Genomic DNA, 115,343 nt, shown 5'->3' on the forward strand with positions numbered 1-115,343 from the left:
TCAAAGCTTCAATTAAATTTTGACTAATAGTAAATATATCTAATACTGAAATTGCCAGTGTAATACTATGAGCTATAGTAAAAGATGTTATTACTTTTAATAAATTAAACCATCCAAATACAATAAATAATAAACATATTAAGAATACAATGTGATCTAGGCCATTTAATAAATGATCAAATCCTAAGTATAAGTATGCTAAAGGATATATTTGCTTATCATATGGTATTTCAATTTTTGCTCTATTAACGCTAAGAAATGACTCAAAAATACTGTTATCAAGAAATTTAATAGAAACAATGGCATCACTGAGAATATCCAGATCCTTTATTTCTATAAATTCTCCCTTAAGAGATTTTTCACAATTAATTCTAAATTCTGAAATTGTGTTTTTAAAATTATTATAATTTTTAAACTCATTTTGAATGCATTCGGTGGGTAATATAATTTTTGGAATACTCGTTGAGCCTAAAGGATTTACCCATTTGACATCATAACTATTAGGTATATCTGTTACTTCATTTATTAGTAACTGTGGTGGGTTAAATTCATGAGATAAAATATTTGTGCTTAAAAATAAGGTGATAATTATTTTTTTGAGCATTCTAGAATTTTAAGTTGGGATTGATGATTACTTCATAGTCTTTTTTTAGATCTGACAAGTACCTATTAACCTCTTCATCCTTTTTTTTAATAAGATAGTCGTTTATAACTTTATTTTTTACTTGTTCATATGTTGGCTGAAAGCCTTTGGAATAACTTTCGATAAAAACCAGATGATATCCAAATTCTGATTTAATAGGTTCTGACCATTGCCTTAGAGATAAATAAAGAAATGATTCAAAAAATTCAGTACCAAAGTTTTTGATTATTTCATCTTTACTCGAAAAGCTAAATTCGTTGCCAATAATATAAGGATCGGAAATAATATTTATTTTTTTAGACTCTAAGGAAGCTTTTGCATCTAAAGCTCTTTTTATTGGATCTTTATTATCAGAAAAATAGTAATGCTTAAAAGAGTACAAATCATTAACGTAATAGACGTTCTTGTTAACATTGTAAAAATTTACTAAATCTTGATCAGAATATTTAATAGAATCTTTTTTTAAAAATGTAATTTTTTGAGCAAGTCTTCTTTTGATAATTCTGTCATCCTTGTCTAAATTTAATTTAATTGCTTCTCTATAGAGAATTTCTTCATCAATGAAGTTATTAATTATTTTTACAAGTTCAACATCACTAGGGTCTCTTCCTACTTGATTTTTCCAGGAACTTATTAAACTCAGAGCTTCTTGATCACTTATATAAATAACATTTGAATCGTCATCGGTATTAAAAATATAATCTAAAGCGAATAATAATAATCCGATTAAAAAGAAAATTGAAATTCTTGATTTCATTTTATTATTTTAATCAGATCTTAAGGATATTGATCCACCTAAAGGAATGATATTCAAGTCTTGAGCTCCAGGTATATACCAAATTGGAGAAGACCAAGCTCTCTCTTGAATTGTTTTATGCAAATCAGATCTGGGCTTATAGCCAGCCTTAATCGCATCCCATGTTGACCATCTACAAGTTGGATTTTCAAGCACTCTAACATAGTAGAAAGATTTAGCAGCAGGATCAAATTCCGGATCTTTCCATATAGTTTTGAGTTCTGCAGCTCCGACATCTGATGATATTTTACATGTGTTTATATCAACTCTAGCGCCATTGTCAGGACAACGATTTGTTACAGGATCTACATCTAAACCATCCGAACAAACAACATCAAAAACTTTTTCATATGGTGTTGCACTATTCATATCGATCCATCCCTTAACAATCTGAACTCTTTGAAGCGGCGCACCATTTTTATCTCTCTGTGCCCATACAAGGAAGTCAGGTGAATTATCATTACTATTCATTAAATCTGATCCCATTGGTACAGCTTTTTTATAAGCATTTGATATTAGTTCACTTGAATTTAAATCTATATCACTTAAGTTAAAACCACCAAAAAATCTTACAAGAATTCTTGATCCAGATGTTGCAAATGTTTCTTTATTTTTAAATGCCTTAAATATTGAATCTCTAGTATTTTCTTCAGCCCAAACAGCAGCTAATCCAGATGCGCCCCATTGATCAAATCCAACATCACTGTAAGTGCCCTGTTCCCTTTCAAGAAGAAGCAAAGGTTGATTAAACTCCTCCACAAATCCTTCCATCATTTCAATATTACTTTGAGACAAAGGAACGGTACCTCTTGTTTCTGGTGCGCCATCTAATAGACCAACTTTTGACCAGTAATTAGATTCATCAAATGCGCCAGCTCCAGTATGTGTATCAGTTGAACCAATCAAACCAAACTTATAAGGATTGCCTTGGTTGGTCCACTCTAATGACAATCCTCTTAAATATGCTTCTCGAACATATCCACCCTGAGGAATACTGTATGTTGGTGGTCTACTACCGACTCTTTTATCCATAATTTCAAAATCTGCCCATTCATCATCAGGAGATAATAAGGGATGAGCTTCTGAAGTACCCTTTACTTGAGTTACCTCGACCAAAGGTTCGTTTCTCATACGTTGTTGCGAATATTGTCTATTAATTGCATTACCCCCAAACGTTTCCATTTCAAACATATTTCCATTTGAGCCATTGCCATTATGGGGAATTGAGACAGAATCTACTCCTTTATCTCTCAAATCATCCATCCAATCCCAAAGATCTTCTGGATTAAGGGAATCAATTCTTGTCCAAGGTCTCAATGGTCCTTTTGATCCTTCAAAAATAACATTTCTGTGCAGATTTCCACCTTCAGTATCTGTAGAAGTTGTGAACTCATAACCCAAGAAAGTTGTAAAATTTCCTGGATCATTATGTTCCTCAGCTGATCTTGCTATATCTGCCCATGCTGACTTATGTATATCATAATCAAAAGATTGCAAGGCTAATTGGGTATTTGAAGATAGCCAGGCTCTGAAGACCTTGGGGTGCCACCAAGGATATGGATTAATAATCGATGCCCCAAGAACTGAACTAAATATATTTGTTCTTTCACCAAAAGATTCGACTGTTATATTCTCTGGTCTGTTTATATTATGGAAAGGTTTTGCAAAATCATTTTGAGAAATCTCTGTGGTTGTATCTGCATACGCTTGAATCATTCCCATATAAAAACCATGATCTGTTACCGAATAAAAATCAAGTGGTTCTTTTAATTTCATCTCATACCCTAGAGGATGATATATACCTTCGCCTTTTGCATAATTATATGCGTCATCAGGTGATGCAGTTACACCAAAAACATAAGCATCAAAAGAGTATTTTGTATGGACATGTAAGTCACCAAAATATGGATTTTTGTTAGGATTAGGTTGAGGCTTTGAATCATTTATTGGTTTATTATTTAATGAAAAATCTATTATTTCTTGTGATGATTCCCATTGAATATTTTTGATAAAATTCACAAATGGTCTTTTATTGTAAACATCCATATAAGCTGCAAGAAATACAACCAAGAAAAATACTATAACTAAAAAAAATAGATATTTAAAAGATTTTAAAAGTAGTTTCATTATGTTTCCCCAATTTCTATTTTATCATTTTAATTTAAAAAATTCTTTGAAATTTTAATTATCGTTTAAAATAAAAATAAACTTTGCGCCTGTAGCTCAGCTGGATAGAGTACTTGGCTTCGAACCAAGGGGTCGGGAGTTCGAATCTTCCCGGGCGCACCACTAAAAAAAATTACTTAATCAAAGAGTTATTATAGTTTTTTATGATTCCACCACCATTTATCCAATTATCGAAACCACCGATATTAAAAACATTTGAAAACCCTTTTATTTTTAGTCTTTCAGCGGCAATTCCAGATCTAATGCCAACTGCACAATAAATTAAAATATAAGTATCGCTATTAATATTAGTGTTAGATGTTTGAAGATTAATAAAAAAATTTTCTATACTTGATAAAGGTATATGAATGGCATTTTTAATAATCCCTGTCTCAATTAACTCAGACTCCTCTCTTACATCAACAATCAGATGTTCTTCATAATCTATTATCTTCTTAGCATCATTAAACGATAATATAGACAAAATTTTTAAATCTCCTTTAAAGATTTAACTTTATGCATGGTTGCAAAAAAGATACCAAAAAGAATCATGATACAACCTAAAAAAGCATAAACAGTGATAATTTCATTTAAAAATATATATCCCCATAATATTCCAAATAAAGGTAAAAAATATGCAACTGTAGAAGTTTTTACTGCACCAATATTATTTATTAAGTAAATATAGCCAAAGAACGCTAGACCAGTCGAAATTGAACCAAGCCATAAAGTTGACAAGATAGCATTATAACTTGGCATTGTTGTTGGTAATGTAACAAATGACAAAGGTGCTAATACTAAAGTACTAAATATTATTGACCATCCAACAATAACAAATATATTTACATTAGCTGACCTTTTTTGAATGAAGACATTAGAAAAAGCATATAAAGATGCAGCAACCAAACACATTAAGATTGATTGATTGGATATATTTGAATTATCTGGATTAACAACAACAACAACTCCACAAAAGCCAATGATTAGTCCAAAAATTTGAATTAATTTTATTTTTTCCTTTAACCATACATAAGCAATCAGCATAGTAATAAATGCTGTAGTTGAATTAAGAATAGCGAGCATATTTGAATCTGATTCAAGACTGGCATAAGAAAAAAGGGTAAAAGGTATTGCATTGTGTATACATCCGTATATGAGAGAATATTTCCATGTCGTTTTGAAAAGAGATAAATATTTTTTTTTGAGTAAAAAGGGTAAAAAAATAATACTAGCAAAAAATAACCTTAAATTTGTTGTTAAGAATGGTCCAAATTCTGGTGTAGCAATTTTCACGAACATGAATGCACTTCCCCATATAGCGCCAAGAAAAGTTAATAGAATCCAGTACTTTATTTTCATAATAAAAAACCCCCTAGATGGGGGTTTAAAACTATCTAAAAATCTTAATAAGTAAGACGTTAAATAGTCGAAAACTTACTATCTGCCTTGTGTCAAAAGGCATATCCTCCGTTTCCTGAATTAATGTTAATACTAATAGGACCACCTCCTTTTACAGGGTAATAATAAAACATTTATCAATCCCCTTAAAAAATTAATAAATGAGACACCCAACTAAATTATATACATACTTGGTTGGAAATAAAGAACTTTTAAAAGATAAATTTAAAAGGTAAATTCTAGTTGTTTGACAGGTTCTTGATAAACATTTGATTCAAAATCTGAGACATTAAGATTCTTCAAATACGAATCAAGATCATCAATGCTGTTATTAAAATATTTAAAGGCTAATGTTTTTTTTGTTGATGATTTATCAACAGATTGCTCTAAAGACTCTATTATAGAATTAGTTATATTAAGTTGTATTACGTTATTCATTTCGAAATATTACTGTATATTTATACAGTAGTCAAGAAAAACGTTATTTCTTACGCTTGAATAAGTGGCGGAAGGTGAGGGAATCGAACCCACGCGTCGTTGCCGACGACACCTTTCCAAGGTGCTGCATTACCGCTCTGCCAACCTTCCATACTAATATTATATATTTTTAATATTCAAATATGGGATAATATCCTAATGAGTGAAGAACTAAATAAAATGTACCAAAAAGCTCATCTTCAAAAAAGTTATGGGAGTACATCTGTTAAAAACCTACGATTATTGTTACCAAATATACATATCTTAAAACCTAATTCTGTAATTGATTTTGGCTGTGGTAAAGGAAATCTTTTAGATGAAATCTCAAAAAACTTTAAATTTAAAGATACTTTTAAGTATGATCCTGCTATTGACGAATTTAAAGTAAAACCAACTAAAAAATATGATTTACTAATAAATATTGATGTTTTAGAACATGTTCCAGAAAATGAGCTTCATGATTTACTTAGTGAAATGTCTCAGGTAGCAAATGATGCAATAATAATAATTGATACCGCGCCAGCAGAATTAATCTTGGCAGACGGAACAAATGCACATTGTACTCTTCATTCTAGAGAGTGGTGGGATGCAAAGTTAAGTGAGTATTTTGGACCGTTGTATAGGTTCCCCACTTTAAGGTCAACAAGAGTAGGATTTAAAACATGGAAAATTAAAAATCCACTCGATATTTTTATTTATGCTTTCTTAAGAACAAAATATACATTTGATCATTACATACAAAAAATATTTTAATGGCGAGCAATTAGTTTAATCGAAGGGCTGCCTGTTTTTAAAAATCTATTTTTACTTAATTTATTATTTCTAAAAAGAAGTTCAATAGATTGAATTGTAAAATAATATAGATGCTCAGGTGGCCTTATAAAATTAGTTTCAAACAGAGAGGACTTATCTTTTGGTAGACTTTTATGGTCTATGTCTGGAGTCGTAAGAAAAATAATACCTTTAGGTTTTAGTATTTTTTTTAATGATTTTGTGAAACTGACGGGGTCTTTTACGTGTTCAATAACCTCACTGCAATATATGAGATCATATTTTTTATCCTTATCTGCAATTTCTTCAATTGAATTTTGAAAAAAAGTACAATCAGGGAAGTCTTTTGAAGCTTTATCTATTGCTTCATTATCAACATCACTGCCACAAGCATTAAATTTCATTTGTCTTGCTGCTTCAACTGCATAGCCTTGATTACAACCAATATCAATAAAATCTCTACCTGATAAGAAAAACTTTAGAAAAAATAATCTAAATTTTGTTTTTCTTATTTTTGATTTAAATTTTTTATTGTATTGATCAGATTTATGATAATTATTATAGAAAAAATCTAATTCTTCATCTGAAGGTAAAGGATCAACAAATACTAAAGAGCAATCAAGACATCTATGTATTAAACAATTATTTTTAGAGCCTATATGCTTAGTATTTCGGCTTTTACAGACTTTGCAGCATACCATAAGTATTATTGATTATATTCTCTATGATTACTGAATATAAATTTTTTGTGCGAGGATCTCAATGGATTTATGTCTATACCCCCTCTTCTAAGAAATCTCCCGTAAACTTGAAGTTTTTTTGGATTGTATTTATTTTTTATATCATTAAAGATGTTTTCAATACATTCTTCATGGAATTCACCATTGTCCTTGTAAGAAGATAAGTAATCTTTTAGCCAGGAAATATCTATTTGAGCACTTGAATAAACATATACAGTTGCAAAATCTGGCTGAGATGTAACAGGACAGATTGATCTAAAAGATTTAAAACACAAAGTGCTGTTATATTTTGAATACTTAATACTAGATTTTTGTATATCTATAGATTTCGGTGGTTTATTAAATCTTTCTTTAAAATTTATCTTTACCTTTGAGCAAGTAATATTATTAAGATTTGTTTTAAGGCATTTAATGATTTCTTTTTTACTTTTGAATGATTGATCATGAAAGCTATTTAAATATAATTTCAAAGATTTAGATTCAACGGTTGCTTCAGACAAACAAGGTATTATTATTTCTAAAATGCTAGATTCTGGCTCACCTTTTTCATTCAAATAAAAAAATTCATAAGAATTCCAGATGTCTATGCCATATTTAATTGATGATTTTTTTCTTTCAATTCTATCAAGCTTTATTTTATTATTCCGATTGCTTTTTGAGGTATTCTTGCCTAAATATAATCTTGTCATTCTCTTATGCCTATTCCTTTTTTAAGTAAATATAAACACAAGCCACTTAGTATAATTATAAAAAAACAAATCATAAAAATAGAAAAGGAAATAGAAACGTCGCTGACTCCAAGCATACCCTCTCTAAATGTATTTACAACGTATAACATTGGATTTGCCATTGAGACTGATCTCCAAAAGTCTGGAAGAATATTAATGGAATAAAAGACACCACCTAAGTAAATTAATGGAGTTAATACGAATGTTGGTATAACTGATATATCATCAAAACTATCAGCATATATTGCATTTACAAAACCCATTAAAGAAAACAATACAGATGTAAGAAATAGAACCATTAAGGTTAAAAGTGGATTAGAAACATTAAAACTTGGATAAAAAATTAAACTAACTAAAAATACAATAAAACCAACAATACAACCTCTAGTTACTCCACCTAAAATAAATCCCAGTAGAATTGTCCATGATGGCATTGGAGATATTAATAATTCCTCAATTGATCTCTGAAACTTTACTGAATAAAAAGATGAAACGACATTTGCGTAAGAGTTTGTTATAACTGACATCATAATTAAACCAGGGATCATAAATTGTACATAATCAAAACCATCCATTGTTCCGATTCTAGGGCCAATCAAAGAACCAAATATTACAAAATATAACGACATTGTAACGGCTGGTGGAACTAAGGTTTGAATCCAAATTCTTAAGAATCGCCTTATTTCTTTTATAGTAAGTGTCCATAAGGCAACTGAATTTTTATAATCATTATTCATTTTATTTTTTAACCATATTAATAAATAATTCTTCCAAACGATTTGCTTCATTTCTCATAGATTTAACTTTAATGTTTAACTTAGTAAATTCATCAAAAAGGTCATTTATAGAGTTACTTTTATCAATTGCAGCAACAAGTGTTGAATTATCTAGTAACTTTAGAGGATATCCATCTATTTTAGGAATAGAATCCAAGGGCTCTTCTAGGTCAAAAACAAACCCTTGAACATTAAGTCTACCCAGTAAATCCTTCATGGTTGTATTTTCAACGATTTCACCATGATCAATAATTCCGATATTTCTGCAAAGTTGTTCCGCCTCTTCTAAATAATGAGTAGTTAAAATTATAGTTGTTCCATTTGCATTTATTTCTTTAAGAAACGACCACATCTCTCTGCGAAGCTCTATGTCTACACCAGCTGTCGGCTCATCTAAAATTAATAACTTAGGTTCATGAATTAAAGCTTTTGCTATCATTAACCTTCTTTTGTAGCCACCCGATAAAGTTCTTGCTTGATCATTTCTTTTGTCCCATAGTCCTAATCTTTTTAAAATTGATTCCGTTTTTGGATCAGCAATATATCTTGGTATTCCATAAAACCCTGCTTGGGTAATAACAATGTCAATTACTTTCTCAAATTGAGAAAAGTTTATTTCTTGTGATACAACACCAAGCATTTTTTTTGCTAATGCTTGATTGTCTTCTGGATCGATTCCAAAAATTTTTACGGTACCGTCTGTTTTTGTTACTAATGATCCTATAATGCCAATAGTTGAAGATTTTCCAGCCCCATTAGGACCAAGTAAGGCATAGAAATCTCCTTCTTCAACTTTGAGATCAATCCCTTTGAGAGCTTTTGTTCCTCCTGGATATGTTTTTTTTAAGTTGGTTAACTCTAGTGCGTTTACCATGATTTAATTTTTTTTATCTAAACCAATGACGAAGATACTTAAAATTATGCCTACTAATAACCCTATCCATGCGCTAAAGAAAGTTATGAATAAAGCTATTAAAAGCGCCGACGCCATTTCGGTTGTTTTTTTGGCTATTGATATAGCTATGTATGCACAAGCAAAACCAGTAAGGACTAAAGTTAACGACAAAGCCATTTGCATTAATGGTTTCATCAAGGTTATGACTGGCAGTACAAAATATAAAAAAGGTATTCCCATTAAATAGTATGATCCGAGGCCATCAAAAATAGAGGGCATTTCGCTTTTACCTTTTTTCCATCTTTCTGCTACCACAACATGAACACCAGTCCACAATGCTCCTTGTGTTGGAAAAAAAGGATTGATTAAAAGAGCTAAGAAATTTCTAATTGCAATCGATAAATGTGATCTAGTTTGGTTAATATCAAGGATTTCGTCTGATCGATTCTTTTGTGCATCCTTTAAAACTTCAGCAGCCGTGATTAAGTCTCCAAACAAAAGAGTATAACCAATGATTACAAGTGGCAAGGCTTCTAAAAACAAACTCAAGCTTGGTAGACCAATTACAAGTGGTGAAGTTCGATTAAATAATGAGACAACGTCAGGAACTTTAAATCCCCATTCAATATCAAATGTCACTTCATTCAATATGAAAGCAATAAATCCAGCAATTACAAAACCTGGTAATAAACCTAAAGAACTAATTTTTTTTAAGAAATTATATTTCGTGGTTAAATTTTTAAAAGGATCAGAAAATGTTGTAATAATACATAATGCTATAGCAACAGTCATTGAAATTGGTTGCAAAAGGTATTTGTCAAAATCTGTTACAAAAACTTGATAGAAAGCCGCCAATGCAGCACCTAAAATTATCCCAGATTTTAAACCATTTGGAATTATATTTACTAATTTTTTACCCCAACCTGTAATACCTAATACAAATAAAAGTATAGTAAATTCTATACACATTGCCGCCATAAACTGGAACGTTTCAATCCTATATACACCATCAAATTGGCCCTTTGTAGCAAAAGCTGCAATTACTATTGGTACTGCAGGTGTTACCCAACCAGGTGCCATAGGCTCACCAAAAAAAATTGGTCCAGCTCCAATCAAGAAACCTGCTACTAAACTTAATGCTACGCCCTCTTCAAAGGTTAAGCCCAAGCCCATAGCAATTGGAACTGCTGCAAATGCGGTTGAGCCAGAAATTACTAAACCCTGTAAAAATTCACCAGCTCTAAATTTAAAATGAACAAATGGTATTCTGAAAGTAAATAAACCCCATTTAATGCCTGTTTTTGTTATTGATGTATTCATTTCGATAACTCCGACATACCCTCTTCAAGCCCTTTAAGTGTAAGTGGATACATTCTTTTTTCTAATAAGTCCCTAAGTATACATATTGAAGAGGTGTAATCCCAATGATCATCTGGAACAGGATTTAACCAAGCCATATTTTCGAAGTGATCTGATAGTCTTTTTATCCATAAATGACCTGGTTCCTCATTCCAGTGTTCAATGCTTCCGCCAGCATTTGTAATTTCGTATGGCGCCATAGTAGCATCCCCAACAATGATAACTTTATAGTCAGATGTATATTTATTTATAAGATCATGAACTAAAAATCTTTCTTGAGATCTTCTGCGATTATCTTTCCATATTGATTCATATATACAATTATGAAAATAAAAATATTCTAAATATTTAAATTCTGTTTTAATAGCAGAAAATAGCTCTTCACATAATCGTATGTATGGATCCATCGATCCACCAACGTCAAACAACACAATAACTTTAACTGAGTTTGATCTTTCTGGAATCATGTGAATATCCAGATATCCTGCATTTTTAGCTGTAGACTTTATAGTGTTATCCATATCTAACTCTAAATCCCCTCCTTGTCTTGCAAATTTTCTTAATCTTCTTAATGCCATTTGTATGTCTCTTATTCCTATTACTATTGAATCATCAAGATTTGAATATTGTCTTTGTTCCCAAATTTTTACAGCTTTTTTTTGTCCGCCTGGTCCACCAACTCGAATACCTTCAGGATTTTGACCACCATGACCGAAAGGTGAAGTCCCGTTTGTTCCAACCCATTTATTCCCACCCTCATGACGGTCTTTTTGCTCATTTAATCTTTTTTTAAATTCATCTAATAATTTTTCTAACCCTCCTAATGATTTGATTTTTTTCAACTCTTCAGGATCTAATTCTTTTTCAAATGCTTTTCTTAACCAATCCTCTGGAATAAGTGCTTGAAATATATCTTCAAGTTTTTCAATTCCTTTAAAATATATATCGAATGCTTTATCAAACTTATCATAGTGTTTTTCATCTTTGACTAGAATTGCTCTGGAGAGAAAATAAAAATCGTCAATGTTTGCGTAAATCATATTTTTTTCAAGAGCACCTAATAAGTCTAAGAGTTCTCTTAATGTGCAAGGAACACCTGAAGAACGAATAGTTTGAAAAAGATTTATTAACACTATTTACTAGAAGTATCTCTTCTTGACATGAATGCAAGGCGTTCTAATAACTGAACATCTTGTTCATTTTTGAGTAATGCTCCATATAAAGGAGGAATAGCTTTTGAAGTATCAGCATTCTTTAAAATTTCATCTGGCATATCATCTGATAATAAAAGTTTTAACCAATCTATTAATTCTGATGTTGAAGGCTTCTTTTTGAGACCTGGAATCTTTCTTAAATCAAAAAATATTTCGAGCGATTCATTAACTAGTTTTTTCTTAATTTTAGGATAATGCACAGCAACAATTTTATTCATTGTTTCTCGGTCTGGAAATTGAATATAATGAAAAAAACATCTTCTCAAAAAGGCGTCAGGCAATTCTTTTTCATTATTTGATGTCATTATTATAAGAGGTCTATGTTTTGCCTTAATGGTTTCACCCGTTTCATAACAGTAAAATTCCATGCGATCTAACTCTTGAAGTAAATCATTCGGAAATTCAATATCAGCTTTATCAATTTCATCAATTAAAAGAACAACCTGTTTATCTGATGTAAAAGCCTCCCATAACTTACCTTTCTTTATATAATTTGCAATATCTTTAACTCTTTCGTCACCTAACTGAGAATCTCTAAGTCTGGTAACTGCATCGTATTCATATAAACCCTGTGATGCTTTTGTAGTTGATTTTATATGCCACTCTATAAGCTCCATATCTAAAGCTGCAGCAACCTCAATGGCTAAAAGTGTTTTGCCTGTTCCTGGTTCTCCTTTAATCAACAAAGGTCTTTCTAATGACATTGCAGCATTTACTGCCATGCTTAAGTCATCTGTTGATATATAATTTTTTGTACCTTTAAATTGCATTTAATATCCTTATTAAAAGTTTAGATTACTATTTTCTCTTCTGATTTTAGTATTCTAGTTAGTTGACGGCTTGAAGCAACTAAATTTTTATTTAAATCCCATATATTTCCATTTTGTTCAAAATAACCTTTGTTAATTTCAGATGCTTTAAAATCTGCAAAGAGTTTTTGTGTAGTTGGGATCTGTCGAATATGTGTTGTTAAAGTTATTGTTGGGACCCATCCTAATGGGCCGTATTTATTTGTTACTACAGGCGGTACAATATCAGAATAAAAAGATAAACAAAATTGATCAGGAATTCCACCATCCATCTCTAAAAAAGCTGAACATCTGGCCTCATTATTTTTTGAGTGTTCATTTCTGTTCCACCAAGCATGATCAGGATGGACCTCACAATTAAGTTGTTTAACAAAAGATGGAGTGAAACCTTTGGATATTTTGTCATAATTCATTGTTTGGTATTTATTGGATTCTACTGAATTAAAGATTTCTGGAAGTTCTGTAATAAGATCATTGATACCTTTCATATATTCAAAATCAGAACACGTTCCTATAAAAGTTGCACATATCTTATTATTTTGCATTAATTTAATGATGCCAGATGATGAGCCTTTGCTAAGTCTAAAAACTTCCCCTATTAGTTTTATTTCCTCAGTATCAATTCGATCAAGAAATTGAACAGATGAGCTGATTGCAACGCTATGGGGTAAAAGTGATGTTAGAGCCTTATGCATCAAAGCTGTGAGATAGCCGCCATGTGGTGTATTGCCTACAAAGTACCTACTATCTGGAATAATCGTAAATGAGGTATCATCAAAAATTTGAAGTTCGATAGCACTTTGAAATTGATCAAATTTATTCATGATTAAATGATTTTAGTTCATAATTAAAATTAATAAAATATTATGATTAATATGAATCCACTATTTGATATAGCTTGTAATTTTAGTAGTAGCAAATTTGATAAAGATTTAGATCAGGTTATAAGCAGAGCGTTAGAAAATAATGTTAAAAAATTTTTAATAACTTGTTCATCTATCGATGATATCGAAAAAGTTTATAACATTTATCATGAGCACAATGATAAAACATTTTTTACCATTGGCATTCATCCTCACAATGCAAAAGAGGTAAATAAAAAAACCATAGTAGTTATTGATGAATATATAAGAAAAATGAATCCTCATGCTATTGGTGAAATTGGCTTAGACTACTTTAGAAATTTCTCAAGCTATGAAGATCAATCTTTTGCATTTGAGGAGCAAATAAAATTATCAATTGAAAATGATTTGCCTTTATATCTTCACCAAAGAGATTCTCACAAAGATTTTATGAAAATTTTGCATAAATACTCCAAAAGTATTAATAAAGGTGTTGTTCATTGTTTTACCGGCACTAAATCTCAACTAAATGATTATTTGGACCTTGGATTAAATATTGGTTTAACTGGGTGGATATGCGATAAAAAAAGAAATCAAGAACTAAGAACAAGTATAAAAGATATTCCAATAGATAAATTAATGATTGAAACTGATTGTCCGTATTTGATTCCTAAAAATCTAACTATTAAAACTAAAAATAATAGAAATGAACCATGTTATTTAACTCATATTGCAAAAGAAATTTCCTATCTCATGGATATACCACTAGAAGAAATACATGCTAAAACATATAAAAATAGTATGGATTTTTTTAGCTAAAGAGATTTTTATCTAATTGATACTCTGAACAGACTGAGTCGTTATCTGAACCAATAATTTTTGCATTATGTTTAATTTTTAATGGAGTATTTGAAAATCTAGGAGAAGCGTTTGGTTGAATGAAATTATCAATCTCAATAAATGCATCCCTGGATGAATTATGAGGATGTTTTATTGCCTCATCCATATCTAGAACAGGACTAACACATGCATCTGTATTTTTAAAAATTTCCTCCCATTGATTTCTAGTTTTTGATTTTATTTTTTTTGAAATTATTTCTTTAAGTTCTTCCCATAATGCGCTATTCATACGATCATGGAATTTTTTATTATTAATTTCTAATTTAGTCAAAAAAATTTCATAGAACTCTTGCTCAAGGCAGCCAACAGCTATAAATTTATTGTCTGCACATTCATAAGTATCATAAAAATGTGCTGCCCCGTCTAACAAATTAGATTCTCTATCGTTTTTCCAATGATCCATTTGCTTTAACGAGTAGAAAAAAGACATCAATGAAAGACTTCCATCAACCATTGCTGAATCGATTATTTGACCTTCGCCAGTTTTTAAACGATTGATATATGCCGATAGTATTCCAACAGCAAGATACATACCACCACCACCATAATCTCCAATCAAATTCAAAGGAGCGATTGGATTTGAATCCCTTCTCCCGATAGAGTTTAAAACGCCAGCAATGCTTATGTAATTTATATCATGTCCTGCCGTTTTTGATAAAGGGCCTTTTTGACCCCAACCTGTCATACGTCCATATATAAGCTTTGGATTTATTTTTAGACATTCTTCAGGACCAATTCCTAACTTCTCCATTACGCCAGGTCTAAAACCTTCAAATACTACATCCATTTGTTGCATTAATTTTTTTATTTCTTCTACGACTTTAGGATTTTTAAGATCTGCTGTTATTGTCTTTTTAGACCTATTATGAACGTCTTTTACATTACCATATCCTTTTTGAGTATCCTTGCTAAGTCTAATAACATCAGCACCAAGATCAGCTAAGATCATTCCGCAAAAAGGTCCTGGACCAATACCAGAAAATTCTAAAACTTTTATTCCATCTAAAGGACCCATAATATTATTTAAACACTCTCAATCTATAAAGCATGGTAGGTAAAATAGTTAAAGAAGAAAGAAATGCAAGAACCATTGCTACGGCTGTAAAAACACCAAACAACCTTGTGGGAAAAAAGTTTGAAATAACTAGTATCGAAAAACCTGTAGCAATTGTGGCTGCAGTGTAAAAAATTGCTCTGCCAGAAGTGAGATGTGCATTTTTAAGTGATTCTAAAATATTTTTATTGTTAAGCTTCATTTCTTTTTTATATCTATACATATAATGAATAGAATTATCAACGGCCATACCAACACTAATTGCTGCAACAGTAATAGTCATTATATCCAATGGTAAAGATAATAATCCCAATAAGCCAATTACTGAGGAAGCTACAAATAAGTTTGGTATTAAGCCAATTAACATAATTTTAATAGATTTAAAAATTAATAAAAACATGAGTGCTATTACACTAAAAACTAAGCCCAATGACCCAATTTGGGATTGAAAAAGCGACTGAAGCATATTGTTATATAAAACAGCAAGGCCTGTTATTTCATACTGATCTTTTTTAAGATTAAATTTTGATTGTAAATCACTATCAATTTTTTTTAATAACTCATTTCTATTTAGGGCTTCATAGGATTCGTTAACTCTAGTGGAAATTCTAACGATAGAATCATCCTCATTTATATATGAATACAATAAAGATTCTCTTATGTCCTCTGGCAATACTGATCGAAGCAATGCTAGCTCAAGATCATTAAGATCCTTATTGTCATTTATTTCTCTTGCTAATTTTATACCACTTGCAACACTAAGAACTTTACCAATTTCTGGTAAAGAATCTAAATAATCATGAATTTCTTCTAACTGTTGTAACGAATATATGTTCCACCAATATCCAGATGCACTACTCGAGTCATCATCAAAAAGGTCTTCTTCAAAAAAATCGTCAAACGATTCATCTATTTGAATTTCATCTTCTTTAGGTTGATTAATAATAATATCAAGGGTAGCGGTTCCTCCTAAATTATTATCTATTTCTAACATACCTTGATATATTTCTGTATCACTATCAAAGTAATCGATAAATCTATTTTCTACATCAACTTTACTTGCACCGAACACAAATATTATGAAGGTAGATATAAATACCATTGCTACAAAAGAAGGATAATTTTTAGTTAAAGCAAATAATTTATTTGTAATTAGATGAAGTGATAATTTGTCAGATGTTTTAGGATTAGAAATTAGTGCTAAAGAGGATGGTAAAAATGAAAATGTTGAAATGAAAGCAATTGAGATTCCAAATGCCATCATTTTCCCAAATTCAATCACTGGTTTAATGTCACCCATTAATAAAGACAAAAATGCAACCGCAGTAGTGATGGCAGCAAAAAAACATGGCGTAATCATTTCTTTCATGGCATTTACTAAAACATCATTAAAATTTGGATTGTCTTTTTTTAATTCATTAATTTTTACTAAAACATGTACAGTCAAGGAAATAGTTAGAATCAACAAAAGAGCTATAAAATTTGATGAAACAACACTTATTTTCCAATTCATAAAACCAAGAAAACCTGAGGTTACAAACACAGTTAAAAAAGCATTTAATATTGGAAAAACAACAAACCAAATATTTCCAAAAAACATATATAGCATAATTGCAAAAATCAAGGCTACGCAACTTCCAAACAGAACTAGATCACTTTTAATAAATTCCATCATATCGGTGGCTATCATTGAAGGTCCACCAAGGTATATAGCTGCCGTATTTTTATACTTGTCTAAAACATCTCTTATATTTTTTACTAGATTTGCATTAAAAGTTGTACTCTCTTCATTGATTTCACCTATTCTTTCATTGATTAAATCAAACTCAAATTGTTTTTCTTTTGTTTCTGTACTAGTTTTTAATTTAGATGAAGTTAAATAATCTAATATTTCATATCTTTTAGAAATCAGTTCATTATATTCATTATTAGCTTTGAGAGTAATTTGCATAGCTGTAATTAATCCATCATTACTTATAATTAATTCCTTATAAATAGGATTATTAATAATTTCATCTTTGGCAGCAGCTAGATCTATTCCTGGTGTTTGTATGTCTTTGAGATTATCTGCAACTTCTGTTAATCCTACTTTGGGTTGAAAAAAGATTGGTGCATCAAGCAGTGATAATACAGAATCAACACCGTCAAGATTTTTAAGATCGGACTGAAGGCTTTTTAAAAGATCAATTGAAGATTGAGAAAAAAGATCCTCTTTAGGCTCTATTGTAATTATTAAAAAACTTGAATCACCAAATTCTTCTTCTGTTTCTTGATAAACTTTAAAGGATTCATCTCCCTCAAGAATTAAAGCATCAGATGAAGCATCAAGTTTAAAGTTTTTAATGCCAAAAAAGCTTATTAATATAAATAAAAAAGTGAAGAATAAAATATATAAAGGTTTCTTGACGACAAAATTAAAATAGCTCTCAGTATATTTCATTTTAGTTTACGCATTGTGGAGAATCTTGAACATCTTGGTTTAATTTGTATTCTTCTATATCAAATATGTGCAGAGATAAGGCATGAATTTGATTCATGATATTCTTTAAAGTGTCATAAACAGCCTTATGTCTTTTTACTAACGCAAGATTTGTAAAATCATTACTGACAAGAATTACTTTGAAATGAGTCTCTGAATCTTTTGGAACATTATGCATATAGCTCTCATTTGTAATCTCCAATAGATGAATATTAAAAGAAGACTCTAATAAAGATTTAATAATTTTTTGTTTTGATGGTTTGCTCATTTAAGAATTATTATTATCCTATAAGTAGAATCGTAACAAAAGTTTATTTAGCCATCGTGGCTTGGTGAATTATTAAATGAATTAATTAAATTTATTATCTCTTCCCAGTCTTTCCAATTTTTAATATCTTGAGATGCTGCATATTCTGCAGCTCGGAGCATTGCAATTGTCTCAGCCTCTTCTCCATACTGTGATATAAGATTTCTGGCAATTTCATTAAGTTGCTTTGTCATTTTTTATTATTAATACATAAATAACATATTTAACAACTGTATCCTAAGAAAAGTTATTTGCATAGAAGGCTAAAGATGGAAAGACAAAACATTCTACGTTAGAGTAATAAATATATGAATGTACTATGGGTTAAAGACGGAAAAATTGGTCATGAAAAACAAGTGAAAGTTTTGCTTGATGAGCTATCAAAAACTCAAATAATTAATATTACTGAAAGAAATGTCAAAGGTTTATACCCAATTTATACTTATTTGAGTGATATCAAAGAAAATTTCTATGATCTAATAATTGGTGCTGGTCATAAAGTTTATGCTCAATTAATTGATGTAAAAAAATATCAAAATGAAAAATGTAAAAATATCGCTATCCTTACACCATCCTTCAACAAAAGAAAGTTCGATATAATTTGTGCGCCTCTTCATGATAGAGATAGTCTAAAAAATCAAAATAATGTCGTTTTTTACGAGGGCTCTCTTGCGAAAGTCTCAAATGAAGTCCCAGATGAGAATATTGGTTTAATTGCGTTGGGTGGTAGAAATAAGCACTATGAGTTCAATGAAAATGAATTAATAAAACAAATTGAATATATTTATTCACTCTATCCTAATAAAAAATGGTTTATTTTTACTTCAAGGCGCACTACTGCAAAAATGATGAATAAATTAGCAATTTTAGAAAAGTATTCCAATATAGTTTTATCAAACAATAACATTGATGAACTTTATGTTAGAGCATCAATCAAATTTATTACTCAAGATAGTGTAAACATGGTTTATGAAAGTCTTTCAACCAAAGGGAGCACTTATGTATTTAATATGAAATATTTCAAAAAAAATAAAATTGTAAATCAAATTAATAACTTAATTAATGATAAAAAAATAGGATATATCAAATATGAAAAAATGGCAGATGGTCTTAATAAGATAGTCTTAGAAGAACAAAATATTTATAACGATGTTTTTGCAGAGGTTGAGAAATTATCTTATCAATTAGAAAAATTAATCTAACAATTATCTTTTGGCAACAATATCATAATGTTTGCCACCGCCAATTTTTTCAAACGATTTAAAACCTTGTTGCATAAGAATATTTTTAATATTTATATGGTTAGTCCATCTTTCATCAATCTCATAAACAATAATTTTAATGTTATTTGTTTTATCAATTTTACATAACTCATTTATAACAACTTCTTCGTGGCCTTCTACATCAATTTTTACAATTAAATCATGGTCATTTTCAATTTGTTCATTTAAGACAGAATGATTAATTAATTTTATAGTTTCTGAATTCGTTGAAGCATTATTTGTTAGTGATGCTTCACCTGAATGATTTTCATTAAAAAATATCTTTGCTTCTTTGTTTTCAGACGAAATACCTGCATTTATTGATATTATTTTTTCATTTAAAAGATTTTTATTAATATTTTCATTTAATAACTTAAAAGTTGAGCATACTGGTTCATATGACAAAACATTTCTACAAAAATTGCTTTTTGCACTTATTAGTGAATATAAGCCTTGATTTGCGCCAATATCTAAAAATACATAATCTTTATTAAAAGTTTCTAATATATTAGAAAGATATTTGCCATATGATCCGAAATAACAAAATATAAATGTATTGTCATTCCAATTTTCTTTCATCCAGACTTTATATTTTGTTAAAACAAATCCATCACTATTCTTAAGAAAAAAAGATATAAATATATTCTTAGAGAACTTAAATATTTTGTTTTCAATGTAATTTTTTATGCCAAAATCTTTTATTTTTCTTAAGCTTTTATTCATTTAGAGATATTTGTTCATACAAATTAATTGTTTTATTGATCATTTTTTCTGAAGTAAATGTATTTTTTAATGGGAGGTTTTTTGAATTGGCGACAGATATAGTTGTATTTTTAAGATCCTCTTTATTATTAAGCTCAACTAATCCTTCACAAAACAACTCAGATAAAATTTCTCCTGTTCCTCCATGATTCCAGCCAACCACCTTCGATCCAACTGCTATTGCTTCAATAGTTGTTCTCCCAAAGGGCTCAGGTTTAGAAGAAAGATTATAAACAACATCAGAAAGCCTATAAATATTTTCAATATCCGATCGCTTACCAACGAAAGTGATATTTTTTTCTATATCATATTTTTTTGTGAGTTCTGTTAGCTCATTTATGTATTTATTCTTATTTCTTGCAGTAGGCCCAACAATTAATCCATGATAAGAATTCTCTAAAGAGGCTATGAGCTTGATAAATGATTCGTGTCCTTTCCATCTACTTATACGCCCAGGTAGAGTAAGAATTATTTTTTCTTTGGTTTCGGGAAAATCTTCATACCACTTTTTTAGCCAACTTTCCTCAATATCCTTCTTATAAAAAGTGTTATGGTCACAACCTCTGTGAATAAGAGATATTTTTTCTTTTTTAATATTGTAATTTTTGACAATGTAATCAAGAACCGTTTCAGATATTGCAATAGTATGATCAGTTTTTGCCATTATCTTGCTATAAAAAGGTTTACTATATAAACCATGAAATGTTGAAATCAAAATTGGTTTTTTGAAATTAATCATTTTCATAGAAAAATAATTAATCCATGCAGGAATTCTCGATCTGATATGAATAATATCAGGTTTAATTTCGTTATAGGCCTCAGCTAGTTTTTTAGATAAAAAAAATGATGTTATTGTTTTTTTGTGAACTGGAAGATTGATATGGTTGCCTCCAGAGTTGATGATATTTTTTTCTAGTTCTCCTCCATTAGAAATAACAAAAGATTCATGATTTCTTTTTACTAATTCTTTTGATAGATCACAGACTCCCCTCTCAACGCCGCCTATATTTAACTCTGGTAATAATTGAATAACTTTTAAGTTACTCATATCGTAATGAAGTAGCTGGATCTAATTTTGCAGCTCTTTTTGCAGGCCAAATTCCAAAAAATAATCCAACTAACGCTGAAAATGTAATTGATCCAATAACAGCACTTACCGGTACAGAAAAAATCCAGTCGTTAAATGATGTGAACAAAAGTAATAATGAAATACCAATAACTACACCAAACAAACCACCAAGTATGCACAAAAGAACTGCTTCAACGATGAATTGCATCATAATAGAATTTTGTGTTGCTCCTAATGCCTTTCTTAGGCCTATTTCTCTTGTTCTCTCTGTTACAGAAACCAACATGATATTCATAACACCTATACCGCCGACAATAAGACTTATCCCGGCTATACCAGCAATAAGTGCTGTAAATATACCTGTTGCTTGACGTCTCAAGTCTGAGTATTGACTCCAGTCATTAATTCTAAAATCATTATCCTCACCAGGGCCTATATCGTGTTTTTGTCGGAGAATCTGTTCAATGGTCATCATTACATAATCTACATTTGTTTCATTTGAAATTCCTACATTGATACTCCCAAGCCTTTCAGTACCAAATATCCTTTGAGCTGCAGTCAAGATTGGGACATATAAATCATCATCTGGATTTTGCCAACCAGTTGAACCTTCTTCGCTTAATACACCTATAACTTTATAGGTTGTTCCCGCTACAAGAATATCTTGATTTAATAGTTGTTTGGCAGATGTTTTTAACTCGCCTGGAACTTTAGAACCAAGGACAATAACTTTTTTTCGACCTAAATTTTCTTTTTCAGTAAAAATTCTTCCAATACCTATTTCGTAACCCCTTACTTCAAAGTTGATAGGAAGAAAACCATTGATCTCAGCACTAATATTTGAATTTCTGTATTTAATTTGACGATTGCCTGACATTCTTGGAGCAATCATCCAATTATGTTCTGTATTTTTAGCTAATGCTTCTGCATCTTTTATGACTAATGGATTGAAACCTTGAGAAATTCCTCCACGCTTACGTTGACTAGGAAAAATTGATAAGGTTCTTGGTCCAAGATCATCAATTCTTGCCTCAAGAGCCTTCTCAGCGCTGCTACCTATTCCTATAACAGCAATTACTGCTGCTGTACCTATGATGATCGCTAATGCTGTTAGAAGTGATCTAACACCATTGGTTTTGATAGAGCTTACAGCAGATCTTATTGATTCTTCAACTAACATTATCCAAAGCTAAAAGAGCCTTCAACTCTCTTCTTAAAGCGTTCCTGATAATCAAACAAACTTTTGCTTGGGAGAATATAAACAACATCACCTATTTCTAATCCTTCAATTATTTCAACATTATATAAATCTGAGACTCCAACTTTAACCCATTGCAGATTAGGGCCTTTTTTAGAATCCTTAATAATAATGAATCTATTAAAATTTTCACCATCGACATTATTTTTTAAAAACTCATCAATACTTTCTGTTTTAATATCTAGAACAGCTGCTGCAGTATAGATATCTTTTCTAGTTCTTAAAGACATTGTAGGAACACTAAGTGAGACGTCTTTATTAAGTATTTGAATGACAACATCAGTATTCATACCAATTAACAAAAGATTTTCTTTATTATCAATATCAATTAAAACAGGAAAAGTTGTAACATTTTGTTGTATATAAGCTTTAGGTTCAATCTTAGTAACAGTGCCTATAAATTCTTTATCCCTATATGCAGCTACCTTTATTGATACAGATTGGCCTAACCTCACCTTGCCAACATCTATTTCATCTACGAGAGCACGAACTCTGACCTTTGATAAATCAGCCATAGTCATAAGTATGCTTCCTTCACCAAATGCTGAAGTTGGAGACGAAATAACCTGACCAACTTCAACGGGTCTTGAAATTATAGTGCCTGAAATTGGCGACTTAACCAATGTATCATCTAACGATATTTTTGCATTTTCAAAAGAAACTTCGGTTCTTACAACTGTTGATTTCGCTTGAGCATAATTTTCTTTAATATCTTCAAAATCTTTATCTGAAATGCTTGAATTTTTATGAAGCTCTTTACCTCTTTCATATTGAGATTCTGCATTTACCAGTCTTACTTTTGCTGCTTCAAGATCAGATAAAGTTTGATCAACAATGTTATTTGCTGTTCTTTGATCAATTTGCGCGAGCGTAGATCCTTTATTAACAGAATCTCCTACTTCAGCTCCTAAAAATAATACTTCACCTGATGCTTTTGATTTAATTTCTACTGAAGATATTGCTTCTATTGCGCCCGAAGCCTCTATTGATACATCTAAAGTTTGAGGTGTTGTTTTTTGAGTTTTATAAAATTGAGTTTCAGAAGTATCAGAGCCTCCTCCACAACCATAAAGAAAAACTAATGATGATATTGATAATAATAAATTTTTCATACTACTCCTTTACATCTGATTTTATCAGACCATCCATGATTGTAATAATTCTATTTGATTGGTTAGCAATACTTTCTTCATGAGTTATAAGAATTATAGTCTGTCCATTTGCGTTTAGATCTTTAAATAGTGACATAACCTCTGCTCCAGTTTTGGAATCTAAATTTCCTGTTGGTTCGTCTGCAAAAATAATACTTGGACTATTTACGAGTGCTCTTGCTATAGCAACCCTCTGTTGCTGTCCTCCTGATAATTCTGCAGGAGTATGCGAGGCTCTATCAGAAAGTCCAACTTGTTTAAGTACTTCTTGGGATCTTTCTAAAGCAGAAACTTTATCTTTGCCAGCATACTTCAGTGGAAGCATTATGTTGTCTAATGCAGAATTCCTTGCTAGTAAATGAAATGATTGAAAAACAAAGCCAATTTCATTATTCCTTATTGTTGCTAGCTCATTATCGCTTAATTCACTCACCAATTTATCATTTAAATAATATTCACCTGACGATGGTGAATCTAAACAACCTATAATATTCATTAGTGTGGTTTTACCAGAGCCTGAGGGACCCATAATTGAGATAAATTCGCCTCTGCTGATATCTAAATCAATACCTTTAATAGCATCTACAGACTGTGTACCTGTTAGGTAAGACCTTCTTAAGTTTCTTGTTTTAATCATGTTTTATATATTATATGCCTTAAATATATATATATATTATTTATATTAATGTGATTAGAATGAGGCTATGCCCGTTTGCGCATTACCAAGTATTAGAGCATGGATATCGTCAGTACCTTCATAAGTTTTTACAGCCTCTAAATTCATACAATGGCGTATAACATGGTATTCATCACTTATACCATTACCGCCATGAATATCTCTGGCAGATCTTGCAATATCTAATGCTTTTGCACAATTATTCCTTTTTATTAAGGATATCATTTCTGGTTTAAACTCATTTCTGTCTATTAACTTTCCTACTCTTAGACAAGCCTGAAGTCCTAAAGTAATTTCTGTTTGCATATCAGCAAGCTTTTTTTGCACTAATTGTTTAGACGCAAGCGGTTTATCAAATTGTTCTCTTTCTAAAGAATAATTAAGACTTTGATTCCAGCAAAATTCAGCTGCGCCCATTACACCCCATGCAATGCCATATCTTGCCATATTCAAACATGAGAATGGACCTTTAAAGCTCTGGACCTCTGGAAGAATTTTTTCATCTTCCACGTAAACGTCATCTAAAAAAATCTGGCCGGTAGCAGACGCTCTCAAAGAAAATTTACCTTCAATGTAAGGAGTAGATAGTCCTTTGCAATCACGATCAACTATAAAACCCCTAAGAATTCCTTGTTCATCTTTTGCCCAAATAATTAAAACATCTGCTATGGGAGAATTTGTAATCCATGATTTAGATCCATTTAATTTATATCCCCCATCGACTTTTTTTGCAGTTGTTTTCATAGACGATGGATCTGACCCTGCCTCCGATTCTGTGAGACCAAAACATCCAATAAGATCACCCTTTGCCATTTTTGGTAAATAAAAATCTTTTTGAGTTTCATTACCAAACTTATATATTGCATACATTGCTAAAGAAGTCTGGACACTAAATGCAGATCTGTAGCTTGAGTCAACTCTTTCAATTTCTCTAGCAATAAGACCATAAGAAACATAACTGACACCTGGGCATCCATAACCATGGATGGGAGCACCTAAAAAACCCATTGAGCCAAACTCTTTATATATTTCCTTATCAAATAACTCTTCTCTATTTGAGGCAACAATTCTTGGCATTAAATCTTTTTGACAATATTCCTTTGCTGAATTAGATATCAATAATTCCTCTTCAGATAATTGATCTTCGAATAATAGTATGTCTGGAATGTTCATTTTCAAATTTTCTCAATGCGTATAATACCAAATCTTGGCTCTGAAAATGTAATACTTTTATCTAATAGTATTTTTTTTACTAAATTTATCATAGTATTGCTATTTCCACATATTATGATCAGAGGTAAGTCTAATTGATGCCTTAAGATCACATCATAAATACGATCATCAACCTCAAAATGTCTAAGACCATGAAGATCTATATGAGTTATGCCTCTTTCAATGAAAACATTCATAACTTCATGAAACTATATATAATTTAAGCATGGCTAAACTTCATTTTTTTTATTCTACTATGAATGCGGGCAAATCTACCCTGTTGCTTCAAGCTAATCATAATTACATTGAAAATGATCATAAGACATTGTTATTTATACCAGAAGAAACTGCTTTAAAATCTGAGGGCAATATAGTGTCCAGAATAGGCCTCAAAGCTAAAGCAACAGTAGCAAATAAAAATTTCAATTATTTTGATTACGTTAAAGAACATCTATCTAAAGAGTTAAGTTGTATTTTAGTAGATGAAGCACAATTTTTATCAAAAAAACAAGTCAGAGAGTTAGGTAAAATTGCAGATGAATTAAACTATCCAGTAATGTGCTATGGTATCAGGACAGACTTTCAAGGTGAATTATTTGAGGGTAGTTCTGAATTATTAGCTGTAAGTGATAATTTAATAGAACTTAAAACCATTTGTGCTTTTTGTAATAAAAAGGCAACAATGGTGGTTCGAACAGATGATAAAAATAATATTATTACTGAAGGCAATAAAGTTGAAATTGGCGGTAACGAGATTTATAAATCAGTATGCAGAAAACACTTTCGAAAACTTACAGGATTAATTTAATACTATGAATTATCAAAATACGAGAATGCTTTTAGATAAAAGACCTAACGGAGTTCCAACTAATGATTGTTGGAAAAAAGATATTAAAGAAATTGCTCATATTAAAAAGAATGAGATTATTATCAAGGTAAGTCATTTGTCTATTGATCCCTATATGCGAGGCAGAATGAACGACTCAATGTCATATGCAGCTCCAGCAAAGCTTGGTCGTCCAATGACAGGTGAAACTATTGGGAGTGTTGTTGAAAGTAACTCAGATATGTATCAAGTGGGTGATAAAGTCTGTTCTCATAATGGTTGGCAGACTTATATTACAACTAAAGACACCGATCCAACTTTATTTAAAGTACCAGATTCAAAAATTACAGATTCAGCCTACTTAGGTGTCGTTGGTATGCCTGGAAGAACTGCGTATTTTGGATTAAATAGAGTCGGTAAACCCAAAAAAGGAGAAACTATAGTTGTTTCTGCAGCATCTGGTGCAGTTGGTTCAGTTGTTGGACAACTTGCTAAAAGTTATGGATGTAAGGTTGTAGGTATCGCCGGTGGGAAAGAAAAATGTGAGTATGTTAAAAATGAACTTGGTTTCGATTATGCGGTTGATTATAAGTCAGATGATTTTATTCAAGACCTATCTAATAGTTGTGAGGATGGTATAGATATATATTTTGAAAATGTTGGTGGTAATGTAACAAAAGCAATATCTCCATTATTGAATAAAAATTCAAGGGTACCAATTTGTGGTTTTATATCGCAATATAATGCTACAAATATGTTGGAGGCTGAAACTCCATTTCAAATATTGTCATCACATAAAAATAAACCCTTCCATAGATTTTTTGTTGTTACTGAGTGGTTTAATGAATGGGAAAATGCAACTAAAGAATTATCTGAATTGGTGTTAAATAATCAGTTAATATACAGAGAATGCTTCAAAGATGGCATAGAAAATGCTCCAGAAGCTCTAAGGGATGTACTGTCAGGTAAAAATTTTGGCAAGCAAATAGTTAAGATCTAAATATATATTGGATGTACTGTCAGGTAAAAATTTTGGCAAGCAAATAGTTAAGATCTAAATATATATCGTCCCTTTCATAAAAAGCTTTGCATTACCACCAATAAATACCCTATCGTTTTCTAAGTAACACTCTAATTCACCACCTCTGGGTGAAAGTTGAACAGCATTCATGGAAGTTTTCTTTAATTTTTTTGACCAATATGCAGATAAAGTAGTATGTGCCGAACCTGTTACGGGATCTTCATCAACACCAGTAATAGGAAAAAAACATCTTGATGCAAAATCATAGTTATCACCAGGAGCAGAAACAATAAATCCTCTAGTATTTTTTATATCTTTAAGAAGATTAAAATCGGGATTAAGGTTTCTTATAAAATTTTCATCATTATAGATGCAAAGAATATCATCTCTTCCTTGAAAGACTTCATTTGGTTTTTTACCAAAACATTTTTCTAGTATTGTTGTCTCTTCACATTCATGAATATCATCGATAGGAAAATCTAAAAAAAGCTTGTTTGATTTTTTTATAACTTTTAGGATTCCGTTTTTTTTAGAATTCACCACAAATTCACTTGCTTCTGGTTTAATATAATTAAAAAATATAAATCCCGATGCAAGAGTTGCATGGCCACATAAGTCTACCTCACACAGTGGCGCAAACCATCTTATATAATATTCATCATCTTTTTTAAAAATAAACGCTGTTTCAGAAAGATTGTTTTCAAAAGCTATTTGTTGCATTAATTTTGGATCATTTAAGTCTGAAAAAATAACTGCAGCAGGATTTCCTTTAAATAAATCATTTGTAAAAGCATCTACTTGGTAAAGAGTTAAATTCATGCTCATTTATAACATAAAAAAAGGAGGGCAAGCCCTCCTTTAAAATTTAATAAAGATTAAAACTTATGGCTTATACCAATGCTTAAGCTCTGAGTAAGTCTAAATCCTCTTTCTTTATCAAATCTGCTTTCATCTCCTTGAAGATCAAATGGATTTGATAAGTTTACTGCAACAAAGGTTTCTTCACCAATTTCATAAGTCACTGCTACTCGATCAGTAAAGTAGCCTTTAAATTTTGTCATAGGATTTCCATCTAACCCGATATATTGATCTGGCTGAGTTTCCATATCTTGCAGAATATTTATATATCCTCCACTGACTCCGTCCAGCATGTAGAAGACACCCCATTTATTTTTATTAAAGGTAAACATCATGTCATAAATCCATTCAGGTTCATTATATTGACCAGTATAGTCTACTAAGTCATCTGGATTTGATGATGGAGCAGATTCAAATTCTTGTTGATTATATCCTCTAAATCTATAACCCCAATCACCGACTGCTGTCTCTATACTATAGTCAAGATTGATGATATAAGTTTCAAAATTTCTAACACCAACGTTATTTTTTGCAAGTATAAAGTCTATAACATCACCAAGTGCATTGTTAGCATCTACGTCTGCAGGATCTGTTAATCTTGTAAACGTATTACAGAACTTATCTTCTTGTGCAGCATAGTCATAACATGCATTCATATTTTGAGTAACTGAAAATGACTCAACGGTATCAGATATTTCGATAGTAACTAAATCTATACCTACAGATAAATCTCCTTTAATCCAATCTCCAGTAGGCTGATAGATAAGGCCTATTGTGGTTGTATCACCAAGTTCGTTTAAAAGATTAGGATTGCCTCCAGACCTACCTTCTGCTGTTCTATTTACAATTTTACTATCAAAAGGATCAACGAACCAAGGCTCGGCCTCACAATTTGCTCTTCTCATAGCTGGATCTACACCAAGGTCTATATATCTATAGTCACAAGGATCTTGTGCACTATTGTATGATGTTCTCTGTGGCTCAAAAACATCTACTAGATCAGGAGTTCTTACAGCTGATTGAGTACCACCTCTTAATGCAACACCCTCAGATATTTGCATATAAATATTGGCAGCATCTACACTGTATGTTCCACTAAATGAGTTATCTATTTCTCTGTATGAAGCATCTAATCTTAACTCTTTGATTCCCCAACCTTTAAAAGTAAGACCCATATCATCGTCAATCAATGGAACAGAAAATTCTACATATCTTTCATCAGTGTCATAACTGTTAACATTATCAACAATAGGTGTTGATCTTGTTAAGAGAAGATTTTGAACTGAACTTCCAACAAATTGAAGACTTTCCTCACGATTTTCAATTCCCATTGAGAACTGAACATCGCCAGCTGGAATAGAACCAACAACACCACTTAGTTCTGCATAAAATATATCTTGAGTATTATGTGTTTCCCTTCTTACATCTGTCATAACATATGCACCTGCAGGATTATTATAATTTAAGCCAAGCGGATTATATGGAATACAGTCTCCAGGTAGACCAGCTGAACCAAAACCTACTGGATGATATCTAGTTGAATCATATGGATTAGCTGCACCATAAGTTAGGCCAAGATAGTTAGCAACATAGTTCATCTTACAATCAATTTCACCTGTAGCAGGATTTATACCAACATCAGTAGCGGTGACTAATCTTTCCCTCACAATATCTTCTGATGAAGCGAAAATGTCAACAGAACCATGGTTATAGCCAACGTCCCAATTCATTTCATTTCCTCTTAATTCAAATGTTCCTTCAAATCCAATGTAATATGAATTAGTGTCAGTTTGGTTTTCTTCGAATTGTCCTCTTGGATCCGAATATAGATCTCTTAGAGTCTTTCTAATCAACATACCCCTCTCTGCTGCTGGAGTACTTTCAGGCCACAATGAATTACAAAATGTAGTTGTCGCAGCAGAAAAATATGGATAATCACAAGTTAAGAATGGATAGTTATAATATCCACCATCCAAATCACCACCAAAACCGTCATAAAAATAAGGGCCGCCTGTTGAATATCCACCTTCTCGTGATTCTGCACGGTTACTGTAAACATCTAATTTAAATTTGGTGTTTTCAGTAATGTCATAAGTTAAATATACAGCTAAATTCGTTCTTTCTAATGAAGCTCTTATTGTTTCAGCATTATCTGAAGCCAGATTGTTTCCACCATAACGGAAGAAACCACTACCGTATGAAGTACCTAGAATTTGAGGCACCATATCACCTGATGTGGTGAAGTTATAATATCCTATGGGATCATATGCCCCTACACTCCAATTTACTAATCTTGTAGCAAAATTTCTAGGATCCATAGCAGCTCCTTCAAAAGGTAAACGATGGAGCACAGTACATAATCCAATTTCACTTTGTGGGACGGTTGCATTAGGCCAAACCATATCTGGAGAGTAATACCCTCTTTGGTATGTTTTACCATCTGCATAAGTTCTTGTTTGTATTATTCTTTCATTACAATCTCTTTCTCTATGTAATTGACCTACTTGAATTTCTTCTTGTTCATCTCTTTGAATAGCTACAACAATATGTCCTTTACCATCATCAAAATCTCCACCAAAAGTAAGTGCAAGCGCATGATCACCATTCACATCATCACTGTCACCAAGATATGATTTTGAGAAATTATAATCTATTCCGAATCCTGTATATTCTCTATCCATAACATAGTTGATAACACCAGCAATAGCATCTGAGCCATAAACTGCTGATCCACCTGCTGACTGAATCTCTATTCTTTTGATTAGTCGTGTTGGAATGTTGTTTAAATCAACTGCACCTGTTGCAGCAGATCCATAAGAGGCAATAGGTTGTCCACTAATAAATCTTCTTCCATCAATAAGTGTAAGTGTTCTACCAGAACCTAAGCCAAAGTTATTTGCAATCCTCTGTCCAGCTACAAGACCAGTTTGCTCACCAGAAGTAGATGTTGTAGCAAAAACTGATGGCAAATCAAATACAGCTGCTGCAGCATTTGTAAAACCTCTTCGTTTTATCTCATCTCCAGTGATTACGGTAATTGGTTGTGAAGTTTTATATTGCGATATTTCAAATCTTGAACCTGTTACAACAACGTTTTCAATATCTCCATCTCCTTCATCTACAGCTGTAGTCATGGGAGCACTTTCTGTTGTTTCAGACATTTCAACAGTTTCAGTAGCTGTTTCATCTGGATCTACAGGATTATCAGCAACAATGGTTAACGAAAAAAATGCAAAAAATATTGCAAAAAATTTATAGTCGAATGCTTTCATATAATATCCCCTCTATATGATTAGTGTTTAGCAGAAAAATATGCTAATTGTTAATATAATTTAATTGGGATGCTTAATATTGTCAAATATATTTAAAAAATATATATACTTATAAATAAATTATATATATAATATATTATAAATATTACTTATTATGATTACCTTAATTAAACAGACTCAAGCAAAATTATCTGATTTTTTTGCTCTTTCTATGACTAAATTCTTTAGACTTATCGCTGATAGCTTTTTTTTAAAAAGGTATGGTCATAGAGCGGTTGTTTTAGAAACAGTCGCTGGAGTTCCGGGTATGGTTGCAGGTGTTTGGATGCATTTTAAGAGTTTACGTAAAATGAAAACAGGTTATGGTGCTCAAATCAGAGAAATGCTTGCTGAGGCTGAAAATGAACGTATGCATCTGATGTTTTTTATTGAAATTGCCAAACCCAACATTTTAGAACGTTTTATAGTTCTTTTCTCGCAACTGTTATTTGGTATATTTTATGTGATCATGTACATATTTTTTACAAGAACTGCGCATCGCATGATTGGATACTTTGAAGATGAAGCAGTTAGTAGTTATACCGATTACCTTAAAATGGTTGAATCAGGTAAAGTAGAAAATACCCCCGCTCCCCATTTAGCAATAAATTATTACGGCCTAGGATCAGATGCAAAGTTATCAGATGTCATAAAGTGCGTGCGAGCAGATGAAGAACATCATAGTCAGACAAATCACAATTACGCTGATAATCTGTAAAATTAATTAGTAATTTAAATAATCTTTTACTGCTTTTTTGTCAGCTTTTCCATCAGATTTGAATGCATCAAATAGCTTCTGTTTAAGATTTGGCATTTTGCCTTCTGCCATTCTTTTGATTTGTTGATAAAACCATGCCATTGCACCAAATGCATTTATTGCTTTGATAATAGTAAAAGGGCTCGATGGAGATAGTATCCATGGACCTAATGAGAGTGTTTTTTCATAAGACGGTAATATTGATAATTCGTCATTCATCATTTTTTTAATACACATTGGATCAGCACACAAAGGTCTTCCTATGCCAACTATTTGACAGATACCACTACCAAGGGCACTTTCAATTCCTTCCTTCGATCTAAATCCTCCTGTAACCATTAAAGGTAGAGAAACTGCCTCTCTGATATTTTTGGCATATTCAAGAAAATATGCCTCTCTTGCAATAGTGCTTTTTTTTCTTATTTCACTTCTCTTTGGATTAATACTAATATCATCTACACCAATTAGTCTTGGTTGTTCATATGTTCCACCAGAAATCTCTAAAAGATCAAGGCCGGCGGTCTCTAGAATTTTTGCTACCTGAATACAGTCGCTTGCACTGAATCCACCTTTCTGGAAATCAGCTGAATTAATTTTCATTGAAATTGGAAAATCAAAACCAACTTGTTTTCGGCATTCTTTTATAATTTCAAGATGAACTCTTATTCTATTCTCAATGCTTCCACCCCAATCATCTTTTCGTTGATTGATATCGGGAGATAAAAATTCTGATAAAAGATATCCATGCGCTGAGTGGATTTGAATTCCAGTAAAACCAGAATCTCTTGCTACCTTGGCTGTAAAAACAAATCTTTTAATTACGTCTAATATATCGTCTTCGGTCATTGGGATTGGATTGCCATAACTCTTACCAGGAATTTTGAGTCTTACGTTTGATGGCGCAAGTGGTGAAGAGTTAACCTCTCCAGGTGTTTGTCTCCCAGCATGGGATATCTGCATCCATAATTGTGTATTGTTTTTTGTGCCAGCATTAGCCCAAGCTTTTAGCATCTCTGACTGTTGCTTATAGTTATTTTCATCAATAACTACATTTGCTGGGCCTTCTACATGCCTTCTGTCTACTTGAACATTACCTGTTAAAGATATTCCAATGTTTCCTTCTGCCCAAGTTTTGTATAAATTTATATGCCCTTGGTGAGTAAGGCTATCACCTTTTGCAATTCTTTCTGTCATAGCTGCTTTACAGATACGATTTTTAATTGTTTGACCACATGGCAGATCAAAAGGCTCATTCATTAGACTAGACATATATATTCTCCAATAGTGGTAGAGCTATTGGTTTAAAACTAAAACCAACTAGTCCCCTTCTTCAAGAGATTAGACTATGTCCATGAAAAATAGTCAAAACATAGAGAATCTCAAGTATGAATACATTTTTGTTACACTTCGGTAACAAATTTCAAAATGTACATAAAATTTTAAAATTATTATATTAAATTTGTAATAATAAATTTTCTAAAGTTATGTTACTTATTTGATTATGCAAAGACGCTCATTCTTAAAATTTTTTACCCTTTTGTTGACCTCATTAAGTTTAAAGCTAAGATCAAAAAATAATAAAAGTAAAGAGATATTTTTTAATCATGGTGTTGCAAGCGGTGACCCAACACATACTAATGTAATTCTTTGGACAAAATTAACAAAAAGCAGTAACAATTCTATTCAAGTCAATTGGGAAATATCAGATAATATTGATTTTATAAATATAATTAATCAAGGTCGGACTAAAGCATCAGAATATAATGACTTTACAGTAAAGGTTGATGTAAAAATTCCTGAACAATATAACGGAATATCTGTATTCTATAGATTTAGTTGTAATAATCAATTTTCTGATATTGGCAAAACAATTACCTTACCCATTTATAATCCAGATGAGTTTAATATCGCCTTTTGTAGCTGCTCAAATTATCCTGCTGGTTTTTTTAATGCATACAAAGACGTAGCTAATAACGATGAAATTGATCTTGTTTTACATCTAGGTGATTACTTGTACGAGTATGATAAAAATGGATATGCATCTGAGAATGCTGCAGAACTTGATAGAGTCAGTATTCCTTCTAATGAGTTAATTTCACTTCAAGATTACAGATTAAGGCATGCTCAATATAAAAGTGATAAAGATCTTCAACTTTTACACAAGACAAAGCCTATGATTGTTGTGTGGGATGATCATGAGTTCACAAATAACACATGGAAAAATGGTGCAGAAAATCACTCTTTAGATGAAGGTATATTTTATGAAAGAAAGATAAATGCTTTAAAGGCTTACTATGAATGGATGCCAATCAGAGAAAATCAAAATAAAACAACTATTTGGAGAGATTTTAAAGTTGGCAATTTATTTCAATTGCTAATGCTAGATACAAGATTAATATCAAGAGACAAACAGCTTGATTTGAATTCATATTATTCTGATAAAACATTTGATATTGAGTCTTATAAAAAAGATTTACAAAAACCAAGAAAATTACTAGGAAATCGACAATTTAAATGGATAGAAAATGTGCTTGATAAAAGTTGCAAATGGTCAATATTTGGTCAGCAAATTCTAATTGGTCCTCAATATATGCCGGCTGAATTTATGGAAATTGATAAATCTTCAATTCCAGAATATATGCACATATATCTCGAGCTTGCAGGTAAAAAGTTACCTTGGAATACAGATCAATGGGATGGGTATCCTAAAGAAAGAGAAAAATTTTATAACACAATTCGAGATAATCAATCAAATATAATTTTGGCTGGGGATACCCATTCATCTTGGCTATCAAATCTTTATGATAATAAAAATAGTTTTATTGGTATTGAGATAGGAGCGCCATCAATCTCTTCTCCAAACGCTGTAGATATGTTTGGCGATTATGCTAATCAAATTGATGATCAATATTTACAATCAAACAAAAATTTAATTTATACAAATAGCTCACACAAAGGATATGTGCAGATAACTATTAATTTAGAAAATGTTGAGGTAGTTTATAAATATGTTTCTACAGTCAAATCACGGAAATATTCTAAGTTTCAATCAAAAACATTCGTCATCAATCACAATAATCCAGTATAAAAAAATTCACTTTTAAGTAACAAAAAATTTCAGAAAGTTTCTATACCTTCACACATAAGGAACATGATTGAAGTTCAATAGATGTGCTTAAATTAACATTTTTAGATAATCATGAAACATTACATTTTAGTTTTTCTAATAATCTTCTCTTCATTGAGTTATTCACATGAAATAAAGACTGTAATTGTTGAATTAAATGGTATGGACTATGTAAACGATGATTTAACCTACGGTAATCAAATACTTTGGATTCCTGAAATTGATGAAGAGGTTGTTGCATCTGGAAGTGTACAAGGCTTTTTAGCCAGATATAAAAAAGGTGATCTTCCTGACCCTGAAAAAGGTTTTGATTCAACAGAACAAAGATGGAGCCATTTACCAAATTTAAGTTTGTATTTTGATGAGCCAGCTTTCATATATTTAAGTCATGGCAATGGATATGTGAGACTGTCCTATCAATCACAAGTTAGTATACAAGAAATGATGGATTACGCCACTGGTAGAAAGTTAAAAATAGTTATTCACAAAAACTAATATTAAGCTAAAAACGTTTAAAAAATTTTAACTAATCAAAAATTATGTCAATAATTTATCTTCTTGGCATCAAACTTGTCTCTGAAATTTTTAATACGATTCCAGTCACCATTAATAACAATTGTTTTACCTTCATCTTGAATGTTTAGATACATATTATTACCATCAGATGAAAAACAAATGCCAGCAATTTCTGAGCTACTATTACCAGCAACTCTTCCAAGTGGATAAAGCATACCATTTTGAGTACAACCAATTAATCTGCATGCATTGCTATCATTATCCTCACAGATAATGAGATCACCCCACGGTGTGACATTAATATTATCTCCTTCCCATAAGTCTTTTGTATCAGTTGATTCATAAAATAATGTGATTTTAGATTTACTTGGAGCATATGACCAAATTTGACCCAGGCCTGCTTGACCGCCGTCTTTACAAGTAAAATAAATAACACTTTCTGAGTTAGCATCATTTGTAAAAATTATTCCTTCTCCACCACAAAAGATAGTTGCACCTTTTGATTTACCCTGAGTTTTTGTTCTTTTTTTCGAAGCACTTGGATCATCAATTAGGACCCAATCAACTGGAAAAGAATCGCCTGATTTTATAGAACCATCTTTGTTCTCAGTGCTTTCTAAGTTCTTAATTTTAAGAGCTTCGAGAACACCTCCTCCGTCTAACTTATCTTTAATAGATGGTGTAAATTTATAAAACAAGCCCATGGGGTCATCTTCTGTTTGATATATAGTGCCTTTTTTATCATTAATATCTACCGTGACAGCTTCTCTTTTAAATCTGCCCATTTCTGATAATCTTTTGAAACCATCTAAGAATTTTGTTTTTGGACAAATCTCAAATGCATAACCATGATCTTTATCGTAGGTTTCTTCACATGAAATCCAAGTATTCCATGGGGTTTTTCCCCCAGCACAATTCTTTTTTGTTCCTGTAAGACTTCTTCTTGAATCAATTACTTTTTTACCACTAGAGTCTAGTATTAAGGTAGTAGTTCCACCATCATAAGGAACACCATTACGTTTATCATATGCAGATATGGGGTCAAGCCTCTTATCTAAATTATCTGTTTCATGATTTATTATAAGAGCATTATTTCCATCATCTAACTTAAATGCTGCCATTCCGTCAGGTCTTCTGCCATATGAAAGTCCATCAGCCATAATATCTCCAGATGAAATTAGCACTTTGTATGAGAAATTTATAGGTAAATCAAATAAACCAAGTGGGTCTGATAATAGAGAACCATCCCAAAAGTCATTGATTGTACTTTTTAGGACAGAGCTCTTTAAAGCTCCAGTATAAGTATACAAAATAAATAAGGCAGAAGACTTTGCAGCAAGTTTTAAAAACTCTCTTCTATTATTAGTTATCATGTTTGTATATTAATTATTTTTTGGATTTTTTAAATATGTCTTTTTATATTTCACATAATTGTCTCATTCATGAAACTTTTTTGATTGAAATATAATAACCAAATCTACACTTGATTGTTGCATTTATTTAACAATTATCAGTTACATTATATTTTATATAGTTGTTTGTTTTTAATTAAGATTAAGAAAACAGTAATAATGAAAGACGACCTTACAATCGTTGTTCCGTGTAAAAACGAAGAATCCTATATCTATTATTTGCTTGATTGTTTAAAGAAACAAAAAGGTATAGAAGGCATAAGAATTTATATCGCAGATTGTTCAACTGATAATACAAGAAGAGTTATTGAAAATCATAAAGATTGGTTGGATGTTGAAGTTATTGAGGGTGGGCCTGTCTCAGTTGCCAAAAATAACGGTGCATATTTAGTAACCACTCCATATATTCTTTTTATAGATGCTGACGTTAGATTTTTTTCAAATACAGTAATCTACGATACTTTAAAACAAATGAAAGTAGAGGATTTAGATTTAATAGGACTAAATATTAAATGTTACGACAAAGATCTAGGGGCTCAATTAAGTTTCTCAATATTTAATGTATTAAATAAAATATTGTCAAAGTGGATTCCTTTTGCTGTAGGAGCATATTTACTTACTCGTAAAGATAAATTTTATGAGCATGGTAAATTTCCATGCAAGTATCCAACATCGGAGGATTTTCACTTATCGAGGAAATATGATCCAAAGAAATTTAAAATTGCTAAACATTACTTTGGACAAGACAGTAGAAGATTTAAAAAGATGGGATATTTAGGTATGTCCATTTATTTAATTAAAAACTTTTTATTTAAGGATAACCATAACTATTGGAATAACATAGATGAAAAACGATATTGGTCATAATAGTGTATTCATTTCAGATTTACATTTAGGTAGCAAACACTGCAAAGACAAAGAACTCTTAAAATTTCTTCAAGAAGTTAGAACAAAAAAGCTTTATTTGGTCGGTGATATTATTGATGGTTGGAGACTTAAAAAAAAATGGTATTGGCCAGATAATCATAATAAAGTAATTAAACAACTTATTCGTATTTCAAAATATGCAGAAGTTTATTGGATTAGTGGTAATCATGACGAGTTCTTAAGAACAGTTCCAACAATTAACATTGGAAATATTGAAACACATAATAGAATAGTTCACGTGGGTGTTGATAAGAATAGATATCTTGTAGTGCATGGTGATATGTTTGATTATTTGATGAGAACAAAATTTGGTAAAAGAATAATGTATATAGGTGATTGGGGTTACGATAGATTAATTAATATCAATTATCTATTAAATAAAATACGAGCATTCTTTGGTTACAAACCTTGGTCATTATCAAAATATCTTAAAAGAAAAGCTAAGATAGCAACAAATTTCATCGGTGAGTTTGAAGCAGAAATGGTTAATTACGCAAGAATGAAAAAGTATGACGGAATTATATGTGGTCACATACATCATGCAGAAATTCGACAACACGATGAAATTAAATATATGAATGATGGCGATTGGTGTGAAAGCTGTTCAGCGCTTATTGAAGATCACGAAGGTAACTGGATCATAGAGTATTATTAACCATTTTAGATATTGGTCACTATATGGTCACGTTAAATATAAGGGATTTATGTATTCTAAATGGTGGAGCTATTGGTTCAAAACTGGAACCAACTAGTCCCTTCTTCAAGAGATTAGACTATGTCCATGAAGAATATTCAAAACATAGAGAGTCTTAAGTATGAATATATTTAAGTAGTTTTCATGATGATGGCGGAAGAAGCTTTAAGTCATTAGGTAACTTAATAACTCTAGCTTCTTAGCATGCGCACAAATCTTTTTGCTGTAACTTAATTACTTTTATCATATTCAGCAACAAAAGCATCACAATCCTTTTTTGTGTTCTTTTCACATTAAATTCAAAATTAGTTACTTCTTTGTAATATTGAGAAAGTAAATTTTTACAAAACAATAAAATAAATAATAAAAATGTAAACAAAATTTTAATATTATTACTTTAAATTTATAATAATAAATGTACTACAATTATATTACTCATTTCGTTGGAGATACCAAAATCCAGATGTTATTATCTATATATGGAGGATTAGAAGAAATATGGGCATTGCAGTAAGTGATATCGTCTTAATTGTCTTGGTGGTTTTAATCATCTATGTAGTTTTTTTATCAATTAAAATTGTGCCTCAATCAAAAGTTTTTGTTATTGAGAGATTTGGTAAATTTACTAGAATCTTAGAATCTGGATTATCTTTAATTGTCCCTTTTGTTGATAGGGTTGCTTTTCGGGTAGATATCTTAGAAAGACAATTACCTCCATTTAAAATGTCAGTTATTACAGAAGATAATGTTGAAGTTGAGTTAGTTGCTACAGTTTTTTTTAGAGTTCTAGATGCTGCTAAATCAGTGTATAGAATTAGAAATATAGATCTTGCGATTGAAAATACTGCTATCTCAGTTGTGCGTTCAGCTGCAGGAAAACTTGAGCTAGATGATCTACAATCAAGTCGAGAAGCAATGAATCAAGAAATTGCTGCAAGACTTTCAAAAGCTGCAGAAGTATGGGGTGTTGAGGTAACTAGAACAGAAATACTTGATGTTTTAGTTGATGAAAAAACAAAGGAATCACAAAGACAGCAGTTAAATGCAGAAAGAGAAAGAAGAGCAGCTATTGCAAGAGCCGAAGGCGATAAAAGAAGTGTAGAACTAAAGGCAGATGCTGAACTCTATGAAGCAAAAAAACAGGCAGAAGCAGTGAAAGTTGAGGCAGATGCTGAAGCTTATGCCGTAAAAATTAAAGCGGAGGCAGATGCAAAGCAAACTGAATTGATTGCTGAAGCTATAAATAATAATGGTCAATCCGCAATAAATTATGAAATTATGAAACGGCAAGTTGAAGGACTCTCAGATATTGCTTCTTCTAATCAAACAAAGACACTCTTTATCCCGTCTGATATAACCAAAGCTCTTGGCACACTTGAACTATTTCTTGACGGAATAGTAAATAAAGAAGTTAAAAATGATAATTGAAACCCTTCTATACTCTGGAAATGTTTGGTTAATCATAGGCTTAACCCTTGCAATTCTTGAACTTACGAATGGTACTTTAATAGTTTTCTTGCCAACTGGATTGAGCGGACTTCTTACAGGCTTAGTTTTAAAATTACAAGAAAATGAAACGCTTGGGATCTTTTTAAAAGATTGGGCCATAACATTGACTTTTTGGGCAATTATTTCATTGCTCTTGTCATTGGCTTTAAATTTTCTTGTTAAAAAAAGAATGATATCTAAAGATATTAATAATTATTGATCAATTGAAAACTTTTTAATATTAATGTCTGTGTGTTGTCCATGATTTTAATGGAATAGCAGTTATAAGATGGTGGAGCTACGCGGGATCGAACCGCGGACCTCTTGAATGCCATTCAAGCGCTCTCCCAGCTGAGCTATAGCCCCATAAAAAGACGTTATTGTACATGATGAATTTATAAGATACAGGCTGAACTTATTCGTGACCAGACTTTTTCTTTAATAAATAATGCGAAACGAAATATTCTTTACCATTATTTAATGCAAAGAATGCCTCACAAGATAGAAAAAATATTCTCCATCTGTTGAACCAAATTTTGGGTTTGTCATAGTGTTTTTGAAATACGTCTAATATTTTTTTTCTATTTATATAGTGATTATTTAACCATGCCTTACAAGTTTTTGAATAATGGTTTCCATTAATATCCCATTGATTGATAATTTCTAATTCATCGTCAAAATACTCAAAAATATCTTTGCTCGGCATAATTCCACCTTGAAAAAAATACTTTGTCATCCAATCAAAATTGTTTTTCATTTCATAAAAATAAGTTAACTTTTTATGACAAAAAATATGGATAAATAATCTCCCATCAGGTTTTAGAAGATTGTTTAGAGAGCTTAAAATTAATTTATAGTTCCGAAGATGTTCAAACATTTCAATTGAAATAATTCGATCAAATTGTGTATTTAACTCTAAACTATTAACATCCATTTTATAGGCTGTGATGTTTGGTAACCCTCTTTTTCGAGCTTCATTTTTAATATGTGTAATTTGGTCGCTAGAATTACTAACTGATGTAATGTTTGTATTTGGATATTTTTTGGCTATATATAAAGAAAAACTTCCCCATCCACAACCCAAATCGAGAATTTCATGACCATCCTTAATATTAGCTCTTTCTATATAAAGCTCAAGCATAGATGTTTCTGCTTCATCTAATGAATTTACGTTATCAAAAAGCGAACAAGAATATTTTAGATTTGTTCCTAAAACATGGTAAAAATATTCAGGAGGAACTTCATAATGTTGTTTATTGGCATCAGATGTTTTTTCAGCAACAGCACCTTTAGAAAGCGCACTAATGATTTCAGGCTTATTGTAATCAATATTAGATTTACTTATGCGCTTATTTGAAATATATCTTGCAGCAATTTTAATTAAAGCATCAGGAATAAATCCTGATTCGGCTAGTAATAAAAGAAATCTAGTCATATGTCATTAAGCTAACATAGATAAACTAGTATGAAAATAAAAAAAATATGAGATTTTTCATAAAAAAAAGGGGCTAAAGCCCCTTTTTTAAATCAAATACCTTTTAGAATTTAATACTAAAAGATGTTGATATAGTTCTTCCAATAAGAAGAGTTCCTCTTTCAACTTGATATCTATCTTCTGATCCATCATGATCAAGAGGGTTAGATACTCTTATTGCAAGAGTGATATCTTCTGTTGGTGTATATACATAACCAATTGTATCTGTAAAATAGCCATCATATTCAGTCATTGGTTGTCCACTTGCACCGATGTATCTGTCTGCTCTTATATCGGTCTGCTGTTTATTGATATATCCACCATCAACAAAATCCATTTTGTAGTATGCGAAGTGATCGTTTTTAGCTAGACCAATAGTTAAATCTTGAACCCACTCAGGATCAGATGCATAACCAGTTTTGTCAACTAAGTCAGCTGGATCTCCAGAGTCAGCTTGGTTTCTTTTATCTTGTTGATAACCTCTCCAAGCAAGTGATAGATTTCCTATTGAAAAGTCTTTATCCCAGTTAATTCTGTAAATGTAAGTACCAAAATCTATAGTACCCGCATTACCAGCTCCAACAGAGAATCCATTAACTTGGTTTGTTTCAGGATCTCTAGTGAAACTATCACAGAAGTTATTTGGAAATGAAGCTGCATCGTAACATGCCTCCATAAAATCAATTAAAGCAAATGTTGTTACATAATCTGTTAGAAGAATTTCTATGTAATCTGCTGACATTGAGACATTTCCAATTGCGTCAAAGAAATCGTTTGAAGGTGTGTAAATAATACCGTAGGAATTTGTTTCACCACTTTCATCTAATAGTCTTGGGTTACCACCGGAAACACCTTGAACAGTACCACCAGCAACGAAACTTCTAAACGTAGAAGTATCTATACCTATCGATGCACAGTTTGCCGCTCTATTAGCAGGAAAATCTCCATCAGCAACATATCTAGCATCACAAGGATCTTCTGCTTGTTGAAAACTTGGATTTAAAGGACCATATAAGTCATCAATGTTTGGTGACTTTGTAGTTGTTTGTTCTGAAGCCCTAACAGCAATTTCATCGTTAATTCTCCAGAATATACTTAATGCATCAACGTCGTATTTATTTGTTCTTAAAGAATTAGTGTTCTCCAATTCTCTATAACCATAGTCGACCCTTACATCTTGTGCAAACGGCATATCTGACACTACTGGAATAGAAAGCTCAATATACTTAGAATCAATATTAAACTGTCCATTTGTACTTTCTGTTTGGGATCCTCTAATAGCAACACTTAGTAGAGCCATTTGATCAGCTAAGTAATCTGCGGTTTCTTTTCTGTTATCAAAACCAAGAACAAATTCTAATGGTCCAGCAGGAAGATCAATTATAGATCCTGATATAGAACCAAACATTGACATTTGATTTAAAGTTGAACCTGAAGTAGCTACAGACGTGAAATATTCTTTTGCAGCAGCATTTTCTGGGTTATTAAAGCCCATTACATTGTAAGGAGCACAATCACCAACACTACCAAGTCCAATACCGCCAGCTAAATATGAACCCCACGAGGAATCATAAGCAAACGCTGGAGTTGCAGGTAGTCTATATGTTGGATCATAATTAAATCTACAATCAATTTCGCCAGTATCTGGATTTATGTCATAGTCCATAGCTGCAGCAAATCTTGCTCCAACAACAAATGGCTCATCAGCCATAATTCTTGTCTCACCCCAACTATATCCAATTTCATAATTGAAGTCTCTGCCCATAGAATCAAAATTACCAGTGACACCCATTGAATAAAATTGTGTTGTACTTTCGTTATTGAAACCATCCCCTCTGAGTGTTGGAGAAAGATCAACATGAAGTTTTTGTAAATATCCTGGACTTGTAGCACTGTAACCAAGTCCTTCCATGATAGCTACAGAATTAGGCGTAAGGAAAGGATCATCAGTATATATTGGGATACTTCCAGATAATGTCCAGCAATTTGCTGCAGTACCTGTGCCATCGCCGTTATAAGTAGCTCCAGCCCATGGCGCAACATATCCACCAGCATTACAATTATCTCTATCTACATAACCAAACCAATAGTCACTGTAGTGTGCTGATGATGATGAACCATCATCTTCTGCTTTAAAAGAATTGTTATAAACATCAAAATACATTTGATGATCATCATTTATATCGTATTTTACAAAAACAGATATATTTTTTCTTTCAAAGCCAGCTCTTAAAATCTTATTATCTTGAATGTTATAAATGCTTGATCCACGTGTATAGTAGTTTCTACCATAAGGAACACCTGGATCCATTGCAGTTAACTGACCAGGTGCACCAAAAATGTACCATAAAGGAGCAGAACCATTTAAGTTTAGGTTACCATTTCCTGAATAACCAACAGCTCCTACTTCATTATCACCCATAGCAGTTAATAAACCTTCAACTGGGTTAGAAACAAGATGGGGACATAAATCACCATTTAAATCACCGTATGATCTATAACCGTTAGCATCTTGAAGGCTTGCACCTCTTGTTGACTCTAAAGCTTTTTGATATGTATGTCCGAGTGTTGCATATATATCTTGTCCTGAATCATTTGGATTTTCGTACCAAAAACCACCAAGACAGTTTTGAATTCTTTGGTTAGCTTGGTCATAAAAAACTTGCCCTTTATCCTCAACTTGAGCATTTAATACAATGTTTCCTCTTCCATCAGCAAAATTACCACCAATGGTTAAGTTAAAGCTATTATCAGTATCCATTCCCGCATAATCATATTGATTAACAGAAATTTCAGCTCCTTCAAAATCATCTTTAAGAATAAAGTTAACAACACCAGCAATAGCGTCAGCACCATATACTGCTGCACCACCTACTGGAACTACTTCAATTCTATCGATCATCGCGCTTGGTATATTATTTAAATCAACCGCAAGACCAAGTCCAGCTCCACCGGTTGGTGATTGTGACCCTACAAATCTTCTACCATTAACAAGCGTTACAGTTCTTGAAGATCCCAATCCAAAGTTTGCAGCAACTTGTTGTCCAGCTCCCATTGAGCTTTGATCGCCTGATAATGAATTAACTGAACCAACTTCTGGTAAATCCGTTAAAGCTGATGCAGCATTTGTATATGCTCTTTGCCTTATTTCATCACCTGAAATTATGGTAATTGGTTGTGCCATTTCTAGCGGGTTTCTAGCGATTCTAGAACCTGTTGTGATAACTTCCTCAATTGATTCATCTGAATCAGCATCTACTTCAGTAACTTCTTCAACATCTTGCGCAATAGCAACAAAAGAGACCAAAGATAAAGCCATTAAGAAAGACCTAAATCTCAATAAATTAGTCATATATTCCCTCAAATTAAATTAAGGTTGCAGAATATACCCTATTTTTTAAGAAAAGGTGAAAAAATTGTATACAAAATATATAAATTTTTTCAGTAAAAGTTAAAGAAATGCTTTAAAAGTGTGATTTTTTGGAAGATTTTGATTTTATATAAATATTCACTAATTTTATTGAAATCTTTGAAAAGTACGTAAAAACGTTTTTATAGAAAGATATTTTGAGTCTTTTGATCATTAGAATTTAAAAATATAAATATATAAACAATACATAATCTTTTACAATTTATTATTATATAAATAAATAAAAATTAATATGCTTTTAAAAAACAAAAAAATCTTAATATCAGGATTGGCAAATAAGTATTCTATTGCCTCTGGTATAGCAAGTGCCATGCATCGTGAGGGAGCAGAATTGGCTTTTACCTATCAAAATGAAAGATTACTAAAAAAATTAAAACCGTTAGCAAAAGAATATGGCTCTAATATTTTAATAGAATGTGATGTATCTTCAGATGATTCAATAAAAAATTCCTTCGTGGAGCTTAAAAAACGTTGGAGTTCATTTGATGGCTTCGTTCATTCTATTGGCTTTGCACCTGCAGATCAGTTAGAAGGTAATTTTGTAGATGTTACAACCAGAGAGGGTTTTAAAATTGCACATGAAATAAGCTCATACAGTTTTACTGCAATGGCAAAAGAAGCAAAACCAGCTTTAAATGATGGTTCTGCCCTTCTAACTTTAACTTACTTAGGTTCAATGCAGTCATTACCAAATTACAATGTAATGGGATTAGCAAAAGCAAGTTTAGAAGCTAATACTAGATTTTTAGCAGCATCCATGGGTAAAGATAATATTCGGGTCAATGCTATTTCAGCCGGACCTATCAAGACTCTTGCTGCGTCTGGTGTTAAAAATTTTAGAAAGATGCTTTCGCAACATTCATCACGTGCACCGCTTAGGAGAACTGTGACAACTGAAGAGGTTGGAAATGTAGCTGCATTTTTATGCTCTAATTATGCAAGTGGTGTTACAGGAGAAATTACATATGTTGATGCAGGATTTAATACCGCAGCAATGCCGTTAAATGAATTTGAAGAATAATTGCTATTTATGAAAGAAAAAAATCTTTTTAACTTAATTTTATTAACATCGATAATTGTCATAAGTACTTCGTTATTTGGCTCAGATATAGAATCAAGTGTTAATAAACATAAAAATAAATTTGAAAATATTGCATTAAGCATATGGGACTATGCTGAACTTGGTTATCAAGAAATCAAAAGCTCTACTGCCTTGGCAGAATCTTTAAAAGAGGAAGGTTTTAAAATTACATATAAAGTTGCAAATATACCAACAGCATTTATTGCTGAGTATGGTAATAATGGGCCAGTTATTGGAATATTAGGGGAATTTGATGCTTTGCCCGGCCTTGCCCAAACTAATGCACCTTTTAAAGAAGTAATATCTAATGAAACTGGAGGCGGACATGCATGCGGTCATCATTTATTTGGTGCTGCTTCAGCATGGGCAGCAGTAGTTATAAAAGAATGGTTAGAAGAAAATAATATTGACGGTCGAATAAGGTTTTATGGCACTCCTGCTGAGGAAGGCGGGTCTGGAAAAGTATATATGGTAAGAGATGGACTCTTTGAAGATGTGGATATAGTTTTTCATTGGCATCCGGATGATGTTAATACAGCTAATTCAAGAACCTCGAATTCAAATAAATCTGCTAAATTTACCTTTAGAGGAATATCAGCCCATGCTGCTGGATCACCTGAGCTTGGAAGATCTGCTTTAGATGGAGTTGAAGCTATGAATATGATGGTGAATATGATGAGGGAACATGTACCACAAGAATCTAGAATCCATTATGTTATTACTAAGGGAGGTTTAGCTCCAAATGTTGTTCCTGATATTGCAGAAGTTTATTACTACGTTAGACATCCTAATATGAAAAATGTCGAAGAGTTATTTCAAAGAGTTGTGAAAACAGCTGAAGGTGCTGCCAAAGGAACAGAAACTCAAATGACTTACGAAGTAATGCATGGTAATTATTCTTTATTGCCCAATGAAACCGTTCAGAAAATTGTTCATAAAAATTTATCTGAAATAGGTGGAATAAAATACACACAAAAAGAGAATAATTATGCAGAAGAGATATATCAAACTTTTATAAAGCCCGATAAATTGATAGGCTCTCAAGAGGAAATTCAAGATTATAGATTTTCACATAGTTATGGATCTACCGACGTTGGTGATGTAAGTTGGGTTGTGCCTACAGCTGGAATGAGAGCAGCTTCGTGGGTACCCGGAACAGCTTCTCATTCATGGCAGGCTGTTGCCTCTGGTGGAACTTCAATTGGACTAAAAGGAGCAGAACTTGCGGTAAAAACTTTAAGTGCTTCTGCAATTGAAATCTATAAAAATCCTGAGATCATAATTAAAGCAAAAAAAGAACTTAATGAGAGAGTTGGAAAAGATTTTAAATATAAAGCTTTGCTTGGAGATCGAGAGCCGCCACTGAACTATAGAGTTAATTAATCTGTATAGATACTCCGCCGTTAGGCCTTCTTAAATCACTATATCCATAATTTACTCCATTTATTGAATAGATACTTTGGGTGCCACCAATTGATTTAGATTGAATCATCAAATGGCCTTTTTTTTCTAAATTATCAACTGTATCTTTACTGACAATTGATTCGTATTCTAGATATTCATCAGGGGTAAAGTTCATATTTATTCTTGGTAGCATCGTTGCATCACTGACTGATAGATCAAAATCAATGACGCCTGTTATAACTCTTAAAATTGCTGCAGGAATTCTTGCACCACCAGGAGAACCCGTAATCAATCTTAATTCATTATCTTCAAATGTCATTACTGGTGACATATTTGTAACTGATCTTTTGTTTGGTTCTAATCTGTTTAACGGATTTGCAAATCTTCCAGAAATTGAAGGGGAGTCATAATCATAGGAAAAGTTAGACATCTGATTATTCATAAGAATTCCAGTTCCAGGTATTGTTACACCTGAACCGTAAGAATAACCAAGTGTGAATGTATTGGAGACAGCATTGCCATCTTTGTCAATAATTGAATAATGAGTGGTATTTGTACCCTCAGTTAAATTTGAATATGGAGAGATCTCACTATTTTTTGTAGCTTTATCTATACTAATTGACTTAGATAATTCTTTGCCTCTTTTCTTTGAAATTAATTCATTTGTGTAATCATTATAAAATACTGGATCGCCAATATTGATTGATCTGTCCATATGGCCCCTTCTCAATGATTCAGCTAAAAGGTGTAAAACCTCTGATGAGTTTGGTTCATATGATTTAAGTTCAAAATTTTCCAATACACTAAGAGATTCCAATATTACAGAACCACCTACTGATGGAGGATTTGAAGCAAATATAATATGGTTTCTGTAGTTGATTGATAATGGCTTTGTAACTTTGGCCTCATAGTTAGCTAAATCTATTGCATCAACAAATCCGTTGTTTTTCTTCATTGCCATTTGAATTTTTTCTGCAACAAGACCTTTATAAAAACCATCGCTGCCATTTGCGGCAATAAGTTCTAAAACATCTCCTAAATCATTTTGAATGAACTTTGTTCCTTCTTTAAGAGGATCGCCTTTTTTGAAAAATATACTATTTGACTCTACGTTAGCCTTTAACTGATTGGTATATCTAACAGCATTTTCTAAATCATAACTTACAGTTATTCCATTTTTAGCTTGCTCAATAGCATCTTTTAATAAAATACTTAGCGGCATAGATCCATATAACTCATGTGCTTTTAAAAGACCTGCAACAGTTCCAGGCACTGCGATAGCTTTATAGCCATATCTAACTATATTTCTATCATAATCTTTTGGAGCTTCTTCATTACCAAATAACGAAGTGTTTGAAGCGTTTCTTGATGATTCACTTTTGTAGTTAATATTAATGACTGCATTTTCATCTTTCATATAAATAAGCATAAAGCCACCGCCTCCAAGAGACCCTGCTCTAGGAAGAGTTACAGCTAAAGAAAAACCAACTGCAACTGCAGCATCAACTGCATTGCCACCTTGGTTTAGAATATTTATTCCAACATCTGATGAGAGTGAATTTTGTGAAACTACCATTCCAGACTGACCAACAATAGGTTGATAGGGAGTTAAATAATCTAAATACTTTTCATTTAAATTATATGGGGTAATTAATTCATTATTATCTGAAGAGACTGAAAAATGACTGAAAATTATCAACGTTATATATATGAATGTATTTTTTAATTTCATAAAGTTTTTTTAATAAAAAAGGGAGTACAAGACTCCCCTTTTAGTGTTTAAAAAATTATTAGAATTTTTTATAAAGTTCAACGCTGTAGTTTCTTCCAAAGTCAGTATGAAGATCGCCCCAGAAGCTTCCGATATATTCATCAGCTAAAGGTGCTCTATTATCTTCAAGGTTCTTTACAGCAGCTCTAATTCTTAGACCGTTATCAAATGTATATCCTAAAGTAACATTAGTCATATCCATTGCATCAACAGTCCACATAGTTCTTACACCATCGATAGTTTCAGTATGGCCTGATTCAAAGAACTCGTCCCAGAATGTTCCAGAAACTAATACTTGGTATGGTCCAAGCTTCCATGATAATTTCATGGTGTATTTATTTTCAATACGTCCATCTAATCCGAGAAGATTATCAACACCTCTAACAGGAGCTAAACCTTCAAGCAATCCACCTGGTCCACCAGCTACACTTAATCTTTGAGCATCTCCGCCAGCCTCTTGTTCGTAAGTATCATAATGAACATGAGTAACTTTTGCTCCAAAGTCACCAAATTTAGTGTCTATTGAGTATTGAATATTTGTATCCATACCTTCAATGGTTCTAGTATCATTGTTAACGTAATAATCATTAACCTGCATTACATCGCCAACTTGACACAAGGATGAGCTCCATGTTCCACGCTCAGGATCTGCACCTCCCCAAGGTGATCTTATAACGTTTGGATTACCTGAACATTGTGATGCACCACCTTCTGCTCTAATTAATGCGTCTAATAAAACTGCATTAGTCATACCAAAAGCACCTATAGTGTCTTCTGTTTCGATTTTCCATTTGTCTACAGTAATAATTAGATCTTGTATAGGCTCAATAACTGCACCAATAGATGAGTTTTCTCCAAGCTCTGGAGTAAGGCCTGGATTACCTGCAGTAATTCTCTGCATTGAGTAATCAAGTTGATCATCACCATATGCAAGATCCAGTAACGCGTCATTAGTTGAGGTGCTTCTTCCTAAGAAACCCTCATTAATAAGTATTAATGCAGGGGCTCTAAATGTTTCAGAAGCTGATGCTCTTATAGTTACTTGTTCAATTGGGGTGAAACCAATTGCAAATTTTCCCACTGTAGCATCTCCATAATCACTTGAATCCTCTGTTCTGATTGCAAGTTGAGCGTCAATCATTGAATGAATAGGCAAAGCTAATTCAACAAATGCAGAATAAGTAGTTCTTCCACCACCAGAAGCAGGTGTTGCGCTTGAATTAACAACATCTGAAATTAATGGGAATGCTAATCCCTGTCTTGGTCCTACTGGAACTACGTAAGTAGGCTCACTAATTCTTGGATCCCTACCATCAACATAAGATTCTTTTCTGGCTTCAAATCCAATTAACATACCTGCTGAACCTGCTGGTAAATCAAAGACATCTGGATTTGATAACTTGAGATCCCACATGTACAAGCTTGAGTAATTATCTCTAACAATGCTAATAGTAAAAGGATCCTCATCATTAATACCTGGACCAGCAAAAGGGTTATACGCTTGGTCATTGTTAAGAGCCAACATATGATCCAATAATGTCATAGATTGTCTTCCAGTATTATTTTGTTTAGATTTTGCTTGAGACCATACGATTGCAGTATCCCAGTCCCATGTTCCTGTGTTACCTCTAAAACCCTGAACAAATCTTAAAGTTGTTCTATGTGAATCATATCCTCTTGGAGTATCAAATCTATGTCTTGCCTTATAAAGGCCTAATGGATTGAAATCGCTTCGATCTACGAATTTGTCACCATCAGAATTCACTAATTGATTTAACCAATAATTCGATGCTGGAACTAGATATGGTTGAGTACAAGTACCTGAACTTGCGCAACCACCAGCACCTAGTGTAGTGCCTGGCCATCTATTTTGTTGAGCAAGAGAATGATATGCACCTATTTCTGTATAGGTTTCAACACCGCTTGCAAGCTCTGAATTAATAAAAACATACAAATTTTGTCTCTCTAAATCAGGTCTCATATCATTAAGACCTGGCTCGTTATAATAACCTCTATATGAACTACTAGAGCTACCAGTTCTAATTAAACATGATGCTCCTTCAGCATCAAAATAAACATTAGATGATGTTGAATCACATGCTGAATCAGTTAAAGGTTTTGAATGCCAACGTGATCCAACACCTGGTGCATCCCAGACTCCATAATAACCTGCAGAATTTGATTGTCTCCATGAAGTATCAGACCATGCAGATAAGCCATAAAGATTTGGACTTAATCCAGGATAGATTCTTGGATCCATTGTTCTCCACTTTGGATCTTCATAACCAGAAATTTTGTCTCTATCATAAATATCTAGATATACTGAAATGTTAGTTTTACCAAAGTCATCCCCCCACTGGAAACTCATTTTGTTATCTTTTGCCCCAAAACCATCATAAGCACTAGACTTAAATCTAACTTTCATTCCAACATAATCGTTATCAAGAACTGTGTTAACAACACCAGCTAGAGCATCGGCACCGTAAATAGCTGAAGCACCATCTCTTAATATTTCAATTCTATCTGCACCATATGAGGGAATAGCATTTGAGTTGGTTGTCATTACGGGTATTGTTCCCCCAAGAATTGGCTCTGTTTGATAACCTGGGGATGTTACTAATCTTCTTCCATTTATCAATGTAAGTGTATTACCAGTACCAATGTCTCTTAAGTTGAATGCACCAACATCACCTCTTGATGCGTTATAACCACCACTAAATTCATTTTGGTTAAAAGTATTTTGACCAAATTCAGCAATATTATCTAAAAGCTCATCACCAGAATCTATACCCATAGCATCCATATCATCAGCTGATATCACTGTAACAGGCAAAACACCAGTAATAGTCGCTCCTTTAATTTGCGAACCAACAACAACTACTTCTTCAACATCTGAATCTTCTGACTCTTGTGCAAAAAAGTATGTTGTAAAAATTAATGGAAGTACAAAAAATATTTTTTTTAACATTATTATCCCCTATTTAACGTTATTCATAGTTATATACCCTAATTGTAAGCCAAAAACTTAAAAAAAATCAATTTTTAACAGATATTAATTAGTGGATATATTTATGATTAATTGCTCAATTCTTTTCAAGCTTTCTTCTTGTGTAAATAAAGACAACGTTAAGCCTAATGATGGTGAGTTTGTAGAGCCAGTTAATGCTATTCTTATTGGTTGATTTACTTTAGGCACCGATAGGTTATTTTTTTCTCGATATTCAGTTAAGGCGCTATCAATTGATGGTTCATCCCAGACATCTAATCTAGCAATTTCTTCTTTTAAATCTAACAAGATATTTTCTGATCCTATAACAAACTTTTGTATAGCTTTTTCATCAAATTCACTTATTTCATTGAAATAACAGAAGAGATTTTTTGCAACACCAGAAAATGTTGATGCTGAAGTTCTCATAGCTTCAATTAATTCCTTTGCTTTTGGATGCAAATTAATATCTATATTTAGATTTTTTAAATGAGGCTTTAAGTTATCAATAAAATCTTCGAGCGTTAATTTAGCCATATGCTGAATATTTAAATAATCCAATTTAGAAATATCAAAAATTGCACCTGCTTTTTGAACATCGCTTAAACTAAAATCTTTAACTAGATCATCTATATAAAAAACCTCTTTTTCCCCTTTTGACCATCCAAGTCTTGCTAAAGTATTTAAGATAGCAGAATCAAGATAACCCAAATTTCTGTACTCCTCCAAACTAGTTGCAGCATGTCTTTTGGAAAGCCTTTTTTTATCATTACCAAGAACTAATGGAAGATGAGCATATTCTAAGGATGGATATTCGAGGGCATTTTGAATATGTATTTGTCTTGGAGTATTACTAAGATGATCTTCACCTCTTATAACACTAGAAACACCTTGTTCAAAATCATCAACAACATTACACAAATGATATGTTGGAGATCCATCACTTCTCAATAAAATAAGATCATCAAGTTCATTGTTTTCAAATTTTACTTGCCCTCTAATAATATCGTTAACGATTATTTCGCCATCTTCTGGAGTCGCTAATCTTAAAACTGTATTTTCAGAGCGTTCTAGTCCAAGATTTCTGCTTCTACCATCATACATTGGTTTTTTCCCAGCAGCGGTTTGCTCTTGACGCATTTCGTCTAACTCCTCTTGTGAACAATCACACCAATAAGCTTTACCTGATGCAATAATCTTTTCAGCTGCTTTAATATAAATTTCATTTCTTTCTGACTGATTAATTGGTGTTTGGTCTGGTATGAGACCAACGCTTGCAAGACTTTCTAATATATTTTTTTCATACTCTTTTGAAGAGCGTTCTTTGTCTGTATCTTCAATTCTGATTAAAAATTCACCTTTATTTTGTTTAGCATATACAAAATTAAAAAGTGCTGTTCGAACTCCACCAATGTGCAAAGTTCCAGTTGGACTTGGTGCAAATCTTGTGACAATTTTTTTCAAGTTATTTTATTCCAAATAGTATCAACATTATTTCTTGAAGTTATGTCATCAAGTCTTTTATTGTGTTCTTTAATATCGTCTTTTGATGATTCAATTTTTTTAATTTTAAATCCATTGGTTAAAAATTCTTTATTAGATTTTTTCTGTTCTAATGATGGTGTAGAGTTCCCATTACTGAATTCAAAATTACTTTGGCCGCCAGTTAAAAGCATATAAACATCTGCAAGAATATTAGCATCCAGCAAAGCTCCGTGATAAGTTCTGTCATAACCAGTTACATCAAATCTATTAGCTAATGCATCTAAAGAGTTTCTTTGGCCAGGAAATTTTTCCCTTGCTAATGACAGTGAGTCTATAACTTCACATATTTCCTCAAGTTTTGGATATTTTGAAGAAACTAAGTTCAATTCATTATTTAAAAATCCTACATCAAAATCTGCATTATGAATAACTAATGTGCTTCCTTGGATAAATTCTAAAAACTCTTCAGCAATTTCTTGAAACAAGGGCTTATCTTCAAGATCTTGATTAGATATTCCATGAACTTTTGTGGCTTCTTCGTCAATCAATCTTTCAGGATTTAAATAAGAATGAAAATGTTCCTCAGATTTTTTTCTATCATTTAAAAGCACTGCTCCAATTTCAATCACTCTATGGCCTTGCTCAACTTCTAACCCAGTAGTTTCTGTATCAAGAATGATGTATTTTTTTGCCATAAATTTTACTCTAAACTATCTATACCTTTATTAGCTAGTATGTCTGCTATTTCATTTTGTTCGTGCCCAGTGTGGCCTTTTACCCAATTCCATCTTACATCATGTTTCATACAAAGCTTATCTAGCTCTATCCAAAGCTCCTTATTTTTAACATCCTTTTTATTAGAATTTTTCCATTTGTTAATTTTCCATTTTTTTATCCAACTTGTTATGCCTTGCATAACGTATTTTGAATCTGTTGTTAAATTAACAATACATACTTCTTTAAGTAATTTTAAACCCTCTATGGCAGCTTGAAGTTCCATTTGATTATTGGTGGTATTTTTATTACCTCCAAAATACTCTTTTTCATTATCTTGATACTGAATCAAAACACCCCAACCTCCTGGGCCAGGATTCCCTCTGCATGCACCATCAGTATAAATATTTACTGTTTTCATAAAATTAAATTAAAATTTGCATATGATTAAAGTAGAACCAATTCCAGCTTTTAGTGATAATTATATTTGGTTAGTCACAACTAATGAAGGGTCAATTGTAATTGATCCTGGTGATGCTAATCCTGTAATTGAATATCTTAGTAAAAATAAAGATCTAACTTTGAATAGTATTTTGCTCACTCATCATCATTATGATCATTCTGGAGGTATAGAAGATTTAAGAAAAAGATATGACTTAAAGGTTTTTGGACCAAATAATCAAATAAAATCTGTGGATCATAGAGTGGTTGAAGGAGATGAAATTTTAGTAAACGGATTAATTTTTAAGATTATTGAAGTTCCAGGTCATACTTTAGATCATATTGCATTTTATAATGACGGTGATGATGATCCGATTCTTTTTTGTGGGGATACACTATTTGCTGCTGGCTGCGGACGAGTTTTTGAAGGTACATTTGATCAAATGTATGAATCTTTATTGAAGCTTAAAAAGCTTCCTGAAAACACAATAGTTTATAGTGGGCATGAGTACACAACAGCAAATTTAATGTTTGCAAATCATGTTGAGCCTTTGAATAAAAACATACGAGATAGTTTATCTAAAGTTCAAGAACTCAGATCAAAGAATATACCTACCCTCCCAACAAGTATTAAAGAGGAAAAACTTATTAATCCCTTTTTACGATGTGATGATGAGAGCCTTCAAATCATAATAAGAAAAAAATTTAATACTGATTTAAGTGAATTAAATATTTTTTCTGCCTTAAGAGAATGGAAAGACAACTTCTAATAATAATTACAGCTTCTTTATTAATATTTGGCTGTCAACAAATTGATTTAGGTATGCCTAGTTCTGTTATTTCAATTGAGGAACAAAAACCTCAAGTTATTGTTGTTGAAGAAAAACCACAAGATGTATGGGAATATATGATGACAAAAACAGATTTATCACCGTATATTCTTGATGAGCAAACAAATTTTTATATCAATAAACACATATCTAATCTAGAAAAATTTACAGAATATTTAGATAAATCCTATTATTTCATTTATTACGTAATTCAAGAACTTGAAGCTGCAGATCTTCCTGTTGAGCTTGCTCTGATTCCTTTTATAGAAAGTAATTATGATCCCTTTTCAATTTCGCCTTCTGGTGCAGTTGGGCTTTGGCAGTTTATGCCTACCACCGGAAGAGCATTTAACTTGGAGAGATCATGGTGGAATGAGGACAGACATGATCCATATAGATCAACTCATGCTGCAATTGGATATTTTAAATATCTATTTGAGAGGTTTGATAATGATATTTATCTTGCTCTTGCTGCGTATAATGCTGGGCCTACTTATCTTGAAAAACAAATAAAAAAAAATAAACGTAGAGGTTTAAAATATGATTTTTGGTCGTTAAATTTAACAAATCAAGTCACAGAATATGTGCCTAAATACGTTGCAATAAGAGAAGTAATCTTTAATGCTGAAAAATATGGAATTCTTCTACCTAACATCCCAATAGAATCTGTTGTAAAGAAAATTGAGATACCTGGTCAAGTTGAGATCTTAACTCTTAGCGAATATCTAAGTATAAAACCAAAGCTTATATATAAATTAAATGCTGGTTATACAAAATGGGCTTCTGCACCAAAAGATAAAAGCATTTTTTATGTGCCAATAGAAAAAACTTATTTACTAGACAGTCCTGATAGTCCCTTTGAAAATGTAAATCAGATTAACTGGATATCACATAAAGTATTATCTGGAGATAGTTTATGGAAATTAGCAAAAAAATATGACACTGAAGTTAGAATTATTAAGGAAATTAATTATATAAATAGTGATTTATTATCAGTGAACGATACCTTGTTAATACCTTTGAGCAAGTCAAAGTCTAATACATTTATTCCATATGAAATGCATATCGTATCTGAAGGAGATACTCTTTGGAGCATTGCTAAAAAATATAAGATTGAAATTAAAGAGTTGACTGCAATAAATTCGCTTGACAGAAATGCAATACTTAAATTAGGCCAGCAATTATCTATTGGTAATAAAAACATTCATCGAAATATAGAATCAAAAAAAAGAACAATACTCTATTCAGTTAAACAAGGAGATAATTTATACAAAATATCAGATTTATTTGATGTGAGTGTAAAGAGCATTGAGGAATTAAATGATTTTAAAACTTCAAAATTAATGCCCGGTCAAATAATAAAGATTGCGATAAGAGCTTTTTAATTATCAGAAGTTTTTGGATCTAAAGCATCTCTCAAACCATCACCAAAAAAGTTTAGGGCGAATAAAGTTATAGTAAATGTTATACCTGGATAAATTAACAACCAGCTATACTCTTCCATTGATTCGACTCCATCTTTTATTAAAGTGCCCCAGCTACTCATTGGTGGTTGAATACCTAACCCCAAAAAGCTTAAAAATCCTTCTAACAGCATAACTTGTGGAATCGTCAATGTTGCGTAGACTGCAACAGGGCCCAATATGTTAGGTAACAAATGCCTTCTGAACATGAGAAAGTTTCCAACTCCCATTGCATTTGCTGCAAGAACAAACTCTTGATTTTTTAGACCAATCACTTGAGCTCTTACTATTCTTGCCATAGTCAACCATTCAACAGCACCAATTGCACCAAATAATAACCAAAGATTTCTTCCAAAAATAACCATCAACAAAATAATAAAAATTATGAAAGGAAGGCCATAAAGCACATCAACTATTCGCATCATAATGGAATCAACTCTACCACCTGCATATCCAGCAATAATTCCCCAAGACACTCCAATCACCAATGCAACTCCCGTTGCAACAAAACCAACAAGAAGAGATATTCTTGCCCCATATAGTATTCTGCTTAATAAATCTCTACCTAAAATATCTGTTCCTAATAGATGTGCTGAAGATGGAGCAGTAGCTCCTAAGTCGAGATTTTGTTCGTAATAAGAGTATGGTGCGATCCAAGGAGCAGCAAAAGCACACAAAATCAAAACTATCAAAATTGACCCACCAATCATTGCTGCTTTATTGCGAGTCAATCTATATATTGCATCGGACCATAGAGAAGGATTATTGCTCATGATAAATCCCTTGATCTTGGATTTAACCAAAGTGCTGCTAAATCTGACATTAGGTTAAAAAAAACAATCATGGCAGAAAAAAAAATTGTTGTTCCTAATATCATTGTGTAGTCTCTATTGAATGCTGCTTCAACATAGAATCTTCCTAATCCAGGAATTTGAAAAATTGTTTCAACAACAAAAGAACCTGCAAGAAGTCCAGCAATTGCAGGACCCAAAAATGATACAACAGGTATAAGTCCACCCTGCATCGCGTGTTTAGTAACAACCTGCGTTTCATTTAGACCTTTGGCCCGAGCAGTTCTTATAAAATCCTGATTTAATATTTCTAACATACCTCCTCTGCTTAATCTTGCTATATAAGCAGCATATGCAAATCCTAAAGTAATGGATGGTAGTAATTTATCTCCTGGGAGTTGTCCCCATCCTGAGACTGGTAACAATTCAAAATTAATTCCAAAAATTAATACCAATAAAGGGCCCATTAGAAAAGTTGGTACGCAAATACCAATCATCGCAATTCCCATCGGTACATAATCTAAAAATGTATTTCTTTTAAGTGCAGCAAGAACTCCAGAAAAAATGCCAATAGACAAAGCAATCAGCATTGAATAAATTGCAAGCTCAAATGTAACCGGCAAACCAGTTGTAATCATTTCTGTTACAGATCTTCCTGGATAACGAAATGAAGGACCAAAATCACCTCTGATTACACCAGACATATAATCTAAATACTGTTGCCATTGAGATGCATTTAAATTGTATGCTTCGTTTAAATTCTTTAGAACTTGTGGTGAGACTGCTTTATCAGCATCAAATGGACCACCAGGAGCAAGTTTAATTAGAAAAAAAGTAATACTTGCTACTGCTAAAAGAACAGGAATTGAAATTAAAATTCTTTTAATAAAAATACTTAGCATACAGAAATTAATCTCTTTCTAAGTATATATATTTAGGATGATGATGATCTAAATAATTTGGAAAATACCCTTTTACATCTTCTGATAGTTGATAAGATCTAACATAAGTATACAAAGGAACAATAGGCATTTCATCGATCAGTATTCTTTCTGCTTGCATAAGAAGATTATATCTTTTCTCTGTATCATTGGTTGAGTTGGCAAGCTCAAGCAAATCGTCATATTTTTTATTTTCCCAACCAGTTTTATTATTACCTCTATTAGGTCTTAAAGTATCTAAAAATGTATTTGGGTCCTCATAATCTCCTATCCAACCTGCTCTTGAGACTTGGAAGTCACCTATCATTTCTCTATTTAAATAAACTTTCCAGTCTTGATTGACTAACTCAACTTCTATTCCAAGAGTTGTTTGCCACATCTGCTGAATGGCTAACGCAATCTTTCTATGATCTTCATTAGTATTAAATAATATTTCTAATTTTGGAAAATCTTCTGGATTAGAATATCCAGCCTCAACTAATAATTGTTTTGCTAACAATGGATCATATTTAATCTCCGTATCAGGCTGATATCCTGCTGAACCAGGAGGCGTAAATGAATAAGCAGGTATTTGACCGCATTTAGTAACTTTCTCAACCAATTGAGTTCTATTGATAGCATAAGCTAGCGCTTTTCTAACTTTTACATCTTTAAGAACTGGATGTTTAGTATTAAATCTATAAAAATATGTTCCCATGTAAGGATCTATTCTTAAGTTTGGATTATTTTCTTCAATGTATATTGGACATTTTTGCGAAGGTAAACTGCTAGTTAAATGAAGTTGGCCTGCTCTGAACATTCTGTCCTCAGTCATTGTATTTTGAACTGGATAAAAGTGTATTTCATTAAGTTTTACTTTTTTTGCATCCCAATAGAATGGATTCTTATCAACAATTATTTTGCTATTTAGTTCCCATGACTTAAGTCGAAATGGGCCATTGCATACAAAATTTCCTGGGCGAGTCCACTCACCATTTCTATCATCAATATCTCCATATTTTAAAACAGTTTCTTTGTGCACTGGCCAAGTACTATAGTGACTAAGAAGACCAAGAAAAAAAGGTGTTGGGTTTTTTAGATTAACCTCAAGAGTAAAGTCGTCAATAGCCTTTACTCCAACATTATCAAAATTGTTATTTATTTCATTATGGAATTCATATGCACCAGTTACATAATAGAGCATATCAGGATATTGTGATCCTAATGATGGCGTAAGAATTCTCTTCCAACTCCAAACAAAATCAGATGCTGTTACAGGATCTCCATTTGACCACTTAGCATTCTTATTTAAGAAAAAAGTATATTTTTTTCCATCATTGCTTATTTCCCATGATTCAGCAGCGCCTGGTAAGCTTGCTCCTCCTTTTGGATTAGATGATGTTAATCCCTCACACATTGATATCAGTAAATGATGTTCCGGGACACCGGTTACAATATGTGGATCTAAACCTTGCGGCTCAGCACCATTTCCAAAATGGAAAATTTGATTTTCTAATCCAGAATCTACCGGTGATATGTTTTGCCCACAGCTATGAATAAAACATAGAGATATTAAGATTAAAAAATATTTTTTATGCATTTTAAAAACCATCTAAATTAATATTAACAACTGCATTTTTAAATAAATCTTCGTCAATAATAGACGCAATTGAATCAAAATATCTTTCTGATGAAAACGTTCTATAGTTTTCAATTGCAGATTCTATTTCCTCATAAGTGGCATCATTAAACTTTTTAATATCAATAATATATTTATCTTTGTTGTTAGAATCTAAATACACTGTAGCTCCATCAGTATTTTTAAATACTTCCTCTAAGATTTCAGCAGGCATGAGAGATGCATATCTTTTTACATTTACATATGAATCATTAGTAATAAAATCATTTTCTTCAATATAAGCAAATTCTTTTTCTTCAATCTTTAATTCAGATAACTTATTTGTAATATTTATAATTTCATTTTCAGCAATTGATAAAGCTAATAGATCTCTAGCCTTGTCTTCCACCTGGTCATAATCCATAAGCTTAGACTCTGTAATTTGAGTTGTAGTTAAAACTAAAATTTTATCTTCGAAGTCTATGATTCCTAATTTATTAATATTATTTGTTGAAAAAATAAATTCATCTATTCTTGGGTCGTTTAATTCAAACTGAAAATCAGATAAAGAAAAATTTTCGTACGACTGTATTTTTTTATCTAAATCTAAGCTAGCTTGATCAATTGTTATGTTACCGGTAGACATATCATCTAACAAAACAAGATCATCATTCATCAGTGCAAGGGATTCAGCAGCAATTAGTTCGGAGCTCAGTGTTTCTTTCATTTGATCATAAGACTTAATTTCTTGTTCAAGCACTTCTGTAACTTTTAAAATATGAAATGAGGTTTCAATTTCTACGATTGCGGATGTTTCATTTAATTGAACGCTTTCAAGAGCACTTGCAAATTCTTCAGGAAATATATCTGCTGAAAAATAATCTAAGTCCCCTCCTGTATCTTTTGTAACTATGTCTTCTGTATATTTTGATACTAATGATTCGAAATCTGTTCCATTAATAATTTCATTTTCAACCTTTTTTATTATTTCAAAAGCTTCTGATTCATTTGAATAATTATTTTTATCAATCATTATGTGAGAAATTCTTTTTTGAATATTATTACCCATATTTGAAAGATAGTTTTGATAGGCTTCATCAATATAATTATTAGGTATGGTTACTTTATCTTCATAATCATTAGAATTTAAAATAAAATATTTTATTGATCGTTTTTCATCTGAGAAAAATTGAGATTGGTTGTTTACATAAAATTCCTTAATTTGATCAGAGGTAAGATCAATGCTTTTGGAAAGTAAATCAAAATCAATTTTTATAAAATCTAAGTCAACTTGCTTCTCAAGAAGTATTGCAAGATCTCTTAATTCATTTTCAAATGTAAAATCAAGAGAGCCTAATGCAATTCTATACTCTTGTGATGCCAACAATTTTGTTACAAGATCAATATAGGTTTCTTTAGTGTGGCCCATCGCATTAACTCTTGCTCCATATATGCCTTCATCAAACATACCGTTTTCGTCAAAGAACATTTGATTTGTGACAATAAATTTTTTGGCATTTTTTATAGACTCTTTATTAATTAATCCAATAGACCTTGCCTCAGCAAGCAATACTTTTTCAGCTATAAGTTCTTGACGAATTTGGCCTAATTGAAATTCTTCACCTAAAAGATTTATGTCAAAATCTTCTCCAAATCTATCTTGAAGATTTTGACTAACTTTTGCAGATGCATTTTGAAAGTCCCATTCAGTTACTTCTTCACCGTTAATAGTCCCAATACTGCCACTAAAAACAGTAGTTAAGGATGATGTACCAAGAAAGACGAATGGTAATGCACAAATTGCAATAATAAAAACAAGTCTTGGTCCGGTTAAAAAATTTCTTACTGATTCAAGCATGGTGCATATTATAAAATAAAAAAAGGGTGCGTAAGCACCCTTTTTAAGAGTTAACTAAAGTTAGCCGTTTTTAACCTTATCTTTAAGGCCTTTACCAGCTTTAAATCCAGGTACTTTTGATGCAGCAATATGCATAGCAGCTCCTGTTTGAGGATTTCTACCCTCCCTTGCTGCTCTGTGTCTTACAGAAAAGGTACCAAAACCAACTAATGATACTGAATCGCCAGTTCCTAGCGCATCACCAATACCACCCAAAACTGCATCAACCGCTCTCGCTGCTGAAGCTTTTGAAATATCTGCATCACTTGCAACTGAATCAACTAAATCTGATTTATTCATATTAAATACTCCTCAATGTAATTTTATTTAATAAATACTTCTCTATGAAAAGCTTTTTACGTTGAAAAGTCAAGCAAATAAAGGTTTTAGTGAGTTTGTTTGTCAGAGGACTTTGTTGATTTTTTACTAGCATTTTTACTTTTAGCTAGTTTTTGATTTTTAAGCAGCGGTGTTGGTTCATCTGTTAATGCAAAGTTAATAATCTCATCAATCCATTCAACAGGTTTTATCTCAAGTGAATCAGTAATTTGTTTTGGAATTTCTTGGAGGTCAGGCATATTTTCTTTTGGAATAATAACATTCTTGATACCGCCTCTTTTTGCTGCAAGTAACTTTTCTTTTAAACCACCAATTTTCAAAATTTGTCCTCTAAGTGTTATTTCTCCAGTCATTGCAGTATCTGCTCTCACTGGAATTCCAGTAAATACTGAGATCAATGAAATTGCCATTGCACCTCCAGCACTTGGTCCATCTTTTGGTGTAGCACCCTCTGGGACATGAATATGAACGTCATATTTCTCATAAAAATCTGAATCTATACCAAGGGAGTCTGATCTTGACCTAACAACAGTTAAAGCAGCTTGAATAGATTCCTGCATTACATCACCAAGGGAACCTGTTTTTATAATCCTTCCTTTACCTTTTATATTTGAAGCTTCAATGGTTAATAATTCGCCGCCAACTTCAGTCCAAGCCAAACCAGTTACTTGTCCAATAGCATTATCTTTTTCAGCTATTCCATATTTAAATTTTTTAACGCCAGAATATTTATCAAGATTTTTATTAGATATGTTAGTAACTTTTTTTGAGACTGCTTTTTTTAATAATCTATCTTTGACAACTTTTCTAAGAATTTTTGCTATTTGTCTTTCCAGTCCCCGAACGCCAGCTTCTCTTGTGTAATATCTTATGAGAGATAATAAAACTTCTTTTTTTATATTTAACTCATTACTTTTAAGGCCATTTCTTTCAATTTGTTTTGGTAATAAATACTTTTGAGCAATGTTAAGTTTTTCGTCTTCAATATAACCAGGAATTCTAATAATCTCCATTCTATCTAGTAAGGGTGTTGGAATATTAAGACTATTTGCAGTACATACGAACATAACCTCTGATAAATCATAGTCAACTTCTAAATAATGGTCGCTGAATGTATTGTTTTGCTCTGGATCAAGGACCTCAAGAAGAGCCGCAGCGGGGTCACCTCGATGATCCATTCCTATTTTATCAATCTCATCCAGTAAAAATAATGGATTTTTAACTCCTACTTTTGAAAGTTTTTGAATAATTTTTCCAGGCATAGATCCAATGTAAGTTCTTCTATGTCCTCTTATTTCAGATTCATCTCTGACACCACCAAGAGACATTCTTATAAACTTTCTATTTGTTGCTCTTGCTATAGATTCTCCTAGAGATGTTTTACCTACTCCTGGAGGTCCTACTAAACACAATACAGGCGCTTTCATAGCTTTTACTCTCTTTTGAACAGCAAGGTACTCAATTATTCTTTCTTTAACTTCTTCAAGACCATAATGATCTTCCTCTAATATATCTAGGGATGCTTGAATATCAGATTTAACTTTAGATTTTTTCTTCCATGGCACTTCAATAAGACAATCAAGGTAAGATCTAACTACAGAAGCTTCAGCACTAGATGGAGACATGTGCTTGAACTTTGAGAGCTCACTTTTTGCTTTTTTTAAAGCGTCTTTTGGCATGCCTGAGGTGTTAATTTTTTCTTCTAGCGAATCTAGTTCATCTGGCTCTTCTCCAATCTCACCTAATTCTTTTTGTGCTGCTTTTATTTGTTCATTGAGATAGTATTCACGTTGTGACTTTTCCATTTGTTTTTTAACTCTACCTCTAATTTTTTTCTCAACATCTACCACATCTAAATGAGATTCTAAAATAGTTAGTATCATTTCAGACTTGGCTTTTAAATCGATAGCTTCCAAAATTTCTTGTTTTTTTGATGTTTCAAGCGGAAGATGACTTGCAATAGTATCTGATAGTCTTGAAAGATCATCTAAGGAATCTACTGTCGAAACTATTTCTGGAGGAATGCGTTTAGTAACATTAATATAGTCTTCAAATTTGGCTTTGATTAAGCGAACAAGATTTACTGAGTCCTGATCTTTTAGGGGTACATCATTTAGTTCAATTACTCTTGCAATTGAATAAGAATCTTTTTCTACAACATTTTCTATATTGCATCTTTTAAAACCCTCTACAAGAACTTTCATAGTTCCGTCAGGTAATTTAATTAATTGAAGTAAATTACTGATTGATGCTGATTTGTAAATATCTGAAAAATTTGGATCTTCAACTGAAGGATCTATTTGACTAACAAGAACAAGTTTTTTATTAGATGACATAGCTGCATTTAAAGCTTCAACAGATTTAGGACGACCAACAAAAAGCGTTGTAACAATGCCAGGAAATACCACAACATCTCTAAGGGGTATTATTGGCAAATCTACCTTTATATCTTTCATAACTTTTACTTAAGGACTATTACTAAAAAATCAATTAGCAGAAGAGCTTTTTTTATTCTTTGATTTTAATAGTTTAATAGGTTCAGAACTAGATGCGATACTATTCTCATCTACAATTACTTTTTCTAGATCTTTATTTGGCAAGTCAAACATTGTTTCCATGAGTAACTCTTCCATAATTGATCTAAGACCTCTTGCGCCTGTTTTTCTTTTAATAGCTTTCTTAGCAATTGATTCAAGCGCTTCATCTCTAAAAATTAATTCTACATCATCAATTTCAAATAAATACTTATATTGATTCACAAGAGCATTTTTTGGTTCTTTTAAAATTCTAACTAATGCATTTTCATCTAATTCGTGAAGATTTGATATAACTGGAAGCCTTCCAACAAACTCAGGAATTAAACCAAATTTTACAAGATCTTGAGGTTGAAGATCATCTATACTGTTTGTAATAGATAATACGTTTGACTTCTTACCAACTTCAGCACCAAAACCAATACCGATATTACTTTTTCTTTGGTCAATGACCTTATCTAAACCTGAAAAAGCTCCTCCACAAATGAATAAAATATTTGAAGTATCTATTTGGATAAACTCTTGTTGAGGATGCTTTCTTCCACCCTGGGGCGGAATGGAAGCAACTGTTCCTTCAATTAACTTTAATAAAGCCTGTTGAACACCTTCACCAGAAACATCTCTTGTAATTGATGGGTTATCAGATTTTCTTGCGATTTTATCTATCTCATCAATGTAAACAATTCCAAGCTGAGCTTTATCTGGATCATAGTCAGCTTTTTGCAAGAGTTTTTGGATAATGTTTTCAACATCCTCACCAACATATCCAGCTTCAGTCAAGGTAGTAGCATCGGCTATTGTAAATGGCACATTAAGAATTCTTGCCATTGTTTGAGCAAGAAGAGTTTTTCCACTACCAGTTGGACCTAATAGGAGAACGTTACTTTTTTGTAATTCAACTGAATCTTTTGAACTTGATCTTTTTAGTCTTTTGTAATGATTATATACGGCAACAGATAAAACCTTTTTAGCTTTATCCTGTCCAATTACATATTCATCCAATTTTGCAAAAATTTCTGAAGGTGATGGTAATTCTTCTAACGGTCTATCTTCATCATTTTTAATTTCCTCTTCGATAATGTCATTACATAAATCAACACATTCATTGCAAATGTATACATTTGGTCCTGCTATTAATTTTTTGACATCATCTTGAACTTTGCCACAAAAAGAACAATTTAATTTATCTGAATTAAGTTCACTTGCCATTATTTTGTTCCTCTTTCATTTAAAATTTTATCAACAATACCATATGTTTTTGCGGATTCAGCATCTAAAAAATTATCTCTATCCGTATCTTTTTCTACTTTCTTTAATGATTGGCCGGTATGGTTAGATAAAATCTCATTGACAACTTTTTTCATATGCAATATCTCTTTTGCATGTATCTCAAAATCAGAGGCTTGACCTTGAAATCCACCTAATGGTTGATGGATCATTATTCTTGAATTTGGTAATGCAAATCTTTTACCTTTATCACCTCCTGCTAAAAGCAAAGCACCCATGCTTGCAGCTTGTCCAATGCACAAAGTAGAAATTGACGGGGTAATAAACTGCATAGTGTCATATATTGCCAATCCAGCAGAAATACTTCCTCCTGGTGAATTAATGTATATAGAAACATCTTTTTCAGGATTTTCAGATTCTAAAAACAATAATTGGGCCACGACCACATTAGAAATGTAATCATCAATTGCTCCAGATAAAAATATAACTCTTTCTTTTAGAAGTCTTGAGTAAATGTCAAAAGATCTCTCTCCGCGCGGAGTTTGTTCGATGACCATAGGTATTAGTGCTGAATTTATATTACTCATTGTTAATTTATTTTTTAGCTAATTCTGAAAATTTTATCATCTTATCCTTAGATTTGAGTGCATTTTGTAATTTTTCAAGTAATTGCTCTTCTAAAATGATCATCCTAAATTGTTCCATTTGTTGTGGTTGAGTAGAGATCCATTGTTTGAACTGATTAGCATCTTTATATTTCTTTGATTCTTTTTCAATAAATATATCTATTTTTTCTTTATCAACTTTTATCTCATAATGTTTTATTAATTCAGCAAACAACAAATCTAACTTAACTCTTTTTTCAGCATTTTCCATGAAGGTGTCAATTGGAAAAAGATCTTCGCCTGCATTTTCCTCAGAATGACCAATGCGCATCAAAGCATCTTTTCTCATAAGATCTGCTTGCTCTTTAACGGTAACTTTTGGAACATCAAATACATTAGTTTTTAATAAAAGCTCATATACAGATTCTTTTGTTAAGTCTTTTTCTTGAACTTTAACTTCTTTTTTCATTCTTTTATGAATTTCAACTTTAAATGCTTTTTTATCTTTAACATCCATTCCAAGTTTTTCATACAAATCTTTATTTAATTTTGCTATTTCGAGTTGTTGAACATTTTTTAAATTAATAGCAAACTCAGCACTAACTCCGGCTAAATCTTTTTTAAAATAGTCATCAGGAAATACAGTTTTTATTTTAAATTCAGAGATTTTTTTTCCAATTATTGCATCCTCAAAACCGGGTATCATTGAATTACTTCCAAGAACAAGCTTAAAGTCTTTTGCAGAGTTTCCTTCAAAATCTTCACCATTAATTGTGCCAGTAAAATCTATAATTACTTGATCATCTTTTTTTGCTGAACGTTTAACATCTTTCCAATTCCCATATCTTTTTAGAATATCTTCAATTGCTAGATCAATATCGTTGTCTTCTATATCAATTTTAAAATCTTCGTAATTTTTCCATCTGCTAAATTTAACTTTAATGTCTGGAAAAACTTCTATTACTGCTGAATATACAATCGGTTTTGTAGAATCTTCATTTTCAAGTGAAATTGTTGGTGAAGCAGCAGGCCTAAGCTTATTTTCATTTATAGCTTCAGGATATGATGCTTGAATGAGCTCATTAATCACATCAGCGTGAATAGAGGCTCCATATTGTTTTTTAAGAACATCGTTAGGGACTTTACCTTTTCTAAACCCGTCTAGCTTTGCTTTTGATTTGACATTATTTAGTTTTGAATCAAACCTTGAATCGTATTCATTAACCGGGATGGATACAGTTAGTTTTCTTTCAAGATTTTTTAATTTTTTTACTTTGCTACTCATTTTTTATATCCATAAATAATAGTTCATATGGGGCGAGCGATGGGGTTCGAACCCACGGCCTCCGGAGCCACAATCCAGCGCTCTAACCAACTGAGCTACGCCCGCCATGAATCGAGACATTATAGATTAAAATTATAAAATAATTTATTTTTATTTAATTACGGAAAAATAATGGGTTGATCTTTTTTTGCCCATGGTTTGAGAGAAATCATAATGTTTTTAAAAATATCAGAATCTAAAAAAAAGATAAGCCATTTTTGAATATTTGGTATTGAATTTAGAGAATCAAACCATTGTTCATCAGCTATTCTAAATTGACGAATAAATGGAAGGATGCTTATATCGATTTTATCAATATGCGCTCCATAGAACCAGGGCTCGTATTTAGATTTATTTTCTAGATTAACTAATATTTTAAGGCAGCTATTTCTGTGATTAATAGGATCCTCATTTTTATACCTAGTTGCATACTTATATCTATCTAAATGAAATTTAAACTTTTTATCAAACAAATTAATAGTTGATTCTACAAAGCTTTGATCAACATTACTGTGCTTAACTATAAAGGGATTATTTTTTTTAATAATCCAATTAATTATGTCCATGCTTTCATCAAGAACTTCATTATTGTTATCCAAAACCGGTACGGTTGCTTTTGGAGATATTCTGATCATTTCTTTTGGTTTATTTCTTAGACTAACTTCACGAATCTCACATTTTAAATTTGAAAGATAAAATGCCATTCTTGCTCTCATAGCATAAGGACATCTCTTGAATGAATATAATATTGGTAATTTCATGTTACTTAATTATTTAGGTCCAATGTGACTTTCATTTCTACTTTTTGCAAGATCAATTTGTTTTTGTCTACTCATATATCTAGATTTTTGTTCATCAGTTTTAGATGCAAAACATGCTGGACATGAGACTCCTTTAATAAAGTATTTTGATTCTTTATCTTGTTTTGTAATAGGCATTCTGCATCCATGACACATATCATAAGAACCCTCGTCAAGATTATGATCTAGCGATACTCTGTCATCAAAAACAAAGCATTCACCAATCCACTTGCTTTGATCAGTGGTAATGTCTTCAAAATATTTAAGAACGCCTCCTTTTAAATGAAAGACATTCTTAAATCCTTCTTTTTTCATATAAGATGTTGCTTTTTCACACCTAATCCCGCCAGTGCAAAACATAGCTACTTTTTTTGTTTTTTTATCTTTATTTGAAAATTTTTGATTTTTTACCCAATTAGGAAATTCCCTAAAATTATTTGTTCTAGGGTTTATAGAGTTCTTAAAAGTGCCGATCGAGTATTCATAATTGTTTCTTGTATCAATAAGAAGAACATCATCTTTAGCTATAAAACTATTCCAATCTTTTGGTTCAACATAAATACCAGAATTTATGCTTGGATCTAATTTCTTATCCCCAATCGTAACTATTTCTTCTTTAGTTTTAACTTTTAATCTTGTAAACGGTTTAATCTTTGATTTGGAATATTTAATATTAATGTCATCGAATCCTTTGATGCTTTTGATAATAGATATTGCCTTTTTCATATCCTTTATTGATGCTGAGATTGTTCCATTCAACCCTTCTTTACCAATTAGAATAGTTCCTGTTACTAAATTATTATCTAAATTACTTTTAAGCATATGTCGAACACTTAAAGGATTTTCAATAGAGTGAAATTTATATAATGCTGCAACTTTAAACATAAATACATTTTATATTAAAATGGCGCGCCTGAAGAGATTCGAACTCCTGACCCACTGCTTAGAAGGCAGTTGCTCTATCCAGCTGAGCTACAGGCGCACATGGTCGGGGTAGTAAGATTCGAACTTACGACCACTCGCTCCCAAAGCGAGTGCGCTACCAGACTGCGCTATACCCCGTGGATGCAAATATTAAGGTTTAAATAATAAATAATCAAACTTGATGTGCATAAATATTTTTTAATGAGATAATAATAAAATGAAAGCTAAAGTACTTGACGGAAAAGAACTCTCAAAAAAAACAGAGGTTTATATTGAAAAAGAAGTGCGTGATCTTATTTCAAAAGGTATTAAGCCTACACTAGCAACAATACTTGTTGGTAGTGATCCTGCATCTGAAACTTATGTCAAAATGAAGAGAAACACTTGTAAGCGTGTTGGTATGGATTCAATAGCTATAGAGCTTCCAGAAAATACATCAACAGATGAACTTTTAAAAACTATAAAAAAGTTAAATAATGATGATAAAGTTCATGGAATCCTTCTTCAGCACCCAGTTCCTTCTCAAATAGATGAAAGAAAGTGTTTTGACGAAATTAGTATAGAAAAAGATGTTGATGGGGTTACTTGTCTCGGTTTTGGCAATATGTCAATGGGTCTGCCTGCATATGGATCATGCACCCCAGCTGGAATAATAAGATTGATAAAAGAATATGAGCTTAAAATTGAGGGTATGAATGCTGTTGTAGTAGGCAGAAGTCCAATTCTTGGCAAACCAATGGCAATGATGCTACTTAACTTAAATGCAACAGTAACCATATGCCATTCTAGAACAAAAAATATTGAAGATATAATAAAAAATGCTGATTTAATTGTGGGTGCTGTGGGTATCCCAAGATTTATTAAATCTGATTGGATTAAAAAAGGTAGTGTAGTTATTGATGCAGGATTTCATCCTGAAATGTGTGGTGATATCGATCTAGATGGTATTGAAGATAATGCAATTGCATATACACCAGTTCCAGGTGGTGTTGGCCCGATGACAATCAATACTCTAATACTTCAAACAATGGAATCCGCAAAAAAAACTATTAAAGAATAATTACTCTTTTTTGTCTTCTTCTATTGCATCAGCTGACTCATTACTTTCTTCAACGTCTGACTCATCTAAATCATCGGATAAAGTATTATTTTTAAATGGAAATGGTTTTTCCTCAGTTGAAAAAAGTAGAAAAGCTAAAGTATCCTTAAAAAATTCAATAATATTTTCATTGAAATTTGATAATGACTGATTTGTTTTTGATGTAAGTAAATAAAATAAAAATTGTATGAAAGCTAATCCAATACAAATAGTTAAAGCAAAATTTATAACAAAGGCATATCCAAGCATAAATATAAATCTTACCCATTTACTTCCTTTAAGAATTTCTTCTTTATTAATATTACTCATCTTTTACCTATTTAAATGTAAATTCTACATCAACTTCGTGCGGATTATTAATAAGATCATCAATTAATATTTTTGGCGATGTATCTTTATTGATTAAATTATGCAATGAATTGACTAATGGCATACTTATATTTAATTTTTCAGCTTCTTTTTTTAAAACCTCCAAAGTCCTTAGACCTTCCGCTATTTGACCAACATTATTTTTTGATTCTTCTAAACTTAAACCCTCACCAAGGCAAACTCCTAGCTGAAAATTTCTAGAAAGATTTGATGTACATGTCGCAACTAAATCGCCCATACCAGATAATCCTAAAAAAGTAATAGGATTTGCTCCTTTAGCGACAGCAAATCTACTCATTTCTGCCATACTTCTTGTAAGAATTAAGCCCAAGGCATTCTCTCCAACATTTAATGATTCTGCAATTCCACAAATGATTGCGTAAACATTTTTAAGGGCACCGGATAGTTCTACTCCTTGAATGTCATTGCTTGAAAAAACTTTAAAGGTTTTTGATGATAAAAGAGATTTTACTTTAGAAATTAATAAATTATTCTTACTTGCTATTACAGTACCTGCGATTTTATTTTCTGCTATTTCTTTAGCAAGATTAGGACCGCTTAATACTCCAACATTATTTTCATTAGCAAAGTCTATTTTGGAGTGAATAATATCTGTCATTGATCTAAAAGGATCTGATTTTATTCCTTTAGTACAAGAAATTATCATCGCATCTTTGTCAACAAAGCTTTTGATTCTTTCTATGACATCCTCAAAAATTATGCTTGGTACTGCTATTAAAATAATTTGCGCATTTGCAATTACATATTTTAAATCATCAGAAGCAATAATGTTTGATGATAACTCTAGTTCAGGGTGATATTGGGAATTGGAGCTCTCAGAATTTATTCTTAAAGCATTTTCAGAATCTCTTACCCATAATGACACGGATGATCCGTTTGATGCAGCTATGTTTGCAAGAACAGTTCCAAAACTTCCTCCCCCCAGAACTGCTATTTTTTCTTTTGTCATTTAAGCGAGGTATTTATCAAGCTGTCTTAAATATTTTGCAGGATCTCTTGGGGATCCTCCCTCAGCAATAATTGCATAATCATATAGAAAATCAACAAAAGAGTTAAATTGTTTACCCTTCATTGTATTGAGTTTTTTTAATAACTTGTGTTTTAAATTTATTTCAAATATTGGTTGTGATGAAGCTATATCCTGTCCAGCAGCCTCTAAAATTTTTCTTAGTTGTGAACCTGGCTCATGCTTTGGTAATAATATGCATGAAGCCGAATCAACAAGTCGAGAGCTAACAATAACATCAGAAACCTTATCTCCTAAGTGCTTTTTAACTTTAGAAATGATTTCTTGATCTGATTTAGAGATTTTCTTTTCTTCATTAGGCTTAATCTCTTCCTTGGCAACATTTGCTAATTCTTTACCTTTGTATTCCATCAAATTTGCCATTAACCATTCGTCAATTCTATCCGTTAAAAGAAGAACCTCTTTCCCTTCAGATTTTAATCCTTCAATATGCGGCGAATTAATAGCAGCTTCAAATGTATCTGCAACACAGTAAAATATTTTATTCTGTTCAGGCTTCATTCTATTTATGTAGTCATCAAGAGAATGGTCTTCGGATTGGGAGTCTAAGGCTGAAGATGAAAACAATAGCAGACTTGCAATTAATTCCCTATTTTCGAGATCTTCTGCTGGTCCCTCTTTAATAACTAAACCATATTGGTTCCAAAATTTCTTATAATCATCAACTGACTTTTCTTTAAGGTTTTTGAGAGACTCAAGCGCCCTCTTTGTAATACTCTTTTTAATTACGTCAACAAGTTGGTGTTCTTGAAGCAATTCTCTGGAAACATTTAAAGGCAAATCACTGGCATCAACTATTCCCCGAATAAACCTTAAATAAAGCGGTAAAAAATTTGAAGCATCATCCATAATGAACACTCTTTGTATATAAAGTTTTACTCCGCGGGGCGACTCTCTATTCCATAGATCAAAAGGAGGTTTTGATGGCACATACAATAGATTTGAATATTCATTTTTACCTTCAACTTTGTTATGAATCCATAACAATGGATCTTCTTGATCAAAAGATATGAATTTATAGAAATCAATATATTCCTGATCTTTAATAGACCTTTTTGGTTTTAACCAAAGAGCATCCGCATCATTAATTCTTATAGAATTATCTTCATCAGAAATAAGATTCAAAGGAAAATTAATATATTGTGAATATTTCTGTAATAAATATTTTATTCTTCCTTCCTCTGCATACTCAGTATTTTCTTCATTCAAATAGATAATTACATCAGTACCAAAATTTTCTTTAATTACTTCTTTAAGTTTATATTTTTCCTCTCCGTTGCTCTCCCACATAATTGCTTTATCAGATTTCTCATTTGCAGATTTTGAAATTACTTGTACTTTTTCCGCAACCATGAAAACCGAATAAAAACCAACACCAAATTGCCCTATTAAATTAGAATCTTTTTGCTTATCCCCAGAAATATTCTCAAGAAATTTCGCTGTTCCAGATCTTGCAATAGTTCCATTTATTTTTGTATTAATTAATGTTCAAATTATAAATAAGTTACTCTTACTATTTGAATAATAGCTGCGATCATAATTACTAGGGTATTAAATACACTTAAATTATGCAGCCACTTAAACATTGAGTCCCAACCTCTATCTTTTGCAAGATTAGTAAGCGGAATTATTATATAACCAGTAAAAGCAAAAACTGCTGCAACTAACGCAATATAAATATCAACTAAATTAAAAAAAAGATAAGAGATTAGTAAGGCAATCAAAGTTATTAAAAAAATTAATAAGTAGTATCTTGGAAAAATTTTTCTTAAGAAATTAGATGCATTCTGATCATCTAGTACCTTAAAAACCACTGGAGCAGTTAGTAACACTTGAGCAAAAATTATGCCCAAAACCAGTGAGTAACATAATATTAATAAACTTAAAATAACAATATTCATAACTATATGGCGGTCCGACGGGGAATCGAACCCCGAACGCCGCCGTGACAGGGCGGAATTATAACCGTTTAACTACCGGACCACTTTTTATTTGATTTGCATAATATCCATTTAAGTTAAAAGTGCAAGTCAAACAATGGTGGGTGATGACAGGTTCGAACTGCCGACCCTCTCGGTGTAAACGAGATGCTCTACCAAACTGAGCTAATCACCCATCAACCAAAAATCTTTTATATATTGGCTTTGCCATTATAAAGAGGCGAAAAAATAAATCCATATTTTTTAAATATGTTGATCACAAGTGTTTGTAATTATTCAGTTTTTTGAGATGTTAAGTCTTGCTAAATAAATTCCTATGAGTGTTACAAATATAAAAAATATCTGAACCATGTTCAAAAATTCTGTAAAAATTATGGCAGCAAGCGCGGTTGCAGTTATTGGTTGCATAAGCAATCCTATTGATCCAGAAGATGCAGATATTTTGGCAATTCCATGTGTAATCATAAATTGTCCACCAAATTGACATAAAAAAGCCAAAGCAAATAAATTTAAAAATTCATTCAATGATGATGGTATAAAATTGCTTGATTCAAATATTGAAGTTGGTATTGAAAATAAGCAACAGAATAAAGTTGTATAAAAAATTATATTTATTGATTGCTCTCTTCCCAGTCTTGAAATCAAAAATAAATACGTTGCATAAAAAAGAGCAGCTATTAAAGATAGAATGTCTCCAAATATTTTTCCGCTAGTATAGTTATTAGAAAAATATATCAAACCAAAGATACCAAGATATGTTATTAAAAATGAAACAAAAAATTCCTTGTTTGGAATTTCTTTAAGTATAAAAAAAGATAATATTGCAACAAAGATAGGTGCTGAATTTACAATTATAGTAGCGTTTGAAATGCTTGTAATAGTAATGCTCCAGTGCCATAAAATTAAATCTGTTGAAAATGCTAAAGAAGCAAAGAGTGACAATATTATTACTTTTTTATTTGTTACTGAAAAATAAAATTTTCCATTAATTAAGTAGTTATAAATAAACAATATTGGTAACGCCAAAAACATTCTATAAAAAGCTATCAATGATGGTGACATTTCACTTAATTTAACAAAAATAGGTGCTAGACCAATTAGAGAAGCTCCGCCAGAGAGAATTAAGAAATTTTTTGATGAATGTAAATTCTTTGACATAAAAAGTTATACTTTTGATTATGAATGAAACAATTGTAGATCAGAATAAAGAAATTATCTCTGTTAATGAGCTTAACAAATCTGCAAAAAATATTTTAGAAAGATCTTTCAACAATATTAATGTAATTGGAGAAATTTCAAATATTTCCAGACCAAGTTCTGGACATATCTACTTCACTTTAAAAGATGATGACGCAGCAATAAGATGTGCAATGTTTCGCAATCAAAATCTTAAACTTAATTTCAGACCAAAAAATGGAGATAAGTGCATACTAAATGGTCAAATTAGTTTGTATGCTCCAAGAGGAGATTATCAATTAATCGTCAAGTCTATTGAACCTGCAGGTTATGGAAATTTAATGCAACAATTTGAAAATCTCAAAGAAAAACTCAATAAAGAAGGTTTATTTAACATAAAAAGTGAAGATGATTTAAAAAAATTTCCAAAACATATATGCATAATAACTTCACTTTCAACTGCAGCACTTCAAGATATTCTTAGCACCCTTAATAGAAGAGCACCATCAGCAAATGTTTCTATAAGCCCTGCAATAGTTCAGGGAGATTCTGGTGCCAAATCATTGCTTGATTCTTTAGAAAGAATAATAACTTTCAATGACGTGAATGAATATAATAAAGTTGATACAGTCATAATTTCAAGAGGTGGAGGTTCAATAGAAGATTTATGGTGTTTTAATGATGAAAATTTAGCCAGAGAAATTGCCAACTATCCCATTCCAATTATTTCAGGTGTTGGCCATGAAATAGATTTTACAATATGCGATTTTGCATCCAGCCTTAGAGCTCCTACTCCAACTGCAGCTGCAGAAATTGCAAGCGAGACATTATTTAATATAAATACAAAATTAAATGAATTACTCAATGATTTAAAATCAAAATTTGAGATTGGTTTTGAAAAAAAATTAAATAAAATTAATACATTAAAAATTAAGATTAAAAATCCAGTCACATACATAAGAGAACTCTCTCAAAAAATTGATACCTTTGAGTTAAGATTTAATCAATCATTACGATCATTGATTTCAAATAAAAAAGAGCTATTAAACAATTTAGAAAATTCAGTATTTTTAAAAAGCCCAATACTTAAAACAGAAAGGATTAAAAATAGTCTTACTAAAATAAATGAAGATTTAGTAAAAATTTATGTAAATTTAATGCGCAATAAAAAATTAGAGATTGATAAATACTCAAAGTCACTTGAAATATTAAATCCTTTTTCAATACTTGAAAGAGGATATTCCATAATTACTAATAAAAATGGCAAAGCAATTAGATCTTCGGTTGAGCTGAGTGAAAATGAAATATTAAATGCAAGATTTGGCCAAGGCAAGGCTAAGCTTTCTGTTAAATCAAAAAATGAAGATTAAAATATTTTGTTTTTTTATATTGCTGTCTTCAAGTCAAGTTTTTGGAAATAACCAAAATATTGAGCCTGGAAATTTGATTTCTATGTTAATTGATGAAAATCATATTGAGAACAATAAATACTCTTACATTTATCATAAAAATCAAAAATACTTAATTGCAGCAGCGTCATTTTCAATGCAGGGCAAAGTTTTAAATATTAATAATAAAAAATTTACTGTAGGATCAAAAAATTTTGGTGAATCAAGAATTGTTATTAAGGATCAATCAAAAGTGGAACTAAGCCAAGAGGATTCAAATAGAGCATATCTAGAATCTCAAGAAATTAAAAAAGCTCTTAAAATTTACTCAAAAGAAAATTATCCAAATTTAAATTTTATAGTTCCTGTTGAAGGAATAATATCAAGCAGATATGGCAAGAAAAGATTTATAAATAATAAGCCAAGATCGCCTCACCTTGCTCTAGATATTGCTGCTCCAAATGGAACAAAAGTTGTCAGCCCTTCAAATGGAAAAATTATTTTGATTGGTGATTTTTTTTATTCTGGTAAGTTTATAATGATAGATCATGGGTATGGGATTATTTCTACATATAGTCATCTCGATAACATTAATGTCTCTATTAACGAAGTTGTTTTGTCTGGTTATCAAATTGGTTCGGTTGGCAGCACTGGAAGAGTGACGGGTCCTCATTTACATTGGTCAGTTTACGTGAATTCAGTAAGAATTAATCCTGAGCTATTGATACAAGAAAATTTTTTATTTAACTTATTGGACAGCTCTTAACTGGTTTGTAAGTGTTTCTTCTGTTTGAGGCTTAAACAAAGATAGGACAAGCTCCCCATCTGTATTTATAAAATATGTTGCTGGAATTGTTTGAGGTGTTTTTATTCCCCAAATATCTCTTGGATGAGAAATAATTGACGGAATATCTACACTAAATTTTTTTAATTGAGGCTTTAATTCAGAAATTTCTAATTCATCATAATTAAATGCATAAACATTTATATCTGGATTTGCATTAGCAAAGTTAACAAGCTCAGGCATTTCTTTCAAACAAGGTGGGCACCAATCTGCCCAATAATTAATTACAACCCATTTTCCTTTTAAATTTTCCAAGGAAGTGTCTGGTCCGTTATATACATCAATATCAAATTTTTGACATCCTGTTAATACAATTACAGATATCAGAGTTATAATTTTGTTTCTCATGATGAGCATGATAAGTCAATTTTACAAATGAACAAAAATTATTTATTAATTCTATTTTATTCAGCTAGTGGTTCTACGAAAAATATTGCACATGCTATTGCTGACGGAGCTGAAGAAGAGCAAGTTCATGTCAAAATAAGAACAGTTCCAAAAGTATCAGCATCAAATGAAAAAATAGAAAAAATGCTACCAGAAAAAGGTGAAATTTTTTGTACAAAGGAAGAATTAATAAATTGTTCTGGTCTTGCTATTGGTTCTCCAACCAGATTTGGGGCCATGGCAGCTTCTTTAAAATATTTTTTAGATTCAACTGGTGACATTTGGGCATCAAATTCACTTCAAGACAAACCGGGTATTGCATTTACTTCAACAGGATCTATGCATGGTGGACAAGAGACAACAATTTTTAACTTAATAACCTATATGATGCATCAAGGAATGTATATATTAGGAACTCCATATTCAGTTGAACAGTTACATAGTACTCTTGGGGGCGGAACGCCTTATGGACCCTCTCATGTTGAGATAATTAATAATGCAAACAACCTAACTCCAGAAGAATATACTATTGCAAATTATTCTGGAAAAAGAATTGCCAAATTAATAAAAAAAATCAATGCTTAGTGTTAAAAAACTTATATTCGTAACCAATTCATTTATCTTGCTTTTATTTTTAAATAAGATAATTCTGTATTTTCAAGGGAGAACAAATGAGGTGCTGTTTTTTTTGTGGTTCTTGCCTTTTTTTGTATTTTATTTTTTGTCAAAAAATCTTAATATAAAATCCTATCAAAGCTTTTGCTTTGTATTATTGATTTATTTTTTGTTTATCTCTCTTAAGGTTTTTGGCATGAAACCTTATATATTTGATATATTTGAACTTATACTTATTGTTTCATTTTTTATACACTGTTCTTTTGCACCAAGAATAATAAGAAAATCTTTGCTGTCAAATACACTTGACAAAAATAGTAACCATACTATTATTTAAAACTTAACTGGAGTCATTTATGATCGAAAAAAAATCTTTTCTTACTACCGTTGATGTTTTTTTAACTAAATCAAGAAAGGTTTTGGTTAATATTGTGACTGCCTTTTTTTTATTATTAATTACAATATTTATAATATCTTTTTTTTATTCTATCTTTGCCAAAGAGGAAAAGATAAATACTATAGACAAAATATTATATTTTGAGCCTTCAGGAGTTGTTGTGGATACAGCAATAAGTGGGACAGACCCAATAATGCTACTAACCAATAATATTGATGTTGATCAGCATGAAGAATCAAAGTTACTTGAAATTTTAAATTCTGCGGCATCGGATGAAAATCTTAAGGCTGTATATATTGATGTATCTGGCCTAAGCATGTATTGGTCCTCAGCGTTTGCAATAGCCAAAGCGGTTAAACAAATTAAAGATAGTGGGAAACCTGTAATTTCATATGCAGAAAATTATGGAAATATTTCATATTTTATTAGTTCACAAGCAAATAAAGTTTTTGTTAATACGAATCTTGGAGTAGTTGAGCTGTCCGGATTTTCAAGAAAAAGAGAATATTACAAGGATCTCTATGAAAATATAAAACTTAACTATCATGTTTTTATTGCAGGCGATTTTAAGACTGGTCCTGAGCCATATACACGTAACTCAATGTCTGAAAATGACAAAATTTCATGGAGTGCTTTTATTGATCCAATATGGAAAGAAATGACTCAGATGATAGAAACCTCAAGAGATCTTGAGGAAGGACATATACAAAAATATGGTGATAATTTTTATGAGTTAATGGTTAATACTCCTGATATGCCCGAATTGGCACTTGAAAATAATTTAGTAGATGGAATTATGACTTGGCAAGAAATTAAAAAATATATGATTTCAAATTATGGTGATGAAGATAGCAGTGATGAATGGCCTGAAGGTATCTCAAGTTATGAATACTATAATTTTATTCAAGATAATAAAGAAAAAAATAAATCAAAAAATACTATTGCTGTAATAAATGTTGAAGGAACAATTACTGGAACTGAGTCGGCTCTTGGAATTGCTGGATCTAAAACTATTGCATCTAATATTAATAAAGCAAAAGATGATAAAAATGTTAAAGCAATTGTTTTAAGAGTTAATAGTCCCGGGGGCATAGTTTGGCCAAGCGAAATAATAACTAACGCTCTAGATGATTTTAAAGAAACTGGAAGGCCTATTATTGCATCGATGGGTGGTATTGCTGCATCTGGTGGTGTCTGGGTAACAACAGTTGCTGATGAAATATGGGCCCAAGAAACAACCTTAACTGGGAGTATTGGTGTATATGGATTGGTTCCAACTATTGAAAATTTATACGAGTTCGTAGGAATTCAAGTCGATGGGATTAGTCAAACTAAATCAGGTGAATGGGACCCAAGAATGCCAATGCCAGAGTATGTTACAAAAGCAATCCAATCCAGAGTTGATAACACTTATAAGAAATTTGTTACAAAAGTAGCTGAAAATAGAGATATGGATTTTAAGGATATATTAGCAATTGCAGCAGGCAGGATATGGTCTGGTGTTACTGCTCAAGAAAAGGGACTTGTTGATAAAATAGGAAACTTAGATGATGCCATAACATCCGCAGCAGAAATAGCAAAATTAGAGGACTATAAATCTGTTGTTTATAAAAAATCATTAGATCCCTTTGATGTTTTTATTGCAGAACTTATAACCAACATAGGAATAAATTTTTCTATTGATTCAAGGTTTTTAAACTTTAAAAATATAATTTTAAAATATGAAAACCTTACAGAGCCTAATAAAAATCTTAATTTAATCTATTATTGTTTTTTATGCGAAATTAAATAAATTCTTTTATTAAAGGAATTGTTATCTTCCTCTTTAATTCCATGGATGTGTTATCTAATTTATCTAAAATCTTGGTCAGATAAGATATGCTTCTTGTGGAATATTTTAATAAATATCTAGTTTCAGCTTCTCCTAAATTTATTGATCTAGATTTTGCAATATGCTGCAAAGCTGCTGAAATGTTATTTTCTTGAACTTCAAAAAGCTCATAGGACTGCATTTTTTTTATTCGTGAATCTAGATCAGGCATGCTGAAATTTAAACTTCCATTATCTTTTGATACTGTAAAAAATAATTTTGAATTAGATAAAACTGTATTGTTGATTAAATTAAAAATTGCAATTTGCCATTCAAGATTTTTTTCAATTAATTCAAGATTATCAATACAAATTAAATCAATATTTTCAATGGAATCAAGAATATTTACGCCATACTTAATAGCTTCATTCAATGGGATATATATAGATGACTTATCAAGCTGCTGAAAAAAGTTACAAAGAGACTGTTGTAAATATGTCTTACCTGAATTACTAACACCATAGATAAAAAAGTCATCATTTATAGTTACATCTTTTAAATCCATAACTAAATTAATATTTTTTGGATCTATATAAAAATTATTAAAAGTTACTTTAGTATTCTTGTTCCAAGGAAATGTTAATTGCTTTGGTTTATTCATTATTATAAGTTTTCAAGCTTTTAAACCAGCTATTTGCATAAACCATCAAACTTAAGATGGTTACTGAGATAATTAAAATATCTAAAAGAATTAATGAAATCTCTATACTGTACGATTGAAAAATAAGAATAAGTAAAATATAAACTATTTGAAATGCTGTTGTTATTTTACCCAAAATATTTGGGAGTGGTACCTCAGATTCTATTACCGACATATGAATTGATGCTCCTACAAGTATTAAGACGTCTCTACTAAAAAAAATAACAAAAATATAAAAAGGTATATAAGCATTTAACCATAATATAAAAATAGTCCCTGAAAGCAGTAACTTATCTGCAACGGGATCAAGAATTTTTCCAAGATTGGTTTTCCAATTCATTTTTCTTGCTAAAAAACCATCAACTGCATCTGTTATGGCAGCAATGATAAAAAACATAATACCTAATTGAAAATTGCCTAGAGAGATATTATTCAAAATTGGATAAACGAGCCCAATTCTAACGATTGAAAGCAAGTTTGGTATAAAAATAAAATATCTACTAATTGACATATGATAAAGATATTTGTTCATTTTCTATATTTATAAAGGAAAATATTGGTATATTTTGAACTTCTTTTTTAAAAGTTTCGATTTTGCCATAAATATCTGCTTTGTAAGTTATTTTTTCATTTGCAAAACTCATGATTTCAATATTATTGATACTCAATAATCTTTCAATAACTTTTCTTGATGCTAAATAATCTTGGTAGTCTTTAATTCCTTCAATTACAATATCAATGTTTGATTCATTGCTAAAATCTAGCGTTGATGACAATAAAATTTTTTCAATTTTTGATGTTAAATAATTTTCTATCTCTATTATCATCTGCTTATCAGAATCTATGCCAGATATTTTTTTATTAATGTCTCCAGTAATATTCCATGATAGATATCCAATATTCGCAATATTAATATCAACTAAAAAATCATAACTATATTTATCTAAAATATTTTTTTTGGGGTCTTCTAAGAGATTAAATTCTGCATTATTTTTAATATCTCTTAAATCAAAAATAGGCAACTCCAAAAAAACACCTTTTGATTTGGAAAGATTGTTTAATATTGGAATTAAGCTTTTCTCAAAATTTGATTTTTGATAATTTGTAGATAAAAAATAAGGCGATTTATTTTCTGGCTGGAAATTAATAAGAATCATTATTACTGGTCTGTCAAAACCGACTATTGGAACAGATAGGTTTCTAAGCTTAGAAATTGTTTTTTTTTCATCAAAGCTAACAACAAGAAAGCTTTGATTATTTATATTTTTAATAGAATAAGACTTAATAAGATCTTTTCTGCTTGTTCCTGAGTTTATTATTTTCCATATATACGAAGGATCATTTTTTCCAATTAGTCTGTAAATCATTCTGTTGAAAGATTTATTTATTGTTTTTTCTATTTCAGACGAGTTAGATATTGGCTCATTTATTATAAAAAGTTCATTAAATTCCTTCCCAAAGGATGTATTTGAAAAGATAATGATTACTATAAGGAAAAATTTCTTAAGCTTAAAATATAAATGTTTCACAACTACCATTCTAAATGACAAAAGACATTAAACATAATGATCCATATAAAAATGCTGGCGTAGATATTAGTGCTGGGAATGATTTAATTGACAAGATAAAAAATGATGTAGTTGAATCTCATAGCCCAAATGTTATTGGTAATTTTGGTGGATTTGCTGGCATGTTTTCATTGGGAAAAGATTATGAAGATCCCGTCTTGGTAGCATGCACTGATGGTGTCGGAACAAAAGTAAGTCTTGCGCAAGAGATTAATTCCTTGGATTTTATTGGGCAAGATTTGGTTGCTATGTGTGTAAATGACTTAATTGTTTGCGGTGCGAAACCGCTTTTTTTCTTAGATTATTTTGCATCTTCTAAATTAAATGTTGATGAGGCAGCAAAAATAATAAAAAGCATTGCAAGAGCATGCAACGAATCTAAATGTTCACTCCTTGGCGGAGAAACAGCAGAAATGCCTGGACATTATCTCGATAATAATTTTGATTTAGCAGGATTTGCGGTAGGTTGTGTCGATAGAAAGAAAATAATAAACAATAATTCTATTAGCTCTGGTGACATCTTAGTTGGAATTGAATCTAGCGGTCCGCACTCTAATGGCTTTTCTTTAATAAGACAAATATTAAAAGATTCTAATCTTGATGAAATAGAATATAAAAAAATAGCAAATTTAGCTATTAAGCCAACTCTTCTATATCCAAAATTGATAATCCATTTGATTGATAAGTATGCTCTTAAAGGTATGGCACATATTACTGGAGGGGGATTAATAGAAAATATTCCTCGATCAATTCCAGATAATCTGTGTGCAGAAATATATAATGATTCGTGGTATGTTCCTGAAATATTTTCTTTGTTAAAAAATTATGGCAATTTGCAAATGGAAGATATGTATAGAATATTTAATTGTGGCATTGGAATGGTATTAATAGTTGATAAGACAATCTCAAAAAAAATGATCAATTCAGCTTCTAGTTTCGGCTTTAAAGCATATGAGATTGGGCATATTAAGGAAAAATTTTCTAATAATCAAATTTCTATAATTTAATTATCAGTGATAATCCGGAAGCTCTTGGATTGCAGATAGCCAAGGAAAATGGAATTCTCATTAAAGTAATAAATTTTAAGGAATTTAAAAAAAGAAAAGATTTTGATCAAGCATTATTGAATTTCTTGAGTTCTAATGAATTAGATTTAATTGTGCTAGCAGGTTTTATGAAAATACTCCCAAGAATGATAACAGATAAATTTAAAGGTAGAATTGTTAATATTCACCCTTCAATATTACCTAAATATCCTGGAACTCAAACTCATGCAAAGGTTATGAAAAATAATGATAGATTCCATGGTGTCAGCATTCATTTTGTAAATGAAATTTTAGATTCTGGACAATTAATTGCGCAAGGAATAATTAATACAAAGCCAAATCAATCTGAATCAAATTTAATTAAAAGAATTCATAAAGTTGAGCATTTACTATATCCAAAAGTGATTAAATATCTATGCGAAAACAAAATTTATCTTGAAGATAATAAAGTTATTTATAATTTAGAGAATGAAACCTATAATCAAAAAAAAAATCTAATGTTGGTTAAATATAATGAAATATAAATTATTTTTAATTATTTTTTTAGTTTTTAATATCAAAGCTAATGAAATATTACCCTATGAGGCTAAATATAAATTCTCTTCTGATCGAATAACAATAGTTGGTATTAGAAAACTTGAAATCAATAATGAAAACAAAACACTCAGCTTTAAAGCAAGAAATGCTGTAGCTTCGCTTTATTTTAATTCTACATTTTTATTTAAAGATGATTATATAACCTCTGATTTCTATGAGATTAAAGTTAGGCCAAAGTTTGTAAATAGGGATCAAAAATTATCATTCAAAAATAAAAAAGACTTCATAAGTTCTGAAGGTAGAGATGAGTGGGATAAATCTATAAGTTCTAAATTAGAAATTCTTGATCCTCTTAATGCTCAAATACAAATTAGATTAAATGTTATGAAAAATAAAAAGAATTTTTCTTTGAACCTTATAGAGTTAAAAGATGGAAACGTAAAAGAAAATTTTTATAGTATTGTCAGAGAAGAAAAGTGTAATTTCGATTCTAAAGAGTTAAATTGTGTTGTTGTTAAAAGAATCAGAAAAAATGAACAAAGAGAAACTACATATTTTCTCGTAAAAGAATTAAATCACATGTTTCTTAAAATTATTGACATTGGTCCAGATCGAACGGACACTTTAACGCTCGAAGAATTATTAAGTCTTGGGTAATGTTACTCCCGTTTGTCCTTGATATTTACCACCCCTATCTTTGTAACTTATTTCACAAACTTCGTCAGATTCAAAAAACAACATTTGCGCAACTCCCTCTCCTGCATAAATTTTTGCTGGCAAGTTAGTTGTATTTGAGAATTCTAAGGTTACATGGCCTTCCCATTCGGGTTCTAAAGGTGTCACGTTTACTATAATTCCACATCTTGCATAGGTTGATTTACCTAAACATATAGTTAAAACATTCCTTGGTATTTTAAAATATTCTATAGTTCTCGCCAAGGCGAATGAATTAGGCGGAATAATACAAACATCAGAGGTAACATCTACAAAACTTTTCTCGTCAAAATGTTTAGGGTCAACAACTGCTGAGTGAATATTTGTAAAAACTTTGAATTCATTGGAACAGCGAACATCATAACCATAACTGGATACACCATATGAAATTAATTTATTGTTACTATCATCAACCCTAACTTGATTCTCTGAAAATGGTTCTATCATTTTTTTTTCAGAGGACATCTTTCTGATCCATGAATCTGATTTAATCGACATTTAAATTTACTCTTCCTTGGATTGCTCTTGCAATTGTATTGCCATCTACATACTCTAACTCTCCTCCAATAGGAATACCATAAGATATTCTTGAAATCTTAATATCTTTTATGTGATCTTTTATGTATATAGCAGTTGCATCTCCTTCAACTGTTGAACTAGTTGCTATTATTATTTCTTTAACATCAGAATTTTTAATATTTTGTAATAAACAATCTATGCCTAACTCCTTAGGACCTACTCCATCTATTGGTGATAATCTTCCCAATAAAACAAAATATTTACCTTTATATCCTCCTGTAGATTCTATAGCTAAAACATCAGAGGGATTTTCTACAACACAGATGCATCCGTTATCTCTTGATTCATCTCTGCAAATTTTACATAAATTGTTAGAGGTTAACATTCTGCAATTTTCACATCTAGATATATGCTCGAGTGAGTCTTTAATAGTGTCTGCGAGAATTGAAGCGCCGTCTTTATTTTTATCTAGTAGATACAAAGCCATTCTTTGTGCTGATTTTTTTCCAACACCAGGCAGAATAGTTAAAGCATTTATTAATTCATTTAATAATTCACGGTCCATCTTAATTAATAGGTTTTATTGAATCATCAACGATTCGTCCGTCAATTTTTTTTAAAAAATTTTGAATAGTTTCGTCATTTTTAATATTTTCTTCTGCTTGTTTGGTATTGATTTCGTTTTGTATTTTCTTTTCATTACCTGGAGATATTTCGCTATTTCCTATTTCTAATTTAACTCCAATCTTTTGATCTAGTTTTATTGAACATTCTTGCTCGAATTCTTCAACAACCTTAACTGGTATATCTAAAAAATCCTCTTCAGCTTCAAGAAAAATTTCATTATTTTTATATTCTTTGAACGATAATTTACTAAAGTAATTAGTTGCAAAGACCGATAAATTTAATTTTTCAAATAGAATATTCCATTCCTCATGAGAATTTATTTTTAAATCATTTTGTCGTTTTTTAGGTTTTATTTCATCAACTTTTTTATTAATCCCTCTATTACTTATTGGATTTTTTTTTTCAATTCTTGTAGCATTTTTTTCTTGTGAAATTGTATTTATAGGATTAAATGCTAGCATTCGTAAAATACATATTTCCAGTGCTTCTTTTGGACTTGGATGCACATTAAACTTTGAATACGCATTTACCGCAATTTCATACAATAATTGACAAAATTCTTCATCTACTTGTTCTGCTAAATTTTTTATCAAGTCATCGTTAGAGTTTTTTAAGATTTTTTCTATAGATAGTTTATGAATAATTGAAATTATATTCTTTAAAATTACTTCATACTCTGGAGAAAGTTCTTCAATTTTATAAAAACTATTAAAAGCTTTTTCTCCATCGCCTATAAAAATTGACTCAAGCATTTCAAGTATAAAAGAGTCATCAATAGTTCCCAAAAGATCCTTTACATCTTTGTTATTTAGCTCTCCGTTTCCATGTGCAATTGCTTGATCAAGCAATGTTAAACCATCTCTAACAGACCCCAAGGCTGCTTCAGCTATTAAGCTTAGGCTTTCATCATCATGCTTAACTTTTTCAGATTTCATTATTTTTTTGAAATGATCAGTTAATTCATCCTTGGATACTGTTTTTAAGTTCAATTGCAGGCATCTTGACTGAACAGTTTTCGGAATATTTTCAGGATTTGTAGTAGCAAAAATAAAAATTACGTGAGCTGGTGGTTCCTCAAGAGATTTTAATAAAGCATTAAAACTGCTTTTTGATAACATATGAACTTCATCTATTAAATAAATTTTATACCTTCCATTTGATGGTTTATATTGAATAGTATCTAAAAGCTCCCGCATGTCATCAACACCAGTTTTTGATGCCGCGTCAACTTCTAAGAAATCAAGATGTCTACCAATTTTTATTTCATTACAATTATTGCACTCATCACATGGAACAGATACTGGTGATTCTTTTGATGAGCAATTCAAACACTTCGCTAATATTCTCGCAATTGTTGTTTTACCAACACCACGTGTGCCGGCAAATATATATGCTTGATGAATTCTCTTATGTTCAATTCCATTTGAAAGAGCTTTTACAATATGATCCTGTCCAACTATTTCACTAAAATTTGTTGGTCTATATTTTCTGGCTAAAACCTCATACGACATAGCAAGGAATCATAACATGTACTAATTAAAAACTGATTCAATTTCTTTAAAAGTAAAACCACGATTTTGTAAAAAAGCTTTTTGCTTAAGTTGTATTCTAAAATCAGCATCCTTTTGTGTTTTAAACTTTTTATTAAATGCTTTTTTTGCAACTTCTTCCCAATTGCTTTCATTAGAAATTATTTTTGAATAAATCGATTCATTTACCCCTTTGTTTGATAATTCAAATGCAATTTTTTTAGATCCGAACCCTTTTCGTTTTCTACTAAGAACATAAATCTCAGTAAACCTCTCATCATTTAATATATTATTTTTAGATAATTTTTCTATGACTAGTTTGATATTTACTGATTCACTAGGAAATCTTATTAAAAGTTTTTGATTTATTTCTTCCTTAGAATGTTCTCTTCTAGAAAGGAGGTCTAGTGCTTTATTATAAATAATATTAAATTCTTCAGTCATCAATCAAATGGTATTACTCTGGACTTACCATTTCTTTTTATAATCCTAACTTTTTGATTTACTGAATAAGAATAGCTACTAACTTCTTGAATAATTGAGATAAATTTACCAGCATCTGTCTCAATAAGTAACTCAACGCCATCTTTTTTAGTTGCTGCAGAACCTACTTCTGATCCAATAGCAGAACCAATTAATGCTCCAACAACTGAAGCGATATCTGATTCTGGATCAGAATCAGTTACATTATTACCAACTGCTCCACCAATAACAGCTCCTGTTAATGAACCAACTTCTCTATCTCCTTCAATTGTTACATTTGTAATATCTTTAATTACACCAAATACAACATATTGTTGTTTTTGAGCATCTGATCTTGAAACTACATCTGGCTGAAGTGATGTATTTACGCAGCTAGTTGTAAGTGAAGTTAGCAATACTAAACATAAATATTTTTTCATTAACTTTTCTCCATATTTGAAAAATTTTTAATAAGATCTTTTGTAATAATATAATAATTTCTATCTTTATCTGGTCCATCTAAAAGCCTTACTTTTACGATTTTTTTATTATTTTTGTAATCTAGTATCTTAACTTTATTTCCAGTACTTAGTCGTACTAAGTTTCTTGAATCAACAACCGAAAATGTATCCCAATCATTAAAGGCTCTAGCCTGATATGTATTGAAGGCATCGCTAGGCATATAATATAAAACTTCACTTGAAGATATTGAAGCTTTGTTGCTTTTTGTAATTAATTTCCATATTTCATCAACTTTAGGATAAGTATCATCGTCACCTAAAGATGGCAGTGAAATAATAAGTAAAAATGTTAACAACCGTCTTGTTTGCATATTATTTTAGACATTAATGTTGAAAAAAAGTTCACTATTATAATATCTGATTATTAAGAAAAGTTAATACTTCATATTGAAAAAATGCATTTTATTCATACATATTAAATGAGGGCGCTTTAAAGGTTCTCATTTATATAAACAGCATGCCTTCGGGATGCATTTTTAGTCGCTTAAGGAGGACTATTATGATACTTAACTTTACAGATCCATTTTTCACAACACGTGTACTTGGTTTCGAACCATTATTTGATAGATTACAAAGACATTCTGAGAATTCAGATAGGTCTTCAAGTTATCCACCATACAACATTAGAAAAGATGGTAATTTATTTGCTATTGAGATAGCTGTAGCTGGATTATCAAAAGATGATATACAAATAGAACTTGCTAATGGAGCTCTGACTATAAGTCATGAGGGCCCTAATACTGAGGTTATTAATGGCAAGGAAGAGGTTGTTTATCAAGGAATTGCTCAACGTGCATTTAAGCAACAATTCACACTTGCTGAAGATGTTGTTGTTCAAGGTGCAGAATTGGTAAATGGTCTTCTTGTAATTAATTTAGAGAAATTAATTCCTGAAGAAAAAAAACCAAGGACAATTGAGATTAAAACACCAAAAAAAATACTAGGTAAGTAAATTATTTAGAATTTGAATCATTGGGGACGCATAGCGTCCCTTTTTATTTTTTTGTAATGTAATATGTGCTTATGAGATTAATTAAATTACTTCTTATTCCTTTTCTTTTAGTAAATGTTATTAATGCTGATTATGTTGATACAGGTCATGCAAAAGTATCAATTGTTAAGCAAAATGCCTTTTTTGATGAAAATAATGAAATTTTTGTTGGCATTAAAATGGATATGCAAAAAAATTGGCATACCTACTGGAAAAATCCAGGAGATTCAGGAGGTCCATTAACTGTAGAATGGTCTTTTAAAACATCAAATAATCAACTAGTAACAGCATCTGATACATTTTGGCCAAAACCAAGTTTAATTCCATATCCACCATTAATGACATATGGGTATTCTGATTTTGTTATTTTTCCCTTTAAATTAAAAAACACAAATATTTCTAATGACTTCTATCTTGAAGCTAATATAAATTTTTTAATATGTGATGATATATGTGTTCCTGAATCAGCAACTGTAAAAACTAATTTTAGTGACATAAGTTTAGATAACAATCTTGCAAAATGGATTAATATGGTTCCAGCGAGCACTCTCCCAATTGTTGCTAAAGTTAAGAATAATATATTAGAAATTAGGTTTTCATTTAATGAAGATATTGAGGATATTCATTTTTTTTCTGACGATCAAAATTTGACCGCTCACTCAAAAATACAAAATCTTAAACAAGAGGAGAACAATTGGCTTCTTGAAGTTCCACTGGCAAGTTTAGAGGTTAAAGATAAAATTTCAGGAGTTTTAAATATTAATTCTAATGAAACTTTTTTAATTGATTCAAATATCGAACAAATTTCTTTAGATACTTCAATATCAATTTTTCAAGCTTTATTATTTGCTTTAATAGGTGGCTTGATATTAAATTTAATGCCATGTGTTTTCCCAATAATTTCTTTGAAGGTCTTGAGTTTTGTCTCCTTGGGTGGAGATTCGGCAGGTAAAATTAGAATACATTCTTTTATCTTTTCATTGGGTGTTATTGCAACATTTTTAATAATTGCTGGTGTTTTATTGTTCTTTAGAACAATTGGTGAATTTGCTGGATGGGGTTTTCAACTCCAATCTCCAGTCATTGTTGCTTTTTTGTGCTTATTGATGTTTATTATCGGCTTAATACTTTTATTAGATATTAATATTGGAACTAATTTATCAAGGTTGGGTTCAATAGGATCTAATGACTCATCATATTTTAGTTCCTTTATGACAGGTGTGCTGGCTGTAGTAGTTGCATCACCATGCACTGCACCATTTATGGGTGCAGCAATAGGCTACGCTTTAATTCAACCCTCATTAATAACGATACCTGTTTTTTTATCGCTGGCTCTAGGCTTTGCAGCACCTTACTTAATTCTTGGGTTTAATCCTGCTTTAATTTCAAAGATGCCTAAACCTGGTGAATGGATGGTCACTTTGAGAGAATTTTTAGCTTTTCCAATGTTCGCTACTGCTATTTGGTTGTTATGGGTATTTAGTCTTCAAACAAATTTGAATTCTTTGGTTTCTCTAATAATTAGTGTATTTATAATTAGTTTTTTGACATGGATATTTATAAAAGTTAATAAGCAAATCTATAAAGTTTTACTCATAGTCTTTGGACTTATACTTCTTAGTTTTCAGATGACTCAAATAAATTATGAAAATAAAAGTAATGGTGAAAATATTCTTACTGAGGGGAATATTATTTGGGAAAAAGATATTGAACAAAAATATAGGGCAGCTAATCAATCTTATTTAATTAATTTTACCGCAGCATGGTGTATTACATGTCAAGCTAACGATAAAGTTGCTTTATCAAGAAAGGCTGTAAAAGACTATTTAAAAGTTAATGATATTAATTATGTTGTTGCAGACTGGACCAACAAGGATTCTGAAATACTTGATGTGTTAAGTAGTTATGGAAGAAGTGGGGTTCCTTTGTATGTATTTTGGAGACCAGGTATGCAAGATCCTTTAATTCTACCAGCTATTCTTACCGAACAAATTTTGTTAAAAAATTTAAAATAGTATATTTAAACAATTCTGTGACAATATAATAAAACTTCATATATCTTTCAAAAAAAGTCTATAATTCTTTTATAGGGAGAATTATTAATATGAATCAGTTTGTATTATTTGGTAATACACATATCTTAACAATGATATTAATAATCTCTATTGCAGTGTTTTTGCCTAAAATATATAAAACAAAAAGTCAGGAAAGTAAGGCTTTGATGTCCAAAATAATTGCAGGTATAGTTTTTGCTCATATTATTACTTCGCCTTATAAAGATTTATATCTTTTAGAAAATCCATACAGCTGGAAAGAAGTTTTGCCTTTTCATATGTGTGATTTATCTGAAATATGTATAGTTTGGTTTTTGCTTGGAGGACCAAAAATTTTATACAATTGTGCTTTCTTTTGGGGACTTGCTGGTGCCACTATGGCAATAATTACTCCAGATCTTTTATATATTGATTTGGATTACTTATATTTTATGATCGGGCATGGAATGATAATTGTAGGTGTAATGTATGCAACAATTGCATTAAATAATAGACCTTATGCAAAAGATGTTTTTTCAGTTATCTTAATTACTTTATTTATTCTGCTGCCTATTACATATCTAATTAACTATTTTTTAGGTGAGCCAGCAAATTTTTGGTATTTAATGGCAAAACCTGATGGCGCTAGCCTCATGGATATGTTTCCAGATCCTCCATATCATTTGCTTGTCACAACACCAATTGCATTGACACTTTTTTATCTCTTATATCTTCCCTATCTAATAAAAGATAAGACTTCCAGATAAATTTTCTTATTGTATTTTGCTAAAGTGTTGTTAAAACCATTAAAATGCATCATATTATTTAAAAAAACATAACAGTTATGGATAATTTTATAAATCTTGTAAGCGATGTTTGGACTACAGGTTTTCTTGGAGTAGATCTTGGTTCAATAATAAGCTCTTTTTTTGTCATATTAATGGCAATGTTGTTCAGAGGATTCATTATCTCTGTAATTTTAAATTCTCTTCAGAAATTAGCATCTCAAACAAAATCAAGTATTGATGATGAGATTCTTGATGCTTTGAGGAAGCCTATTGGCATAATTCCTATAACGATTGCACTATATATTTGTACGTTAATCTTGCCTTTATCAGGAACATTTGGTGATATTGCCACAAACATAGTTAAAGCATTTGTTATATTCACCATTTTTAGTGCTTTAGCAAACAGTATTAAGCCAATTTTTGCAGCACTTTCTACAAGCTCATGGTTAACACCATCTATGCAAATGTGGTTAGAAAGAGCATTAAAATTTATTGTATGGGTAATAGGTTTAGCAATTATATTAGATATTTTTGGCATACAAATTGGTCCACTTGTTGCTGGACTAGGTTTATTTTCAGTTGCAGTTGCTCTAGGCGCTCAAGATTTCTTTAAAAATCTAATTGCCGGAATATTAATTATTGGTGAGCACAGATTTCAGCCTGGCGATAGAATTGAGGTTTCTGGTCAACTCCATGGAATAGTTGATAATATTGGTTTTAGGTCTACTGTCATAAAGTCATTTGATACAGCACCAATGATTATTCCAAACAAAGATTTATCAGACGTTAAAGTTATTAATCATGGTGAAATGGAGAATAGAAGAATTAATTGGAAAATTAATTTACTTTATTCAACATCTGTTGAGCAATTAGAAAAAATCAGAGACGAAATAAAGGAATATATTATTAATAGCAAAGATTTTTCTTCAGATCCTGAGCTTGAACCAGTAGTAAGAGTTGTAGAACTTGGCTCAAGCTCAATTGATATGCTTATCGTTGCTTATTCTGATCCTGTGGGCTTTGTTGCTTTTAACAAAATTAAAGAGGATTTAATTTTTAATATTATGGGTATAATTAAATCTAATAACTCAGATTTTGCATACCCGTCAACATCACTTTATGTAGAAAGTATGCCCAAATAATTAGGATTTTATATGAATGATCAGTTCATACTCTCAATATCACTAAGCAACCAATTCATACTTTCAGCAACATTAATTATTCTTCTGGGTTTTTTTATTTGGGGAAAGTTTAGATATGATGCGGTTTCTATTGGAGCTCTTTTTGTTTTAATTGTTTTTGGAATAATACCGGTTAATGAAGCATTTTCAGGTTTTGCACATCCTGCAGTCATTACTGTTGCGCTTGTTTTAATAATTAGTCAAGGATTAAAAAATTCAGGACTAGCTGGTTTAGTTGGTAAGATGGTTGGGTTTTCGTCATTTACACAATTTCAATTCTTATTTTATTTAATGTTCATTGCAGCATTGCTGTCTTCATTCATTAATAATATAGGTGCACTTGCAATATTGCTTCCCATAACACTAAATATCTGTCAAAAGATGAATTGGCACTCATCTAAATTCTTAATGCCTTTAGCCTTTGCTTGTATTGTTGGAGGAATGAACACTGCTATTGGCACTCCACCAAATATAATCATTTCTGAATATAAAGCCGAAATTGATTCTAGTGGATTTAATTTTTTTGATTTTTCATATGTTGGAATGTTAATCACGATAATAAGCATTTTGTTTATATCAATTATTGGAAATAAATTTATTAAACTCAGAGAAGTTAAAAGTTCTGAAAATTCATTAATTAATCTAAAAGGTTACTTATTTGAAGTTATGGTAAATAAATCAAGCTCTGCAATAGGAATGACTTTATCTGGCTTCAAAAAAGAGGCTGGGGAAGATACTGAGGTTATAGGAATAGTAACTGACAGTGGTTCTGTAAAAAAAGTTAAAAATAATCTTAGAATTAAAGAAGGCCAAATATTAGTCATCAAAACTCCGCCTGATGAGATTAGTTCTTTATTAGAAATTTTTAATTTTTCTATACCTGAAGAGTTACATTCATTTAAAGATGAAGATTTAGAAGAGATTGAGACAATGATTACTCCAGGATCAAGACTTATTGGAAGAAAATATGATTTCTTTTTAAAACTAGCATATGAAGAACTAAACTTGCTAGGTCTATGGAGAAAAGGTGCTAAATATAGAACTAGGCTTACAAGACAAACATTTAGAGCTGGAGATGTGTTACTAATAGGTATTAGAGATTTAGATGAAGAGGATGTAACAAACAAAATTAAACATTTAGGTTTAATGCCTTTAAGACAAAGGGAGCTTCAAACTATTCCTAGTAGAAGTAGATTAATTAAAGGAATTTTCTTCTTTTTAATATCAATAATTCTTGTTTCACTTGATTATTTGCCAACAGCTGCAGCATTTCTTTTTTGTGTTTTAGCATTTGCAAGAATTAAAATTATTGATAGTAATTTTTATAGAGAAATTGATTGGCCGATAATTATTATGCTTGCAGCTATGATACCAATTGGAACCTCCCTCCAAACTACTGGTTTGACAGAAATAATTTCAAATGGAATTTCGTCTTATGCATCATCAATGAGTTTATTTTGGTTGCTTTTTATCATTCTGATTGTCACCATGATAACTACAGATATTATCAATAACGCAGCAACTGCTGTAATTATGGCTCCAATTTCTGCCAGTATTGGTATTGATTTAGGATATGCGGTAGAACCTTTTTTAATGGTTGTTGCAGTCGGAGCGAGTTGTGCATTTTTAACTCCAATTGGTCATCAATGTAATACAGTAATAATGGGTCCTGGAAATTATAAATTTACAGATTATTGGAGGTTAGGTTTACCCCTAGATATTCTTATAATAGTTGTATCTATACCAATGATATTATTTGTTTGGACCTGATTTAACTTCTACTTAAATTTGCAATAGCATCTATAACTTCTGGATATTTTTCATAAAATATATCAGATTCCCCTTCAGGATCAGTTTTTGGAGTATTGACAGAAGGTCCTTCGCTGACCAAGCCAAGCTCTAATAATCTTCTTGCAGTCTTTATAGCGTTTTCTACTCCTGCCCATTTGAGTCTTTTTATTGGTCCCCATTTTTGAACATCTCCATAGTTAGGCTGAGTATATTTAGTAACTCTTGTTACAACTATATCGTTTTCTCTATCGACGAATGTAAACTGTCCAAACTTTCCACTTGTGTTAAATATTTTACTCTCACTATCATATTTTGATACCCACCAATGTAATGAGTAATACCTCTTGTAGTCTGTCCACCAATTAGGTGTCTCCCATACAACTTGAAAAGTTTCATTAATGAAATTCTTAGGTATTATTTGTTCACCGTTCCAATTACCATTTCTTGCAAACAATAAGCCAAATTTTGAATAGTCTCTTGGAGACATGTCAATACAGCAGTAAGTAAGAACATTACCCATTTCATCTTTCCATAGTTTGTAGTCTGTTATGCCAATAGGTTTTAATATTCTTTCCTCTAAAAGGATATCAGCCTTTTTATTTGTTGCTACATAAAGGATATCTCCTAGAATCATTGAATTTGCATTATTATATTCAAACTTTGTGCCTGGATCTTTTTCGTACTTAACAGATTTCGCATAGTCGAGGTGACTTTCTTGAAAAAACATTTTTTCATGCTCGTGATCTGGAAATTCAAGACCGCTAGACATATCTAGCAAATCTCTAATTGTTATATTCTTTCTTTCGTCATTAAAATAATCAAGATATTTAACAACTGGATCATCCAAGCTTTGAATTTCACCTTTTTCAATAGATATTCCTATTAAAGCTGCGTAATAACTTTTAGCCATAGACCATGATGTGCCATGAGAAAGCATATTGTGTGAATCTGCATATTTCTCTCCAACAATTACACCATTTTTTATAATAACTACCCCTTGAGTAGCATCATCTAAAAATGTTAAATCAATTAATTTTTTTACTTTTGAAGAGGCTATTCCTTGAGATTCGGGAGAGGCAGAGTTCCAATTTTCATCGGGAAAATAATTAGCGCCAATAAAAAAAGATATGTTTGATAAAACAATAATAGTAAAAAAATAATTAAGTTTTGAAATATTCATGTGTCCCCGATATATGATTATATATTATTTACGATTAATAACTAATAAGTGTTTTTACATTATAGCCTTGATTATCTATTTTTTTGCTGCCACCAAGATCAGGCAAATCAATAACTGCCAATACAAGAATATTTTCTTTTTTTACATCAAAATTTTCAACTAGAAGCTCAGCGCAAGCAATAGCAGTGCCTCCTGTTGCTATAAGGTCATCGATAATAACAATTTTATCTTTGACAGATATTGATGTATTTTTTTGAATTTCTATTGAAGTACTACCATACTCAAGATCAAAACTTTTTTGATGTGTTTCATTAGGAAGTTTGCCTGGTTTTCTTGCAAGTACAAAAGGCAAGCTTAAATCATTAGCGACGGAGCCTGCAAAAATAAAACCTCTACTCTCAATGCTTACAATTTTAGAAGCTCGATATTTAGAGGTAGCGTTTGAAAGTTCATTACAGGTTATTTTGAAAGCAGAGGGATTTTCAATCAAACTGGTAATATCTCTAAATTTAATACCAGCAATAGGAAAATTATTAACTGTTCTAATATATTCTTTTAGTTTAAATTTATCTGTCATCTATAATTTTGGTAGACCCGAATGGACTCGAACCATCGACCTCTGCAATGTCAATGCAGCGCTCTAACCAAAACTGAGCTACGGGTCTATATGTTTTAATTGTAAACGTGCGAATTATACAGAATTTTTTGTAGAACAAATAACTGACTAATATATGTTTATATATTGAACATAAAAAGTAGATACAATAATGAAAAAATAATCATACAAAATATTGATAATTAATTATAAATATATATAATAATGTATGTCAGCACTCCTCTCCCCCTATTAGATATGCTGGCTTTCATTAATCGGAGGGTGAAAAACCCTCCGTCATTTCATAGAATCTAATTTTTTCTTTGTGGCTTGTAAGATATTAAGTTCTTCTTTGTTTGATACATTTTTAATAAGTTTTTCTGTATCTAATATTGTTTTGTCTAAAGACCCCCATGGGCCAATTTCATGTGTCCTTTTTATAATTAGATCGTCATATCTTTCTCTAATATCGTCTGGTATGTCGCCACTTGAATTGGTACAAATTATTCTTTCAGCTAATAATCTAATATTTTCATCATTAAAATTTCTGGAGATTTTAACTTTTTCTTTAATATCATCTGTTAAATGAAATTCTTGCATTAAATCCTTGTCTCGCGGGTTAGGAAACCCACCAGAGTATATTTTGCTTTCTAAAATTTCAGGTTCAGGATAATTCATTATTCTATCTTCCATACATTGTGAAACTTTATTTTGAAAATCAATATCATTCTTAACAAGATCAGCTCTTTTTTGAAGCTCTGCATGATCAATGTCGAAATGATTTATTTGATTTAATAAATTATGAGAACAAACTGGAATAGTTTTATTAATTTTATATTTTTTAAGTGGTCCGTCTCTTCCGCCAGACTGAATAATTTTATTTATTTCAGCAAAGTTTAAATTTAATATTTCCTCTGGCTCAAAACTTAAATCAAAGAAAACAATATCATTAGGTCTTGAAGGATCAGAACCACAAAAAACTACAGGGTATTTAAATGTATGACGTCTATGAATTTCACCTAACGCTAAAAATTCATCACTATGTAAAAGATTTTTAATACCATCTTTAGTGGAAATATTTAAAAAAGAATTGAATACATCTGGAATTGATTTTTTAATAATTTTGAAAAGGTAAATCATAAACTTGCAGTCCGCTATTGCATCATGAGCATCGCCAACATCTATTTCGTGTTCCTTGGCAAGATGTTCTAGCTTATAACTTATTTCAGGCCCACCTTCATGCAATGGAATCTTAATTTCTTTACTAAAAAACGAAGCAATATTGTGAAACATTAACATCAAGTCCAGTCGACCATTTCCATTCGTATTTGTTGTATATGGCTCGAGTAAATTCCACCAAAACTGTCTTCTTATAAGCTCTTCATCAAAAGCATGTCCATTAAAAGTAACAAAAATTGAGGGGTTTTCGCTGGACCATTCTTTCCATTTTATTTGAATATCTTTCATCATTTGATAGTGAGAAACATTAGAATGAAAAAGCTCTATTTTTTTATTTGTAAGCATTGCTCGAGGTTGAGGTATTACCCATGGAAGAGGTGCACAACCTACATTTTGTTGATCTAAAAAAGATAAATCTGTATCTGTTAGTATTGATCCACACTGAAGAATTTGACTAAAATCTTTTTGAATTCCAGTTGTTTCTGTATCGTAAAATATTAAATTTTTATTACTCAAATTATCTTGGAATATATTTACCAAGCTCATATCTTGCAACTGCTCTTCTATGGACTTCATCAGGTCCATCAGCTAGTCGTAAAGTTCTAAGATGAGCATACATTGAGGCTAATGGCGTTAATTGAGATACACCTTCACCTCCATGCATTTGGATTGCTCTATCAATTATTTTTAAAACAACTTGAGGTGCAAACACTTTAATTTGTGCAATTTCACTAGCTGCAATTTTATTGCCTACCGTGTCCATTTTATTTGCAGCGTCTAATGTTAACAATCTTGCTGCATTTAATTCAATTCTAGACTCGGCTATATAGTCAAAGTTTGCTCCAAGGTTTGCAATATTTTTTCCAAAAGGTGTTTTACTAGGATCGATACCCCTCTCGCACATTAATTTTAATGCTCTTTCTCCAGCGCCAATTGTTCTCATACAGTGATGAATTCTTCCAGGACCTAAACGCCCTTGTGCAATCTCAAAACCTCTACCTTCTCCCAATAATAAATTTTCTTTAGGCACTCTTACATTTCTAAATTTTAAATGCGCATGGCCATGGGGTGCATCATCATAGCCAAATACATGCATCATTCTTTGAACTTCAATGCCGTCCGATTCCATTGGAACAAGAATTTGAGAATGTCTTTGATGCTTAGCATTATCTGGATTTGTAACACACATAAATACAATAATTTTACATCTAGGATCTCCTGCACCTGAAGTCCACCATTTTTCTCCGTTAATTACGTATTCGTCTCCATCTAAAACAGCTGTCGCCCTCATATTTGTTGCGTCAGAAGATGCTACTCCAGGTTCAGTCATGCCAAATGCAGATCGAATTTTGCCATCTAATAATGGTTGAAGCCATTCTTTTTGATGTTGCTCGTTGCCATATCTTGCTATAACTTCCATGTTTCCAGTATCTGGCGCACTACAATTCATTGCTTCAGATGAAATATGACAAACACCCATTGCTTCTGCTAAATGAGAGTATTCATAATTCGTAAGTCCAGCACCAAATTCACTTTCTGGTAAAAACAAATTCCATAAACCCAAAGACTTAGCTTTTTCTTTTAAGTCATCTATTACACTAGGATAACTATTCCAACGTTCATCACCATCTTTAATTTGACTTTCAAAAACCTCCTCTTTAGGCAAACACTCATTTGTAACAAAATCATTTACTCTATTTAATAAGTCTGCTGCTTCAGGTCTAAGTTCTGGTAACATAAAAATTATCTCCCTTTATATCGTATAATTTGTTACTATTATAAATTCTATGAATAATACATCTTTGCTAATAATTAATCATAACGTTATGTTAATTACAAATCTATATGAAAATTAGTTCTTTCGATTTAAATTTGTTTGTTGTACTCAATGCAATATATACAGAGGGGAGTTTAACGAAAGCAGCAAACGTTGTTGGTATAACACAACCAGCAGTAAGTAATGCATTATCAAGACTAAGAGAAAAATTTGATGATGAGCTTTTTGTTCGAACAGGCTCTGGAATGGTTCCTACTCAAAAAACAGAAAACATAATTAAAGATATTCAAAGTGCATTGACTTTGATGCAAATAAGTGTGAACGAGCCTGATGGGTTTGATCCTAAGTTATCAAAAAGAAATTTTAAATTATCACTCGGTGACATCTCAGAAAGTAGGGTTTTACCATATTTAATGGAGATAGTTGATGGTAACGCTCCAAGAGTTTCAATTGGCAGTTATGCTTATTCAAGACATGATCAAGTTCATGCTCTTTCAACAAATAATTTAGATTTTGTTGTGGATCCAGTAATTCCAATTTCTGATGAAATAAATTCTATGAAAGTATTTGAAGATTCCTTTGTAGTTGCACACAGAGATAACCATGAGTTATCAAAAAAAAGTAATGTATCAATTGAAGATATTTTGAACCAACGTCATCTTAATGTTTCAAATAGAAAAAGAGGTCTTCATTTAATTGACATCGAATTAGAAAAAATTGGATATAAAAGAGAGATTGCTCTTAGATGTCAGCATTTTTTGATAGCTCCAGAAATAATTCGTTCAACAGATGTGGTTTTATTTGCAACGAAAAGTTTTGCAGAAAAAAATGATTTAAAATATATTGAAATTCCTGCTGAAATACCGATGATGGAGTATTTTTTAATATGGCATAAAAATGATGAAGGAGATGGTGGCCATATTTGGATGAAAAATTTACTAGTCGAAGCCTTTAAAAAAGCAAAAAAATAAGTTATCCCAAATTGTGGCTTGTTGTTTTAACAATTCCTCCATCGGAGGTTATTGTCTCACCGACAGTATACGCGCCGGCTCTTGAGCACAAAAAAATTGTAAGGCCGGCAATATCTTCAGGCGAGCCAATTCTTCCTCTTGGATTTCTTTTTTCAATATCCGAGTAATCAGAATTTACTGCAGAGCCAAGCATTGCACTTGGATATGGTCCTGGAGCAATAGCATTAACAAGAATATTTTCCTTTACTAATTTTGCCGCTAACACCCTTGTCAAATGGTGAACGGCTGCTTTTGAAGTGCTATAAGAATATGTCTCGAATGCTGGTACATTTAATCCATCGATTGATCCAATATTTATTATTCTTGATGGGTCATCGATAGTAGCTTTTTTTATTAAAATAGTTTTAAATTTTTGAATCATAAAAAACATACTTTTTACATTGAGGTCCATCACTTTATCCCAGCCTGTTTCAGAAAATTCCTCTAAAGTCTCACCCCATGCAGCTCCGGCATTATTTATTAAATAATCTATACCATTTGGTTCCAATTCAGTTATTTGGTTAAAAAATAAATCTACTCCTTCTTTCGTACTCAAGTCACATGGAATCGGAATACATTCTGATCCATATTCATCACTTAATTCTTTTGCTTTCTCCAGCAAAGCAGGAGCTTTTCTTGCAGATATATATACCTTACATTTATTTGCTAACAACCCAGAAGTAATCATTTCGCCAATTCCTCTAGATCCACCAGTAACAATTGCTATTTTATCTTTGACTGAAAATAAGTTGTCTAATTTCATTATCTAATTTTATATTAATACTCTTAACGATGATATTGTATTTTACTTAATTCAACATAATCTATTGAAACAATATTTGAGGTAAAATATCTTATGGCCTTATTTGCTAATTTTTTCTGGCTAGCTTTTGCGATTGGTATTCTTGTATGGGGAGCAAATAAATTCATTGATAGTTCATCATTATTAGCAAAAGAACTTGGTTTAACTGAACTCACTATAGGATTAACTATAATTGCCTTAGGGACATCTGCTCCCGAAATTTTTATAGCTATATCATCTGTTATCAACAATACGGGAGAGATAGCTATGGGGACAGTTGTGGGTTCAAATATTTCAAATATAGCTCTAATATTTGGCGTTTCATGTATTGGTATTTCATATAGACCGACTTCGACTCCAATTCTTCAGTTTATCCCCTTTTTTTTAGCAGCTTGTTTTCTTGGATATGCTCTATATGATCTGAGAATTGATATATTTGAAAGTCTAATTCTGATTTTAATTCTTCTTGTCTTTTTATTTGTTACATATAAAACTAAAAACTTAAATATTGATATCAATCATGAAAAAACAAAAAGCAATATTAATCAGACATTTTTTTTTCTTATTGTGGGTTTGGCTGCATTAATTGGAGGTTCGCATTTTGCTGTTTCAAATGCAGAAAGTATTGCAGAAATACTAAAAGTTCCTCAATTAATTATTGGACTAACAATTATTGCTATTGGAACTAGCTTACCAGAGCTTGCTGCAACTATTTCAGCAATTGTGAAAAAAAAGAACGAAATGGTTATTGGTAATATTATAGGATCAAATGTAATGAATATTGTTATTGTTGTTCCAATTATTGGTTTTTTTTCAAAAACATATTTAAATCCGAGTATTATTTCAAGAGACTTTATAGTTATGGCTTTATTTACGGCATTGTTTTTTTTAATAGCATTGAATTACTCTTCTAAAAAATTTGATCTAAGGATAATTAGATTTATAGGATCTTTATTTGTAGGATCTTATTTATTATATATTTTAATACTTAGTAACACTCTCTAATCTCTTATTAAAATATAAAATTAATATACCAATTACAAATGTGCATATCTCAAATATAAAAAATGCATTATAAAATGAAGGTGTGGTAGGCAATAGAGAAAATAAAACTCTACCTAAAGCAATAGACCCTACAAGAAAAATAACAAATTTAATAAAAAAGATACCAATAGATTTTTTAAAAATACCAATCAAGAATCCTACTCCCAGACAAAGATTTAAACCCCCGTATAGGCCAGCAATTTCACTATATCCAATTTCTGAGGCAATATTTAAACCAACTGCTTCTAAAAAAGAAGGCAAGTCCATCTCAAGGGCTCCAAAAACTGGATCTAATATAGCCCAAATTCCAATTGGTAGATAAACTAAAAACATAGCGAATAAGAACAATCTATTGATCCAAATCATTGTATTATCCCTTTTAAGTATTATTATTATGATTTAACACTACAATATAAAAAAATTTATTATTTGTAAATTCATATGACAAAAGCTTTAAAAAAAATCTTTAAGCTATTTTCTTGTTTGGCTATTACATTAAATATTAATTCTCAGTCAATTAAACTGAATGATGCAGATATTCTTACTAATCCACTTCCGCTTCCATACAATGCAGAAATATATAACACATCTGATTTAGATAATTTTATCGATTCATCAATTGATTCGCAAAAACAACCAATAATTATCTTTGGGGCTAATTGGTGTCCAGATTGCCGTATTTTTTCTGGCACAATTGAGATTAATTCAGTAAAGAAATTTACTGATAAGAACTTCAATATTATGTATATAGATGTTGGCAGGTATGATAAAAATATGAATTTAATTGAGTATTTTGATATACCTCCTTCGGAGGGAATACCAAGAATTTTAGTGTTTAATTTAAACAGAGAAATAATAAATAACTCCACTACTACTGAGTGGAGAACAGCCAGAGATAGAACATCTCAAGAGATTTTTAATTTTTTTCAAATAATGGCTAAAAACTAAGAGTATTATTCAAACTGTTTATCTGCACTTGAAAATATTAAATAATAAGTTCCGCCAAATACTAGAACGCTGCTACAAATAAAAAATATAAGGTTCCATGAGTTAGTCAATTCTAAGATAAATCCAGCAGCTATTGGACTTAAAATAGCTGCAATCATCGCAAGACTTCCTGAGATTCCTACTAGTGATCCAGTATATTTAGGACCCAAATCTGCGTGATTTACGCCAAAACCGCCAGCTGCTATTCCGCTACAAATGTTTGTCAAACATAATAATAATATTATTAACAAAATTGATTCTTGAAAAGGAATAATAGTCAAACATATTGCAGAACCAAAAAAGCCGATTGTATTTACTGACCTTCTTACCTTTATAATTTTGAAACCATTTTTGATTAGGCTGTCAGCTAAAAAACCCCCACAAATTAATGAAAAAACTGAAACAATGCTTGGAATTAAAATTAGTAAAATAAAAGTTCCAGAATCTAAATCAATCCCAAGCCCTCCAGATAATTCAGAAGCATTAACGTATTTTGGTAGATATGACAAAAAAGTGTACAAAGACCAGTTATTGCAAAAAGTAGCAATGACAATTGCAATAAAAGGTCCATTTTTAATTAAATCATAAAAAGGTACTGATTTTGCAGCAGAGCTTGCAGGAGCCTCTCTTTGAATTAAATCAAGTTCATATTTAGTTATTTTTTTATGATCTTCTGGATATGAAGTAACTAATTTTTGCCAGAAAAAAAACCAGAAAACACCTAAAGCACCAAACGAATAAAATACCCATTCCCATGAGTAATTCTCCATAATCAAGGCTGCTACAACTAAACCAAATACTGTACCAACTGCTATGCCACTATTGGTAACTGCAATTGTTCTTGTTCTTTCATTAAAAGGTATCCATCTTGCGTATAAAGAATGCCATGATGGAAATGTGATACCCTCACCTAGTCCCATTAATATTCTAATAAAAATTAAAAGAAAAAAGCCACTGTAAGCAAATGCTGGTGTAATAATTGTAAAAAATGACCAAAGAAGAAGTCCGTAGGCTAAAACTCTTTTACCTCCATATTTATCAGCTAAATATCCTCCCACTGTCATTGAAATCATGTAGCCTATATAGAAAGAACTCAAAATAAGTCCAACCTGTGATTCGCTCCAACCGAATTGTTCTTGCATAGGAATAATAGTTACTGAAATGTTAACTCTGTCTATGTAACAAATAAAAACAGCCAAAAATGACATAAAAACAACTCTGAATCTAATTGGTAATGACATTTAGCTATCTTATCTTTGTCAGTCGTTTTTTGAGAATGTTTAATTCAAGATTTTTTGGAGAACCTAGTGAATAATTTTTAGATTTAACTGTGTTAATTTTTTTGTCAACTGGATTATTTTTTACAAGATCATATGCATCTCTAAAAGACATACCGGTAGCAACATATTCGTATACTTTATCAGTCATCATCATATCCTCATTGATGTATTTGCTTGAATTTGTTTTATTTACTTTAATTGATTTAAGAATATCTGGAATTATAGATAATGTTTGAAAACATATAATAAAAGAAGAAACTAAACTTCTTTTGGTGAGTTGAAGATCTCTGTGATAACCACTTGGTAATGATAATAGGTTTTCTAATTCAGAGGATAAACCTGCAAGAATTGAATAGTTAGCTCTAATTATCTCTATAACATCAGGGTTACTTTTATTTGGCATTATTGATGATCCAGTTGAATATTTATTATCAATTGACAATAAATTAAACTCTTGAGACAAAAACAAACTCATATCCCATGCAAATTTTCTCAAATCAAGCATAGGTTGTTTAAGAGTATTTATTATTTGCATTTCATATTTACCTCTACTATTTTGAGCATAGAGACTATTTATTTGTATTCGATTGAAACCTAAATCTTTAGTGGTCTTTTTTCTATCAAGTGGCAAGGCGACACCATATCCAGCTGCAGTACCAAGCGGATTTGAATCAATCCAATCAATTGTTTTAATTATTAAATCAATATTATCAATGAAAGATTCAGCGAATGATGCAAACCATAAGCCCCACGAGGATGGCATAGCTCTTTGAATGTGCGTATATCCTGGCATTGGAATTTTTTCATGTTTAAATGCTAGTGTTAAAAACTTACTTGCAATTAATTTATTTTGATTTTTAATATTAATTAATTGCTCTTTTGCAAATAATCTAGTTGCAACTAAAACCTGATCATTTCTGCTTCTACCCGTATGAATTTTTTTCCCAATATCGCCTAATTCCTTTATCAAGAAAATTTCAATCGCAGAATGACAATCTTCATATTTATTACTTAACTTAAATGAACCATTAATATAATTTAATTTTAATTCTTTAAGTTTTTTTAATATTTTTGACTCTTCACTAGCCTTCAGTATATCAATTGACCTTAAAGACTTTACATGCGCAATTGTTCCATCAATGTCATGAACAAATATATATTTATCAAGCTCTATATCATCAGATGATAAGAATAAATCTATTTCTTTTGATGATTTAATATTTTTTGTGTTCCATATCTTCTTATTCATAGTTAACTCCTGTTAAATCATCAAAACCACAAGCAGCATTTATATTTTGAATAACCTGAGTTGCTGCTCCTTTAAGAAGATTGTCTAAAGTGCAACATAGTGTCAAATGTTGTTTATTTTCATCAAGGGAGAACCCGCCTATTTCAACAGTATGAGTATTTATAATTTCATTGATCATTGGAATATCTTTTTTAATATTAATTAACTTAGAATTTTCATAAAAATTTTTATACATGTTAAAAATATTTTCTACGCTGTTTTTCTTCTTTAATTTTAATTTTGATGTTACTAATATACCCCTAAAAAAACTTGCTACATGGGGAGAAAAATGGATCTGTTTATAAAGATTCATTCTGACTTCATTCTCATGAGCATGTCCAGATAGTGAGTATGGAATTAGGTTATTTTCCAGTTTTGATTGATTATTTCTTGAATTAGGAGTTGCTCCCGCCCCACTATAGCCAGAAATACCAATAGAATTAATATCCCCGTCGACTAAATCCATAATAGGTGCTATTGATAATTGCATTGCAGTTGCATAACAACCAGGATTGCTAATGGTTTTTGAACCATTATATTTTCTTAATTCAGGCAGTCTATAATGCCAAGCATTGTCTGTTCTAAAGTCAGAGCTTATATCAATAAAAATAATTTGATTATTTATTTTATTAATGATATCAAAATATGATTTAGCTTTACCATTGGGCATTGCTAGGATAACTACATCTACACCATCTATATTCATTTCGGATTTTTTTAACGGGGAAAATTTTAAGTCTTTATTACAAGAATTTTTTACTTGCGCACCTGCATTAGAACTTGAAAACACTTTAGTAAGATTTAAGTTTGGGTGATTATCTAAAATAGATATTATTTCTTGGCCCACATACCCTCTGCCACCAAGCATTGCAATATTTAATTTATTTTTCATAATTTATAGTAGCTGGTTTACTAGAGGCAGATTCAATGCATTTTGTTAATTCTTTTAAATCACTTATTCCAATCCAAAAAATATTCCAATCCTCATATCTTTGAAAACCATCACATACTTGCATGTAAAATTTGTTTATAGAATTATTTGGCCTTGATCTCCAGAATACCTTTGAATGATCAACTAACATTCTTTTCCAAATTGCATTACCTAATCCTTCTCCTCTAGCTTTATCAATAACTGCGAATTTGTCCATATAAGGTATGGAATCTTCAAAAGTCATCACAATAGCAGCTCTTTTGCATGAACTTAAATAATATTCTTTATTCTCGTTATCAAAATAATTACTTACGAGCTTTCCATTAAAGGATTTTTCAAGAACTAACTGCAATGACCTTTGTTCTTCATGATCTAAAATATCTTTTTTATTTATTTCGTGTCCAGATTTAATTAAAGTTCCAAAACCTGCATCTGTGAATAACTCTTTATTGAGATTAATTGGCTTTGTAATAGATATCGAACTACTGGTTGGTAATATATTTAATAAAAGTTTTATTTGTTCTAACTTTAATTTCATGCCTGAGTGAAGCCAATCTTTTGTCATCAATTTATCATAATCATCCTTAATATTTATCGTAGAAATCAATTGGTCTTGTTCATCTAAAATTCCGCCGGTTTCACTCAAGAAAATAATTTTATCTGGTGAAATTTCCTTTGCTATAGCTATAGTCGCGTTATCAGCATTAATATTTACAAATTCACCCTCTTCTGTTGCTCCAAGTGGAGATATTACAGGTATAGACTGAGTTGATAAAATATTTTTTAGCTCTTCGGAATTAGTTTCTACTATTTCACCAACATGCCCAAGATCTTTATCTTTAATTTTACATGTAAAGATGCCCTGGTTTATAGGAGTGGCATTTACTCCATTTGCTTCAAGCGATTTACATAGTTGATTATTAGTTTCATCAAATACCCTTATAGCAATTTTAAGCACTTCGTCAGTGGTTATTCTTTGTCCATTTTTAAATGAAAACTTAACTTTTGACTCCTCAAGCTTTTTGGATAGCATTGGCCCTGCGCCATGAACAATAATTGGTCTTAGGCCAACTTCGTTTAAAAAAAGTAATGAGGAAACTAAACTTTCCAAATCATCTCTTATAATTGCGCCACCAACTTTAATAACCGCAAACCTGTAATCATCTGATGAAAACCTTTCAAGATATTTTCTTATTTCCTTTTCACTACTCATTCCACCCAATAACTTAAGGACTGTTTCTTTAGTAAATGCCTTATCCATAATTATTTTTTATTAACACTTGTCCAAGTTGCAGTGCTTTGACCAAGCAATTTAATGAAACCTTGTGATTCTTCAACCCCCCAAGATGCGGATTGTGCATATATTGCTTCGTTGCTGATAAGTATTTTTTTTGCGTCTACGGAAATAGCGTCCACTCTGCCAGAACTCAATGTTAAAGTTACTTGTCCATTTACTGATTTTTGAATATCCTCTAAAAAAGTCTCTAAATTTCTTGTTAGGGGATCAAAGTAAAATCCACCATATACCAATTCAACCCACTTCTTACCTATTATTGGCTTAAAAAAGTTTTGCTTATCAGTAAAAACTGCCTCCTCAAGTGCTCTGTGAGCTCTTTGAAGGATAGTTATGCCAGGTGCTTCGAATATAAATCTTCCTTTAATGCCGATGATAGTATCGCTTGCAAAGATTTCTCTTCCAATACCATATTTTCCACCAATTCCATTTAGTTTTTTTAACAAATCAGGGCCTTTAATTGATTTATTGTTTAATTTCTTAGCTACTCCATTTTTAAAATCAATTGTAATTTTTTTACTTTTTTTAGGATAATTTTCTGGAGTTGAGCATATGATATAGCTTTCATTTGATGGTTTCTTCCATTGGTCAATTTCTGAACCAGATATAGTAGCTCCCATGAGATTTTCATTAACACTATATTTTGAACTAAGTGATGAAATTTTATATCCTCTTTCTTTTAAGAAATCTTCTTCGTAGCCCCTTACATTAGAAATTTTATTTTGAATCTCTCTTATTGGAGTTATCGTATTAAATTTACCAAAAGACTGAATAGATAAATCAAATCTTACTTGATCATTACCCATTCCAGTGCATCCATGAGAGATATAATTAGTTTTCAATTTTTTGCATAATTTGATCGCCTCTTTCACTATTAGATATCTGTCAGAACATAAAGCAGGATATTTGTCTTGATAGGATGCCCCAGACCAGATAAGTGGTTTAATAATTTCATCCCACAGTTGAACATCAACATTTGTATTAATATGTTTTTTTGCACCTAGCTCAATTGCTCTTTTTGAAATTTTATTTTCTTCAGATTTTGATATACCACCTGTGTTAACAAAAATTGTATGCACCTCAAAATTCTTTTCAATTAAATAAGGTACACAAAAACTTGTATCAAGACCGCCTGAAAATGCTAATACTATTTTTTTCATAATTTTTTTCCAATTAATTTGGTTAATAATGACTTTTGAACATGTTTTCTATTTTGTGCTTCTTGAATTGCGACACAATAGTTAGAATCCATTACCTCATCAGTTGCTTTTATATTTCTTCTTAATGGAAGACAATGACTGAATAAAGCTTTATTTGTATGATCCATTTTTTCCTGATCAACAATAAAATGCTTATATTTATCTCTTATTAATTTTTCATCCTCAACACTTCCATAGTAGTTTAATGATCCCCAACTTTTTGCATAGACTATATCCGCACCCTCATAAGCTTCTTTAATATCATGATGTATTGAAAATGATTTTTTATTTTTTTTACAATTTGACTGAGCCTCTGATATGAAGCTCTCATGAAGAATATAGTCTTTATTAGGGCATAAAAGCTTGATGTTCATACCAAATTTGCTAGCAACAAGAAGAGAAGAGTTGGCAACAGCAGTATTTAAAGGTTTAGGGTGATAAGTCCATGTAAGGAGATAGTTTTTATTGGATAGATCACCTAATTTTTCTTGCATTGTAAGAATATGAGCTAGCTCCTGACAAGGATGTGTAATACTTTCCATGTTTACAACTGGGACTGAAGAATGCTCAGCAAATGATCTTAAAATAATATCACTAATGTCTTCATCAACATTTTGAAATTTAGGAAAGGCTCTTACAGCAATTAAATCACAATAATCAGATAAAACTTTTGCAACCTCAATGATATGTTCTTCATTATCACCGTCCATTATAGCGTTTGGTTTAAATTCTATTGGCCAAGCATCCTTTCCAGGATGTAATATCACTGCATATCCACCTAACTCATTAATTCCTACTTCAAAACTTGTTCTTGTTCTCATTGATGGATTAAAAAAAAGCAGAGCAACAGACTTATTTTCTAACGTTTTATGAAATTTTTCCTTTTTCAAAAAGCTAGCATAATCAAGTAGATCTTGAAGTTCATCTTTGGCCCATTCTGACGTTGTAATAAAATTTTTCATAGTTTCCTAAAAACAAAAAACCCAGCAAATGCTGGGTCAAATATACATAACAATGTCCCAGCTTAAATAGCTAAAACCCGTCTGTTATGTGTTGTAGTTATATTCATCGGTGATAATTATATATAGAAATGCAGTTTTGTAAACTTATTCAACAAGAAGCTCATACTCAATCCAATCTACTATAAACCTTTGCTGATCAGGATTTTCTTTATTTGTGCATAATCTATTCTTACAAAATGCATCATAATCCACCCAATAATCATCATAAATTCCTCCTACAGCTACATTAATAATCATATAGTATGTGGAATTAAACGGATAACTAAATTTTTTAAATTCTGGGTGATTACTATCAATTCGAAAATAAGGTTCACTTTCATTGTCTAAATAAAAACTTATCTCATCTTCTAACCATTTCAATGTAATAGAATGAAATTTATCAATAAATCTTACTTTTCTAGGAATTAAAGCTTCACCAACAAGTGTTGATTTGTTTGTTGGAGTCTTGCCAAAGTGCAAAGCTGAACTAGCAATATTTGAAATTCTTCCCCTATGCTCAATTATATCTATTTCACCACCTTGAGGCCATTGCACATCTTTATCAGGCATTAGCCAAAAAGCTGGCCAAAAACCAATACCTTTTGGTACCTTGAAACAAATAGTTATTTTTGATGGATAAGTAAATGACTTTAAGCTTTTTGTATTGATTCTCGCTGACGTATAATTAAATCCAAAATATGGTTTTTTTTTGTTATAGATTGGTTGAATTTTCAAATATCCATCTTCAATAAATAAGTTATTAGTTACATTCTTAATTTTTTCGTTTTCAATTTTTTCTTTCAGAATAAGATTTTCACCAGATACGTCATCTATGTGATGATGTTCATTAAATCTAGTATTTCGTTGAGGTTTTGTATAGTACTGTAATTCACCATTTCCCCAGCCTGAAATGTATTGTCCATTATAATTAAAACCGTTAGATACTGAGTATTGCCAATTCTCCTTTGAAAGTGAATCACCATTAAAATCTTCAAACCATGTCAATATGCTCGGATCAGATCTGTTCTTACAGTATGAATTTTTTTCTTGAGCAAAATCATCAGAATTAATAATTTTTCTTACTTCGATTGTCTTATTTTCGCTCAATAAAGAAGGGATAATTAAAAGAGATAATAAAATTCTATAATTCATAAAGCGATAATATTGGTAGGGATGGAGGGAGTCGAACCCCCACGCCTTGCGGCACTTGGTTCTAAGCCAAGCGTGTCTACCAGTTCCACCACATCCCCAGATTGCAGCATTATAAAGCCTATTTTTATTTATATGTAAGAAATTTATTAATTACAAATCGTAATTAATTTGATTTTTTCTTTGTCTATACAAGAAAATTAATGCGATAAGAGTTAACAAACCTATAAAAAAAGCAATTAAATCATATTGGAATAGGCCCTCATAGAACATCCCAGATAATTTTCCAACTAACATGCAAAAAACTATATATATTAAAACAGTTCCAAGTTGAACTCTAGATGAAGAGAAAATAAATCTCACCATAATGTAACCGCCGGCAACAAAAATACCAGCTAAAGTACGCACAAAAGTTGCAAGTGGGGTATTTCTTTCAATTTCACCAAATGGTAAAAAGAAAGATTCTAAATTTGGAAAAAAGATGGTGTATAAGCCGCATACAATTGAAAATATACCGACAATAACTAAATATGACTTGAAAATAAAACTCATAAAACCCCCAACATGTACAAAGCAATGAGAAAACTTATGGTCCCTACAACTATCCATATGTACATCTCTTTAAAATTATTAAACTTATATGAATTTATTGCAAGAAAACAGCAAAATATTGGAGCCAATACAATAATGCCATAGCCAATTAATATTGCTAAAGGGATGAAAGCTAGCAATAGAAATACTTGTAAAAATTTCTTATTCATTAATCTTTATCTTTATTCTTTAATAATACTCTCTTTTATTGAAGCTATCTCAGTTTGAACCTCGTTTATAACTTGATTTAATTGTTTTTTATAATTCTCTAGGCTAACTATAGAGTCATCTATAATAATTATTTGTGTCTCCAGCGATCTTATTGACGATTTAAGTTCTGTTAAATTTTTTCCAATAGATGAAATATTGCCTAATTGCCTTTCAATTTTGTCTACAAGATCTTTATTACCTTTAATATTTTTAGCAGCACTACCCATGTTAAGGTTCAAATTTTGTAGATTTTCATTAATATCATCGATGGTTTTTTTTATTTTAGATATATCGACTCTATTTTTTTTATTACTTAAATCCCACAATTTTCTCACCTCTCTATCTAAAAACTGTATAGATGAAGATATTTCGGTTAGAGAATCATTATTAGTTTCATCTGCAATATTTATTTGCTCTTCAATTATTAAAACCCTTTCATCTATTGCTGAAAGAGTATTATTGAAATTTGTAGATTGTGTTATTTGAGAAATAATTAAAGCCAGAATAGACATAAAAACTAAAACATAAATAAAACCAATTAATAAGCCACCTGATTCTATTTTTTTTAAGTATGACGGTAGTTGTTTGCTAGGTTTTATCTCATTACTCATAAATGTTAAAAAATTAAAGATTACTTTATAATAAGCTTTTATTTTACATTAATATTCAAAAATGAACTTAGATTTTTCAAATGATCAAAAAATGCTAAAAGAAGAAGCAAAAAAATTTCTTTCTAAAGAAAATGCATTATTACGAAATAGAACTGTTCTTGAGAATGAATCATATGTGGATAATGATTTATGGGCAAAAATTGTTTCACTCGGTTGGACTGGGATAAGAATACCAGAAAAATATAATGGCTTAGGCCTTGGACATCTTGAGCTATGTGTGATTGCTGAGGAATTAGGTCGATTTCTTGCTCCTGTTCCATTTTCTTCATCAGTATATTTATTTACAGAAACCATTATTAATTATGCAAATGATGAACTTAAAAAAGAATTACTTCC

General features: G+C 31.2%; 111 protein-coding genes and 10 tRNA genes (2 of these 121 running past the window's edge). 35 read left to right on the plus strand and 86 right to left on the minus strand.

Annotated features, from left to right (window positions below; translation table 11 throughout):
- The 3 genes in view from M9C80_03600 to M9C80_03610 are tightly spaced (at most 9 nt apart) and all read right to left on the minus strand, a layout consistent with a single transcriptional unit that may run on beyond the window.
- A protein-coding gene (locus M9C80_03600) for a HupE/UreJ family protein (GenBank protein ID URQ69035.1) crosses the window boundary here: on the minus strand, positions 1–604 show its 5' portion. Its footprint begins 344 nt before the window's first position; only the first 604 of its 948 coding nucleotides appear in the window; the start codon lies at positions 602–604; the stop codon falls past the left edge of the window.
- 1 nt (position 605) lies between these two features.
- Positions 606–1,400 carry a peptidyl-prolyl cis-trans isomerase gene (locus M9C80_03605; GenBank protein ID URQ69036.1) on the minus strand — a complete coding sequence of 265 codons (795 nt, stop codon included), beginning with the start codon at positions 1,398–1,400 and terminating at the stop codon, positions 606–608.
- 9 nt (positions 1,401–1,409) lie between these two features.
- Positions 1,410–3,566: a DUF3604 domain-containing protein gene (locus tag M9C80_03610; protein ID URQ69037.1), complete on the minus strand. Its 2,157-nt coding sequence runs from the start codon at positions 3,564–3,566 to the stop codon at positions 1,410–1,412.
- Positions 3,567–3,651: 85 nt separating this feature from the next.
- On the opposite strand from M9C80_03610, the gene M9C80_03615 reads away from it, so the two are divergent.
- Positions 3,652–3,728, plus strand: a tRNA-Arg gene (locus M9C80_03615).
- A gap of 10 nt (positions 3,729–3,738) precedes the next feature.
- Here the strand turns inward: M9C80_03615 and M9C80_03620 are convergent.
- The 4 genes from M9C80_03620 to M9C80_03635 form a co-directional block, all read right to left on the minus strand.
- Complete coding sequence (locus M9C80_03620) at positions 3,739–4,089, minus strand: rhodanese-like domain-containing protein (GenBank protein URQ69038.1); 351 nt, start codon at positions 4,087–4,089, stop codon at positions 3,739–3,741.
- Positions 4,090–4,094: 5 nt separating this feature from the next.
- Positions 4,095–4,964 carry a DMT family transporter gene (locus M9C80_03625; GenBank protein URQ69039.1) on the minus strand — a complete coding sequence of 290 codons (870 nt, stop codon included), beginning with the start codon at positions 4,962–4,964 and terminating at the stop codon, positions 4,095–4,097.
- A 264-nt stretch (positions 4,965–5,228) separates the two neighbouring features.
- Positions 5,229–5,441: a hypothetical protein gene (locus M9C80_03630; GenBank protein URQ69040.1), complete on the minus strand. Its 213-nt coding sequence runs from the start codon at positions 5,439–5,441 to the stop codon at positions 5,229–5,231.
- 65 nt (positions 5,442–5,506) lie between these two features.
- Positions 5,507–5,591: transfer RNA gene (locus M9C80_03635), tRNA-Ser, on the minus strand.
- A 48-nt stretch (positions 5,592–5,639) separates the two neighbouring features.
- Between M9C80_03635 and M9C80_03640 the strand changes: the two genes are divergently transcribed.
- Positions 5,640–6,233: a class I SAM-dependent methyltransferase gene (locus M9C80_03640; protein URQ69041.1), complete on the plus strand. Its 594-nt coding sequence runs from the start codon at positions 5,640–5,642 to the stop codon at positions 6,231–6,233.
- Here the strand turns inward: M9C80_03640 and M9C80_03645 are convergent.
- Genes M9C80_03645 through M9C80_03680 form a run of 8 tightly spaced genes read right to left on the minus strand, consistent with a single transcriptional unit; the run spans position 6,230 to position 13,596 of the window.
- On the minus strand, positions 6,230–6,952 hold the full coding sequence (locus tag M9C80_03645; protein ID URQ69042.1) for a class I SAM-dependent methyltransferase: 723 nt from the start codon (positions 6,950–6,952) through the stop codon (positions 6,230–6,232). The genes M9C80_03640 and M9C80_03645 overlap by 4 nt on opposite strands.
- 5 nt (positions 6,953–6,957) lie before the next feature.
- The gene (locus tag M9C80_03650) at positions 6,958–7,680 is read right to left on the minus strand and encodes a 7-cyano-7-deazaguanine reductase (protein ID URQ69043.1); all 723 of its coding nucleotides are present in this window, start codon (positions 7,678–7,680) and stop codon (positions 6,958–6,960) included.
- Entirely contained in the window at positions 7,677–8,456 is a 780-nt protein-coding gene (locus M9C80_03655; GenBank protein URQ69044.1) for an ABC transporter permease, read from the minus strand. The genes M9C80_03650 and M9C80_03655 overlap by 4 nt, the downstream gene beginning before the upstream one ends.
- Position 8,457: 1 nt before the next feature.
- On the minus strand, positions 8,458–9,369 hold the full coding sequence (locus M9C80_03660; protein ID URQ69045.1) for an ABC transporter ATP-binding protein: 912 nt from the start codon (positions 9,367–9,369) through the stop codon (positions 8,458–8,460).
- A gap of 3 nt (positions 9,370–9,372) precedes the next feature.
- Positions 9,373–10,710 (minus strand): hypothetical protein, encoded by a 1,338-nt coding sequence (locus M9C80_03665; GenBank protein URQ69046.1) that lies wholly within the window; start codon positions 10,708–10,710, stop codon positions 9,373–9,375.
- Positions 10,707–11,882: a VWA domain-containing protein gene (locus M9C80_03670; GenBank protein ID URQ69047.1), complete on the minus strand. Its 1,176-nt coding sequence runs from the start codon at positions 11,880–11,882 to the stop codon at positions 10,707–10,709. Before M9C80_03670 ends, M9C80_03665 begins: the two co-directional genes overlap by 4 nt.
- Positions 11,882–12,733 (minus strand): MoxR family ATPase, encoded by an 852-nt coding sequence (locus tag M9C80_03675; GenBank protein ID URQ69048.1) that lies wholly within the window; start codon positions 12,731–12,733, stop codon positions 11,882–11,884. Before M9C80_03675 ends, M9C80_03670 begins: the two co-directional genes overlap by 1 nt.
- Positions 12,734–12,753: 20 nt before the next feature.
- A complete protein-coding gene (locus tag M9C80_03680; GenBank protein URQ69049.1) occupies positions 12,754–13,596 on the minus strand; it encodes a thioesterase family protein in 843 nt (280 codons plus the stop codon).
- A gap of 42 nt (positions 13,597–13,638) precedes the next feature.
- Between M9C80_03680 and M9C80_03685 the strand changes: the two genes are divergently transcribed.
- Positions 13,639–14,433, plus strand: coding sequence for a TatD family hydrolase (locus tag M9C80_03685; protein ID URQ69050.1), 795 nt, complete (start codon positions 13,639–13,641; stop codon positions 14,431–14,433).
- On the opposite strand, the gene M9C80_03690 is transcribed toward M9C80_03685, so the two are convergent.
- The 4 genes from M9C80_03690 to M9C80_03705 are packed head-to-tail and all read right to left on the minus strand — an operon-like array spanning position 14,426 to position 18,548.
- Positions 14,426–15,529: a CoA transferase gene (locus tag M9C80_03690; protein ID URQ69051.1), complete on the minus strand. Its 1,104-nt coding sequence runs from the start codon at positions 15,527–15,529 to the stop codon at positions 14,426–14,428. The two genes, M9C80_03685 and M9C80_03690, sit on opposite strands and share 8 nt — an antisense overlap.
- 4 nt (positions 15,530–15,533) lie before the next feature.
- Positions 15,534–18,008 carry an MMPL family transporter gene (locus M9C80_03695; GenBank protein URQ69052.1) on the minus strand — a complete coding sequence of 825 codons (2,475 nt, stop codon included), beginning with the start codon at positions 18,006–18,008 and terminating at the stop codon, positions 15,534–15,536.
- Position 18,009: 1 nt separating this feature from the next.
- The gene (locus tag M9C80_03700; protein ID URQ69053.1) at positions 18,010–18,315 is read right to left on the minus strand and encodes a BolA family transcriptional regulator; all 306 of its coding nucleotides are present in this window, start codon (positions 18,313–18,315) and stop codon (positions 18,010–18,012) included.
- Between the two features lie 47 nt (positions 18,316–18,362).
- The gene (locus M9C80_03705; protein URQ69054.1) at positions 18,363–18,548 is read right to left on the minus strand and encodes a hypothetical protein; all 186 of its coding nucleotides are present in this window, start codon (positions 18,546–18,548) and stop codon (positions 18,363–18,365) included.
- Between the two features lie 114 nt (positions 18,549–18,662).
- On the opposite strand from M9C80_03705, the gene M9C80_03710 reads away from it, so the two are divergent.
- Positions 18,663–19,556, plus strand: a complete 894-nt coding sequence (locus M9C80_03710) for a mitochondrial fission ELM1 family protein (GenBank protein URQ69055.1) — start codon at positions 18,663–18,665, stop codon at positions 19,554–19,556.
- Positions 19,557–19,559: 3 nt separating this feature from the next.
- Here M9C80_03710 and M9C80_03715 read toward each other — a convergent pair whose 3' ends face one another.
- Genes M9C80_03715 through M9C80_03745 form a run of 7 tightly spaced genes read right to left on the minus strand, consistent with a single transcriptional unit; the run spans position 19,560 to position 25,941 of the window.
- Entirely contained in the window at positions 19,560–20,339 is a 780-nt protein-coding gene (locus tag M9C80_03715; GenBank protein URQ69056.1) for an FkbM family methyltransferase, read from the minus strand.
- A complete protein-coding gene (locus M9C80_03720) occupies positions 20,332–21,426 on the minus strand; it encodes a glycosyltransferase (GenBank protein URQ69057.1) in 1,095 nt (364 codons plus the stop codon). The genes M9C80_03715 and M9C80_03720 overlap by 8 nt, the downstream gene beginning before the upstream one ends.
- Positions 21,419–22,627, minus strand: a complete 1,209-nt coding sequence (locus M9C80_03725; protein URQ69058.1) for an ABC transporter permease — start codon at positions 22,625–22,627, stop codon at positions 21,419–21,421. The genes M9C80_03720 and M9C80_03725 overlap by 8 nt, the downstream gene beginning before the upstream one ends.
- On the minus strand, positions 22,627–23,817 hold the full coding sequence (locus tag M9C80_03730; protein URQ69059.1) for an efflux RND transporter periplasmic adaptor subunit: 1,191 nt from the start codon (positions 23,815–23,817) through the stop codon (positions 22,627–22,629). Before M9C80_03730 ends, M9C80_03725 begins: the two co-directional genes overlap by 1 nt.
- A 1-nt stretch (position 23,818) precedes the next feature.
- Positions 23,819–24,493: an ABC transporter ATP-binding protein gene (locus tag M9C80_03735; protein URQ69060.1), complete on the minus strand. Its 675-nt coding sequence runs from the start codon at positions 24,491–24,493 to the stop codon at positions 23,819–23,821.
- 54 nt (positions 24,494–24,547) lie between these two features.
- Positions 24,548–25,705 carry an acyl-CoA dehydrogenase gene (locus M9C80_03740; protein URQ69061.1) on the minus strand — a complete coding sequence of 386 codons (1,158 nt, stop codon included), beginning with the start codon at positions 25,703–25,705 and terminating at the stop codon, positions 24,548–24,550.
- Positions 25,706–25,707: 2 nt separating this feature from the next.
- The gene (locus tag M9C80_03745) at positions 25,708–25,941 is read right to left on the minus strand and encodes a hypothetical protein (GenBank protein URQ69062.1); all 234 of its coding nucleotides are present in this window, start codon (positions 25,939–25,941) and stop codon (positions 25,708–25,710) included.
- Between the two features lie 29 nt (positions 25,942–25,970).
- Here M9C80_03745 and M9C80_03750 point away from each other — a divergent pair, with 29 nt between their 5' ends.
- Positions 25,971–26,552 (plus strand): thymidine kinase, encoded by a 582-nt coding sequence (locus tag M9C80_03750; protein ID URQ69063.1) that lies wholly within the window; start codon positions 25,971–25,973, stop codon positions 26,550–26,552.
- Between the two features lie 4 nt (positions 26,553–26,556).
- The gene (locus M9C80_03755; GenBank protein ID URQ69064.1) at positions 26,557–27,570 is read left to right on the plus strand and encodes an NADP-dependent oxidoreductase; all 1,014 of its coding nucleotides are present in this window, start codon (positions 26,557–26,559) and stop codon (positions 27,568–27,570) included.
- Positions 27,571–27,624: 54 nt separating this feature from the next.
- On the opposite strand, the gene M9C80_03760 is transcribed toward M9C80_03755, so the two are convergent.
- Both M9C80_03760 and M9C80_03765 read right to left on the minus strand, forming a co-directional pair.
- Positions 27,625–28,410: a PhzF family phenazine biosynthesis protein gene (locus M9C80_03760; GenBank protein ID URQ69065.1), complete on the minus strand. Its 786-nt coding sequence runs from the start codon at positions 28,408–28,410 to the stop codon at positions 27,625–27,627.
- Between the two features lie 56 nt (positions 28,411–28,466).
- Positions 28,467–31,721 (minus strand): Plug domain-containing protein, encoded by a 3,255-nt coding sequence (locus tag M9C80_03765; protein ID URQ69066.1) that lies wholly within the window; start codon positions 31,719–31,721, stop codon positions 28,467–28,469.
- A gap of 154 nt (positions 31,722–31,875) precedes the next feature.
- Between M9C80_03765 and M9C80_03770 the strand changes: the two genes are divergently transcribed.
- Entirely contained in the window at positions 31,876–32,478 is a 603-nt protein-coding gene (locus tag M9C80_03770) for an alternative oxidase (GenBank protein URQ69067.1), read from the plus strand.
- 6 nt (positions 32,479–32,484) lie between these two features.
- Here M9C80_03770 and M9C80_03775 read toward each other — a convergent pair whose 3' ends face one another.
- Complete coding sequence (locus M9C80_03775; protein ID URQ69068.1) at positions 32,485–33,786, minus strand: NADH:flavin oxidoreductase/NADH oxidase family protein; 1,302 nt, start codon at positions 33,784–33,786, stop codon at positions 32,485–32,487.
- Positions 33,787–34,018: 232 nt separating this feature from the next.
- Between M9C80_03775 and M9C80_03780 the strand changes: the two genes are divergently transcribed.
- Both M9C80_03780 and M9C80_03785 read left to right on the plus strand, forming a co-directional pair.
- Positions 34,019–35,605: an alkaline phosphatase D family protein gene (locus M9C80_03780; protein URQ69069.1), complete on the plus strand. Its 1,587-nt coding sequence runs from the start codon at positions 34,019–34,021 to the stop codon at positions 35,603–35,605.
- Between the two features lie 111 nt (positions 35,606–35,716).
- Positions 35,717–36,139 carry a hypothetical protein gene (locus tag M9C80_03785; GenBank protein URQ69070.1) on the plus strand — a complete coding sequence of 141 codons (423 nt, stop codon included), beginning with the start codon at positions 35,717–35,719 and terminating at the stop codon, positions 36,137–36,139.
- A 47-nt stretch (positions 36,140–36,186) separates the two neighbouring features.
- On the opposite strand, the gene M9C80_03790 is transcribed toward M9C80_03785, so the two are convergent.
- Complete coding sequence (locus M9C80_03790; protein ID URQ69071.1) at positions 36,187–37,533, minus strand: PhoX family protein; 1,347 nt, start codon at positions 37,531–37,533, stop codon at positions 36,187–36,189.
- A 198-nt stretch (positions 37,534–37,731) separates the two neighbouring features.
- Between M9C80_03790 and M9C80_03795 the strand changes: the two genes are divergently transcribed.
- From M9C80_03795 to M9C80_03810, 4 genes are all read left to right on the plus strand, one after another.
- The gene (locus tag M9C80_03795) at positions 37,732–38,439 is read left to right on the plus strand and encodes a glycosyltransferase family 2 protein (GenBank protein URQ69072.1); all 708 of its coding nucleotides are present in this window, start codon (positions 37,732–37,734) and stop codon (positions 38,437–38,439) included.
- The gene (locus M9C80_03800) at positions 38,417–39,154 is read left to right on the plus strand and encodes a UDP-2,3-diacylglucosamine diphosphatase (GenBank protein URQ69073.1); all 738 of its coding nucleotides are present in this window, start codon (positions 38,417–38,419) and stop codon (positions 39,152–39,154) included. Before M9C80_03795 ends, M9C80_03800 begins: the two co-directional genes overlap by 23 nt.
- A gap of 537 nt (positions 39,155–39,691) precedes the next feature.
- On the plus strand, positions 39,692–40,621 hold the full coding sequence (locus tag M9C80_03805; GenBank protein ID URQ69074.1) for a paraslipin: 930 nt from the start codon (positions 39,692–39,694) through the stop codon (positions 40,619–40,621).
- The gene (locus M9C80_03810) at positions 40,611–40,901 is read left to right on the plus strand and encodes a hypothetical protein (protein ID URQ69075.1); all 291 of its coding nucleotides are present in this window, start codon (positions 40,611–40,613) and stop codon (positions 40,899–40,901) included. Before M9C80_03805 ends, M9C80_03810 begins: the two co-directional genes overlap by 11 nt.
- Positions 40,902–40,971: 70 nt before the next feature.
- Here the strand turns inward: M9C80_03810 and M9C80_03815 are convergent.
- The 3 genes from M9C80_03815 to M9C80_03825 form a co-directional block, all read right to left on the minus strand.
- A tRNA-Ala gene (locus M9C80_03815) sits at positions 40,972–41,047 on the minus strand.
- A 49-nt stretch (positions 41,048–41,096) separates the two neighbouring features.
- A complete protein-coding gene (locus M9C80_03820; protein URQ69076.1) occupies positions 41,097–42,116 on the minus strand; it encodes a class I SAM-dependent methyltransferase in 1,020 nt (339 codons plus the stop codon).
- Positions 42,117–42,219: 103 nt separating this feature from the next.
- Positions 42,220–45,507 (minus strand): TonB-dependent receptor plug domain-containing protein, encoded by a 3,288-nt coding sequence (locus M9C80_03825; GenBank protein ID URQ69077.1) that lies wholly within the window; start codon positions 45,505–45,507, stop codon positions 42,220–42,222.
- A 310-nt stretch (positions 45,508–45,817) separates the two neighbouring features.
- Between M9C80_03825 and M9C80_03830 the strand changes: the two genes are divergently transcribed.
- On the plus strand, positions 45,818–46,606 hold the full coding sequence (locus M9C80_03830; protein ID URQ69078.1) for an enoyl-ACP reductase: 789 nt from the start codon (positions 45,818–45,820) through the stop codon (positions 46,604–46,606).
- A 9-nt stretch (positions 46,607–46,615) separates the two neighbouring features.
- Complete coding sequence (locus M9C80_03835) at positions 46,616–48,049, plus strand: amidohydrolase (protein URQ69079.1); 1,434 nt, start codon at positions 46,616–46,618, stop codon at positions 48,047–48,049.
- Here the strand turns inward: M9C80_03835 and ggt are convergent.
- The 5 genes from ggt to rnhA all read right to left on the minus strand — a co-directional run bounded on the left by ggt (position 48,042) and on the right by rnhA (position 55,447).
- Positions 48,042–49,802 (minus strand): gamma-glutamyltransferase, encoded by a 1,761-nt coding sequence (gene ggt, locus M9C80_03840; protein ID URQ69080.1) that lies wholly within the window; start codon positions 49,800–49,802, stop codon positions 48,042–48,044. The genes M9C80_03835 and ggt overlap by 8 nt on opposite strands.
- 58 nt (positions 49,803–49,860) lie before the next feature.
- A complete protein-coding gene (locus tag M9C80_03845; protein URQ69081.1) occupies positions 49,861–52,809 on the minus strand; it encodes a TonB-dependent receptor in 2,949 nt (982 codons plus the stop codon).
- Between the two features lie 84 nt (positions 52,810–52,893).
- Entirely contained in the window at positions 52,894–54,291 is a 1,398-nt protein-coding gene (gene gltX / locus M9C80_03850) for a glutamate--tRNA ligase (GenBank protein ID URQ69082.1), read from the minus strand.
- The gene (dnaQ, locus tag M9C80_03855; GenBank protein ID URQ69083.1) at positions 54,288–55,007 is read right to left on the minus strand and encodes a DNA polymerase III subunit epsilon; all 720 of its coding nucleotides are present in this window, start codon (positions 55,005–55,007) and stop codon (positions 54,288–54,290) included. The genes gltX and dnaQ overlap by 4 nt, the downstream gene beginning before the upstream one ends.
- Positions 55,008–55,012: 5 nt before the next feature.
- The gene (gene rnhA / locus M9C80_03860; GenBank protein ID URQ69084.1) at positions 55,013–55,447 is read right to left on the minus strand and encodes a ribonuclease HI; all 435 of its coding nucleotides are present in this window, start codon (positions 55,445–55,447) and stop codon (positions 55,013–55,015) included.
- Positions 55,448–55,469: 22 nt separating this feature from the next.
- Here rnhA and gloB point away from each other — a divergent pair, with 22 nt between their 5' ends.
- Positions 55,470–56,237 (plus strand): hydroxyacylglutathione hydrolase, encoded by a 768-nt coding sequence (gene gloB / locus M9C80_03865; protein URQ69085.1) that lies wholly within the window; start codon positions 55,470–55,472, stop codon positions 56,235–56,237.
- Positions 56,219–57,682 carry a LysM peptidoglycan-binding domain-containing protein gene (locus tag M9C80_03870; protein URQ69086.1) on the plus strand — a complete coding sequence of 488 codons (1,464 nt, stop codon included), beginning with the start codon at positions 56,219–56,221 and terminating at the stop codon, positions 57,680–57,682. The genes gloB and M9C80_03870 overlap by 19 nt, the downstream gene beginning before the upstream one ends.
- On the opposite strand, the gene M9C80_03875 is transcribed toward M9C80_03870, so the two are convergent.
- From M9C80_03875 to M9C80_03940, 14 genes are all read right to left on the minus strand, one after another.
- Positions 57,679–58,533 carry an ABC transporter permease gene (locus M9C80_03875; protein ID URQ69087.1) on the minus strand — a complete coding sequence of 285 codons (855 nt, stop codon included), beginning with the start codon at positions 58,531–58,533 and terminating at the stop codon, positions 57,679–57,681. The two genes, M9C80_03870 and M9C80_03875, sit on opposite strands and share 4 nt — an antisense overlap.
- Positions 58,530–59,453, minus strand: a complete 924-nt coding sequence (locus tag M9C80_03880; GenBank protein ID URQ69088.1) for an ABC transporter permease — start codon at positions 59,451–59,453, stop codon at positions 58,530–58,532. Before M9C80_03880 ends, M9C80_03875 begins: the two co-directional genes overlap by 4 nt.
- A 7-nt stretch (positions 59,454–59,460) precedes the next feature.
- Positions 59,461–61,071: a peptide ABC transporter substrate-binding protein gene (locus M9C80_03885; GenBank protein URQ69089.1), complete on the minus strand. Its 1,611-nt coding sequence runs from the start codon at positions 61,069–61,071 to the stop codon at positions 59,461–59,463.
- 1 nt (position 61,072) lies between these two features.
- Positions 61,073–62,947: a SurA N-terminal domain-containing protein gene (locus tag M9C80_03890; protein ID URQ69090.1), complete on the minus strand. Its 1,875-nt coding sequence runs from the start codon at positions 62,945–62,947 to the stop codon at positions 61,073–61,075.
- Between the two features lie 60 nt (positions 62,948–63,007).
- On the minus strand, positions 63,008–63,286 hold the full coding sequence (locus M9C80_03895) for an HU family DNA-binding protein (protein URQ69091.1): 279 nt from the start codon (positions 63,284–63,286) through the stop codon (positions 63,008–63,010).
- Between the two features lie 86 nt (positions 63,287–63,372).
- Positions 63,373–65,781, minus strand: a complete 2,409-nt coding sequence (gene lon, locus M9C80_03900) for an endopeptidase La (GenBank protein ID URQ69092.1) — start codon at positions 65,779–65,781, stop codon at positions 63,373–63,375.
- A 30-nt stretch (positions 65,782–65,811) separates the two neighbouring features.
- Positions 65,812–67,068 (minus strand): ATP-dependent Clp protease ATP-binding subunit ClpX, encoded by a 1,257-nt coding sequence (gene clpX, locus M9C80_03905; GenBank protein ID URQ69093.1) that lies wholly within the window; start codon positions 67,066–67,068, stop codon positions 65,812–65,814.
- A complete protein-coding gene (gene clpP, locus M9C80_03910; protein URQ69094.1) occupies positions 67,068–67,673 on the minus strand; it encodes an ATP-dependent Clp endopeptidase proteolytic subunit ClpP in 606 nt (201 codons plus the stop codon). The genes clpX and clpP overlap by 1 nt, the downstream gene beginning before the upstream one ends.
- Before the next feature lie 7 nt (positions 67,674–67,680).
- The gene (tig, locus tag M9C80_03915) at positions 67,681–68,976 is read right to left on the minus strand and encodes a trigger factor (GenBank protein ID URQ69095.1); all 1,296 of its coding nucleotides are present in this window, start codon (positions 68,974–68,976) and stop codon (positions 67,681–67,683) included.
- A gap of 28 nt (positions 68,977–69,004) precedes the next feature.
- Positions 69,005–69,081, minus strand: a tRNA-His gene (locus tag M9C80_03920).
- A gap of 53 nt (positions 69,082–69,134) precedes the next feature.
- The gene (locus M9C80_03925; protein ID URQ69096.1) at positions 69,135–69,776 is read right to left on the minus strand and encodes a glutathione S-transferase N-terminal domain-containing protein; all 642 of its coding nucleotides are present in this window, start codon (positions 69,774–69,776) and stop codon (positions 69,135–69,137) included.
- Positions 69,777–69,785: 9 nt separating this feature from the next.
- A complete protein-coding gene (locus M9C80_03930; protein URQ69097.1) occupies positions 69,786–70,700 on the minus strand; it encodes a rhodanese-related sulfurtransferase in 915 nt (304 codons plus the stop codon).
- Positions 70,701–70,720: 20 nt separating this feature from the next.
- Positions 70,721–70,797 (minus strand) — tRNA-Arg (locus tag M9C80_03935).
- 3 nt (positions 70,798–70,800) lie between these two features.
- Positions 70,801–70,877, minus strand: a tRNA-Pro gene (locus tag M9C80_03940).
- Positions 70,878–70,956: 79 nt separating this feature from the next.
- Here M9C80_03940 and M9C80_03945 point away from each other — a divergent pair.
- Entirely contained in the window at positions 70,957–71,799 is an 843-nt protein-coding gene (locus M9C80_03945; protein URQ69098.1) for a bifunctional 5,10-methylene-tetrahydrofolate dehydrogenase/5,10-methylene-tetrahydrofolate cyclohydrolase, read from the plus strand.
- Here M9C80_03945 and M9C80_03950 read toward each other — a convergent pair whose 3' ends face one another.
- The 7 genes from M9C80_03950 to M9C80_03980 all read right to left on the minus strand — a co-directional run bounded on the left by M9C80_03950 (position 71,800) and on the right by M9C80_03980 (position 76,353).
- On the minus strand, positions 71,800–72,147 hold the full coding sequence (locus M9C80_03950; protein ID URQ69099.1) for a DUF4389 domain-containing protein: 348 nt from the start codon (positions 72,145–72,147) through the stop codon (positions 71,800–71,802). It abuts the gene before it with no gap.
- A gap of 7 nt (positions 72,148–72,154) precedes the next feature.
- Positions 72,155–73,177: an NAD(P)-dependent glycerol-3-phosphate dehydrogenase gene (locus M9C80_03955; protein URQ69100.1), complete on the minus strand. Its 1,023-nt coding sequence runs from the start codon at positions 73,175–73,177 to the stop codon at positions 72,155–72,157.
- Positions 73,178–74,677, minus strand: a complete 1,500-nt coding sequence (gene htpG / locus M9C80_03960) for a molecular chaperone HtpG (protein URQ70200.1) — start codon at positions 74,675–74,677, stop codon at positions 73,178–73,180.
- 71 nt (positions 74,678–74,748) lie between these two features.
- Positions 74,749–75,156: a DUF4149 domain-containing protein gene (locus M9C80_03965; GenBank protein URQ69101.1), complete on the minus strand. Its 408-nt coding sequence runs from the start codon at positions 75,154–75,156 to the stop codon at positions 74,749–74,751.
- Positions 75,157–75,163: 7 nt separating this feature from the next.
- Positions 75,164–75,238: transfer RNA gene (locus M9C80_03970), tRNA-Asp, on the minus strand.
- A gap of 55 nt (positions 75,239–75,293) precedes the next feature.
- A tRNA-Val gene (locus M9C80_03975) sits at positions 75,294–75,370 on the minus strand.
- Between the two features lie 101 nt (positions 75,371–75,471).
- The gene (locus M9C80_03980) at positions 75,472–76,353 is read right to left on the minus strand and encodes a DMT family transporter (protein ID URQ69102.1); all 882 of its coding nucleotides are present in this window, start codon (positions 76,351–76,353) and stop codon (positions 75,472–75,474) included.
- Between the two features lie 20 nt (positions 76,354–76,373).
- On the opposite strand from M9C80_03980, the gene xseA reads away from it, so the two are divergent.
- Entirely contained in the window at positions 76,374–77,741 is a 1,368-nt protein-coding gene (gene xseA / locus M9C80_03985) for an exodeoxyribonuclease VII large subunit (protein URQ69103.1), read from the plus strand.
- Entirely contained in the window at positions 77,731–78,525 is a 795-nt protein-coding gene (locus M9C80_03990; GenBank protein ID URQ69104.1) for a M23 family metallopeptidase, read from the plus strand. Before xseA ends, M9C80_03990 begins: the two co-directional genes overlap by 11 nt.
- Here M9C80_03990 and M9C80_03995 read toward each other — a convergent pair.
- The gene (locus M9C80_03995) at positions 78,508–78,951 is read right to left on the minus strand and encodes a TlpA family protein disulfide reductase (GenBank protein ID URQ69105.1); all 444 of its coding nucleotides are present in this window, start codon (positions 78,949–78,951) and stop codon (positions 78,508–78,510) included. The two genes, M9C80_03990 and M9C80_03995, sit on opposite strands and share 18 nt — an antisense overlap.
- 27 nt (positions 78,952–78,978) lie before the next feature.
- Between M9C80_03995 and wrbA the strand changes: the two genes are divergently transcribed.
- Genes wrbA through sppA form a run of 3 tightly spaced genes read left to right on the plus strand, consistent with a single transcriptional unit; the run spans position 78,979 to position 81,794 of the window.
- Positions 78,979–79,575: an NAD(P)H:quinone oxidoreductase gene (gene wrbA / locus M9C80_04000; protein URQ69106.1), complete on the plus strand. Its 597-nt coding sequence runs from the start codon at positions 78,979–78,981 to the stop codon at positions 79,573–79,575.
- Complete coding sequence (locus M9C80_04005) at positions 79,568–79,942, plus strand: DUF2069 domain-containing protein (GenBank protein URQ69107.1); 375 nt, start codon at positions 79,568–79,570, stop codon at positions 79,940–79,942. The genes wrbA and M9C80_04005 overlap by 8 nt, the downstream gene beginning before the upstream one ends.
- A gap of 19 nt (positions 79,943–79,961) precedes the next feature.
- Positions 79,962–81,794, plus strand: coding sequence for a signal peptide peptidase SppA (sppA, locus tag M9C80_04010; protein URQ69108.1), 1,833 nt, complete (start codon positions 79,962–79,964; stop codon positions 81,792–81,794).
- On the opposite strand, the gene M9C80_04015 is transcribed toward sppA, so the two are convergent.
- Genes M9C80_04015 through M9C80_04025 form a run of 3 tightly spaced genes read right to left on the minus strand, consistent with a single transcriptional unit; the run spans position 81,787 to position 84,041 of the window.
- Positions 81,787–82,473 (minus strand): DnaA/Hda family protein, encoded by a 687-nt coding sequence (locus M9C80_04015; GenBank protein ID URQ69109.1) that lies wholly within the window; start codon positions 82,471–82,473, stop codon positions 81,787–81,789. The genes sppA and M9C80_04015 overlap by 8 nt on opposite strands.
- Positions 82,466–83,023 carry a CDP-alcohol phosphatidyltransferase family protein gene (locus tag M9C80_04020; protein ID URQ69110.1) on the minus strand — a complete coding sequence of 186 codons (558 nt, stop codon included), beginning with the start codon at positions 83,021–83,023 and terminating at the stop codon, positions 82,466–82,468. Before M9C80_04020 ends, M9C80_04015 begins: the two co-directional genes overlap by 8 nt.
- Positions 83,013–84,041, minus strand: coding sequence for a DUF2066 domain-containing protein (locus M9C80_04025; GenBank protein ID URQ69111.1), 1,029 nt, complete (start codon positions 84,039–84,041; stop codon positions 83,013–83,015). The genes M9C80_04020 and M9C80_04025 overlap by 11 nt, the downstream gene beginning before the upstream one ends.
- Positions 84,042–84,055: 14 nt before the next feature.
- Between M9C80_04025 and purM the strand changes: the two genes are divergently transcribed.
- The 3 genes from purM to M9C80_04040 are packed head-to-tail and all read left to right on the plus strand — an operon-like array spanning position 84,056 to position 86,320.
- Complete coding sequence (gene purM / locus M9C80_04030) at positions 84,056–85,087, plus strand: phosphoribosylformylglycinamidine cyclo-ligase (protein ID URQ69112.1); 1,032 nt, start codon at positions 84,056–84,058, stop codon at positions 85,085–85,087.
- A gap of 29 nt (positions 85,088–85,116) precedes the next feature.
- Positions 85,117–85,650, plus strand: coding sequence for a phosphoribosylglycinamide formyltransferase (locus M9C80_04035; GenBank protein ID URQ69113.1), 534 nt, complete (start codon positions 85,117–85,119; stop codon positions 85,648–85,650).
- Positions 85,640–86,320, plus strand: a complete 681-nt coding sequence (locus M9C80_04040) for a hypothetical protein (protein URQ69114.1) — start codon at positions 85,640–85,642, stop codon at positions 86,318–86,320. The genes M9C80_04035 and M9C80_04040 overlap by 11 nt, the downstream gene beginning before the upstream one ends.
- Here M9C80_04040 and dcd read toward each other — a convergent pair.
- From dcd to M9C80_04070, 6 genes are read right to left on the minus strand one after another with little or no spacing between them, the layout of a single operon-like run.
- Complete coding sequence (dcd, locus tag M9C80_04045) at positions 86,306–86,875, minus strand: dCTP deaminase (GenBank protein ID URQ69115.1); 570 nt, start codon at positions 86,873–86,875, stop codon at positions 86,306–86,308. The genes M9C80_04040 and dcd overlap by 15 nt on opposite strands.
- Positions 86,865–87,461, minus strand: a complete 597-nt coding sequence (gene recR, locus M9C80_04050; GenBank protein URQ69116.1) for a recombination mediator RecR — start codon at positions 87,459–87,461, stop codon at positions 86,865–86,867. Before recR ends, dcd begins: the two co-directional genes overlap by 11 nt.
- Position 87,462: 1 nt before the next feature.
- Positions 87,463–89,034, minus strand: a complete 1,572-nt coding sequence (gene dnaX, locus M9C80_04055) for a DNA polymerase III subunit gamma/tau (GenBank protein ID URQ69117.1) — start codon at positions 89,032–89,034, stop codon at positions 87,463–87,465.
- A gap of 21 nt (positions 89,035–89,055) precedes the next feature.
- Positions 89,056–89,496, minus strand: a complete 441-nt coding sequence (locus tag M9C80_04060) for a recombination regulator RecX (GenBank protein ID URQ69118.1) — start codon at positions 89,494–89,496, stop codon at positions 89,056–89,058.
- Positions 89,496–89,954 (minus strand): glycine zipper 2TM domain-containing protein, encoded by a 459-nt coding sequence (locus tag M9C80_04065; GenBank protein URQ69119.1) that lies wholly within the window; start codon positions 89,952–89,954, stop codon positions 89,496–89,498. Before M9C80_04065 ends, M9C80_04060 begins: the two co-directional genes overlap by 1 nt.
- The gene (locus M9C80_04070) at positions 89,954–90,346 is read right to left on the minus strand and encodes a hypothetical protein (GenBank protein URQ69120.1); all 393 of its coding nucleotides are present in this window, start codon (positions 90,344–90,346) and stop codon (positions 89,954–89,956) included. The genes M9C80_04065 and M9C80_04070 overlap by 1 nt, the downstream gene beginning before the upstream one ends.
- A 188-nt stretch (positions 90,347–90,534) precedes the next feature.
- Between M9C80_04070 and M9C80_04075 the strand changes: the two genes are divergently transcribed.
- The 5 genes from M9C80_04075 to M9C80_04095 all read left to right on the plus strand — a co-directional run bounded on the left by M9C80_04075 (position 90,535) and on the right by M9C80_04095 (position 96,798).
- Positions 90,535–90,987, plus strand: coding sequence for an Hsp20 family protein (locus M9C80_04075; protein ID URQ69121.1), 453 nt, complete (start codon positions 90,535–90,537; stop codon positions 90,985–90,987).
- Between the two features lie 71 nt (positions 90,988–91,058).
- Positions 91,059–93,041: a thioredoxin family protein gene (locus M9C80_04080; GenBank protein URQ69122.1), complete on the plus strand. Its 1,983-nt coding sequence runs from the start codon at positions 91,059–91,061 to the stop codon at positions 93,039–93,041.
- Between the two features lie 89 nt (positions 93,042–93,130).
- Positions 93,131–93,826 carry a TIGR02206 family membrane protein gene (locus M9C80_04085; protein ID URQ69123.1) on the plus strand — a complete coding sequence of 232 codons (696 nt, stop codon included), beginning with the start codon at positions 93,131–93,133 and terminating at the stop codon, positions 93,824–93,826.
- A gap of 77 nt (positions 93,827–93,903) precedes the next feature.
- Complete coding sequence (locus tag M9C80_04090; protein URQ69124.1) at positions 93,904–94,989, plus strand: mechanosensitive ion channel family protein; 1,086 nt, start codon at positions 93,904–93,906, stop codon at positions 94,987–94,989.
- 12 nt (positions 94,990–95,001) lie between these two features.
- Positions 95,002–96,798, plus strand: coding sequence for an SLC13 family permease (locus M9C80_04095; protein ID URQ69125.1), 1,797 nt, complete (start codon positions 95,002–95,004; stop codon positions 96,796–96,798).
- A 1-nt stretch (position 96,799) separates the two neighbouring features.
- Here the strand turns inward: M9C80_04095 and M9C80_04100 are convergent, their stop codons facing one another.
- The 5 genes from M9C80_04100 to M9C80_04120 form a co-directional block, all read right to left on the minus strand.
- Positions 96,800–97,999 (minus strand): beta-lactamase family protein, encoded by a 1,200-nt coding sequence (locus M9C80_04100; protein URQ69126.1) that lies wholly within the window; start codon positions 97,997–97,999, stop codon positions 96,800–96,802.
- Positions 98,000–98,033: 34 nt separating this feature from the next.
- Positions 98,034–98,576, minus strand: a complete 543-nt coding sequence (locus tag M9C80_04105) for an adenine phosphoribosyltransferase (protein URQ69127.1) — start codon at positions 98,574–98,576, stop codon at positions 98,034–98,036.
- A gap of 9 nt (positions 98,577–98,585) precedes the next feature.
- A tRNA-Val gene (locus tag M9C80_04110) sits at positions 98,586–98,664 on the minus strand.
- 227 nt (positions 98,665–98,891) lie between these two features.
- Positions 98,892–100,349, minus strand: coding sequence for an exonuclease (locus tag M9C80_04115; protein ID URQ69128.1), 1,458 nt, complete (start codon positions 100,347–100,349; stop codon positions 98,892–98,894).
- On the minus strand, positions 100,291–101,511 hold the full coding sequence (locus tag M9C80_04120; protein URQ69129.1) for an acyl-CoA dehydrogenase family protein: 1,221 nt from the start codon (positions 101,509–101,511) through the stop codon (positions 100,291–100,293). The genes M9C80_04115 and M9C80_04120 overlap by 59 nt, the downstream gene beginning before the upstream one ends.
- A gap of 107 nt (positions 101,512–101,618) precedes the next feature.
- On the opposite strand from M9C80_04120, the gene M9C80_04125 reads away from it, so the two are divergent.
- Entirely contained in the window at positions 101,619–102,521 is a 903-nt protein-coding gene (locus M9C80_04125) for a LysR family transcriptional regulator (GenBank protein ID URQ69130.1), read from the plus strand.
- A 1-nt stretch (position 102,522) separates the two neighbouring features.
- Here the strand turns inward: M9C80_04125 and M9C80_04130 are convergent, their stop codons facing one another.
- Complete coding sequence (locus tag M9C80_04130; protein URQ69131.1) at positions 102,523–103,323, minus strand: SDR family oxidoreductase; 801 nt, start codon at positions 103,321–103,323, stop codon at positions 102,523–102,525.
- Between the two features lie 93 nt (positions 103,324–103,416).
- Between M9C80_04130 and M9C80_04135 the strand changes: the two genes are divergently transcribed.
- Positions 103,417–104,367, plus strand: coding sequence for a calcium/sodium antiporter (locus tag M9C80_04135; GenBank protein URQ69132.1), 951 nt, complete (start codon positions 103,417–103,419; stop codon positions 104,365–104,367).
- On the opposite strand, the gene M9C80_04140 is transcribed toward M9C80_04135, so the two are convergent.
- Positions 104,344–104,739: a hypothetical protein gene (locus tag M9C80_04140; protein URQ69133.1), complete on the minus strand. Its 396-nt coding sequence runs from the start codon at positions 104,737–104,739 to the stop codon at positions 104,344–104,346. The two genes, M9C80_04135 and M9C80_04140, sit on opposite strands and share 24 nt — an antisense overlap.
- 108 nt (positions 104,740–104,847) lie before the next feature.
- On the opposite strand from M9C80_04140, the gene M9C80_04145 reads away from it, so the two are divergent.
- Positions 104,848–105,354: a thioredoxin family protein gene (locus M9C80_04145; GenBank protein URQ69134.1), complete on the plus strand. Its 507-nt coding sequence runs from the start codon at positions 104,848–104,850 to the stop codon at positions 105,352–105,354.
- 5 nt (positions 105,355–105,359) lie between these two features.
- Here the strand turns inward: M9C80_04145 and M9C80_04150 are convergent, their stop codons facing one another.
- From M9C80_04150 to M9C80_04195, 10 genes are all read right to left on the minus strand, one after another.
- Positions 105,360–106,634, minus strand: coding sequence for an MFS transporter (locus M9C80_04150; protein ID URQ69135.1), 1,275 nt, complete (start codon positions 106,632–106,634; stop codon positions 105,360–105,362).
- Between the two features lie 4 nt (positions 106,635–106,638).
- Positions 106,639–107,922 (minus strand): argininosuccinate lyase, encoded by a 1,284-nt coding sequence (gene argH, locus M9C80_04155; protein ID URQ69136.1) that lies wholly within the window; start codon positions 107,920–107,922, stop codon positions 106,639–106,641.
- Positions 107,915–108,853, minus strand: coding sequence for an N-acetyl-gamma-glutamyl-phosphate reductase (argC, locus tag M9C80_04160; protein URQ69137.1), 939 nt, complete (start codon positions 108,851–108,853; stop codon positions 107,915–107,917). Before argC ends, argH begins: the two co-directional genes overlap by 8 nt.
- Complete coding sequence (locus M9C80_04165; protein URQ69138.1) at positions 108,843–110,153, minus strand: acetylglutamate kinase; 1,311 nt, start codon at positions 110,151–110,153, stop codon at positions 108,843–108,845. The genes argC and M9C80_04165 overlap by 11 nt, the downstream gene beginning before the upstream one ends.
- 2 nt (positions 110,154–110,155) lie before the next feature.
- Positions 110,156–111,346, minus strand: a complete 1,191-nt coding sequence (gene argG, locus M9C80_04170; GenBank protein ID URQ69139.1) for an argininosuccinate synthase — start codon at positions 111,344–111,346, stop codon at positions 110,156–110,158.
- Positions 111,343–112,347, minus strand: coding sequence for an N-acetylornithine carbamoyltransferase (locus M9C80_04175; protein URQ69140.1), 1,005 nt, complete (start codon positions 112,345–112,347; stop codon positions 111,343–111,345). The genes argG and M9C80_04175 overlap by 4 nt, the downstream gene beginning before the upstream one ends.
- 144 nt (positions 112,348–112,491) lie before the next feature.
- A complete protein-coding gene (locus M9C80_04180) occupies positions 112,492–113,538 on the minus strand; it encodes a glycoside hydrolase family 16 protein (protein ID URQ69141.1) in 1,047 nt (348 codons plus the stop codon).
- A 13-nt stretch (positions 113,539–113,551) separates the two neighbouring features.
- A tRNA-Leu gene (locus tag M9C80_04185) sits at positions 113,552–113,636 on the minus strand.
- 52 nt (positions 113,637–113,688) lie between these two features.
- On the minus strand, positions 113,689–114,087 hold the full coding sequence (locus M9C80_04190) for a hypothetical protein (GenBank protein ID URQ69142.1): 399 nt from the start codon (positions 114,085–114,087) through the stop codon (positions 113,689–113,691).
- A gap of 221 nt (positions 114,088–114,308) precedes the next feature.
- Positions 114,309–114,947, minus strand: coding sequence for a hypothetical protein (locus M9C80_04195; GenBank protein ID URQ69143.1), 639 nt, complete (start codon positions 114,945–114,947; stop codon positions 114,309–114,311).
- A gap of 61 nt (positions 114,948–115,008) precedes the next feature.
- Between M9C80_04195 and M9C80_04200 the strand changes: the two genes are divergently transcribed.
- Positions 115,009–115,343: the 5' portion of an acyl-CoA/acyl-ACP dehydrogenase gene (locus tag M9C80_04200; protein URQ69144.1), read on the plus strand. Its footprint extends 778 nt past the window's final position; only the first 335 of its 1,113 coding nucleotides appear in the window; it begins with the start codon at positions 115,009–115,011; its stop codon lies beyond the right edge, outside the window.

It is taken from the genome of SAR86 cluster bacterium, assembly GCA_023703615.1.
Lineage (GTDB): Bacteria > Pseudomonadota > Gammaproteobacteria > Magnimaribacterales > D2472 > MED-G85.

Excerpts from the sequence above, each read along its gene's own strand:
- M9C80_03605 (URQ69036.1), bottom strand. The coding sequence starts at position 1,400 with ATGAAATCAAGAATTTCAATTTTCTTTTTAATCGGATTATTATTATTC.
- M9C80_03610 (URQ69037.1), bottom strand. The coding sequence starts at position 3,566 with ATGAAACTACTTTTAAAATCTTTTAAATATCTATTTTTTTTAGTTATA.
- M9C80_03625 (URQ69039.1), bottom strand. The coding sequence starts at position 4,964 with ATGAAAATAAAGTACTGGATTCTATTAACTTTTCTTGGCGCTATATGG.
- M9C80_03630 (URQ69040.1), bottom strand. The coding sequence starts at position 5,441 with ATGAATAACGTAATACAACTTAATATAACTAATTCTATAATAGAGTCT.
- M9C80_03640 (URQ69041.1), top strand. The coding sequence starts at position 5,640 with ATGAGTGAAGAACTAAATAAAATGTACCAAAAAGCTCATCTTCAAAAA.
- M9C80_03645 (URQ69042.1), bottom strand. The coding sequence starts at position 6,952 with ATGGTATGCTGCAAAGTCTGTAAAAGCCGAAATACTAAGCATATAGGC.
- M9C80_03650 (URQ69043.1), bottom strand. The coding sequence starts at position 7,680 with ATGACAAGATTATATTTAGGCAAGAATACCTCAAAAAGCAATCGGAAT.
- M9C80_03655 (URQ69044.1), bottom strand. The coding sequence starts at position 8,456 with ATGAATAATGATTATAAAAATTCAGTTGCCTTATGGACACTTACTATA.
- M9C80_03660 (URQ69045.1), bottom strand. The coding sequence starts at position 9,369 with ATGGTAAACGCACTAGAGTTAACCAACTTAAAAAAAACATATCCAGGA.
- M9C80_03665 (URQ69046.1), bottom strand. The coding sequence starts at position 10,710 with ATGAATACATCAATAACAAAAACAGGCATTAAATGGGGTTTATTTACT.
- M9C80_03675 (URQ69048.1), bottom strand. The coding sequence starts at position 12,733 with ATGCAATTTAAAGGTACAAAAAATTATATATCAACAGATGACTTAAGC.
- M9C80_03680 (URQ69049.1), bottom strand. The coding sequence starts at position 13,596 with ATGAATAAATTTGATCAATTTCAAAGTGCTATCGAACTTCAAATTTTT.
- M9C80_03685 (URQ69050.1), top strand. The coding sequence starts at position 13,639 with ATGATTAATATGAATCCACTATTTGATATAGCTTGTAATTTTAGTAGT.
- M9C80_03690 (URQ69051.1), bottom strand. The coding sequence starts at position 15,529 with ATGGGTCCTTTAGATGGAATAAAAGTTTTAGAATTTTCTGGTATTGGT.
- M9C80_03695 (URQ69052.1), bottom strand. The coding sequence starts at position 18,008 with ATGAAATATACTGAGAGCTATTTTAATTTTGTCGTCAAGAAACCTTTA.
- M9C80_03700 (URQ69053.1), bottom strand. The coding sequence starts at position 18,315 with ATGAGCAAACCATCAAAACAAAAAATTATTAAATCTTTATTAGAGTCT.
- M9C80_03705 (URQ69054.1), bottom strand. The coding sequence starts at position 18,548 with ATGACAAAGCAACTTAATGAAATTGCCAGAAATCTTATATCACAGTAT.
- M9C80_03710 (URQ69055.1), top strand. The coding sequence starts at position 18,663 with ATGAATGTACTATGGGTTAAAGACGGAAAAATTGGTCATGAAAAACAA.
- M9C80_03715 (URQ69056.1), bottom strand. The coding sequence starts at position 20,339 with ATGAATAAAAGCTTAAGAAAAATAAAAGATTTTGGCATAAAAAATTAC.
- M9C80_03720 (URQ69057.1), bottom strand. The coding sequence starts at position 21,426 with ATGAGTAACTTAAAAGTTATTCAATTATTACCAGAGTTAAATATAGGC.
- M9C80_03725 (URQ69058.1), bottom strand. The coding sequence starts at position 22,627 with ATGTTAGTTGAAGAATCAATAAGATCTGCTGTAAGCTCTATCAAAACC.
- M9C80_03730 (URQ69059.1), bottom strand. The coding sequence starts at position 23,817 with ATGAAAAATTTATTATTATCAATATCATCATTAGTTTTTCTTTATGGT.
- M9C80_03735 (URQ69060.1), bottom strand. The coding sequence starts at position 24,493 with ATGATTAAAACAAGAAACTTAAGAAGGTCTTACCTAACAGGTACACAG.
- M9C80_03740 (URQ69061.1), bottom strand. The coding sequence starts at position 25,705 with ATGAACATTCCAGACATACTATTATTCGAAGATCAATTATCTGAAGAG.
- M9C80_03745 (URQ69062.1), bottom strand. The coding sequence starts at position 25,941 with ATGAATGTTTTCATTGAAAGAGGCATAACTCATATAGATCTTCATGGT.
- M9C80_03750 (URQ69063.1), top strand. The coding sequence starts at position 25,971 with ATGGCTAAACTTCATTTTTTTTATTCTACTATGAATGCGGGCAAATCT.
- M9C80_03755 (URQ69064.1), top strand. The coding sequence starts at position 26,557 with ATGAATTATCAAAATACGAGAATGCTTTTAGATAAAAGACCTAACGGA.
- M9C80_03760 (URQ69065.1), bottom strand. The coding sequence starts at position 28,410 with ATGAATTTAACTCTTTACCAAGTAGATGCTTTTACAAATGATTTATTT.
- M9C80_03765 (URQ69066.1), bottom strand. The coding sequence starts at position 31,721 with ATGAAAGCATTCGACTATAAATTTTTTGCAATATTTTTTGCATTTTTT.
- M9C80_03770 (URQ69067.1), top strand. The coding sequence starts at position 31,876 with ATGATTACCTTAATTAAACAGACTCAAGCAAAATTATCTGATTTTTTT.
- M9C80_03775 (URQ69068.1), bottom strand. The coding sequence starts at position 33,786 with ATGTCTAGTCTAATGAATGAGCCTTTTGATCTGCCATGTGGTCAAACA.
- M9C80_03780 (URQ69069.1), top strand. The coding sequence starts at position 34,019 with ATGCAAAGACGCTCATTCTTAAAATTTTTTACCCTTTTGTTGACCTCA.
- M9C80_03785 (URQ69070.1), top strand. The coding sequence starts at position 35,717 with ATGAAACATTACATTTTAGTTTTTCTAATAATCTTCTCTTCATTGAGT.
- M9C80_03790 (URQ69071.1), bottom strand. The coding sequence starts at position 37,533 with ATGATAACTAATAATAGAAGAGAGTTTTTAAAACTTGCTGCAAAGTCT.
- M9C80_03795 (URQ69072.1), top strand. The coding sequence starts at position 37,732 with ATGAAAGACGACCTTACAATCGTTGTTCCGTGTAAAAACGAAGAATCC.
- M9C80_03800 (URQ69073.1), top strand. The coding sequence starts at position 38,417 with ATGAAAAACGATATTGGTCATAATAGTGTATTCATTTCAGATTTACAT.
- M9C80_03805 (URQ69074.1), top strand. The coding sequence starts at position 39,692 with ATGGGCATTGCAGTAAGTGATATCGTCTTAATTGTCTTGGTGGTTTTA.
- M9C80_03810 (URQ69075.1), top strand. The coding sequence starts at position 40,611 with ATGATAATTGAAACCCTTCTATACTCTGGAAATGTTTGGTTAATCATA.
- M9C80_03820 (URQ69076.1), bottom strand. The coding sequence starts at position 42,116 with ATGACTAGATTTCTTTTATTACTAGCCGAATCAGGATTTATTCCTGAT.
- M9C80_03825 (URQ69077.1), bottom strand. The coding sequence starts at position 45,507 with ATGACTAATTTATTGAGATTTAGGTCTTTCTTAATGGCTTTATCTTTG.
- M9C80_03830 (URQ69078.1), top strand. The coding sequence starts at position 45,818 with ATGCTTTTAAAAAACAAAAAAATCTTAATATCAGGATTGGCAAATAAG.
- M9C80_03835 (URQ69079.1), top strand. The coding sequence starts at position 46,616 with ATGAAAGAAAAAAATCTTTTTAACTTAATTTTATTAACATCGATAATT.
- ggt (URQ69080.1), bottom strand. The coding sequence starts at position 49,802 with ATGAAATTAAAAAATACATTCATATATATAACGTTGATAATTTTCAGT.
- M9C80_03845 (URQ69081.1), bottom strand. The coding sequence starts at position 52,809 with ATGTTAAAAAAAATATTTTTTGTACTTCCATTAATTTTTACAACATAC.
- dnaQ (URQ69083.1), bottom strand. The coding sequence starts at position 55,007 with ATGGCAAAAAAATACATCATTCTTGATACAGAAACTACTGGGTTAGAA.
- rnhA (URQ69084.1), bottom strand. The coding sequence starts at position 55,447 with ATGAAAACAGTAAATATTTATACTGATGGTGCATGCAGAGGGAATCCT.
- gloB (URQ69085.1), top strand. The coding sequence starts at position 55,470 with ATGATTAAAGTAGAACCAATTCCAGCTTTTAGTGATAATTATATTTGG.
- M9C80_03870 (URQ69086.1), top strand. The coding sequence starts at position 56,219 with ATGGAAAGACAACTTCTAATAATAATTACAGCTTCTTTATTAATATTT.
- M9C80_03875 (URQ69087.1), bottom strand. The coding sequence starts at position 58,533 with ATGAGCAATAATCCTTCTCTATGGTCCGATGCAATATATAGATTGACT.
- M9C80_03880 (URQ69088.1), bottom strand. The coding sequence starts at position 59,453 with ATGCTAAGTATTTTTATTAAAAGAATTTTAATTTCAATTCCTGTTCTT.
- M9C80_03885 (URQ69089.1), bottom strand. The coding sequence starts at position 61,071 with ATGCATAAAAAATATTTTTTAATCTTAATATCTCTATGTTTTATTCAT.
- M9C80_03890 (URQ69090.1), bottom strand. The coding sequence starts at position 62,947 with ATGCTTGAATCAGTAAGAAATTTTTTAACCGGACCAAGACTTGTTTTT.
- M9C80_03895 (URQ69091.1), bottom strand. The coding sequence starts at position 63,286 with ATGAATAAATCAGATTTAGTTGATTCAGTTGCAAGTGATGCAGATATT.
- lon (URQ69092.1), bottom strand. The coding sequence starts at position 65,781 with ATGAAAGATATAAAGGTAGATTTGCCAATAATACCCCTTAGAGATGTT.
- clpX (URQ69093.1), bottom strand. The coding sequence starts at position 67,068 with ATGGCAAGTGAACTTAATTCAGATAAATTAAATTGTTCTTTTTGTGGC.
- clpP (URQ69094.1), bottom strand. The coding sequence starts at position 67,673 with ATGAGTAATATAAATTCAGCACTAATACCTATGGTCATCGAACAAACT.
- tig (URQ69095.1), bottom strand. The coding sequence starts at position 68,976 with ATGAGTAGCAAAGTAAAAAAATTAAAAAATCTTGAAAGAAAACTAACT.
- M9C80_03925 (URQ69096.1), bottom strand. The coding sequence starts at position 69,776 with ATGAAATTACCAATATTATATTCATTCAAGAGATGTCCTTATGCTATG.
- M9C80_03930 (URQ69097.1), bottom strand. The coding sequence starts at position 70,700 with ATGTTTAAAGTTGCAGCATTATATAAATTTCACTCTATTGAAAATCCT.
- M9C80_03945 (URQ69098.1), top strand. The coding sequence starts at position 70,957 with ATGAAAGCTAAAGTACTTGACGGAAAAGAACTCTCAAAAAAAACAGAG.
- M9C80_03950 (URQ69099.1), bottom strand. The coding sequence starts at position 72,147 with ATGAGTAATATTAATAAAGAAGAAATTCTTAAAGGAAGTAAATGGGTA.
- M9C80_03955 (URQ69100.1), bottom strand. The coding sequence starts at position 73,177 with ATGACAAAAGAAAAAATAGCAGTTCTGGGGGGAGGAAGTTTTGGAACT.
- M9C80_03965 (URQ69101.1), bottom strand. The coding sequence starts at position 75,156 with ATGAATATTGTTATTTTAAGTTTATTAATATTATGTTACTCACTGGTT.
- M9C80_03980 (URQ69102.1), bottom strand. The coding sequence starts at position 76,353 with ATGTCAAAGAATTTACATTCATCAAAAAATTTCTTAATTCTCTCTGGC.
- xseA (URQ69103.1), top strand. The coding sequence starts at position 76,374 with ATGAATGAAACAATTGTAGATCAGAATAAAGAAATTATCTCTGTTAAT.
- M9C80_03990 (URQ69104.1), top strand. The coding sequence starts at position 77,731 with ATGAAGATTAAAATATTTTGTTTTTTTATATTGCTGTCTTCAAGTCAA.
- M9C80_03995 (URQ69105.1), bottom strand. The coding sequence starts at position 78,951 with ATGAGAAACAAAATTATAACTCTGATATCTGTAATTGTATTAACAGGA.
- wrbA (URQ69106.1), top strand. The coding sequence starts at position 78,979 with ATGAACAAAAATTATTTATTAATTCTATTTTATTCAGCTAGTGGTTCT.
- M9C80_04005 (URQ69107.1), top strand. The coding sequence starts at position 79,568 with ATGCTTAGTGTTAAAAAACTTATATTCGTAACCAATTCATTTATCTTG.
- sppA (URQ69108.1), top strand. The coding sequence starts at position 79,962 with ATGATCGAAAAAAAATCTTTTCTTACTACCGTTGATGTTTTTTTAACT.
- M9C80_04015 (URQ69109.1), bottom strand. The coding sequence starts at position 82,473 with ATGAATAAACCAAAGCAATTAACATTTCCTTGGAACAAGAATACTAAA.
- M9C80_04020 (URQ69110.1), bottom strand. The coding sequence starts at position 83,023 with ATGTCAATTAGTAGATATTTTATTTTTATACCAAACTTGCTTTCAATC.
- purM (URQ69112.1), top strand. The coding sequence starts at position 84,056 with ATGACAAAAGACATTAAACATAATGATCCATATAAAAATGCTGGCGTA.
- M9C80_04040 (URQ69114.1), top strand. The coding sequence starts at position 85,640 with ATGAAATATAAATTATTTTTAATTATTTTTTTAGTTTTTAATATCAAA.
- dcd (URQ69115.1), bottom strand. The coding sequence starts at position 86,875 with ATGTCGATTAAATCAGATTCATGGATCAGAAAGATGTCCTCTGAAAAA.
- recR (URQ69116.1), bottom strand. The coding sequence starts at position 87,461 with ATGGACCGTGAATTATTAAATGAATTAATAAATGCTTTAACTATTCTG.
- dnaX (URQ69117.1), bottom strand. The coding sequence starts at position 89,034 with ATGTCGTATGAGGTTTTAGCCAGAAAATATAGACCAACAAATTTTAGT.
- M9C80_04060 (URQ69118.1), bottom strand. The coding sequence starts at position 89,496 with ATGACTGAAGAATTTAATATTATTTATAATAAAGCACTAGACCTCCTT.
- M9C80_04065 (URQ69119.1), bottom strand. The coding sequence starts at position 89,954 with ATGAAAAAATATTTATGTTTAGTATTGCTAACTTCACTTACAACTAGC.
- M9C80_04070 (URQ69120.1), bottom strand. The coding sequence starts at position 90,346 with ATGCAAACAAGACGGTTGTTAACATTTTTACTTATTATTTCACTGCCA.
- M9C80_04075 (URQ69121.1), top strand. The coding sequence starts at position 90,535 with ATGATACTTAACTTTACAGATCCATTTTTCACAACACGTGTACTTGGT.
- M9C80_04080 (URQ69122.1), top strand. The coding sequence starts at position 91,059 with ATGAGATTAATTAAATTACTTCTTATTCCTTTTCTTTTAGTAAATGTT.
- M9C80_04085 (URQ69123.1), top strand. The coding sequence starts at position 93,131 with ATGAATCAGTTTGTATTATTTGGTAATACACATATCTTAACAATGATA.
- M9C80_04090 (URQ69124.1), top strand. The coding sequence starts at position 93,904 with ATGGATAATTTTATAAATCTTGTAAGCGATGTTTGGACTACAGGTTTT.
- M9C80_04095 (URQ69125.1), top strand. The coding sequence starts at position 95,002 with ATGAATGATCAGTTCATACTCTCAATATCACTAAGCAACCAATTCATA.
- M9C80_04100 (URQ69126.1), bottom strand. The coding sequence starts at position 97,999 with ATGAATATTTCAAAACTTAATTATTTTTTTACTATTATTGTTTTATCA.
- M9C80_04105 (URQ69127.1), bottom strand. The coding sequence starts at position 98,576 with ATGACAGATAAATTTAAACTAAAAGAATATATTAGAACAGTTAATAAT.
- M9C80_04115 (URQ69128.1), bottom strand. The coding sequence starts at position 100,349 with ATGAAGTCCATAGAAGAGCAGTTGCAAGATATGAGCTTGGTAAATATA.
- M9C80_04120 (URQ69129.1), bottom strand. The coding sequence starts at position 101,511 with ATGTTACCAGAACTTAGACCTGAAGCAGCAGACTTATTAAATAGAGTA.
- M9C80_04125 (URQ69130.1), top strand. The coding sequence starts at position 101,619 with ATGAAAATTAGTTCTTTCGATTTAAATTTGTTTGTTGTACTCAATGCA.
- M9C80_04130 (URQ69131.1), bottom strand. The coding sequence starts at position 103,323 with ATGAAATTAGACAACTTATTTTCAGTCAAAGATAAAATAGCAATTGTT.
- M9C80_04135 (URQ69132.1), top strand. The coding sequence starts at position 103,417 with ATGGCCTTATTTGCTAATTTTTTCTGGCTAGCTTTTGCGATTGGTATT.
- M9C80_04140 (URQ69133.1), bottom strand. The coding sequence starts at position 104,739 with ATGTTTTTAGTTTATCTACCAATTGGAATTTGGGCTATATTAGATCCA.
- M9C80_04145 (URQ69134.1), top strand. The coding sequence starts at position 104,848 with ATGACAAAAGCTTTAAAAAAAATCTTTAAGCTATTTTCTTGTTTGGCT.
- M9C80_04150 (URQ69135.1), bottom strand. The coding sequence starts at position 106,634 with ATGTCATTACCAATTAGATTCAGAGTTGTTTTTATGTCATTTTTGGCT.
- argH (URQ69136.1), bottom strand. The coding sequence starts at position 107,922 with ATGAATAAGAAGATATGGAACACAAAAAATATTAAATCATCAAAAGAA.
- argC (URQ69137.1), bottom strand. The coding sequence starts at position 108,853 with ATGAAAAATAAATTAAATATTGCAATGCTTGGTGGCAGAGGGTATGTG.
- M9C80_04165 (URQ69138.1), bottom strand. The coding sequence starts at position 110,153 with ATGGATAAGGCATTTACTAAAGAAACAGTCCTTAAGTTATTGGGTGGA.
- argG (URQ69139.1), bottom strand. The coding sequence starts at position 111,346 with ATGAAAAAAATAGTATTAGCATTTTCAGGCGGTCTTGATACAAGTTTT.
- M9C80_04175 (URQ69140.1), bottom strand. The coding sequence starts at position 112,347 with ATGAAAAATTTTATTACAACGTCAGAATGGGCCAAAGATGAACTTCAA.
- M9C80_04180 (URQ69141.1), bottom strand. The coding sequence starts at position 113,538 with ATGAATTATAGAATTTTATTATCTCTTTTAATTATCCCTTCTTTATTG.
- M9C80_04190 (URQ69142.1), bottom strand. The coding sequence starts at position 114,087 with ATGAGTTTTATTTTCAAGTCATATTTAGTTATTGTCGGTATATTTTCA.
- M9C80_04195 (URQ69143.1), bottom strand. The coding sequence starts at position 114,947 with ATGAGTAATGAGATAAAACCTAGCAAACAACTACCGTCATACTTAAAA.